Annotated in this window: 104 protein-coding genes, 3 rRNA genes and 1 riboswitch (1 of these 108 running past the window's edge); of the genes, 80 read left to right on the plus strand and 27 right to left on the minus strand. The window is 67.9% G+C overall.

Annotated elements, in window-relative coordinates; translation table 11 throughout:
* Positions 1–423: 423 nt before the first annotated feature.
* Complete coding sequence (locus ACNI3K_RS09420; protein WP_419391640.1) at positions 424–1,089, minus strand: response regulator; 666 nt, start codon at positions 1,087–1,089, stop codon at positions 424–426.
* On the minus strand, positions 1,086–2,585 hold the full coding sequence (locus ACNI3K_RS09425; RefSeq protein WP_419391641.1) for a sensor histidine kinase: 1,500 nt from the start codon (positions 2,583–2,585) through the stop codon (positions 1,086–1,088). Before ACNI3K_RS09425 ends, ACNI3K_RS09420 begins: the two co-directional genes overlap by 4 nt.
* A 209-nt stretch (positions 2,586–2,794) precedes the next feature.
* Here ACNI3K_RS09425 and ACNI3K_RS09430 point away from each other — a divergent pair, with 209 nt between their 5' ends.
* The 5 genes from ACNI3K_RS09430 (at position 2,795) to ACNI3K_RS09450 (ending at position 8,168) form a co-directional block, all read left to right on the plus strand.
* On the plus strand, positions 2,795–3,169 hold the full coding sequence (locus ACNI3K_RS09430; RefSeq protein ID WP_419391642.1) for an ArsR/SmtB family transcription factor: 375 nt from the start codon (positions 2,795–2,797) through the stop codon (positions 3,167–3,169).
* A complete protein-coding gene (locus tag ACNI3K_RS09435) occupies positions 3,166–4,890 on the plus strand; it encodes a SulP family inorganic anion transporter (protein WP_419391643.1) in 1,725 nt (574 codons plus the stop codon). Before ACNI3K_RS09430 ends, ACNI3K_RS09435 begins: the two co-directional genes overlap by 4 nt.
* Positions 4,891–4,961: 71 nt before the next feature.
* Positions 4,962–5,891 carry a mechanosensitive ion channel family protein gene (locus ACNI3K_RS09440; RefSeq protein ID WP_419392142.1) on the plus strand — a complete coding sequence of 310 codons (930 nt, stop codon included), beginning with the start codon at positions 4,962–4,964 and terminating at the stop codon, positions 5,889–5,891.
* Between the two features lie 190 nt (positions 5,892–6,081).
* Positions 6,082–6,729, plus strand: a complete 648-nt coding sequence (locus tag ACNI3K_RS09445; protein WP_419391644.1) for an AMIN-like domain-containing (lipo)protein — start codon at positions 6,082–6,084, stop codon at positions 6,727–6,729.
* 230 nt (positions 6,730–6,959) lie between these two features.
* Positions 6,960–8,168, plus strand: a complete 1,209-nt coding sequence (locus tag ACNI3K_RS09450; protein ID WP_419392143.1) for an MFS transporter — start codon at positions 6,960–6,962, stop codon at positions 8,166–8,168.
* A gap of 124 nt (positions 8,169–8,292) precedes the next feature.
* On the opposite strand, the gene ACNI3K_RS09455 is transcribed toward ACNI3K_RS09450, so the two are convergent.
* Positions 8,293–9,432 carry a transglutaminase domain-containing protein gene (locus tag ACNI3K_RS09455; protein ID WP_419391645.1) on the minus strand — a complete coding sequence of 380 codons (1,140 nt, stop codon included), beginning with the start codon at positions 9,430–9,432 and terminating at the stop codon, positions 8,293–8,295.
* A 351-nt stretch (positions 9,433–9,783) separates the two neighbouring features.
* On the opposite strand from ACNI3K_RS09455, the gene ACNI3K_RS09460 reads away from it, so the two are divergent.
* Positions 9,784–10,884, plus strand: coding sequence for an SDR family oxidoreductase (locus tag ACNI3K_RS09460; RefSeq protein WP_419392144.1), 1,101 nt, complete (start codon positions 9,784–9,786; stop codon positions 10,882–10,884).
* Between the two features lie 80 nt (positions 10,885–10,964).
* On the opposite strand, the gene ACNI3K_RS09465 is transcribed toward ACNI3K_RS09460, so the two are convergent.
* The gene (locus tag ACNI3K_RS09465) at positions 10,965–11,399 is read right to left on the minus strand and encodes a hypothetical protein (RefSeq protein ID WP_419391646.1); all 435 of its coding nucleotides are present in this window, start codon (positions 11,397–11,399) and stop codon (positions 10,965–10,967) included.
* A gap of 16 nt (positions 11,400–11,415) precedes the next feature.
* A riboswitch (SAM riboswitch) is annotated at positions 11,416–11,531 on the minus strand.
* 118 nt (positions 11,532–11,649) lie between these two features.
* Between ACNI3K_RS09465 and ACNI3K_RS09470 the strand changes: the two genes are divergently transcribed.
* The 5 genes from ACNI3K_RS09470 (at position 11,650) to ACNI3K_RS09490 (ending at position 15,406) form a co-directional block, all read left to right on the plus strand.
* Positions 11,650–12,429, plus strand: coding sequence for a hypothetical protein (locus tag ACNI3K_RS09470; RefSeq protein WP_419391647.1), 780 nt, complete (start codon positions 11,650–11,652; stop codon positions 12,427–12,429).
* Between the two features lie 152 nt (positions 12,430–12,581).
* On the plus strand, positions 12,582–14,261 hold the full coding sequence (locus ACNI3K_RS09475) for a sodium-dependent transporter (RefSeq protein WP_419391648.1): 1,680 nt from the start codon (positions 12,582–12,584) through the stop codon (positions 14,259–14,261).
* Positions 14,258–14,404 (plus strand): MetS family NSS transporter small subunit, encoded by a 147-nt coding sequence (locus ACNI3K_RS09480; RefSeq protein WP_419391649.1) that lies wholly within the window; start codon positions 14,258–14,260, stop codon positions 14,402–14,404. The genes ACNI3K_RS09475 and ACNI3K_RS09480 overlap by 4 nt, the downstream gene beginning before the upstream one ends.
* Positions 14,401–14,652, plus strand: a complete 252-nt coding sequence (locus ACNI3K_RS09485) for a DUF8108 domain-containing protein (RefSeq protein ID WP_419391650.1) — start codon at positions 14,401–14,403, stop codon at positions 14,650–14,652. The genes ACNI3K_RS09480 and ACNI3K_RS09485 overlap by 4 nt, the downstream gene beginning before the upstream one ends.
* A gap of 142 nt (positions 14,653–14,794) precedes the next feature.
* Positions 14,795–15,406 carry a DUF305 domain-containing protein gene (locus ACNI3K_RS09490; RefSeq protein ID WP_419391651.1) on the plus strand — a complete coding sequence of 204 codons (612 nt, stop codon included), beginning with the start codon at positions 14,795–14,797 and terminating at the stop codon, positions 15,404–15,406.
* 40 nt (positions 15,407–15,446) lie between these two features.
* Here ACNI3K_RS09490 and ACNI3K_RS09495 read toward each other — a convergent pair whose 3' ends face one another.
* Both ACNI3K_RS09495 and ACNI3K_RS09500 read right to left on the minus strand, forming a co-directional pair.
* Positions 15,447–16,499, minus strand: a complete 1,053-nt coding sequence (locus ACNI3K_RS09495; protein ID WP_419391652.1) for a hemolysin family protein — start codon at positions 16,497–16,499, stop codon at positions 15,447–15,449.
* Entirely contained in the window at positions 16,492–17,988 is a 1,497-nt protein-coding gene (locus ACNI3K_RS09500; RefSeq protein WP_419391653.1) for a hemolysin family protein, read from the minus strand. Before ACNI3K_RS09500 ends, ACNI3K_RS09495 begins: the two co-directional genes overlap by 8 nt.
* A 322-nt stretch (positions 17,989–18,310) precedes the next feature.
* Between ACNI3K_RS09500 and ACNI3K_RS09505 the strand changes: the two genes are divergently transcribed.
* Complete coding sequence (locus ACNI3K_RS09505) at positions 18,311–19,471, plus strand: hypothetical protein (protein WP_419391654.1); 1,161 nt, start codon at positions 18,311–18,313, stop codon at positions 19,469–19,471.
* Positions 19,472–19,474: 3 nt separating this feature from the next.
* Here ACNI3K_RS09505 and ACNI3K_RS09510 read toward each other — a convergent pair whose 3' ends face one another.
* From ACNI3K_RS09510 to ACNI3K_RS09525, 4 genes are all read right to left on the minus strand, one after another.
* Positions 19,475–20,548 (minus strand): hypothetical protein, encoded by a 1,074-nt coding sequence (locus ACNI3K_RS09510; RefSeq protein WP_419391655.1) that lies wholly within the window; start codon positions 20,546–20,548, stop codon positions 19,475–19,477.
* Positions 20,545–21,012 carry an RNA polymerase sigma factor gene (locus tag ACNI3K_RS09515; protein ID WP_419391656.1) on the minus strand — a complete coding sequence of 156 codons (468 nt, stop codon included), beginning with the start codon at positions 21,010–21,012 and terminating at the stop codon, positions 20,545–20,547. Before ACNI3K_RS09515 ends, ACNI3K_RS09510 begins: the two co-directional genes overlap by 4 nt.
* Before the next feature lie 169 nt (positions 21,013–21,181).
* Positions 21,182–21,985: a hypothetical protein gene (locus ACNI3K_RS09520; protein ID WP_419391657.1), complete on the minus strand. Its 804-nt coding sequence runs from the start codon at positions 21,983–21,985 to the stop codon at positions 21,182–21,184.
* A 144-nt stretch (positions 21,986–22,129) separates the two neighbouring features.
* Positions 22,130–22,744, minus strand: coding sequence for a sugar O-acetyltransferase (locus tag ACNI3K_RS09525; RefSeq protein ID WP_419391658.1), 615 nt, complete (start codon positions 22,742–22,744; stop codon positions 22,130–22,132).
* Between the two features lie 82 nt (positions 22,745–22,826).
* Between ACNI3K_RS09525 and ACNI3K_RS09530 the strand changes: the two genes are divergently transcribed.
* The 6 genes from ACNI3K_RS09530 to ACNI3K_RS09555 all read left to right on the plus strand — a co-directional run bounded on the left by ACNI3K_RS09530 (position 22,827) and on the right by ACNI3K_RS09555 (position 30,771).
* The gene (locus ACNI3K_RS09530; protein ID WP_419391659.1) at positions 22,827–23,234 is read left to right on the plus strand and encodes an ACT domain-containing protein; all 408 of its coding nucleotides are present in this window, start codon (positions 22,827–22,829) and stop codon (positions 23,232–23,234) included.
* 244 nt (positions 23,235–23,478) lie between these two features.
* The gene (locus ACNI3K_RS09535; protein WP_419391660.1) at positions 23,479–25,599 is read left to right on the plus strand and encodes a HelD family protein; all 2,121 of its coding nucleotides are present in this window, start codon (positions 23,479–23,481) and stop codon (positions 25,597–25,599) included.
* A 43-nt stretch (positions 25,600–25,642) separates the two neighbouring features.
* Positions 25,643–26,071 carry a MerR family transcriptional regulator gene (locus ACNI3K_RS09540; RefSeq protein ID WP_518486595.1) on the plus strand — a complete coding sequence of 143 codons (429 nt, stop codon included), beginning with the start codon at positions 25,643–25,645 and terminating at the stop codon, positions 26,069–26,071.
* Positions 26,068–27,660, plus strand: a complete 1,593-nt coding sequence (locus tag ACNI3K_RS09545) for a peptide chain release factor 3 (RefSeq protein ID WP_419391662.1) — start codon at positions 26,068–26,070, stop codon at positions 27,658–27,660. Before ACNI3K_RS09540 ends, ACNI3K_RS09545 begins: the two co-directional genes overlap by 4 nt.
* 4 nt (positions 27,661–27,664) lie before the next feature.
* A complete protein-coding gene (locus ACNI3K_RS09550; protein ID WP_419391663.1) occupies positions 27,665–29,014 on the plus strand; it encodes an MFS transporter in 1,350 nt (449 codons plus the stop codon).
* A gap of 296 nt (positions 29,015–29,310) precedes the next feature.
* Entirely contained in the window at positions 29,311–30,771 is a 1,461-nt protein-coding gene (locus ACNI3K_RS09555) for a SulP family inorganic anion transporter (RefSeq protein ID WP_419392145.1), read from the plus strand.
* Between the two features lie 118 nt (positions 30,772–30,889).
* Here ACNI3K_RS09555 and ACNI3K_RS09560 read toward each other — a convergent pair whose 3' ends face one another.
* Together ACNI3K_RS09560 and ACNI3K_RS09565 are read right to left on the minus strand one after the other, a co-directional pair.
* Entirely contained in the window at positions 30,890–31,384 is a 495-nt protein-coding gene (locus ACNI3K_RS09560; RefSeq protein ID WP_419391664.1) for a GNAT family N-acetyltransferase, read from the minus strand.
* A 37-nt stretch (positions 31,385–31,421) separates the two neighbouring features.
* The gene (locus tag ACNI3K_RS09565) at positions 31,422–33,335 is read right to left on the minus strand and encodes a DUF4914 family protein (RefSeq protein ID WP_419391665.1); all 1,914 of its coding nucleotides are present in this window, start codon (positions 33,333–33,335) and stop codon (positions 31,422–31,424) included.
* Positions 33,336–33,565: 230 nt separating this feature from the next.
* Here ACNI3K_RS09565 and ACNI3K_RS09570 point away from each other — a divergent pair, with 230 nt between their 5' ends.
* From ACNI3K_RS09570 to ACNI3K_RS09605, 8 genes are all read left to right on the plus strand, one after another.
* The gene (locus tag ACNI3K_RS09570) at positions 33,566–34,729 is read left to right on the plus strand and encodes an Rv2578c family radical SAM protein (RefSeq protein WP_419391666.1); all 1,164 of its coding nucleotides are present in this window, start codon (positions 33,566–33,568) and stop codon (positions 34,727–34,729) included.
* Between the two features lie 113 nt (positions 34,730–34,842).
* Positions 34,843–36,582, plus strand: coding sequence for a cation:proton antiporter (locus ACNI3K_RS09575; protein WP_419391667.1), 1,740 nt, complete (start codon positions 34,843–34,845; stop codon positions 36,580–36,582).
* Entirely contained in the window at positions 36,579–37,469 is an 891-nt protein-coding gene (locus ACNI3K_RS09580) for a phosphodiester glycosidase family protein (protein ID WP_419391668.1), read from the plus strand. Before ACNI3K_RS09575 ends, ACNI3K_RS09580 begins: the two co-directional genes overlap by 4 nt.
* 49 nt (positions 37,470–37,518) lie before the next feature.
* A complete protein-coding gene (locus ACNI3K_RS09585) occupies positions 37,519–38,025 on the plus strand; it encodes an O-acetyl-ADP-ribose deacetylase (protein ID WP_419391669.1) in 507 nt (168 codons plus the stop codon).
* A gap of 21 nt (positions 38,026–38,046) precedes the next feature.
* Positions 38,047–38,376 carry a YnfA family protein gene (locus tag ACNI3K_RS09590; protein WP_419391670.1) on the plus strand — a complete coding sequence of 110 codons (330 nt, stop codon included), beginning with the start codon at positions 38,047–38,049 and terminating at the stop codon, positions 38,374–38,376.
* A 154-nt stretch (positions 38,377–38,530) separates the two neighbouring features.
* Complete coding sequence (locus tag ACNI3K_RS09595; protein ID WP_419391671.1) at positions 38,531–39,940, plus strand: Nramp family divalent metal transporter; 1,410 nt, start codon at positions 38,531–38,533, stop codon at positions 39,938–39,940.
* A gap of 135 nt (positions 39,941–40,075) precedes the next feature.
* Entirely contained in the window at positions 40,076–40,687 is a 612-nt protein-coding gene (locus ACNI3K_RS09600; RefSeq protein ID WP_419391672.1) for an ArsR/SmtB family transcription factor, read from the plus strand.
* Complete coding sequence (locus ACNI3K_RS09605) at positions 40,684–42,000, plus strand: MFS transporter (RefSeq protein WP_419391673.1); 1,317 nt, start codon at positions 40,684–40,686, stop codon at positions 41,998–42,000. The genes ACNI3K_RS09600 and ACNI3K_RS09605 overlap by 4 nt, the downstream gene beginning before the upstream one ends.
* Positions 42,001–42,662: 662 nt before the next feature.
* On the opposite strand, the gene ACNI3K_RS09610 is transcribed toward ACNI3K_RS09605, so the two are convergent.
* Complete coding sequence (locus ACNI3K_RS09610; RefSeq protein ID WP_419391674.1) at positions 42,663–43,559, minus strand: glucose 1-dehydrogenase; 897 nt, start codon at positions 43,557–43,559, stop codon at positions 42,663–42,665.
* Between the two features lie 269 nt (positions 43,560–43,828).
* Here ACNI3K_RS09610 and ACNI3K_RS09615 point away from each other — a divergent pair, with 269 nt between their 5' ends.
* On the plus strand, positions 43,829–44,314 hold the full coding sequence (locus tag ACNI3K_RS09615; protein WP_419391675.1) for a hypothetical protein: 486 nt from the start codon (positions 43,829–43,831) through the stop codon (positions 44,312–44,314).
* 32 nt (positions 44,315–44,346) lie between these two features.
* Here the strand turns inward: ACNI3K_RS09615 and gnd are convergent, their stop codons facing one another.
* Positions 44,347–45,387, minus strand: coding sequence for a phosphogluconate dehydrogenase (NAD(+)-dependent, decarboxylating) (gene gnd, locus ACNI3K_RS09620; RefSeq protein ID WP_419391676.1), 1,041 nt, complete (start codon positions 45,385–45,387; stop codon positions 44,347–44,349).
* A 43-nt stretch (positions 45,388–45,430) separates the two neighbouring features.
* Positions 45,431–46,834, minus strand: coding sequence for a glucose-6-phosphate dehydrogenase (gene zwf / locus ACNI3K_RS09625; RefSeq protein WP_419391677.1), 1,404 nt, complete (start codon positions 46,832–46,834; stop codon positions 45,431–45,433).
* Positions 46,835–47,241: 407 nt separating this feature from the next.
* On the opposite strand from zwf, the gene tal reads away from it, so the two are divergent.
* Entirely contained in the window at positions 47,242–48,363 is a 1,122-nt protein-coding gene (tal, locus tag ACNI3K_RS09630) for a transaldolase (RefSeq protein WP_419391678.1), read from the plus strand.
* 48 nt (positions 48,364–48,411) lie between these two features.
* Here tal and ACNI3K_RS09635 read toward each other — a convergent pair whose 3' ends face one another.
* The 5 genes from ACNI3K_RS09635 to ACNI3K_RS09655 all read right to left on the minus strand — a co-directional run bounded on the left by ACNI3K_RS09635 (position 48,412) and on the right by ACNI3K_RS09655 (position 52,927).
* The gene (locus ACNI3K_RS09635; protein WP_419391679.1) at positions 48,412–49,401 is read right to left on the minus strand and encodes a zinc-binding alcohol dehydrogenase family protein; all 990 of its coding nucleotides are present in this window, start codon (positions 49,399–49,401) and stop codon (positions 48,412–48,414) included.
* A 57-nt stretch (positions 49,402–49,458) separates the two neighbouring features.
* The gene (locus tag ACNI3K_RS09640; protein WP_419391680.1) at positions 49,459–50,115 is read right to left on the minus strand and encodes a TetR/AcrR family transcriptional regulator; all 657 of its coding nucleotides are present in this window, start codon (positions 50,113–50,115) and stop codon (positions 49,459–49,461) included.
* A gap of 33 nt (positions 50,116–50,148) precedes the next feature.
* On the minus strand, positions 50,149–51,222 hold the full coding sequence (locus ACNI3K_RS09645; RefSeq protein ID WP_419391681.1) for an NAD-dependent epimerase/dehydratase family protein: 1,074 nt from the start codon (positions 51,220–51,222) through the stop codon (positions 50,149–50,151).
* Positions 51,223–51,349: 127 nt separating this feature from the next.
* Positions 51,350–52,387 (minus strand): NAD-dependent epimerase/dehydratase family protein, encoded by a 1,038-nt coding sequence (locus tag ACNI3K_RS09650; protein WP_419391682.1) that lies wholly within the window; start codon positions 52,385–52,387, stop codon positions 51,350–51,352.
* Between the two features lie 39 nt (positions 52,388–52,426).
* Entirely contained in the window at positions 52,427–52,927 is a 501-nt protein-coding gene (locus ACNI3K_RS09655; RefSeq protein WP_419391683.1) for a GNAT family N-acetyltransferase, read from the minus strand.
* Positions 52,928–53,285: 358 nt separating this feature from the next.
* Here ACNI3K_RS09655 and ACNI3K_RS09660 point away from each other — a divergent pair, with 358 nt between their 5' ends.
* From ACNI3K_RS09660 to ACNI3K_RS09740, 17 genes are all read left to right on the plus strand, one after another.
* Positions 53,286–54,965: an ABC transporter substrate-binding protein gene (locus tag ACNI3K_RS09660; protein ID WP_419391684.1), complete on the plus strand. Its 1,680-nt coding sequence runs from the start codon at positions 53,286–53,288 to the stop codon at positions 54,963–54,965.
* Between the two features lie 108 nt (positions 54,966–55,073).
* Complete coding sequence (locus tag ACNI3K_RS09665; RefSeq protein ID WP_419391685.1) at positions 55,074–56,105, plus strand: ABC transporter permease; 1,032 nt, start codon at positions 55,074–55,076, stop codon at positions 56,103–56,105.
* Between the two features lie 13 nt (positions 56,106–56,118).
* Complete coding sequence (locus tag ACNI3K_RS09670) at positions 56,119–57,063, plus strand: ABC transporter permease (protein ID WP_419391686.1); 945 nt, start codon at positions 56,119–56,121, stop codon at positions 57,061–57,063.
* A 2-nt stretch (positions 57,064–57,065) separates the two neighbouring features.
* Complete coding sequence (locus ACNI3K_RS09675; protein WP_419391687.1) at positions 57,066–58,070, plus strand: ABC transporter ATP-binding protein; 1,005 nt, start codon at positions 57,066–57,068, stop codon at positions 58,068–58,070.
* A complete protein-coding gene (locus ACNI3K_RS09680) occupies positions 58,067–59,098 on the plus strand; it encodes an ABC transporter ATP-binding protein (RefSeq protein ID WP_419391688.1) in 1,032 nt (343 codons plus the stop codon). Before ACNI3K_RS09675 ends, ACNI3K_RS09680 begins: the two co-directional genes overlap by 4 nt.
* Positions 59,095–59,997 (plus strand): SMP-30/gluconolactonase/LRE family protein, encoded by a 903-nt coding sequence (locus ACNI3K_RS09685; RefSeq protein WP_419391689.1) that lies wholly within the window; start codon positions 59,095–59,097, stop codon positions 59,995–59,997. The genes ACNI3K_RS09680 and ACNI3K_RS09685 overlap by 4 nt, the downstream gene beginning before the upstream one ends.
* Positions 59,998–60,048: 51 nt before the next feature.
* Entirely contained in the window at positions 60,049–61,068 is a 1,020-nt protein-coding gene (locus ACNI3K_RS09690) for an aldo/keto reductase (protein ID WP_419391690.1), read from the plus strand.
* A gap of 3 nt (positions 61,069–61,071) precedes the next feature.
* Complete coding sequence (locus tag ACNI3K_RS09695) at positions 61,072–62,511, plus strand: four-carbon acid sugar kinase family protein (RefSeq protein ID WP_419391691.1); 1,440 nt, start codon at positions 61,072–61,074, stop codon at positions 62,509–62,511.
* Between the two features lie 146 nt (positions 62,512–62,657).
* Complete coding sequence (locus ACNI3K_RS09700; RefSeq protein ID WP_419391692.1) at positions 62,658–63,083, plus strand: GlcG/HbpS family heme-binding protein; 426 nt, start codon at positions 62,658–62,660, stop codon at positions 63,081–63,083.
* A gap of 48 nt (positions 63,084–63,131) precedes the next feature.
* Positions 63,132–63,617 (plus strand): RbsD/FucU domain-containing protein, encoded by a 486-nt coding sequence (locus ACNI3K_RS09705; protein WP_419391693.1) that lies wholly within the window; start codon positions 63,132–63,134, stop codon positions 63,615–63,617.
* Between the two features lie 39 nt (positions 63,618–63,656).
* Entirely contained in the window at positions 63,657–64,382 is a 726-nt protein-coding gene (locus ACNI3K_RS09710) for a hypothetical protein (protein WP_419391694.1), read from the plus strand.
* A gap of 63 nt (positions 64,383–64,445) precedes the next feature.
* Positions 64,446–66,002 carry an autoinducer-2 kinase gene (gene lsrK, locus ACNI3K_RS09715; protein WP_419391695.1) on the plus strand — a complete coding sequence of 519 codons (1,557 nt, stop codon included), beginning with the start codon at positions 64,446–64,448 and terminating at the stop codon, positions 66,000–66,002.
* A 20-nt stretch (positions 66,003–66,022) separates the two neighbouring features.
* On the plus strand, positions 66,023–66,790 hold the full coding sequence (locus ACNI3K_RS09720; protein ID WP_419391696.1) for an SDR family NAD(P)-dependent oxidoreductase: 768 nt from the start codon (positions 66,023–66,025) through the stop codon (positions 66,788–66,790).
* A 48-nt stretch (positions 66,791–66,838) separates the two neighbouring features.
* Complete coding sequence (locus ACNI3K_RS09725; RefSeq protein ID WP_419391697.1) at positions 66,839–67,795, plus strand: aldo/keto reductase; 957 nt, start codon at positions 66,839–66,841, stop codon at positions 67,793–67,795.
* Between the two features lie 32 nt (positions 67,796–67,827).
* A complete protein-coding gene (locus ACNI3K_RS09730; RefSeq protein ID WP_419391698.1) occupies positions 67,828–68,580 on the plus strand; it encodes an SDR family NAD(P)-dependent oxidoreductase in 753 nt (250 codons plus the stop codon).
* A gap of 39 nt (positions 68,581–68,619) precedes the next feature.
* On the plus strand, positions 68,620–69,615 hold the full coding sequence (locus tag ACNI3K_RS09735; protein ID WP_419391699.1) for an aldo/keto reductase: 996 nt from the start codon (positions 68,620–68,622) through the stop codon (positions 69,613–69,615).
* Between the two features lie 44 nt (positions 69,616–69,659).
* Positions 69,660–70,571, plus strand: a complete 912-nt coding sequence (locus ACNI3K_RS09740) for an NAD(P)-dependent oxidoreductase (RefSeq protein WP_419391700.1) — start codon at positions 69,660–69,662, stop codon at positions 70,569–70,571.
* 22 nt (positions 70,572–70,593) lie between these two features.
* Here the strand turns inward: ACNI3K_RS09740 and ACNI3K_RS09745 are convergent, their stop codons facing one another.
* The 4 genes from ACNI3K_RS09745 to ACNI3K_RS09760 form a co-directional block, all read right to left on the minus strand.
* A complete protein-coding gene (locus tag ACNI3K_RS09745) occupies positions 70,594–71,745 on the minus strand; it encodes a class II aldolase/adducin family protein (protein ID WP_419391701.1) in 1,152 nt (383 codons plus the stop codon).
* A gap of 49 nt (positions 71,746–71,794) precedes the next feature.
* A complete protein-coding gene (gene lsrF / locus ACNI3K_RS09750) occupies positions 71,795–72,682 on the minus strand; it encodes a 3-hydroxy-5-phosphonooxypentane-2,4-dione thiolase (RefSeq protein ID WP_419391702.1) in 888 nt (295 codons plus the stop codon).
* 40 nt (positions 72,683–72,722) lie between these two features.
* Positions 72,723–73,115, minus strand: coding sequence for a cupin domain-containing protein (locus ACNI3K_RS09755; protein ID WP_419391703.1), 393 nt, complete (start codon positions 73,113–73,115; stop codon positions 72,723–72,725).
* A 61-nt stretch (positions 73,116–73,176) separates the two neighbouring features.
* On the minus strand, positions 73,177–74,253 hold the full coding sequence (locus tag ACNI3K_RS09760; RefSeq protein ID WP_419391704.1) for a sugar-binding transcriptional regulator: 1,077 nt from the start codon (positions 74,251–74,253) through the stop codon (positions 73,177–73,179).
* A gap of 93 nt (positions 74,254–74,346) precedes the next feature.
* Here ACNI3K_RS09760 and ACNI3K_RS09765 point away from each other — a divergent pair, with 93 nt between their 5' ends.
* Positions 74,347–75,156, plus strand: coding sequence for a TIM barrel protein (locus tag ACNI3K_RS09765; RefSeq protein ID WP_419391705.1), 810 nt, complete (start codon positions 74,347–74,349; stop codon positions 75,154–75,156).
* A gap of 35 nt (positions 75,157–75,191) precedes the next feature.
* Here ACNI3K_RS09765 and ACNI3K_RS09770 read toward each other — a convergent pair whose 3' ends face one another.
* Positions 75,192–76,175: a quinone oxidoreductase family protein gene (locus tag ACNI3K_RS09770; protein ID WP_419391706.1), complete on the minus strand. Its 984-nt coding sequence runs from the start codon at positions 76,173–76,175 to the stop codon at positions 75,192–75,194.
* Between the two features lie 70 nt (positions 76,176–76,245).
* On the opposite strand from ACNI3K_RS09770, the gene argC reads away from it, so the two are divergent.
* The 11 genes from argC (at position 76,246) to menC (ending at position 88,106) form a co-directional block, all read left to right on the plus strand.
* Positions 76,246–77,289 (plus strand): N-acetyl-gamma-glutamyl-phosphate reductase, encoded by a 1,044-nt coding sequence (gene argC / locus ACNI3K_RS09775; protein ID WP_419391707.1) that lies wholly within the window; start codon positions 76,246–76,248, stop codon positions 77,287–77,289.
* Entirely contained in the window at positions 77,286–78,461 is a 1,176-nt protein-coding gene (gene argJ, locus ACNI3K_RS09780; RefSeq protein WP_419391708.1) for a bifunctional glutamate N-acetyltransferase/amino-acid acetyltransferase ArgJ, read from the plus strand. The genes argC and argJ overlap by 4 nt, the downstream gene beginning before the upstream one ends.
* Complete coding sequence (argB, locus tag ACNI3K_RS09785) at positions 78,458–79,378, plus strand: acetylglutamate kinase (RefSeq protein WP_419391709.1); 921 nt, start codon at positions 78,458–78,460, stop codon at positions 79,376–79,378. The genes argJ and argB overlap by 4 nt, the downstream gene beginning before the upstream one ends.
* Positions 79,375–80,616 (plus strand): acetylornithine transaminase, encoded by a 1,242-nt coding sequence (locus ACNI3K_RS09790; protein WP_419391710.1) that lies wholly within the window; start codon positions 79,375–79,377, stop codon positions 80,614–80,616. The genes argB and ACNI3K_RS09790 overlap by 4 nt, the downstream gene beginning before the upstream one ends.
* Positions 80,616–81,545, plus strand: coding sequence for an ornithine carbamoyltransferase (gene argF, locus ACNI3K_RS09795; RefSeq protein ID WP_419391711.1), 930 nt, complete (start codon positions 80,616–80,618; stop codon positions 81,543–81,545). The genes ACNI3K_RS09790 and argF overlap by 1 nt, the downstream gene beginning before the upstream one ends.
* Entirely contained in the window at positions 81,542–82,033 is a 492-nt protein-coding gene (gene argR / locus ACNI3K_RS09800) for an arginine repressor (RefSeq protein WP_419391712.1), read from the plus strand. Before argF ends, argR begins: the two co-directional genes overlap by 4 nt.
* Before the next feature lie 108 nt (positions 82,034–82,141).
* Positions 82,142–83,344 carry an argininosuccinate synthase gene (locus ACNI3K_RS09805; RefSeq protein WP_419391713.1) on the plus strand — a complete coding sequence of 401 codons (1,203 nt, stop codon included), beginning with the start codon at positions 82,142–82,144 and terminating at the stop codon, positions 83,342–83,344.
* A gap of 2 nt (positions 83,345–83,346) precedes the next feature.
* Complete coding sequence (argH, locus tag ACNI3K_RS09810; protein ID WP_419391714.1) at positions 83,347–84,807, plus strand: argininosuccinate lyase; 1,461 nt, start codon at positions 83,347–83,349, stop codon at positions 84,805–84,807.
* 172 nt (positions 84,808–84,979) lie between these two features.
* Positions 84,980–86,155 carry a M20/M25/M40 family metallo-hydrolase gene (locus ACNI3K_RS09815; protein ID WP_419391715.1) on the plus strand — a complete coding sequence of 392 codons (1,176 nt, stop codon included), beginning with the start codon at positions 84,980–84,982 and terminating at the stop codon, positions 86,153–86,155.
* Positions 86,152–86,979 carry a GNAT family N-acetyltransferase gene (locus ACNI3K_RS09820; RefSeq protein ID WP_419391716.1) on the plus strand — a complete coding sequence of 276 codons (828 nt, stop codon included), beginning with the start codon at positions 86,152–86,154 and terminating at the stop codon, positions 86,977–86,979. The genes ACNI3K_RS09815 and ACNI3K_RS09820 overlap by 4 nt, the downstream gene beginning before the upstream one ends.
* A complete protein-coding gene (menC, locus tag ACNI3K_RS09825) occupies positions 86,979–88,106 on the plus strand; it encodes an o-succinylbenzoate synthase (protein ID WP_419391717.1) in 1,128 nt (375 codons plus the stop codon). Before ACNI3K_RS09820 ends, menC begins: the two co-directional genes overlap by 1 nt.
* A gap of 50 nt (positions 88,107–88,156) precedes the next feature.
* Here menC and ACNI3K_RS09830 read toward each other — a convergent pair whose 3' ends face one another.
* Positions 88,157–88,630, minus strand: a complete 474-nt coding sequence (locus ACNI3K_RS09830) for a YbaK/EbsC family protein (protein WP_419391718.1) — start codon at positions 88,628–88,630, stop codon at positions 88,157–88,159.
* 22 nt (positions 88,631–88,652) lie between these two features.
* Between ACNI3K_RS09830 and ACNI3K_RS09835 the strand changes: the two genes are divergently transcribed.
* The 15 genes from ACNI3K_RS09835 (at position 88,653) to ACNI3K_RS09905 (ending at position 107,592) form a co-directional block, all read left to right on the plus strand.
* Positions 88,653–89,288, plus strand: coding sequence for a nucleoside/nucleotide kinase family protein (locus tag ACNI3K_RS09835; RefSeq protein WP_419391719.1), 636 nt, complete (start codon positions 88,653–88,655; stop codon positions 89,286–89,288).
* 224 nt (positions 89,289–89,512) lie between these two features.
* Positions 89,513–90,778 (plus strand): tyrosine--tRNA ligase, encoded by a 1,266-nt coding sequence (tyrS, locus tag ACNI3K_RS09840; protein WP_419391720.1) that lies wholly within the window; start codon positions 89,513–89,515, stop codon positions 90,776–90,778.
* 810 nt (positions 90,779–91,588) lie between these two features.
* A 16S ribosomal RNA gene (locus tag ACNI3K_RS09845) occupies positions 91,589–93,110 on the plus strand.
* A gap of 346 nt (positions 93,111–93,456) precedes the next feature.
* Positions 93,457–96,554 (plus strand): 23S ribosomal RNA (locus tag ACNI3K_RS09850).
* 69 nt (positions 96,555–96,623) lie between these two features.
* Positions 96,624–96,740, plus strand: a 5S ribosomal RNA gene (gene rrf, locus ACNI3K_RS09855).
* Together the 16S, 23S and 5S rRNA genes form the textbook arrangement of a ribosomal RNA operon.
* An 855-nt stretch (positions 96,741–97,595) precedes the next feature.
* Positions 97,596–98,339, plus strand: coding sequence for a tetratricopeptide repeat protein (locus tag ACNI3K_RS09860; RefSeq protein WP_419391721.1), 744 nt, complete (start codon positions 97,596–97,598; stop codon positions 98,337–98,339).
* On the plus strand, positions 98,339–99,373 hold the full coding sequence (locus ACNI3K_RS09865; RefSeq protein WP_419391722.1) for an HAD-IIA family hydrolase: 1,035 nt from the start codon (positions 98,339–98,341) through the stop codon (positions 99,371–99,373). Before ACNI3K_RS09860 ends, ACNI3K_RS09865 begins: the two co-directional genes overlap by 1 nt.
* On the plus strand, positions 99,366–99,536 hold the full coding sequence (locus tag ACNI3K_RS09870) for a hypothetical protein (protein WP_419391723.1): 171 nt from the start codon (positions 99,366–99,368) through the stop codon (positions 99,534–99,536). Before ACNI3K_RS09865 ends, ACNI3K_RS09870 begins: the two co-directional genes overlap by 8 nt.
* Positions 99,537–99,569: 33 nt before the next feature.
* The gene (locus ACNI3K_RS09875) at positions 99,570–100,397 is read left to right on the plus strand and encodes a TlyA family RNA methyltransferase (protein WP_419391724.1); all 828 of its coding nucleotides are present in this window, start codon (positions 99,570–99,572) and stop codon (positions 100,395–100,397) included.
* Positions 100,394–101,344, plus strand: coding sequence for an NAD kinase (locus ACNI3K_RS09880; protein ID WP_419391725.1), 951 nt, complete (start codon positions 100,394–100,396; stop codon positions 101,342–101,344). Before ACNI3K_RS09875 ends, ACNI3K_RS09880 begins: the two co-directional genes overlap by 4 nt.
* Before the next feature lie 3 nt (positions 101,345–101,347).
* Complete coding sequence (gene recN, locus ACNI3K_RS09885; protein WP_419391726.1) at positions 101,348–103,060, plus strand: DNA repair protein RecN; 1,713 nt, start codon at positions 101,348–101,350, stop codon at positions 103,058–103,060.
* A 4-nt stretch (positions 103,061–103,064) separates the two neighbouring features.
* Positions 103,065–104,219: a putative cytokinetic ring protein SteA gene (gene steA, locus ACNI3K_RS09890; RefSeq protein ID WP_419391727.1), complete on the plus strand. Its 1,155-nt coding sequence runs from the start codon at positions 103,065–103,067 to the stop codon at positions 104,217–104,219.
* On the plus strand, positions 104,216–105,187 hold the full coding sequence (locus tag ACNI3K_RS09895; protein WP_419391728.1) for a copper transporter: 972 nt from the start codon (positions 104,216–104,218) through the stop codon (positions 105,185–105,187). The genes steA and ACNI3K_RS09895 overlap by 4 nt, the downstream gene beginning before the upstream one ends.
* 66 nt (positions 105,188–105,253) lie before the next feature.
* Positions 105,254–106,951, plus strand: a complete 1,698-nt coding sequence (pyrG, locus tag ACNI3K_RS09900; RefSeq protein WP_419391729.1) for a CTP synthase — start codon at positions 105,254–105,256, stop codon at positions 106,949–106,951.
* A complete protein-coding gene (locus tag ACNI3K_RS09905; RefSeq protein WP_419391730.1) occupies positions 106,951–107,592 on the plus strand; it encodes an NUDIX domain-containing protein in 642 nt (213 codons plus the stop codon). The genes pyrG and ACNI3K_RS09905 overlap by 1 nt, the downstream gene beginning before the upstream one ends.
* Before the next feature lie 24 nt (positions 107,593–107,616).
* Here ACNI3K_RS09905 and ACNI3K_RS09910 read toward each other — a convergent pair whose 3' ends face one another.
* Positions 107,617–108,519 carry a COX15/CtaA family protein gene (locus tag ACNI3K_RS09910; protein ID WP_419391731.1) on the minus strand — a complete coding sequence of 301 codons (903 nt, stop codon included), beginning with the start codon at positions 108,517–108,519 and terminating at the stop codon, positions 107,617–107,619.
* Between the two features lie 203 nt (positions 108,520–108,722).
* Between ACNI3K_RS09910 and ACNI3K_RS09915 the strand changes: the two genes are divergently transcribed.
* The 8 genes in view from ACNI3K_RS09915 to ACNI3K_RS09950 are tightly spaced (at most 14 nt apart) and all read left to right on the plus strand, a layout consistent with a single transcriptional unit that may run on beyond the window.
* Complete coding sequence (locus ACNI3K_RS09915) at positions 108,723–109,373, plus strand: helix-turn-helix transcriptional regulator (protein WP_419391732.1); 651 nt, start codon at positions 108,723–108,725, stop codon at positions 109,371–109,373.
* Positions 109,374–109,375: 2 nt separating this feature from the next.
* Positions 109,376–110,812 carry a Fe-S cluster assembly protein SufB gene (gene sufB / locus ACNI3K_RS09920; RefSeq protein WP_419391733.1) on the plus strand — a complete coding sequence of 479 codons (1,437 nt, stop codon included), beginning with the start codon at positions 109,376–109,378 and terminating at the stop codon, positions 110,810–110,812.
* Positions 110,809–112,014, plus strand: coding sequence for a Fe-S cluster assembly protein SufD (gene sufD / locus ACNI3K_RS09925; protein WP_419391734.1), 1,206 nt, complete (start codon positions 110,809–110,811; stop codon positions 112,012–112,014). The genes sufB and sufD overlap by 4 nt, the downstream gene beginning before the upstream one ends.
* Positions 112,007–112,348, plus strand: coding sequence for a Rieske (2Fe-2S) protein (locus ACNI3K_RS09930; RefSeq protein WP_419391735.1), 342 nt, complete (start codon positions 112,007–112,009; stop codon positions 112,346–112,348). The genes sufD and ACNI3K_RS09930 overlap by 8 nt, the downstream gene beginning before the upstream one ends.
* Before the next feature lie 14 nt (positions 112,349–112,362).
* Positions 112,363–113,118, plus strand: a complete 756-nt coding sequence (gene sufC / locus ACNI3K_RS09935) for a Fe-S cluster assembly ATPase SufC (protein ID WP_419391736.1) — start codon at positions 112,363–112,365, stop codon at positions 113,116–113,118.
* Between the two features lie 12 nt (positions 113,119–113,130).
* Entirely contained in the window at positions 113,131–114,405 is a 1,275-nt protein-coding gene (locus ACNI3K_RS09940; RefSeq protein WP_419391737.1) for a SufS family cysteine desulfurase, read from the plus strand.
* Positions 114,402–114,881: a Fe-S cluster assembly sulfur transfer protein SufU gene (gene sufU, locus ACNI3K_RS09945; RefSeq protein WP_419391738.1), complete on the plus strand. Its 480-nt coding sequence runs from the start codon at positions 114,402–114,404 to the stop codon at positions 114,879–114,881. Before ACNI3K_RS09940 ends, sufU begins: the two co-directional genes overlap by 4 nt.
* A protein-coding gene (locus tag ACNI3K_RS09950) for a metal-sulfur cluster assembly factor (RefSeq protein WP_419391739.1) crosses the window boundary here: on the plus strand, positions 114,878–115,013 show its start. It continues 191 nt past the right edge of the window; the window shows 136 of its 327 coding nt (coding positions 1–136); its start codon is at positions 114,878–114,880; its stop codon lies off the right edge, out of view. The genes sufU and ACNI3K_RS09950 overlap by 4 nt, the downstream gene beginning before the upstream one ends.

Raw genomic sequence — 115,013 nt, forward strand, 5'->3', positions numbered from 1 at the left:
TAACGACACGACAACATGGTGGCTCCGTTTTCAAACGTCGCATTGGCCCCACATTCGAACGTCGTCGACACTGACGGACCTATCGAACGGGGTGATGCTCTGCACGAGGTGTCATCACGATATTCACAACCAGGGCTGGGAGATCGTCGCGACATCGTCGTCGGTGTCGTTCATCCCACCGCCGAGCATCGATCCGGGGAGAACTCCGTGCCCAGGCGGACTCGCAGCACTCGATGTGGATCTACCGCTCCCCGAGCCTGACCTGCCACCCATCACTGCTGAGGACCAAGCGATGGTGAGACAGTGGGCTGCCGACCACTGGCGTACTGAGTGGGAGGACGCTGAGTTCCTGGGAGGTCTTGAAGAGGTGTGGGTGTAGTGCGCGGGTCGCCGGTTGGAGACGCCCGAGGCGGGAGCGTCGTGCTATCCGTCGACCTCGACAACGCGGTGCTGATACGCCCACACCACGGCCTGCAGCCGCGACCGCACACCGATTTTGGGCAGCATGCGCGACACGTGGGACTTCACCGTCGACACCTCAAGCACGAGCTCGCGCGCGATGTCCTCGTTCGACATGCCCTGCGCGAGCAGCAGCAGGATGTCGAGCTCACGTGGCGACAACAGGTCCGAGCCATTCGCCACGCTGACGGGCTGGGTCTGGCGGCGGCGCGAGAACTCGCGGATCACGGTCCGCGTGAGCGAGCCGTCGAGCGTCCCATTGCCCGCAGCGACCGAGCGGACGGCCGCGACGATGTCGTCCGGCTCCGAATCCTTGAGCATGAACCCCGAGGCCCCCGCCTCGAGCGCAGCGAACACGTACTCGTCGATCGCGAAGGTGGTGAGGATGAGTACGGCGATCGAGGGGTCGGCGTCGGGGGAGCACAGCTCGCGAGTGACGCTGATGCCGTCCCGCCCCGGCATGCGCACATCCACGCACGCGACGTCGGGCCTGAGGTCGCGCGCCATCGCAATCGCCTGGTCACCGTCCGATGCCGCGCCCACCACCTCGATGTCCGGCGACGCGCCCAGCAACGCGGTGAGGCCTGCGCGCACCAGGCCCTGATCATCGGCGATGAGCACCCGGATCACGAGCGCGTGCCTTCGGATGCACCCGAGCCGCGCCCGGCCTCGGCTGACGACCCGGATTCGCCCGGCTCTCTCGCTTCACGCGGCACGCGAAGCGCCACGCGCCAGCCACCGTCCTCGGTGGGGCCATACGACAGCGCTGATCGGGTGAGAGCGGCGCGCTCCTCCATGCCCCGCAACCCGAAGCCGGGCTGGCGTGCGCCGTCGAGGGTGCCTGCCGCACGGGCTGAGACCAGCGCTCCTGCCGATTCTGCCGCGTTTGCCGCACCCGCTGAGCGTGCCGAGTGTGCAGAGCGTGCCGATCCTGCTGAGTTGGCTGCACCCGCTGAACTCGCCGGGCCCAACGAGCCGGCCGGCTCTGCTGAGTTGGCTGCACCCGCTGCATCGGCCGTACCGGGGCCGTTGGTTACCACGATCTCCAAGCCGCCGCTGGCGTCGCGAAGCTCAACCGTGCATCGGGCGGCTGGGTCATGCCGCGCCGCGTTGGCGAGCGCCTCTTGAACCGTGCGATACGCCGCGAACTGCCCCAACGGGCCGATGCCCTGGGACAGCTCGCGGATGCTCGCGCCGTCGGCGACGGTGAGCGACACATCGAGCCCGCGTGCCCGGGCTGCGGGGATGAGCGTCTCGAGGCCGGGGAGCGACTCGACGTTCACCAAGGTGCCGTCGGGCGAGTCGCTGTCGATCGAGTCGCTGGGGTCCGTGCGCAGCAGCGCGACCAAGCCGCGGAGCTCGTCGAGCAGGGTGCGGGTCTGCGCGCGGACGTCTGCGAGACCGGCCTTGGCGGTCGCGGGGTCGGTGTCGATCTGCTGGGAGATGGCCGAGGACATCAGCGCAATGCCGGACAGGTGGTGTGCTGCAATGTCGTGCAGCTCGCGCGCGATGGCGGTGCGCTCGGCGGCGATGGCGGCCTCCGTGCGTGCCTCGAGCTCGCGGGCGCGGGAGAGCGACTCTCGCTCGCGGGACTCCGCGACGGCCCTGCGCGCGCCGACGGCGGCTGCGATGGCGGTCGGAATGCCGACCACCACCAGCGCCTGGCCGATGGCCGCGGCGGTCGGTGCCACCAACCCGTCGTCGAGGCGCAGGTTGGCGATCGCACCCGCGACCGCCGTGACCACGGTGGCGACGATCCAGGGCATCCAGGACTCGGCCGATGCGCGCTTCCTGGTGGCCCTATACGCGGCGGCGATCACGGCAACCAGAGAGATGCCCGATGCCTCGCCCATGGGGATGAGCGATATGAGCAGCGCGAACGCGGCCACGGCGACTAGCACGCGGCGCGGGGCGGCCGAGATCCACACCAGTCCCACGCCCTGGGCAAGGACCGCGATGACGGCGAGCCACCACTGCCAGTCACCCGGCCCCGGCATGTCGATCGCGATTTCGCGATCGAGGCTCGTGAGAGCGGGGATGAGGACCAGCATTGCCAGCGCGATGGCGGCTACGACGGCGCCGAGAACGAGGTCGCCGCGCTGCGGGGAGCGGGCGGCTGTCGGCATGACCATAGGTTCTCACGGGGCAGGTTCCTGTCGGCCGCGGCGCTCGTGGATGGTGCGAGCACGAAGCCGGCCCGCGCATCGGCCCGCGGTGCGACGCCGTCCCTCCTGCACTAGTTGACGACTTGAAGAAGTCGTCAACTAGTGAGACCATCGCAGGTGTGACCGGCCGTAACGCGTCCAGCGCACCCCCTACGAAAGCCGCGTGAGTGATGGCTGTACCCCTGCATCGGGCCAAGGCCGAGTTGTTTCGCACGCTGGGCCACCCGGTTCGCATCCGCGTGCTCGAGCTGCTGCTCGACGAGCCCAAGCAGGTGCGGGAACTCCTGGGCGAGATCGACGTCGAGTCGTCGAACCTCTCTCAGCAGCTGGCGGTCCTGCGCCGGGCCGGCATCGTGAGCTCCTACCGCGAGGGCGCCAACGTCATGTACCGGCTGAGCACGCCCGATGTCGCCGAGCTGATGGGCTCCGCGCGCAGGATTCTGGCCTCGATGTTGACCAGCCAGGAGGACCTGCTGACCGAGCTGCGTGCCGAGATGCCCGCTGGATCCCCGTCCGAGACACCCGCTGATCCGAACCAGAAGTGAGCGTCCCCTGGACGGGCGCGGCCCGTCCGGCACGCAGCGTGTGGGGCAAGGTCGTCTCCCTGCTGCCAGGCCGTGAGGACTGGCGCGAGGTACGCCGCGACCCTCGCCGCAACCTCATTGCTGGTGTGACCGTCGCCATCGTGGCGCTGCCGCTCGCGCTGGCCTTCGGTGTCGCATCGGGCCTGGGGGCGCAGGCCGGTCTCGCGACGGCGGTGGTTGCCGGCGCCGTTGCTGCCATCTTCGGCGGTTCGAACCTGCAGGTGTCCGGGCCCACCGGGGCGATGACCGTGGTGCTGGTGCCCGTGGTGGCGCAGTTCGGGTCCTCGGGCGTGCTGATGGTGGGCCTGATGGCCGGCGTCGCGCTCATCGTGATGTCCGTCGCCGGACTGGGACGCTATGTGCGGTACCTGCCCGCGCCCGTCATCGAGGGCTTCACCGCCGGTATCGCCGTGGTGATCGCGCTGCAGCAGGTGCCCGTGGCGTTGGGGATATCTGGGCTCGAGGGCGAGAAGGTGTGGGCGTTGGCCGCGCAGGCCGTGGGGGAGTTCGTGACGGATCCGAATCCGGCCCCGCTGGTGATGTCGGTGGGCGTGGCGGCCTTGATTCTCTGGGGGGCCCGCTGGCGTCCCGCGCTGCCGTTCTCCCTGGTCGCCGTGGTGCTCGCGACCTTGGTGGCGGTCTTCACGCCGCTTGATTTGGCGCCGCTCGGCGACCTGCCCGCCGGGCTGCCGGCGCCGTCGCTGGCATTCCTGGACATCGGTGCGATGGGCAGCCTCGCGACCGCGGCCGTGGCAGTCGCCGCGCTCGCGGCCCTCGAGAGCCTGCTCAGCGCGACCGTGGCCGACGGCATGAGTGTGAATGAGCGGCACAACCCCGACAAGGAACTCTTTGGGCAGGGGCTGGCGAACATCGCGGCGCCGCTGTTCGGCGGGATTCCCGCGACGGCCGCAATCGCGCGGACCGCGGTGAACGTGAGGGCGGGCGCGAGCTCCAAGCTGGCCGCGCTCACTCATGCCGTCGTGCTGCTGCTGGTGATCCTGGTCGCCTCGACGCTCGTGAGCGAGATCCCGCTCGCGGCGCTCGCCGGGGTGCTCTTCGCGACGACGATCCGGATGGTCGAGTTCGCCTCGCTGCGGGCGCTGGCGCGAGCGACGCGCGGCGATGCCGTGATCCTGTTCCTGACCTTCGCCGCGACCGTGGCGATCGACCTCGTGACGGCCGTGATCATCGGGATCGCGGTGGCGGGGCTGCTGGCGTTGCGCGCGGTGGCTCGGAGCGCTCGCGTGGAGCAGGTGCCTCTCGAGGTCGGCGACTACTCCGACGAGGAGCACGCGCTGCTCAGCGAGCACATCGTCGCGTACCGCCTCGATGGGCCGCTGTTCTTCGCCGCCGCACACCGGTTCCTGCTGGAGCTGTCCGAGATCGCAGACGTGCGGGTGGTCATCCTGCGCATGTCCCGCGTGACGACGCTGGACGCCACCGGCGCGCAGGTGCTCGGCGACGCGATCACCCGGCTTGAGAAGCGCGGAATCGTGGTGATGCTCTCCGGCATCAAGCCGCAGCACGATGCGGTGATGGCCAAGCTCGGCGTCGCGGCTCACCTGGTCGAGGGCCACCACGTGTTCGCGGATACGCCATGCGCGATCGAACGCGCCCGGCAGATCTTGCGCACAGGCGAGGAGCGCGACGCGGAGGACGTGGGCGACGCGGTGCCGGCGTAGGCGCTCACGCAGCCCGCGCATCGTCCTCGGGTCGGTGAGACCTTTGTGGGGGCGCGTAGCCTGGCGGCGTGATGCAACTCGTGGGCGACTTCAGCTGGGACTCGAGCGCGGGCGCGGCAGCCCGGACCGCGATCCTGCTTACGGCACTGTTTCTCGTGTCCTTCATCGTCAACCGCGTGGCCGCCAGAGTCTTCGACGAGAGGGAGCAGCGCTTCAACGCGCGACGCATCGTGCGCGCGTTCACCTGGTTCGTGGCGATCTTCGGCCTGATCGTGATCTGGCAGCCGCTCGGCGGGAGCCTCGCGCCGGCCCTCGGCCTGGCCACCGCGGGACTGGCCTTCGCGATGCAAGAGGCCATCGGAGCCGTCGCGGGATGGTTCAACATCACCTTCGGCAGTATCTTCCGGGTCGGGGACCGGGTGAAGATGGGCGGCGTTCAAGGCGACGTCATCGACATCTCGCTCCTGAAGACACGGCTCATGGAGATTGGCGACAACGCCGAGACCACCTGGGTGGGCGGCCGCCAGTACACGGGCCGCGTGGTCACCGTCTCGAACAAGGCGACCTTCACGGACCCCGTGTACAACTACAGCGGCTTCTTCGAGTACATCTGGGAGGAGATCGCTGTCGCGATTCCCCACCACGCCGACTGGCAGGGCGCCTCGCGAGTACTGGAGGAAGAGGCGCGCCGCCAGGAGACGGCGGAAGGCGCCAGACAAGCCATGGACGAGGTCCGCGAGCGCTTCCCGGTGCCGGACACCGAGGTCGAGCCCAAGGTGTTCGCCTCCGCCGACGAGACCTACATGCGGCTCGCGGTCCGGTTCGTGGTGCCCGTGCGCACCGCGCGCTCGGTCAAGGACGAGATCACCCGGCGCATCCATCGCCGCTTGGCCGAGGCCGGCGTCGAGATCGTGGCCACCCAGGTGGTCCAGCAGGCGCGCACCCTATGGGAGCCCATCGAGCGCACCCAGAATCCGCCCGGCACTGACGAGAAGGGCTGACGCGCCCCCGCGGAACCTGCCCGCGCGCGCTGATCGCCATAGCCGAGCCGCCGTGTTGCGCCGGCTACCCACCTGGGATACGAATGGAAGAGCACGCGGGTGTCGGCGCCGCGAGGTTGGCCGCCCATGATCTCGGCCATCCCTGACATCGGCCGTCCCTGAATCGACCGTCCACGACGGGAGCGAATCCATGAGACAAAGCAGCCTGACCAGACTTGTGGCCCTGGCCGCCGCCAGCGCGCTGTTCACCGCTGGCTGCGCCACGGATGATCCCGATCCGACCGCCACGCCGACTGCCACATCGACTCCCACTGCGACCGCCACACCCCTGGACGACCCGAGCCCGCCGCTTGCCGAGACCCCGCTGGCCGAGGACGACCCGGTGGAGGATGAGCCGGTCTTCGGCGAAGGGGACCAGAGCACGTCTGGCACCGGCGAAAGCACCGGTCTCAGTCCTACCGGGATGCGGTTCGGGGTGCACGAGGACTTCGACCGAGTGGTGATCGACTTCGAGGGCGAGGGCGAACCCAGCTGGACGGCCGGGTACACGGACAGCCCCACGGCGGCCGGATCCGGCCGAACAGTCGAGGTGCGCGGCGACCGGGTGCTTGAGGTCACCATCACCGGCGTCGATCTGCCGACCGAGGAGGACGCGGTCGACTGGAGCGGACCTGCGAGCATCGTCCCGCAAACCAGCGGCGTGATCGAGCAGGCGACCCGTGCCACGCTCTTCGAGGGAGAGCAGCAGATCTTCATCGGGGTCAGCTCCGCAGAGGACTTCAGGGTGTTCGCATTGGAGGACCCGACCCGGCTAGTGGTCGACGTCTTCCATCCGTAGCGTTCCGGCAGCGACTGATCGCTGCCCGGGCAGGATTCAGTGGGTGATGTTGGTGTTCGGTGGTGCCATCTTCTAGGGTGTGAGCGTTCACCAAGCCTGAGAGGGACGCCGGCGAAGCACTGTGCTGACCGCGCCCCGACACCCGGTCGCGCGGCGTGGTGGACCTTCAGCAGAAATCGACGCGTCGGTCCTCGGGGCGCAACCTTGAGTGGAGCCGACGCGTGAACACCATGAGCCCGACCCGAGCACGCCTTGCGCTGCTCGCCCTCGCCCTCGGAGGCTTCTCCATCGGATCCACGGAGTTCGTGGCCATGGGGCTCCTTCCCGAGATCGCGCGCGACCTGCTCCCCGACCTGTCGGTGGGCGATCCCGAGGCTTCGATCGGTCGGGCCGGCTGGCTCATCACCGCCTACGCCCTCGGAGTGGTGGTGGGCGCGCCGACCATTGCCGCAGCTTCCGCCCGGTTCCCGCGCAAGGCCGTGCTCGTCGGCCTCGGCATCGCGTTCACGCTGGGCACTGTCGCCTCCGCGCTCGCGCCCACGTTCGAACTCGTCGTCGCGGCGCGATTCGCGGCGGGGCTTCCGCACGGCGCGTACTTCGGCGTCGCGGCCCTGGTCGCCGCAGAGATCTTGGGCCCCAAGAAGCGCGGGCAGGCCGTCGCCTACGTGCTGGTGGGTCTGACCATTGCCAGCGTGATCGGCGTGCCGCTCATCACCTACCTGGGTCAGCAGTCGGGGTGGCGGGTGGCATACCTGGCCGTGGCCGGGCTCTTCGCGCTGACCACGGTGGCGCTGATGGCCGTCATCCCGGTCTCCGCGGCCAACCCGAATGCGACCATTCGCCGCGAGCTGGGCGCGTTCCGCCGGCCCGCAGTGTGGGCCGCGCTGCTCACCGCGTCTTTGGGATTCGGCGGGTTCTTCGCCGTCTACAGCTACGTCTCGCCGTTGGCCACGGAGGTGACGGGCACCTCCTCGTCGTTCGTGCCGATCGTGCTCGCGGTGCTGGGGGTCGGCACCACCATCGGGATCCTCGGCGGCGGCAGGCTCGCCGACCGCCTGGGCGCCGTGCGCGCGATCTTCTGGCTGTTCGGCGGTCTCGCGCTGTCGCTCGTGGTGCTGGGGCTGACCGCCGAGTCCGTGATGGGACTGCTGGTCGGCGTGTTCCTGGTCGGGGCTGCGGCTCAGGGACTCGCGCCCGCGATCCAGACCCGACTCATGGACGTGGCGGGGGACAGCCAGACCCTCGCTGCGGCCGTCAACCACTCGGCGCTGAACATCGGCAACAGCCTGGGGGCGCTGCTGGGCGGCATGACCATCGCCGCCGGGTTCGGATACCTGTCGCCCACTTGGCTGGGGCTGATCCTGGTCGTGCCAGGCACGCTGTTCGCCCTCGTCGGCTGGTGGATCACCCGGCGCGCGGCGGTCCCGGTCCCCGCCTAGCCACGTGTGCACGTGCGCACGTGCGCATGGAGCGAAGGCGCAGGGTGCCCAGTTGCGCGCGACTCGCAGGCGCGGGCGGGTCCCGACCCAACCCGCGCATCGGCCGCTCGCCGTCAGTTCAGCCCTACGAAGCGAAGCCGGCGAGGTTCGCGTCGACGGCCCAGTACGAGTCCGCCGTCCGGGTAGCGAGCAGCGGGTGGTCGTCCGCGACCAGCAGATAGTCGCGACGGACCTCGAGCCCGGGCGGCGCACCCACCGGATCGTCCCACGTGGTGTCGACCAGCAGCCAGCGGCCGTCGATCCTCACCTTGTTCCACGCGTGATCGCCGCCCGTGTCCCCGGAGGAGTCCGAGCCTGTGACCATCACCGCGTCGAGCCCTGCGGACTCCGCCATCGCGGTGAATGCCTGCGCATACCCGTTGCACACCGCGGTGCCGAACACGAAGATCCCGTACGCCTCTTGCGACTGCGCCACGTGGGCCGAGCTGTCGCCCCGCTCGATGGCCTCGAAGGCGCCCATGTCGTAGTCCGCGAGCGTGACGATGTAGTCGTGGATGAGCGTGGCCTTCTCGGTCTCGGTGGTCGCCGCGTTGGCGCCGGACGCGGCCAGCCCGGCCTGCACCGCCTGGCGGGTCTCGGATCGGCGACGCTCGGCCTCCTCGTCCCCGTAGGTGTAGTCGGGCTCGAGGAACACCAGCGACCCGGTCTGGCGGATGCCCCAACCCGCGACGAACAGGTACGGGTTCTGGACGCCCGCCTCGAATAGCGCGTCCTCGACGCCGGCCTGGCCCTCATTCTGGAACCAGTACGTGATGTCGATGCTCGACTCCTGCGCGATCATGCCCCGCTCCAGGTGATTGACCAGCTCGGTCGAGCCAAAGACCGGGTAGTCGGTCTCGAAGGCCTCGGGTTCGCCGAACGCCGCGACCACGGCGGTGGGAGTCGCCCATGCGGGCAGGTAGCCGGCGGAGTTGACCCACTGGTAGGACACCGCGAGCCCCAGGATGATCAGGAGCGTCGTGGACAGCTTGGAGCCCGTGCTGCGGCCGTCTCGTGGCGCGCGCTCGCGGCGGCTCCTGCGCTGGGGAGCAGGGTCCGGGACCACGCCGGTCTCGAGGCGCGTGAATCGGTTGCGCGTGCGGGGCGTCCAGCGCGACCCGTTCCAGTAGCGCTCGAGGTCGGTCTCGCTCGGGTCGGGCAGCCAGCCGGCGGCGGGAAGCCTCGGGGCAGACGGCCGATGCTCGGGCTCAGGGTAGAACGTCACGTCCGTCTCCCTGGGCCCAGTGGTGCGGCGCATCCCGGCTGGTTGCGCATCTTGGCTGCTAGTGCCCGTGAAGCACCGTATCGGAGTCCTGCCGCGGCGGGGAGGCCCGAGTGGCGAACGCCGCACCCGAACCTCCCCAATGTGTGCTGCCGAGGTGAGGCCGGCGGTCCGGTCCTCACCCGCATCGGCCGCCCGCCCCCGCGCGCTCGGTGGAGCGAACGCGGCCATGGCGGAACACCGTCGCTCGCAGCGGCGTTGCACCACAGCGCGCCGCACCCGGCGCGCGCCAGCGGAAGGTCCCACGTGCACACTTCGAGAACCAGACCCACCAGCCAGAAGGTCAGCCCGCCCGTGCCCGACCGTGCTCCGACACCGGTCCGCACGCCGCCTGAGGGAGCGCACGCGCTCGTGGTCGGTGCGAGCGGCATCACGGGCTCGGCGCTCGTCCGCCAACTGACCGATGCGGGATGGCGTGTCACGGGTCTCTCGCGCTCTCCGCTGCCTGGGTCCTCCTCGGAGCATGTGGCGGCAGACCTGCGCTCGCTGTCGTCGCTCCGCGAGGCGCTCGGTGGCCTTGGCCCTACCCACGTGTTCATTGCCGCGTGGTCCCGCCAGGAGACCGAGGCCGAGAACATCCGCGTCAACGGCGGCATGGTTCGGGACCTGCTCGCAGTGCTCGGTCCGCAGCACACGGTGCGACACGTCGCGTTGGTCACGGGGCTCAAGCACTACCTCGGCCCGTTCGAGGCCTACGGCCAGGGCGACCTGCCGGACACGCCGTTCCTCGAGGACGCCGTGCGGCTGAACGTCGAGAACTTCTACTACGCACAGGAGGACGAGCTGTTCGCCGCGGCGCTCAAGCACGACTTCACGTGGAGCGTGCACCGTTCGCACACGGTGATCGGCCACGCGGTCGGCAATGCGATGAACATTGCGTCGACGCTGGGTGCCTACGCCGGCATCCAGGCTCATCGCGGACTGCCGTTCATCTTCCCCGGCTCTCTCACACAGTGGAACGGCGTGGTCGACCTCACGGACGCGGACCTGCTCGCGGACCATCAGGTGTGGGCGGCCACGACGCCCGAGGCCGCGGACACGGCCTTCAACGTGGTGAACGGCGACGTGGTGCGGTGGCGCCGGCTGTGGCCGCGGCTCGCGGCGCACCTGGGCGTAGAGCCGGAAGGGCCGGGCGAGACTCCGCAGCCGCTCGAATCCCAGATGGCCGGGGTCGAGGACGTGTGGGCGGAGATCGTGGCGAGCCAAGGGCTCGCTGAGCCGGACCTCGCGCGGGTCGCATCGTGGTGGCACACCGATGCAGACCTCGGCCGGGACATGGAGGTCATCGCGGACATGACGCGCAGCCGCCTGCTCGGCTGGACCGGGTACGTGAACAGCGAGCGCGCGCTGCTGGGTGTGGTGGATCGGTACCGGGCGGAGCGGCTCATTCCCTGAAGGTCGTGACTGGGCGGAAGCCGGAGCCGGCGAGGCCCGGGTCGCGGTAGTCGCGCCCGGGCCTCACCGCTGCCTGATGCTTAGGGGAGGTTGGAGTCGGAGTCGTCCCCCGCATCAGCAATCTGGGCCAGCGTGTCCTCGGTGTCCCACGGCTTTCCGGTGCGTACCGAGATCACGCGTCCGTGGCCGCACGTGTCCGGTTCCTCGCACAGGCTCGCCTGCTCAGGGTCGACGAGGGAGAGCGCGCAGCCCTTGATGATGAAGATGTCGCGCCCGTATCGCGACAGCTGGTCGTACCCGAGTTCGACACACTGCGAAAGGAGCCGCACTGCGGGTTCGTGGGTCCAGAGGACTTGTGTGTCGTCCCCATCGAGCACGGTGACGAGTTGTCCCTCGAGCCGGAGCAACCGAACGATGCGCGGCGTCTCATTGAGTTGCGCCTTGCGTACTCGGAGGTGGAAGGGCACGTGGCCGGGATAGTAGGTGCCGGCAGTGGGCAGGGTGGCGTCAGCCATTGTTCTCTCCTTGAGAGTCCGTTTCTTCCCCGTGTGCGGTTCACACGGGGCGGATCTTCTTCCAGGGGCACCGTGTCGGGACGCGGTTGCCAGCTGGCCAGCTGGAAGGCTTGATGGCCAGACTTCTTGATCCGGCACGACCGTACCAGAGCGCAAGGTGGGGTTCCGCACCGGGCCCGAGGGCGCATCGGCCGGGTTGGAGAGCGTCGACTAGGGTCGAATGCACACGACCCTAAGGAGGCGGCAGGCGATGAGAGTCTCAGCCAAGTCGGTCGGCGTCCTCACGTTGAGCGCCTCCCTGTTCACCGGACTCGGTGGGTGCGACGAGCTGCCCGAGATCGACGGACCGAGCCTGCCCGAGATCAGCGTGCCCGCGCTGCCGAGTGAGCTGCCAAGCGAATTCCCGAGCGAGCTGCCCAACCCGTTCCCGAGCGAGAGCGCGGTCGACCCGGACCCTGAGCCCGCGCCGGAGGAGACCACGGAGCAGGAGCCCGCGCCGGAGGATCCCTCGCCCGAGCCCGAGCCCGAGCCGTCCGAGAGCGCAACCGTCGACGCCGCCGTGGAGGAGCCAGCCGAGGAGCCAGAGACGGTGTGGTGGCCCTGGATACTCGCCGGCGTGGCGCTGCTGGCGCTGCTCGTGCTGTGGTGGCGGTGGTACGCCAAGCGACGCGCCTGGGACAAGCGACTCGAGGAGGCGAGGAGCGAAGTCGCGTGGTTCGAGGACTCGCTGATCCCGCAGATTCTCTCCAAGCCCACCGCCTCGGAGGCGACCGCGCTGTGGCAGGCGGCCAGACCTCGCGTGCTGGACCTCGACCGCGAGCTGCACGATCTCGAGGAGACCGCGCCGAACGAGGAGCGCGGCGCTTCCGCAGCGCAGGGCCTCGACGCGTTGCGCGGGCTGACGGACGCCATCGACACCGAAGCCTCGACGGAGGCGGGCACGGACTCGGATTCGCTGCGCGCGCGCCGTGCGGCGGTGGAGTCTGCTCGGACCCGTGCACAGGCGTGGATCTCGGCCGGCAAGCGGTAGGCCCGGCCTGACTGTCACGCTGTACCGCCGCACTGCCGTGATGCCGTGATCCTGCGCGAATCGGCGCATCGGCCCTGCTTGACGTATGTTGGTGCCAGTTCGGACCCACCTGGCCCCGTCCCCGAGCGGTCAGCACCAGAACTGAGGTGAATGTGCCCACTGACTCAACCCCTGCATCGGCCGCAAGCCCGCCGCCCGAGGACCAATCTCGCCCGGCGAGCCGTGGCGGCAAGCGCGAGGTCTGGTCCGGGCAGACGGCCTTCATCCTGGCGGCGATCGGCTCGGCAGTGGGGCTCGGCAACATCTGGCGGTTCCCCGGCGAGGCGTACGACAACGGCGGCGGCGCCTTCATGATCCCCTACCTGGTCGCGCTCATCACGGCCGGCATCCCGATCCTGTTCCTCGAGAACGGGATCGGCCATCGTTTTCGAGGCTCGGCGCCGCTCGCGTTCCGGCGCATCTCCCGTCGCGCCGAGGGCGTGGGCTGGTGGCACGTCGCCATCTGCTTCGTGATCGGGCTGTACTACACGGTCATCATCGCGTGGGCCCTCAGCTACTTCTTCTTCAGCTTCGACCTCGCCTGGGCCGGAGACCCCGCCGGGTTCTTCAACGACGAGTACCTCCAGCTGGGCGAGGTAGGGGTGGGCCTCGACTTCGTGCCCGGCGTGCTGATCCCGCTCGCCGCCATCTGGGCCGTGGCCATCGTGGTGCTCGCGCTCGGCGTCGCACACGGCGTGGAGAAGCTCAACGTGATCGGCATCCCGCTGCTGGTCGTGACCTTCGGAATCCTGGTGGTGCGGGCGCTCATGCTCGACGGCGCCGCCCAAGGAGTGGAGGCGCTCTTCACCCCGGACTTCTCCGCGCTCACCAACCCCGACGTGTGGATCGCCGCCTACGGGCAGGTGTTCTTCTCGCTGTCCCTCGCGTACGGCGTGATGTTGACGTACGCCTCGTACCGGCAGCGGCGGTCGAACCTCACGGGGCCGGCGCTGGTGGTCGCCTTCGGCAACAGCTCGTTCTCGCTGCTCGCGGGCCTGGGAGTGTTCGCCACGCTCGGGTTCTTGGCGGCTCGCGAGGGTGTCGCGGTGGCGGACCTCGAGGGAATCGCGGGCGTGCAGCTGTCGTTCGTGACGTTCCCCGCGGTCATCGCGCAGATGCCAGGCGGGCAATGGTTCGGCGCCCTGTTCTTCGCCTCGCTCGTGATCGCGGGGCTGACCTCCCTGATCTCCGTGCTGCAGTCGGTGAGTTCGGCGCTGCAGGACAAGTTCGCCTGGTCGCCCCGCCGGGGAGCGCTGACCGTGGGACTGACATCCGCGACCCTCTCCATTGTGCTGTTCGGCACCACCACCGCGCTGTATGTGCTCGACGTCGTGGACCAGTGGTCCAACCAGGTGGGGATCGTGGCCGGCGCAGTCGCGATGATCGCCGCGACCCTGTGGTTCGGGCGCCGTGGGCGTGAGCTGGCGCGGCACCTCAGCGTCTTGTCGAGCATGAAGGTCGGCCTCGGCTGGCTGGTGGTCGTCAACGCCGTCGCGGTGCTGCTCGTCTACATGCTGGTCGACACCACCGTCCGCCTCGCGACCGAGGGCTACGACGGCTACCCCGGCTGGTTCGTGCTGGTCTTCGGGTGGGGCGCCGTCGCCGTGCTGCTGGTCGCCGCGCTCGTGATGCCGCTCGCACGATGGCGCCGCAAGCCCGATGACTTTGTGCCCTGGCCCAGCCCCGCACAGCTGGACGCGCCGGCGCGTGCCGGCGCGACCGGCGCATCGGCCGGGCCTCAGGGCGGACCTCAGGGCGGATCGCCGACGACCGAGGACGGGGGAGAGCGATGAGCGCCGATGCCTGGGCCCTGCTCGCCGTCTCCGCCGTCGTGATCTGGGGCGGCCTCGCCGCTTCTGTAGTGTGGTTGGCACGGCACCGTGAGGCCCCGCTGCCTTTCGACGATCATCACTTCGAGGACGAGGAGTCATCGTGAAGAACCCCACGATGGACAAGGAGGTCGCCGGCTACGTGCGCCGCGGCTACGGGATCGAGTCCCGCACGCGCTCGCAGGTGGTCCTGGTGCGCACCCGCCGCGTGGGCTGGTTCTGGAACTCGATCCTGGTGCTGCTCACCGGGGGCTTGTGGCTGATCTACGTGATCTATCGCCTGGCCAACCGCAAGGTCGACCGGATCGTCCTCACCTCCGCCGGACGCGGGGCCGTCAAGCGCACCAAGGGCTGACGGAGACCCACGTCGTCCTGCCGGGACTCAAGGCCCGTACGTCACGGGCCTGTCTAGCCCATGATTGAAGCGTGGGACAGCGCAATGCTGCGCACCCGCCCCGCACGGCGGGAATGGCGATCACAGAAAGCAGGATTGGCTCATGAGAAGCACGAAAGCCGCCCTCGCGGGCATGGGAGTTGTCGTGGCGCTGTTGGTCACGGGCTGTGCGGACGCGACCGAGGGCGCTGCGACCGACCAGTCCGCCGAGGTCGCCACACCGGGGGATGACCAGGCCTACAACGGCGCTGACTTGATGTTCGCGCAGATGATGATCGTCCACCACGAGGGAGCCATCGAGATGGCGGACCTGGCCGTCGAGCGAACCGACTCCCCGGACGTGCGCACCCTCTCCGAGTCCATCTCGGCCGCGCAAGGGCCCGAGATCGAGACCATGGAGTCCTGGCTCGAGGACTGGGGAGTGAATGCGGGCCCCATGGATGCCATGGACCACATGGGTCACGGCGGCATGGACATGGGCGGGCTCAGCCAGGACGAGGCGATGGACGCACTCGAGGAGGCCTCCGGCGACGAGTTCGACCGGCTCTACCTCGAACTGATGATCGCCCACCACGAGGGCGCCGTCGAGATGGCCCAGCTGCAGACCGAGACTGGCGAGAGTGCCGAGGCCATCGATCTCGCTCAGCAGATGATCGAGGATCAGCTCGAGGAGATCGACATCATGGAGCGGATGCTCGACGCGATCCCCGAGTGAGTCCGCACGGCGACTGACCGCTGGTCAGGCTGACGAGCGGTCAGGCCTCGGCGACGACCACCTGGCCGGCGTCGACGACCTCGCCCACGAGCCGTTCGATGACGTCCTCGAGCATGGCGGCGCCGATGACCTCGTCCTCCTCGTCCCGCACCAGCGCGATGTGGGTGCCTCGCGCCTGCATCGCGGTGAGCGCCTCCTCGAGAGAGGTGTCCGCGCCGATGAAGGTCAGCGGCCGCACCGCATCCGTGGGGATCGCCTTGGTGGCGTGCCCCCGTGGCACATCCACGAAGTCCTTGAGGTGCAGGTAGCCGACAAAGTCGTCGTCCTCGTTGACCAGCGGGAAGCGGGAGAACCCGGTCTTGACGCATTCCTTCTGCGCGCGCTGGGGCGTGACGTCCACGGGCAGCGTCACCAGCTCGTCGAGCGGCGTCAGCACGTCCTGGATGGACTCGAACGACAGCGAGATCGAGCCCGTCATCACCCGGTGGGACTCCTCGTCAAGCAGCCCCTCCTGGCGTGACTGGGCCACGAACGCCGCCACCTGGTCCGCATTGAACGACGAGGCGATCTCTTCCGTGGGCTTCACGTTGAGCGCCCTCAGCACCATGTTCGACACCGCATTCAGGGTCCAGATCAGCGGCTTCAGGATCGTCACGATCAGGTACAGCGGCGGGCCCAGCAGGATCGCGGAGCGCTCGGGCCCGGCGATCGCGATGTTCTTAGGCACCATCTCGCCCAGCACCATGTGCAGCGACACCACGACAGCGAGCGCGATCGTGAAGGCGATCCCGTGCAGCCAGGCGCCCGTGATGCCGATCGCCGCAAGAGGAATCTCGAGCTGGTGCGCTACGGCCGGTTCGCCGATGGCGCCGAGGCCCAGCGAGCACATGGTGATGCCCAGCTGTGCGCCGGCCATCATCAGCGACACCTTCTCCATGGCACGGACGGTGATGCGCGCAAAGTAGGAGCCCTCGGCCGCGCGGGGCTCGATCTGGGTGCGGCGCGCGGAGATCAGCGCGAACTCCGCCCCGACGAAGAAGGCGTTGCCGGCCAGCAGTGCGATGGCGACGAGTATCGCGACGTAGTCAGACATCTGCATCCTCCGTGGCGGCTTCAGCGTCCGAGTCCGCACGCTCGTCCTCATCGGAGCGGGAGCGCCGGCGGCGCGAACCGCGACGCGAGCCGTCCTCGTTGTCCTCGTCGTCGTCGCGACGCTTGTCGTCCTCGTCCTCATCGGGCGGAGGGAAGGCCTCCACAATGAGGCGGTCCACGCGGTGCCCGTCGAGGCGCGTCACGGTCATGCGAACCAGCACCCGCGTGGGGATGTCGTCGTCGTCGCGGTTGTCCTCGTCGCGCGCCTCGACCTCGACCTCGTCGCCCACCCGTGCAAAGCGCTCCAGGTGCTCCGTGATGAGGCCACCGAGGGTGTCGGACTCGCGCGCATCGGGCATATCGAGGTGCATGATGTCGCCCGCCTCGTCCGGCCGCAGCAGCCCGGACAGCGACCAGCGCCGCTCGCCGATGCGGCGGAACCGCGCGACCGGCCGGTCCTGCTCGTCCTCGATCTCGCCCACGATCTCTTCGACCAGATCCTCGAGCGTCACCATGCCATCCGTGCCGCCGTACTCGTCGACCACGAGCGCGACCTGCGATCCCTTGCGTAGCGCATCGAGCACCGAGCTGAGCGGCATGGTCGACGGCACCGAGTCGACAGGCAGGCAGATGTCCCGCATGGTCGTCGACTTGCGTTGACGCACCGGGATCGCCAGGCCCGCCTTGAAGTGTGCGACGCCGATGATGTCGTCCACGCTCTCGCCGATGACCGGGAACCGGGCGTGACCCGTCTTGCCGGCGACCTTGAGGAGGTCGATCACGGTGTCGTCTGCATCCAGGAACTGCACGCGGGTGCGTGGCGTCATCGCGTCCGATGCGGTGGTGTCCTTCATCTCCGACGCGCGGGCCAGGCGGCGCGCAACCCTGGGCTCGAGCGTGCCCTGTGCGGCCGAGCGCTCCGCCAAGGACTCGAGCTCCTGGGCCGAACGTGCCGAGGCGAGCTCTTCGCGGGGCTCGATGCCGAGCGAGCGCACAATGCGGTTGGCGCTGCCGTTCAGCACGCGGATGAGCGGTCCCATGAACCACGTGAAGCCACGCTGCGCGCCGGCGACTGCGCGGCCGATTCGCATGGGCTCGGCGATCGCCCAGTTCTTGGGCACGAGCTCTCCGAAGATCATCTGGGTGGACGTCGCGAGGATGAACGCGATGGTGAACGACACCGCGAGAGAGGTCGCTTCTGGCACGCCGAGGAACTCGATGGGTCCGCGCAGCAGTGTCGCGATCGATGGCTCCGCGATGAACCCGACGAGCAGGCTCGTCACCGTGATGCCCAACTGGGCGCCCGACAGCTCCGTCGACAGCTTCTTCAGCGCAGCCTTCAACGATGCGGCGTGCTTGTCGCCGCTCGCCGCGGCCTCGTCAACCTCGGGGCGGTCGACGGTGACGAACGCAAATTCTGCTGCAACAAAGAGGGCGTTCGCGCCGATCAGCACCACGACGAGCAGCAGCAGCAGCCACGCTTCGATCATGACACCCGGCCGATGCTCGTGTGTCCCTCATGCGGGGTGATCGCCGCAGCGAGTCGCCCGGCGAGGGAGGGTTCGGAAGAAGGCGCCAGGCCGCGGGTGCTCACCAGGGGTGAGGATGCGTACTGGCGCTCAGGACTATGTCCGTCGGGCATGCAGGGATTGTACGTGAAATGGTCTCCGGCGTGCGGCATGCTCCCCATCGGTGCGAGCGCCGCCGCCGGATGTGACCTTGGTCCCTGGCGGCCCGGTCCGGACGCAGTACGGTCGAAGGAGCAGTGCAGTGCAGTAGAAGCGCACGAGGAGTCCAGCGCGAGGGGGATTCGTGACCGCCAACAGCCCGGATGCGCACAGGGACGAGAACGTTACCGCCCCGCCATCGGCTGCTGCGTCGTCGTCTCCCACGCCGTCGATTCCTACACCCCAGTGCCCGATGTCGCTGCGCATGAACGAGATGGCGGCGATGCTCAACGCCGAGCTCGCCGACCATCCTCTCTATGACGGCTTCGAGATCCAGCGGTTCGACGACCCCGAGCACGGCACGGGCATGGTGGCCTTCCTGAGCCGCCGCGACGATCGCACGATCGACTGCTACGTCGAGCCCGGTCTCACCCTCGACCGCCGCATGTACGGGATCGGCCACGGCGTCCGCTCGTGGAACGAGATCGACTTCGACCAGGCGAGCCTCGAGGTGGCCGAGGACGGCGTGGCCGCCCAGGTGCGCTTCCTTGACGTCGACGGCAACGCCATCGAGATCTCGATTGACGATCGGGACGGCGCCGCCCGCGGCCGCGGTGCCCTGCTCGCGCCCGTGGGTGCCGGCATCGACACTCCGGTCTCGCTGATGCTCGTGTGGATGCCCCAGTTCGACCTGGTTCGCGACGTCCCAGGCCGCTCGCCCGCCATCCGCATCGGCGGCGAGGAGGCCGCCGTGGGGCGGCTGCCGGGTGGTGCGCTGCACCGGCGCCACCTGATCAAGTACGCCGCCCGCCTGCGCGTGATCGAGTTCAATCGCGACATGGACGCGCCCGCCACCGCAGGCGGACCAGGCGAGGTCAAGGTCACCGGGCCTGATTCCGAGTTCGGAGCCGGGGTGAGCGCGATATCGGCCGAGGCCGCCGGAAGCGCCGCGCGCGTGACCTTCCGGCCGCCCTTTCCCGACCTGCTCCGCCTCGACGCCGGGGTGGAGCGCTCCGGCGAGTGGCGCATCGGCGTCGACGGGCAGGTTCTCACCGGGGGAACGTGGACGGCGACGGGAGCCCCCGACCGCGCCGAGGTTCACCTTAACGTCACGCGTCGTTGGAGACCCCGCTGGCTGCCGTGGCTCATGCGCGCCGTCACCACACTGCTTCCGGTGTTCCGGCGGTGGCCCACGACCTACGCCTGGAGCGCGACCATGCCGGCCGTGGGCGGACCCATGCGCTCGGGGTGGGTGCGCACCGGCACCGACGACGCCGCCCGCTACCGCGCGGCGACCAACAGTTGAGGGCTATCCACCCAGGCAGGTCAGTGCACTCACGGTGACGGTGGATCGTGATGTCGCGGTGTTGCCCGCCGCGTCCCTCGCGGACACCTCGACATCGACCAGGCGGTTGAGGATCCCAAGGTCCAGCGCCGCGACCGGCGCGAGCACCCCCGTCCATGTCGAGCCCGAGCCCCGCGACAGGGGGATCGACTGGGTGTAGCCCGAGCCCGCGGTCACGTCGAGCGACACCGCCGTGACCCCCACATCGTCCGTCACTGTGGCGGAGACCGGCGTCGCGTCCATGCACAGCAGCGACGTCACCACCCAGCCCACGAGGCCGTTTACATCGACGGCGTGAATGATCGGCGACACCGTGTCCTTCACGGGTCCCTCCGGAAGAATGCCGTCCACGGTGTCCTCGATCGCCTGGTCCACCCCGTCCAGGCCGATGTCCACCGTGCCCGAACCTGAGCCCGAGCCGGGCTCCGCCGCAGGCCCGCCGCCGCTCGGGCCTGCGGCTCCGCCGCTCGTGCCGCTGCCCGCACCGCTGCCGTCTCCCACGCTGGTGCTGTGCCCCGAACCGCCGCTGTTCGCGTCGTCGGCGCCATCACTTGCCGACCGGACCGCCGCGACCGGTGCTGGCGGCTCGTCGCCGGCATTCGATGCTTCTGCAGGCGGCTGCGGCGCATGGATAGGCGCGACCGTGACCGCCTTCTGTGGCGCCGCTCCGGCGGCGTCCACGACCGCCGGCACCGGGGCGGTGACGCTCGGTACCGGATCCGGGGTGAAGTCGCGTCCGTCGAGCAGCCACGCGCCGGTGGCCGCCGCCGCCGACGCGACACCAATGGCGACCCACCCTCCGAGACCCAGCCCGGCCACGCGCGCCGCGCCGCGCGCGCGGCCGTCCGCGCCTGTGCCCAGTGTGCGTCCGGCAGCCTCGAACGACGGTGGGGGAGCGGGCGCCTCCGCCACATCCACGCCACCCTCGTCGATGCGCGCGCTGAGGCTCTCGAGCAGGGCGTCGCGATTCACAAGCCGGGGACGCCCGCTGGCCCCCTCGAGGAGGCTCCGCAGCTCCGCATCGAGATCGTCCATCACGCCGCCTCCCTTCTGAGGCTCCGAGCGAGCGCCGCGCGCCCTCGGCTCAACTGCGTCTTGATCGTTCCGCTCGAGACGTCGAGGGCGGAGGCGACCTGATCCACCGTCAGGCCCTCGAAGTAATGGAGGGTCACGGCGAGCCGCTGCCGTTCGGGGAGCCGGTCGAGGGCCTCGCGCACCGCGATCGCGTCCACCGCCCGCTCCGACTCGTCGTCCGCCGTGTCATCCCACACGACGGCCCTCACGTAGGCGCGGCCCTGTGCCGCGGTGCGGCGCCATGCCTGCCGCACGAAGTTGATCGCCACGACGGTGACCCATCCGGACAGGTTCTCGGGCTCGGTGTCGCCGGAGAGCGTCTTCACCAACGCGTCCTGAACGGCGTCCTCCGCGCGTTCCCGATCGCCGGTGGCAAGCGCCACCGCCCCGACCACCTTCGCGTAGTCGGAGTCCAGGAAGGCGGGCACGCGTTTTCGCGTNATCGCCGGTGGCAAGCGCCACCGCCCCGACCACCTTCGCGTAGTCGGAGTCCAGGAAGGCGGCCACGCGTTTTCGCGTGGCCGCCGTCGCTGTCATCTGTCGCTCGCCCCCCCGGCGCAGTCGATTCTTAATGCAGGATAGCGGACCGGAGAAATGTCAGTGCGAGCCCAGCAGTGCCTTCGCATCGATGTTGATGAGTGATCGTCCACCCTTGTCATTTCCGACCAAGGCGTTCGCGTCCGCATCGAGCAGGCCGCCCACCGTGCCGAGCACGTCGACATCGAGCAGGTTTCCCTTCTTGGTCGAGCTGCCTGAGCCGCCGATGCCGAGGTCCACGTCGGCGTCGAGCAGCGGCTCGTCGCCGCCGAGCGCGCCGCCCACGTTCAGGTTGAGGTCCGCATCGATGAGACCGCCGCCGGTGGCTCCGTCGCCCGAGCCGCCGCCGTCTCCGCCGGAACCATCGCCGTTACCCCCACCGCTGCCGCCGTCACCGGATCCACCTCCGTCGCCGTTGCCGCCGCCGGAGCCGCCATTATTGCCAGCACCGCCGCCTGCCTCCTGGTTTACATCCACCGTCACGTTGACGTCGTTGTCGACACCGATCACGGGTCCACCGTGGTGGGAGCCGCCCCCGGCGCTCGAGCCACCTCCCGTGCCTGAGTCGCCGGCCGCCCCCGAGCCCGAGTCGACGGGGGGCACGCACAGCGTCGCCGCGGCGCTGTCGACGTCGGCCGGGATCGCGACCGTGGCGGCGCTGCCCGAGTTCGCGTGAGGCGTGGTCTCCACCGTGCCGGCCGGAGACGTGGCCGCCCCGAACACCGAGCCCTCGGTGCCCGCCGCGGCAGCCCCGCCGGCGGCCCACGTGGTGAGCAGCGCGATGAACGCGCCCGCCGCAGCGGATGTCGCGCCGACCGATATCGTCTGCCGGGAAACGGGCTGTGTGAGTGAAGTCCTGGACATTATCCCTCTCCTTTGCTGCATTGCGTTGGCACAATGCGGGTCGCTTCACAAAGGAGATGCACCAGGTGCTCAGAAGGTTGACAAGGAGGGCGAGAAGAATGCACAGACGCGATGTGGAATGCGTCACATGCGGCGTGTCGCCCTTTACAGCTCGCGGATCACGCGAGCGGGATTTCCTGCCACCAGGGTGCCGGGAGGCACGTCCTTGGTGACCACGGCCCCCGCGGCGACCACCGATCCGCGCCCGATCGTCACTCCCGGGCACACCACGACCGAGCCGCCCAGCCACACATCCGGCTCGAGCGTGATGGGGAAGGCCCGTTCCCATCCCTCCCGGCGCAGCTCCACGTCGAAGGCGTGGTTCACGGTGTAGAACCGGGTGTCGGGTCCGATCAGCGCGTTGTCGCCGATGGTCACGATGCCGCTGCCCATGATCATCAGGTTCGCATTGATGAAGACGTTGGCACCGAACCGCACGCGCTCCTTGTACTCGAGGTAGATGGGCGGCCGGAAGTCCAGCCCCGGCCCGCACTCGCCCACGAGCTCCTCGAGCATGCGCGTCGCGGCCGCCGGGTCCTCGAAGTACAGGCCGCCGAGCTCGCGCAGCGTGGCGATGGTGGCGCGCTGCATGTCGGCGAGCTCGGGCCCGGCGCGGTAGCGGAACCACTCGTCGCTCTCGAGCTTCTCGTACTCGGTGCGCGCGGCGTCCTCGACGGGGACCTCCGCCATCTTGGCTCTCATCTCAGCTGGATCCGTCACTGTTCCTCCTGTGGGTCTGGCCTGTACAAACTATCCCTGCGCATCGTCCCCTAGCCGGGACCTGCGTCGCTACGCTCGAGCCATGGCAGGCGACACGGACCTTGACACGCTCATCGCGACCATGAGCCCCGAGCTGGATCCCGCCACCTATGTGTGGGCCACGATGGAGGGTCTCGCCGCGGCGAGCGCGCTCATCGACGCCGTCGCCACCGTGCGCGAGGCGGAGGGTCTGAGCCTGGTGCTGCCCATCGACGCTGCGGCGCGGCACGGGCTCGAGTTCGACTTCCCCAGCGCCCGCATCACCCTCACGGTTCACTCGTCGCTGGAGGCAGTAGGACTGACCGCTGCCGTCGGCGGGGCCCTGGCTCGCGCAGGCATCGCGGCCAACGTCGTCGCCGGCTTCCATCACGATCACGTGTTCGTGCCTCGCGAGCACGCGGCCGATGCGATGGCTGCACTCGCGGACCTCGCCTCCGACAGCGCGGGGTGAGCACGTCGGAGCCGCGCCCAAGGCGCGCTCCGCTCTCGTCTGGACGACCGCATCGGCCGCACTCACGTTCGCCTTCAGGCGGACGGCCCGCCGTGGTGCGGTGACCTGACTCTCACGTCGCGGTAGAGTAGGGGGCAGTGTGCCGAACGGTCGGCACAATCCCCGACGCTCCATGCACCCGCGGACCCCGAGATCTGCGAGTCCCCGAGCGTCCGCACCTGTCGACGACCCGACCGGAGAACCTGTGACTGAGGTAGACGCACGCCCCAAGCCAGACGAGGCGGCCGAGCGCGCCCGGCTCGAGTACGTGATCGAACGCTTGGGACTGGAGGCCGAGCGCCTCGACGCCGCCATCTCGCGGTCGGCCACGTCCATCGACGAGAGCAAGCGCCACATCTGGTCCCACCAGCGCGACATGGACCACGCCGAGAAGGCCAGCATGCGCACCGAAGTCGGCGTCGCGGTCAGCGTCGCCGACGGCTCCGTCGCGGCCAGGCGGCGCGTGGCCCGGCTCCTCGACAGCCCCTACTTTGGCCGCGTGGACTTCCGCGCCGACGAGGAGCCCGATGCGGAGGGCTACTACATCGGCCTGCATAGCTTCCGCGACCGGGACTCCCTCGAGCTGCTGACCCACGACTGGCGTGCGCCGGTCTCGAGCCTCTACTACGACTACGAGTCCGGCGAGGCCGAGTACGCGACGCCCGAGGGCTCGGTGCACGGAGACATCGACGGCAAGCGGCAGTACAAGATTGTCGGAGGAAGCCTCGAGTACATGCTCGAGTCCACCCTGAACATCGGCGACGACGTGCTCCAGCGGGAGCTCAGCGAATCCACCGACGACAAGATGAATAACATCGTCGCGACCATCCAGCGCGAACAGAACGCCGTCATCCGCAACGAGACGGCCGACGTGTTGATCCTGCAGGGCGTCGCCGGGTCCGGAAAGACCTCGATCGCGCTGCACCGGGTCGCGTTCCTGCTGTACCGGTTCGCCGACACCCTGTCCTCCGACAACGTGATGATCCTGTCGCCCAACAAGGTGTTCGGGGACTACATCGGCAGCGTGCTGCCCGAGCTGGGCGAGGAGCAGGTGAAGGAGATCGACTTCGGCGCGTTGGCCCGCACCTTCCTCACCAAGGTCACCGACTACGAGACGTTCAGCGACCAGGTCATCGCCCTGCTCGAAGGCGCGGACGAGGGTGCGATCGCACGCATGCGCTACAAGGCCAGCACCGAGTTCGTCGCCGAGCTCGATCACTGGCTCGCGAGCCGCATCGACGAGGAGTTCGCGCCTGCCGAGATCCGCCACCGGGCCATGTCGCTGTCGAAGCAGTGGGTCGCCGGCCGGTTCGCGACCATGCAGACCGTGCCGCTGTTCACACGGCTCGAGCGCTTGGCCGAGGCTGCCGTCCACCAGTTCAAGTCCAAGCTCTCGGAGGGCTCGACCACGGGGCCCAAGTGGGCGGCCAAGGACGCCACCGCGGTGCGCGCTCAGGTGCGCGCCATGTTCCCGCACAAGGACGCCCTCGCGCTGTATCGGGCCTTTTACGAGGCGCCCAACCGGGAAGGCATGTTCGCGCCCGCCGGCCGCCGCACCGTCGAGCACGCGGACGTCTTCCCGCTGATCTACACGATCCTGGCCACCACCCGTCACCCCGGCTCCAAGTCCTTCGAGTCCGTGCGCCACCTCGTCGTGGACGAGATGCAGGACTACACGCCCATCCAGTACGCGGTGCTGCGGCAGCTGTTCTCGTGCAAGATGACCATCCTGGGGGACTCGAACCAGAAGGTGAACCCATTCAGTGCCTCGTCCGTCGAGGCGATCAGGCGCGTGTTCCCCGAGGCCGACGGCCTGGAGCTCAACAAGAGCTATCGCTCGACGACGGAGATCACCGAGTTCGCGCAGGCCATCTCGCGCAACGACCGGCTGGTGCCCATCAACAGGCACGGTCCGGCGCCCGCCATCCGCGCCTTCGACGACGACGCCGCCCAGTCCGCTGAGATCGTGGCGCTCACCACGGAGCTGCGGGCTAGGGGGCACCGGTCCGTCGGAATCGTCTGCAAGACGATTGCCCGCGCCCAGGAGCTGTACGGCGTGCTCGAAGCGTCCGGTGCCGACCTCACCTTGCTGGACTACGGCAGCGAGGCCTTCGCCGCCGGCACCGTCATCACCTCGGCCCACATCTCCAAGGGACTCGAGTTCGACGCGGTGATCGTTCCGGACGCGGATGCGGGGACCTACGCCAACGCCATGGATCGCAGCATGCTCTACATCGCCTGTACCCGTGCGATGCACGAGCTGCACCTCACCCACACCGACGAGCCCACGGCGTTCGTCGACTTCGCGCTCACGGCGGCGCGATGACCGGGCGGCCGGGCGGGCCTAGGGTAGAGGGTCGACGACAGGAATGAGCATGGAAGACCACAAGCAGATTGGCGAGGCGGCGGAGCGCACCGGACTCTCGCTGCGCACCATCCGCTATTACGAGGAAGTGGGCCTGATCACGCCATCAGCCCGCTCGCATGGCGGGTTCCGGCTGTACACCGAGTCGGACATCGCCCGGCTGATGCTGGTCAAGCGCATGAAGCCGCTCGGGTTCAGCCTGGACGAGATGCGCGACCTCCTCGGCGTGCTCGACGAGCTCGAGCGCACGGACCTCGGGGCCGATGCGCGCGCCAGCGCCCACGTGCGACTCGGGGAGTTCGAGGCCGCGGCGGACGAGCGGTGCGCGAGCCTGCGGTCGCAGTTGGAGACCGCAGAGGAGTTCGCCCACAGCCTGCGGCGGGAGTCCCGTCAACAGTTGCATCAGGGTGAGAGCGGAGGTGGAGACCAGTGACCGCACCTGTTCTCCACGAGGGCAGCGTGGCCGAGGAGTCGGCCCGCCGCCGCAGCATCGCCGTGATCTCCCACCCCGACGCCGGAAAGTCGACCCTCACCGAGGCGCTCGCGCTGCACGCGCACGCCATCGAATCGGCAGGGGCCGTGCACGGCAAGGGCAACCGTGCGGGCACGGTGTCCGACTGGATGGAGGTCGAGCAGAAGCGCGGCATCTCCATCACCTCGGCGGCCCTGCAGTTCGTCTACGGCGACCACATCGTCAACCTGGTCGACACCCCCGGTCACGCCGACTTCTCCGAGGACACCTATCGCGTCCTGACCGCCGTCGACGCGGCCGTGATGCTGCTCGACGCCGCGAAGGGCCTCGAGCCGCAGACGCTCAAGCTTTTCGACGTGTGCCGCCGGCGCGGAGTGCCCGTCATCACCTTCGTGAATAAGTGGGACCGGCCGGGCCGCGAGGTGCTGGATCTGTGCGACGAGCTCGAACAGCGCATCGGCCTGCGGCCGGCGCCCGTCACGTGGCCCATCGGCGTCGCGGGTCAGTTCGCCGGGCTGCTGGACCCGGAGGACGGCTCGGTGCGGACGTACAAGCGGGCTCCCGGTGGCGCCGCCGTCGCGGAAGAACGCGTGCTGGACCAAGCCGAGGCCCGGACGGAGCTCGGCGACGAGTACGTGGCTGCTTACGAGGAGGCTCAGCTGCTCGAGCCCGTCGATCTCGAGGGGTTCCGCCGCGGTGAGTCCACGCCGCTGATGTTCGGGGCCGCGCTCAGCAACATCGGCGTCAAGCAGCTCCTCGACACCGTGATCGAGCTCGCCCCGCCCGCGCTGCCGCGTCCCGACGAGTCCGGCGGGGAACGCCCGGTCGACACCCCGTTCAGTGGATTCGTCTTCAAGATGCAGGCCGGCATGGACAAGCAGCACCGCGACCATGTGGCGTTCATCCGGGTGTGCTCCGGCGTCTTCGAGCGCGGCATGGTCGTCACGCACGCACGCACGAAGCGGCCCTTCGCGACCAAGTACGCGCTGTCGGTGTTCGGCCGCGAGCGCTCGACCGTGGAGCGTGCCTATCCGGGTGACGTGGTGGGGCTGGTGAACGCCAGCTCCCTCGCGGTGGGAGACACCATCTACGACCCGTCCGGCAAACACGTCTCCTACCCGCCGATGCCGGCCTTCGCCCCCGAGCACTTTGCCGTGGGCCGCGCGCGCGACCCCGGCCGCTCCAAGCAGTTCCGCAAGGGAATCGGGCAGCTGCAGCAGGAGGGCGTGGTGCAGGTGCTCATCTCGGAGGCACGAGGCGACGCCAACCCGGTTCTTGCCGCGGTAGGTCCCCTCCAGTTCGAGGTCGCGGCCTTCCGGATGGAGCACGAGTTCTCGGCGCCCATGCACCTGGACACGATGGGCTTCTCGCTCGCGCGGCAGGTCGCTCCCGAGGACCTACCCGTCGTGTCCCGCTACCCAGGCATCGAGATCGTGCGTCGCGGAGACGGCGCGATCCTCGCGCTGCTGCGCGACATCTGGCACGCCCGGTCATTCGAACGCGCCCACCCCGACGTCCCCTTGACCTCGCTCGAAGCCAGCGACGACTGACCGGATGCGGAGGACGCCGCTGACTTCTCGATGGCCGCGAGCCCGCGCGCTGTCGCCGCAGGGCTTCTACGGCTGGCACGTCGTCGTCTACGCGTCGATCGCGCTCGCGGCGACGGCGCCCGGACAGACGGTCGGCATCTCGCTGTTCATCGACCCCCTGATCGAGGATCTGGGGCTGTCACGCTCGGCGATCTCGACCGCGTACCTGGTGGGCACCCTCGTCGGGGCGGTCGCACTGCCGTTCATCGGCCGCGCTCTTGACCGCTACGGGGTGCGACGGACCATGGCCGTCATCGGTCTGGTATTCGGTGCCGTGCTCATCGCGCTGTCCTTCGTCAGCTCGATCGTGGGACTGACTGCGGGATTCGTCGGAGTCCGCATGGCGGGTCAGGGCGCGTTGGGACTCACGGCGACCACCGCCGCGGCGCTATGGTTCGAACGCCGTCGAGGTCTGGCGACCGGAGTGGTTGCGGCCGCAGGCGCGGTGGGCATCTCGATGACGCCGCTGCTGCTCGAAGGGCTCATCGCCCAGCACGGCTGGAGGACGGCCTGGTTGATCGAGGGTCTCGCCGTCTGGGTGATCGTGATCCCGCTGGCGCTCATCGGCATGCGGGACCGGCCCACCGTCCTCGGGCAGCGGCCCGACGGCGCCGACGCACCGCATCCCGATGCTCCGGTGGTGGAGGAGCCAGGCCTTACGCGGTCGCAGGTGCTCCGCCACGCATACTTCTGGCTCATCGCTGCCGCCGTCGCCGCGACCGGCCTGCTCACCACAGCCGTCGCCTTCCACCAGATCAGTCTGCTGACGGCGCGCGGGCTCACGGCGACCGAGGCTGCCGCCAACTTCATCCCTCAGACGGTCGCAGGCCTCGTGGCGACCCTCGTGACCGGCTACCTCATCGACCGCTTCGCTCCCCGGTGGATGACGGTCAGCTCGATGGTGTCGCTCGCGTTCGCGCTCGCGTGGGGAGCGCAGGTGGGGCCGGGGCTGTCTGCGATCGTCTTCGGTGTGCTGCTCGGGACCGCCGGCAACATGATTCGTGCGGTCGAGGCCGCGACCCTGCCCCGCTACTTCGGCACCCGTCACATTGGCGCGATCCGGGGGCTCGTGGCGTCCATCAGCGTGGCCGGCACCGCGTGCGGACCCCTGATCTTCGCCGCCGTCTATGACCGAGTGGGCTCGTACTCGCCCGTGCTGCTGGCAAGCGCGGCGCTCCCGGTGGCGATCGCCATCTGGGCGCTCACCGCTCGCGAGCCGGTGCCGATGCGCCCAGAGTCCGCGCCTGAGCCTGAGCCTGAGCCCCGCGACGAGTCCGCGTCGAGAGCCGGTCGCCCCAACCTCCCGTCACGTTAGGGTAGGGTGGTGCACGGCCCGGCGGCCGCTGCGTGCGATTCACCCGAATCGGCACCGACAGACGCTGCCAGGCATCGCGCTGATTCCCCGGTGCAATGAACTTGCGCAGCGCTGCGCGCCCCAGTCCAGTCCCCACCAGGTTCCGCGCCATCACAGCGCTGGCCCTCGGGCGTGCGCGCCCGCAACACACGAAGGAATGACGCGTGTCAGATAACGCCCGCCCATACTTGACCGATCCTGCCCCCGAGCCCCAGCCCGTCAAGGGCGCCCCCGAGGCCGACGAGTCCTTCTCCGTCATGGAGGCGCTGAAGTCGCCCCGTCGCCTGCGCACCGAGATCTTCGCGGGGCTGGTGGTGGCGCTCGCGCTCATCCCCGAGGCCATCGCGTTCTCGATCATCGCCGGCGTGGACCCCCGCGTGGGTCTGTTCGCCTCCTTCACCATGGCGGTCACCATCGCCTTCGTGGGTGGCCGCCCCGCGATGATCTCCGCCGCCACCGGCGCGATCGCCCTGGTCATCGCCCCCGTCGCCCGCGAGTACGGACTCGACTACTTCATCGCCACCGTGATCCTGGCGGGCGTGCTCCAGATCGTGCTGAGCCTGCTCGGTGTCGCCAAGATGATGCGGTTCATCCCGCGCTCCGTCATGGTCGGCTTCGTCAACGCCCTCGCGATCCTGATCTTCATGTCGCAGATCCCGCACCTCACGGACGTGCCGTGGGCCGTCTACCCGATGGTCGCCGTCGGCATCGTGATCATGGTGCTGATGCCGCGCTGGACCAAGGTGGTGCCCGCGCCGCTGGTCGCCATCGTCTTCCTCACGGCCGCCGCCATCATTGCGGTCATCAACGTGCCCACGGTGGGCGACGAGGGCGAGCTGCCGGGATCGCTGCCTAGCCTGTTCATCCCTGACGTGCCTTTCAACCTCGAGACGCTGCAGATCATCGCGCCGTACGCGATCGCGATGGCCCTCGTGGGAATCATCGAGTCGCTGCTGACCGCGAAGCTCGTGGACGACGTCACCGACACCCACTCGAACAAGACCCGCGAGACCTGGGGTCAGGGCACCGCGAACATCGTCACCGGCTTCTTCGGCGGCATGGGCGGCTGCGCAATGATCGGCCAGACCATGATCAACGTGAAGGCATCGGGCGCCCGCACCCGCATCTCGACCTTCCTCGCGGGAGTGTTCCTGCTGATCCTGGTCGTGGGACTCGGCGACATCGTCGCAACGATCCCCATGGCCGCGCTGGTCGCCGTCATGATCATGGTCGCCGTCGGCACCTTCGACTGGCACTCGGTTCACCCCGGGACGCTGAAGATGATGCCCAAGTCGGAGACCGCCGTCATGCTCGCCACCGTCGTCGTCACCGTGTGGACCCACAACCTCGCGATCGGTGTGGGCGTGGGAGTGCTCACCGCGATGGTGCTGTTCGCTCGCCGCATCGCGCACCTCACCACCGTGACCCGGCTGGACGCCTCCGACGATGACGACCAGCGCGTCTACGCGGTCGAGGGTGAACTGTTCTTCGCGTCCTCGAACGACCTCATTTACCAGTTCGACTACACGGGCGATCCGCACGAGATCGTCATCGACATCTCCGGGGCGCACGTGTGGGACGCGTCGACCGTCGCCGCCCTCGACGCCGTGCGCCACAAGTACGCGAAGAAGGGCAAGTCCGTGACGATCGTGGGAGCGAACGAGGACACCCAGACCCGACTGGACCTGCTCGCCGGGAACCTGGGCGGCGGCCACTAGGCTGCCAGCCCGCCAGGGCCCCAGACCCGAGCGACCCAGCAACGTACCCGCATGACCCGCACGGCGCGGCGCTGACGAACACCGTCGGCGCCGCGCCGTCGGTGCGTTCAGGGACGCGTCAGCCCATCTCTCGGTACAGGTAGTACGCGCGGTCGCCCGTGTGGGGATCCCGGTGGACGAACCCGTGCCGCTCATAGAACCTCAGCGCGTCCACGTCCGGCTCGTCGACGCCGACCTCCACCATCGCGATCCCGCGCCGATCCACCTCGTCGAACAGTCGCGCCAACAGCGCGCTCCCGATGCCGCGGCCGCGCAGCTGGGGTGCCACGTAGAGGTCCTCGAGGTAGGCGACGGTGCCATCGCTCATCGCCGACTCGCGCATTGCGAGCGTCGCAAAGCCCGCAGGCTCCTCGCCCGCCACGAGGGTCGCCACCAACGCCCAGAATCCGCATCCCGCCAGCAGTCGCCGCAGCCGCGCCTCCAGCACGTCGACGTCGTCGACGGGGTCGTCGAACTCGGTGTTGAAGTCCCACAGCGCTCGCGCCAACACGCCCGCGTCGGCGATAGACGCGAGGCGCACATCGAACGAACCCCGGGCACGCGCATCGGCCATGCTCCGAGCGTAAGCCGGACGGCGAGAACGTGCCCGCCTACAGGTACGTGGGCGTCAGCGCCTCGTAGTCCTGCACGCTGCCGTCCGCGAGACACGTCTCGATGATGCGGCGGCCCAGTTCCGTGAGGTCGGGCGTGAGGAACTGCTCGAGCTCGGCCTTGAAGAAGCCCGTGAGGATCCGGCAGCCCTCGTCGTACGCCTCGACCCCCACCTGCGACTGCATCTCGGGGCGCAGCAGCGTGCGCCGCACCGGCTGACCGTCGAGCGTGATCTGCTTGGGGGTGTAGCCGAACAGCGAGCACCGCGCGGGCTCGAGCTGCTCCGCACGCATGCGGCCACCGCCCTTGCGCGCCAGCCACTCGCGGGTCAGCCACTCGGCTGAGAAGCCCACCCGGTACGCGCCGATGTGCTGATTGGGCGTCAGGACGTAGCGCGTGCGGTCGTACGTGACGAGCTGGTCGAGCAGCAGGTTCGCGGCCGCCACCTTGGTGCCCGTGGAGAAGGGCCAGTACGAGCCCACGCCCTCCGAGACCATGCCGCCGTGCTCGAGCCGCTCGAGCGCATCGGCCGCCTCGCCAATCGAGGGGTTCTTGTCGCCGCGCGGGGCCACGAGCCGCCACAGCCACGCGACGGCCGGGGGCGCAAAGTGCGCGAGTCCCATGATCCCGTAGCTGGGGGCCTCGCGGGTGCACGCAGGCATCCGCACGCCGAAGGTGCGCACGTCCACCGGCTGGGGCACGTCGACGATGTCCTCGATCATCCGGCGCGGGATCACCACGCGCGGGTTGGGGCACGGCTTGCCCGTCGAGTCGAGGGTGTGCTCCCACGGCAGCACCGTCGCATCGGCCACCCCGTGGATGTTGAAGAACACCAGGGGAGCGTCGGGATGGATCACCGCGCGCTCGAGGTGCGGGTCCTCGCCGTAGGTGCGTAGGTTGTCCACACGCACGAACCAGCCGTCCTCCGCGTCCGCGACCACCATGCGTCCGCTGCCGTCCTGAACTGCGGGATGGCACAGCGTCATGTCGTCCGTGACGGGGGACAGGTCCGAGGTCTCGGACAGCGTGATGTAGTACGGCTCCTCGGTGACGACGTTCGCGCCCAGCAGGATCCGACCGTCGTCCTCGCGCCGCAGGTCCTGGCACATCTCTGACTTGCCGCCGCCGGAGGCGCCCTCGTGCATGACCACGGTGTCGTTGTCGTACGGGGTCGTGACCCGGACGGACGAGGCGTGCGCGGTGATCCAGCCCTCGGCCTCGCCGATGTCGAGCAGCACCGAGAACACGCCCTTCTTGGCGCTGGGTCCCGGGTAGAGGTTGTACGCGAAGATCTCGTGCAGCGTCTCGGAGCGGTCGTGCACCACGACCTGGCGTCCGTCGAAGTGGCTGTGACGGAACGGGGGAGCCACGTACAGGATCGAGCGCGGCTCGAAGGGACCGAGATCGTCGAGCGTCACCCATCCCTGCAGGTCCACCAGGGCGAGGGCGAAGAACGCGGCGTTGGCGGGCACGATGGCGAGCGAGGGCGATCCGTAGACCGGCCCGCCGGCTTTGAACGGCACCACCACCAGGTCCTGGCGTGCGAGCCATTGGATGGTGTCGGCGCGGGTGTCCCCGAATCCGTGGCCGAACCTGTCCGCGAAGCGCGTCTTGTCCGTGGGCCGCGAATCCGCGATGACCATGCACTGCGGATCGCGCCGGCGCATGTAGTCCTCGGGGTAGTTGACCGCCAGGCCGTTGCGGCAGCGGGTGACGCTTGCCTCCACGACGGTTTCGCCGTCGACGTCGTACTCGACAGAGAACTCCGGTCCGCCGTCGGGTCCGAGCGCGAGGGCGTACAACTCCGCGCGCGTCGCGGGCACGGTGACGGATCGCGCGGTCTCGAGCACGCGGCGGACGTCATCGGCGAGCGCGACGTCGCTCAGCGCGGTGGCGGTGGTGGCGGTGGTCATGGTGGCTCCTCGCGCGGTTGGGGGTGTCACGGCATTCGGTGTCACAGCATTCGGTCTCACGGTGTTGGTGCTCTCGGCGCGGGGTCGCCCTGTTTCGAGTATGGCGTTCGTCAAGGTTGGGTCAAGGGACCTTCGTCCCAGCGGCCGATGCGGGGGAGGCCAGGCGTATGCGCGCAACACGCGCGTGTGGGGTCTTTGACGGCTCCTCGAACACGTGTTCGAATGGGGGCATGCGATGGGACGGTCAAGCGGTCACGGCGGAGAGCGCCGATGCGCTTCCCGGGTTGGCACGGATGGGTAACTTGGTGCGCTCGGTTCGCACCCCAGAGTTCGAGGGGATGGTCTTCCACGAGGTGCTCGCGAAGAGCGCGCTCAACAAAGTAGGCCAGTCCGCCGCGGTCCCGTTCACGTGGACCATCAATCCCTACCGCGGCTGCTCGCACGCGTGCGTGTACTGCTTTGCGCGGCCCAGCCACAAGTACCTGGAGCTCGACGAGGGCAAGGACTTCGACAACCAGCTCATCGTCAAGATCAACATCGTCGAGGCGCTGAAGAAGGACCTCGCCAAGAAGTCCTGGACCCGCGAGCACGTGGCGCTCGGCACCAATACGGATCCGTACCAGCGCGCCGAGGGCCGCTACAAGCTCATGCCCGGGATCATCGACGCTCTCGCGCAGTCGGGCACCCCGCTGTCGATCCTCACCAAGGGCTCGCTGCTGCGCCGGGACCTGCCTCGCTTGGCCGAGGCGGCGACTCAGGTACCCGTCGACCTGGCAATGTCGATCGCCATCGCGGACGACGAGCTCCAGCAGTCCATGGAGCCGGGCACGCCCACCACTCAGGCGCGGCTGGCGACCGTGACGGCCGCAGCCGAGGCCGGATTCGACGTCGCGGTGTTCATGATGCCGATCCTGCCGTTCCTCACCGACTCCGAGGAGCACCTCGATGACGCCCTTGCGCGCATCAAGGCCGCGGGCGCGACCTCCGTCGCCTACACCGCCCTGCACCTGCGCCCGGGGGTCAAGGAGTGGTACGCGCGGTGGCTCAACACACACCGGCCGGACCTGACCCCGCGGTACCGCGAGCTGTTCGGGGACGGCGCATACGCGCCCAAGGAGTACCGGCGCTGGCTCGCCGCCCGCATCAAGCCCCTGATCGAGGCGCACGGCCTCGCGCGCGCCCCCGAGGACCCCAATACCGGGTCGATGGGGACGTCTGCTGGCGTCGCGGCCGCTCCCGGCGTTGCGCCCGGACCGGCGGCCCCGGCTCGGCGCGTCGATGCCAGGGACGACCAGGGGGAGTGGCGGCGCACCGCGAATTCTCCGATTTCTGGTGGGAACGGAGCACGGGCCAACCTCGCCGAGCTGGACCAGGCGGCGCCCACGCTCTTCTGATCCACCGCACCCGTACGTGCCGCGCACGGACGGACGGCCAAGCAAGCATCTCGCCCGTGCAGTGCGGTGCCGCGTCGCAGTTCGGAGGCACTGGCGTTGCCTACGATGGGCGCGTGGAGCTCTTGGGTGTCGGCGTCGTCGCGCTGGTCGCGATCGCCTTCACCACGGTGCTCAGCCCGCGGTTGGGGGTCGCCTCGCCCTTGGTTCTGGTCGCTCTGGGCGTGGGCGCGAGCCTGCTGCCCTTCGGCCCGGAGATTTCGGTCGACCCGCAGCTCATCCTGGCCGGCGTGCTCCCTCCGTTGCTGTACGCGGCGGGAGTCTCCGTGCCTGCCACCGACTTCCGGCGCGACTTCCGCTCCATCGGCGCGCTGTCGGTGGCGCTCACGATCCTCACCACCGTCCTCATGGGCGCGGTCTTCTACTGGATGTTCCCGGCCCTGTCCTGGCCCTGGGCGTTCGCGCTCGGCGCGATCGTAAGCCCCACCGATGCGGTGGCGACGGCGATCGTCAAGCGACAGGGCGTCTCGCCGCGGCTGGTGGCGCTGCTCGAGGGGGAGAGCCTCTTCAACGACGCGGCCGCGCTCGTGCTGCTGCGGGCCGCCGTGGCCGCGACCGCATCGGCCGTCAGCCTGTGGACTGTCGCGGTGGAGTTCGTGGTGTCGATGGTGCTCGCGGTGGTGATCGGCTGGATCGTCGGCCGTATCAGCCTGTGGGTGCGTTCGCGCATGACCGACGTGACCGCTGCCACCGTGTTCTCGTTCGCGGTGCCGTTCCTCGCGTCCTTGCCGACCGACGCGGTGGGCGCCTCCGGCCTCGTCGCTGCCGTCGTGGCGGGCCTCGTGAGCGGCAACGGCGCCGCTCGCCGGCTCTCTCCTCAGGTCCGCCGCTCTCATCAGCAGAACTGGCACACCGCTGAGCTCATGCTTGAGGGGGCCATCTACCTGATCCTGGGGCTCGAACTCCTCGACACTATCGAGGACGTAAGCCAGGACGACCTCGGCGTGCTCTTCGCCTTCGGTGCCGCAGGCCTCGTGCTCGTCGCCGTGCTTGTCACCCGTGCGGCCTTCGTGGCACCCCTACTCGTCGTCCAGCGGTACGCGGCACGGCGGTCGCAGCAACTCCGTCCCCGGCTGCGCAGGGCGCTGAGACAGCCCGGTCCCGCGGCGGGTGCCGCGAGACGCGCGGCCCGCTGGTTGCGCCGTGGCCGACCCGCGATCGCGCACGAGTCACGCGTCGAAGAGGTCAAGCAGCGGATCGCACAGACCGGCGCGGACCACGGTCTCCTGCTCCACTCGCCCCTTGGACCGCGCGAGGGCGGGGTCATGGTGTGGGCCGGCATGCGCGGCGTCGTTACCGTCGCCGCGGCCCAGACACTGCCGAGCGACACGCCCGGCCGCTCGCTGCTGGTGCTGATCGCCTACCTGGTGGCCATCGGCTCGCTGGCGATTCAGGGCGGCACCATGACGTGGATGCTGCAATTACTCAGGCCCGCGCGCGCCGCCACCCCCGAGGAGCTTGCGGTCGAGTCCGCGGGCCTGCGGGAGGTGCTCGACGCCGCCGTCGAGGACGAGCGACAGCACCTGCGCGAAACCCGCGCGAGGTCACGAGGCCGCAGGGCCGCCGAGGAGGTCGACCGAGCCGATCCGGACACCGTCAGCCCTACCGATGACCAGGGCTTCCCCGTCTCGTCCGAATCTACCGCCGCGGACGAGGATCGCGACCACAGGATCGCCCTCATCAGAGCCGAACGCGAGGCGCTTCTAGACGTGCGGGCCATTGGTGCGTTCAGTTCCGCCGCCTTGGCCGCGGCGCTCGCTCAACTGGATGCCGAACAGATTCGGCTCGAACTGTGAGCGGTCGGGGCTTGGGTGCCGTGCCGTCCGCGCGACGCGCCGGGGCGTCGTTCTCGATCGCGCTGATGGCGCTAACACTCGCGGCGTGCAGCGCCGATTCGCCCGCCACGCCGCGCGTCACCGTGACCGCAGAGCCGGGGCCCAACGCCACCCGGCCCGCACCGCAGGAGTCACCGACGCCGGACTCGACTGGCGCATCGGCCGGTGGTTCCGAGATCGTGGATGCCGACATGGTGGACGCCGAGATGGTCGAGCACGCTGGCCGGAACTACCTGGTGGTGACCCTGCCGCTCGACGAGTGGGACGTGCGTGTCGACTGGGAGCCAGGCGGGACCATGCTCGCGGATGTCATCGAAGCCGACCCATCCGTCGCCGTGGCGACCAACGCCGGCATCTTCACCCCCGAGGTGGTGCCCGGCGGCCTGCTGGTGAGCGATGGCGAGGAAAAGGTAGGGCTGAACCTCTCAGAGGGCGGCGGCAACTTCCACCTCATGCCGAACGCGGTCTTCGCGGTCCGCGACGACGGCACGGCGACCGTGGTGAACAGCACCGAGTACGAGCCGGCCGGCGTGGTGCACGCGACGCAGTCGGGGCCCGCTCTCGTGCTCGACGGCGACGTGCACCCGGAGTTCCGGGAGGGGTCAGACAACCTGGCGCTGAGATCCGGCGTCGGGGTGAGCCCCGACGGCTCGAGCGTGGCGCTGGCGATGTCGTGGGGCGTGACCAACCTGTGGGACTTCGCGACGCTGTTCCGAGACGAACTCGGCATGGACGATGCGCTGTACCTTGACGGTCAGATCTCCGACATCTGGGTCACGGGCATGGACGAGCCGGGCGCACTGTCGGGCCCCTACGCCGGCGTCATCACGGCCCGGCCCGCGCCGTGACTGCTGGGGCCGACCTGCGGCGCCGCACGATTCGGGTGAGACTGGGGACATGACCGAGCTCACCGTGATCCAGGCCGACATCACCACGTTGGCCGTGGACACCATCGTCAACGCCGCCAACGAGACCCTGCTCGGGGGCTCAGGGGTGGACGGCGCGATCCATCGTGTCGCCGGCCGAGGGCTCCACGACGAGTGCCGCGAGCTCGGCGGCTGCGAGCCCGGCGAGGCGAAGATGACGGGCGGATATCAGCTGCCCGCGACGCACGTGATCCACACCGTGGGTCCCTTCTGGCGCGGCGGCGGCCACGGCGAGGCCGAGGTGCTCGCCGCCTGCTACCGGAACTCGATCGCGCTCGCCGCAGGCCACGGCCTGTCGACCATCGCGTTCCCCGGCATCTCGACGGGCACGTACGGCTTCCCCCAGGATCGCGCGGCCGAGGTGGCGGTCACGGCGGTGCGCGCGGCGGTCGAGGAGCATCCGTCGATCCGCGAGGTGACGTTCTGCACCTATTCCGACTATGAGTACGCGCTCTACCAAGCGCTCCTGGAGGACTGAGCCGCTGGTAGCGTCTGGCCCATGCATGTTGCCCGGGTCGTCTTCCTGTTCATCGCGGCCGCGATCGCCGAGATCGGCGGCGCGTGGCTCGTGTGGCAGGGGATTCGTGAACATCGCGGAGCGGTGTTCGTGGGGCTCGGCGTCGTCTCGCTGGCGCTCTACGGTGTGATCGCCACGTTCCAGCCGGACCCGCACTTTGGCCGGATCCTCGCGGCCTATGGCGGCATCTTCGTCGCGGGGTCGCTCGCGTGGGGCATCGTGGTCGATCGGTTCAAGCCCGACGTGTGGGACTGGACCGGCGCGAGCCTGTGCCTCATCGGCGCGGGCATCATGATGCTCGCCCCGCGCTGATCGAGCCCCGCCCACACTGCGCTGCGCCAGCTCGCACGCTGGTCGCGCCCGCCGCGCCCGCTGCGCTCGCCGCACCCGCCGCGCGTTTCCGCTGAACGGCCCGCCGGCACCAAGTGTTTCGGTATGCCGAAGTTGCGGTGTTAGATTGTTCGGTATGCCGAAACTTCCGCCTCCGACGCGTCGCGAGGGGCCGGCCACGGGGGAGGCCACGCGCTCCGCCAAGCGTCGTCCTGAGCACCGCCTGTGGATGCTGCTCGGCCCCGCCTTCGTGGCCGCTGTCGCATACGTCGACCCGGGCAACGTCGCCGCCAACCTCACTGCGGGCGCCGAGTACGGCTACCTGCTCGTGTGGGTCCTCGTGGTGTCGAATGCCATGGCCGTGCTGATCCAGTACCTGAGCGCCAAGCTCGGCCTCGTGACTGGCCGTTCGCTTCCCGAGCTGCTCGGAGCCCGGCTCGGCACCCGTAGCCGGCTGCCGTACTGGGGGCAGGCGGAGGTGGTCGCGGCCGCCACCGACCTGGCCGAGGTCATCGGCGGCGCGATCGCCTTGAACCTGCTGTTCGGCCTGCCCTTGGTGTGGGGAGGGCTCATCACCGGAGCGGTGTCGATGGTGCTGCTCGCGGTCCACTCGCGCAAGGGGCAGCGGCCGTTCGAGTTCGTGATCATCGGCTTCCTTGCCATCATCGCCATCGGCTTCCTCGCGGGCTTGTTCGTGTCGCCCGTGGACTGGGGCGAGACCGCCGGCGGCCTGGTACCACGGTTCGGTGACTCGGGCACGGTGCTGCTCGCCGCGTCGATGCTGGGCGCCACCGTCATGCCGCACGCGATCTATCTGCACTCGGCGCTGGCTCGCGACCGCCACCTCCCGGGTGAGCCCGGTGCGGACAACGCCGCCGTCAGGGCCGAGCCGCGCCCCGTCGCCGACCCGTCCTCTCGGGACCTCTCGCGCGCCAGCCGCGCCGCTGCCGTCTCTCGCGCCAACGAGTCGGGCGCCGGCGCCACCCGCAACCGCTTGCCCGTGCTGCTGCGCGCCACCAAGCTCGACGTGCTGTGGTCGCTGGTGATCGCGGGCTCGGTGAACATCGCGATGCTGCTGCTCGCGGCGGCGTCGCTACGCGGCGTCAGCGGGACGGACACCATCGCGGGGGCGCACGCGGCGATCGAGGCCAACCTCGGCCCCGTCATCGGCGTGGTTTTCGCCGTGGGGCTGCTGGCCTCTGGACTCGCCGCGACGTCAGTGGGCGCGTACGCAGGCGCTGTGATCATGGGCGGCCTGCTGCATAAGCGCATCCCACTGCTGACCCGCCGCCTCATCACCCTCGTGCCCGCGCTCGTGGTCATCGCTCTCGGGGTCGACCCCACCTGGGCGCTGGTGCTGAGCCAGGTGGTGCTGAGTCTGGGAATTCCCTTCGCGCTCATCCCGCTGGTGCGGCTTACGAGCGACAGATCCGTGATGGGGGAGCATGCCTCCGGAATGCCGCTGCGTGTTGTGGGTTGGCTCGTGGTGACGGCCATCGTCGCCCTCAACGTGGCGTTGATCGTGATCACGGCGATGGGCGGCTAGGGACCACTGCCGGCTCACCGCGCCGCGCCGGCCGTGTTCTCTCGAACTGCACCAGGAAACTGGACACCGAGGCGGCCCGTCCGTGGGGCGCAATTGGCCTTGAGCAGAGTCCGTCCTCGCGCTAGGCTACGTTCCATGAATCCATGGAATGCCGGAGAGGCTTCCGCGAAGGCCGATGCGCTGGACGCAGTGGCGCGCGTGGGCAAGGGCCTCGCTCATGGGACGCGAGTGTCGATGCTGGAACTGCTGGCGCAGGCGGACAGGAACGTGGGCGAGCTCGCTGAACTCGCGGGCGTCAAGCTGACCACCGCCTCGGCCCACCTCCAGGTGCTCAAGGACGCCGGGCTCGTCGCCACGCGGCGCGACGGCGCGACGATCGTGTACGCGCTTGCCGGCGACGGGGTCACGGCGCTCCTGCTGCGGCTGTACGACGTCGTCGCCCCGCGCGGGAGCCACGGGGACCGGGCGCCCGCGGGCGCTGGCGACGAGGTCGTGCTCGACGTCCGGCCGCCGGAGGAGTTCGCGCACGGGCACTACGACGGCGCGCTCAACCTTCCCGTCGCCGAGCTCGAGAATCGCATTCAGGAGTTGCCTGAGGACGTCCCGTACGTCGTGTACTGCCGCGGACGGTTCTGCTCGCTCTCGCACGACGCCGTGGAGATCCTGCGGGCGCACGGGCGCACCGCGCGTGTGACGGAGGTAGGCGTGCTCGAGTGGCGCGCTCTTGATCGGGTCTCGCCATCGTGACGGCCGATGCGCGGGTCGCCCGGCCGCACGGCGGGGACGAGCGCGCCTTGGCTCAGCGGGCGGTCCTGCGCACCTTGATCATCGCCCAGGTGCTCTCGGGTGCCGGCTTGGCAGCTGGGGTGACCGTCGGAGCGCTGCTTGCTGCGGAGATGCTCGACTCGACCTCGGCTGCCGGAGTGCCGGCGCTGCTCTTCGCGCTCGGCTCCGGCGGCGCCGCCGTGGTCATCGGAGCCCTGTCGCAGCGCCGCGGGCGCCGCGTGGGCCTGGCATGGGGCTACGCGGCCGGCGCGGTAGGCGCCGCCGGGGTTGTGCTCGCCGCCGCGATCGACGCAGTGCCGCTGCTGTTCCTCGCGCTGTTCGTCTATGGCGCCGGATCCGCGGCCAACCTCCAGGCCCGCTATGCCGGCGCGGACCTGGCGCCGCCCGCCAAGCGTGCCCGCGCATCGGCCATCGTGCTCGTGGCGACGACCGCGGGTGCCGTGCTCGGACCGCAGCTGGCCGAGGCCTCCGGCGGGCTGGTCGAGCCGTGGGGGCTGAGTGCGCTCACTGGCCCGTTCGCAGTGGCAGCGCTCGCGTATGCGGTGGGCGCGGGCGTGCTCGCCCTGTGGCTGCGCCCCGACCCGCTACTGCTCGCGCTCAGGCTGGGCGCGCGGCCGGCCGGCGTCGCCGCGCCGGAACCGACTGCCGCCGAGGCCATGGAAGCCGACGGTGAGCACCGGTGGAGGCCGCGGGTGGTGGGGGCCATCGCCGCCATGGTCGGAACACAGGCCGTGATGGTGGGCGTGATGACCATGACGCCAGTCCACATGACCGCGCATGGGCACACGCTGTCCGCAGCGGCGACAGTGATCTCCTTGCACGTGGCGGCTATGTATCTCCCGGCGCCCCTGTCCGGGCTCGTGGTCGACAGATGGGGAGTGGTGCCGACCATGGTCGCCGCCAGCGCGACCCTGGTCGCGGCGGCGACCACGCTGGCGCTCGCTCCCGGGGAGTCACTTGTCCCGATCGCGGTAGGACTGGCGCTGCTCGGGCTCGGCTGGAGCCTGGGAATCGTCGCGGGCACGCAGGTGCTCTCCACGGCGCCGCCCTTGGCGCGGCGCGCGCGCCTTCAGGGGCGCGCGGACTTCTTCATCGCGGCCTCGAGCGCCGCGGGAGGGGGCGCTTCAGGGCTGATCATGGCTGGCTCCACGTTTGCTGCGCTGGCTTGGACCGGCGTGATGATCGCGATCGCCGTCGCGTTCGTCGCACCGATCCTGCGGACCAATGTCACGAATCGGCAAAATGTCCTTCCCCCGGATCGCTTCGAGGGGTAACGTCATCCCGGTTGCGAGCGGGAGGCACCGAGCCCCCGCCGTCATTGACGTCAGGAAGGAGAACGCCATGATGACGGTCATCGTCGTTGCGCGCACCGTCGCGCGCCCCCGTGCGCTTCCCTTCCACGCACGCGCTCTGAGCTAGTAGGACCCTGAACTAGTAGGACCCTGAGCTAGCAAGCCTTGAGCGGCTGCGCGTTCACGGGAACTGCGCACAGACCGACCACGGGGCGTCATGAGTCCCGCACTCCCACGCCTGACGGCGTGATCACGCCCACAGCGCCGCGTTCGCCGCGGCAGCTCCTGGGCGAACCCCACTCCGCACGCTCGTGGCCGCATCAGCGCGCCCCCGTCCGTGCTCGCGAGCCCTCGCAGATCGATACGCGAGGGGAGGTGAATCATGCAACCCCAAGATCCCGCAGCGCACTTGGCGCTGCACCGCGCGGACCACGCCGATCTCGTCGCACAGGCGCGCCGCGCTCGAGCGCGGAGGCTGCGCCGGGTGAGGCGACTGAGTCGCCTTGTCCGCCGCGCCTATCTGCGGTCACTGCGCCGATTCCGCGCAGCCCGCACCGTGGCGACAGTGTCCGGCCGCGTCGCCCCGTGAGGGCGGCGCGGCCGGGCGCCGTGCACGAGCCGGCGCGGGACGGTTACTTCAGACGTCAGGGAACCGGCAGACCGCCGTTGACGTTGATGGTCTCGCCCACCACGTAGCTGGACTCGGGCGACGCCAGGAACACGAAGGCGGGGGCCATCTCCACGGGCTGGCCCATGCGGCCGAGCGCGGTGTTCTCGCCGAATCCCTCGAGTTTCTCTTGCGGCTGGCCCTCGGTCACCTGCAGCGGCGTCCATACGGGGCCCGGGGCCACGGTGTTCACGCGGATGCCCTTCTCTGCCAGCTGCATCGCAAGGCCCTTGGTGAATCCCACGATCGCGGACTTGGTGGTCGCATAGTCGACGATGACGGGGGAGGGCTTGTAGGACTGCACGGAGCTCGTGTTGATGATGGTCGAGCCCGGGCCCATGTGCTTGAGCGCGTCCTGGGTGATCCAGAACATCGCGTACACGTTGGTCTTCATGGTGCGGTCCAGGTTCTCGTCCGTGAGGTCCTCGAAGTCCTCGAAGAACACCTGGTGGCCCGCGTTGTTCACAAGGATGTCGAGGCCGCCCAGCGCGTCGACCGCGGTCGCCACGAGCTGACGGCAGAACTCGCGCTGACGAATGTCGCCGGCGATCAGCACGGCCTTGCCGCCCTCGTGCTCGATCAGCCCGCCGATGCGCTCGGCGTCCTCGCGTTCCGGTTCGAGATAGTTGATGGCCACATCCGCACCTTCGCGCGCGAAGGCGATGGCGACGGCCGCCCCGATGCCGGAGTCGCCGCCGGTGATGAGCGCCTTGCGGCCCTTCAGGCGGCCGGTGCCGCGATAACTCTCCTCGCCGTGGTCGGCCTTCGGTTCCAGGTCGCGGTCCAGGCCCGGCAATGGCTGCTTCTGCTTCTGTGCCTTGAGGTGGGAGTGGCGCTCGACCGGGTTGTCGAACGTGAGCTGGTCAAAGGACATGGGTGCCTCCGGTGGTGTCGGTTGTGGCGCGAGCATTGCCATCGCTGCATTGCGCCCCTGTCGTGAGTGACAACCCCGGTGTGCCTGTCGAGATTCCGTCGCGCGAGCACGCTTTCGCCGGCCGATGCGGACTGCCGGTGCGGACGGCTGGTGGGTTAGGGGAGTGCAGGTGCAGGTGCCGGCAGCGCGCGAGGTGCGGGCGCATCGGCCGGACGGGCGAGGAGGCGGCCAGCGCCGTTGGCGGGCGGGACAGGTGGCAGGCTGGTGCCGTGGTCCTCTATCGCTCGCGTCAGCACGCGCACCAGAACCCCATCGCCCGCGGGGTGCTCGTCGCGACCGCGTTGGCGTGCGCGGCGCTGTTCGGTGCGGGCGGGATGTGGAGCGGGCCCGACGAATCCGCCGCCGCAGCGTGGTGGATGGGCGGGGTGACCCTCGCCGTGGTGCTGGGACTGCTGCTCGTCCCCCTCACGATCACGGTGGACGACACTCACGTGCGCGTCTCATTCGCGGGCGTGGTGAAGAAGGCCTATCCGGTGGACGACGTGACCGCGGTGGAGGCCCGCACCTACCGCCCGGTCAAGGACTTCGGTGGATGGGGCTGGAGGTGGAGCCACCGGCTTCCCCACACCGTCGCGTACACCACCCGCGGCGACACGGCCGTGGTCCTGACGCTCCGCGGCGGGGGACAGGTCTTCCTTGGTGTCGCCGACGAGCCCGGGCTCCTTGCCGCGCTCGAGCCGCGCGTCACCGCCTGACCCGGCCCCCGCATCGGCCCCGCGCAGACCTGCTACTCGCCCGTGGGACGCTCCACGTGTCCGCCGAACCCCTTGCGCATCGCGGAGAGCACCTTCTCGGCGTAGATGTCCTGATCGCGCGAAGCAAAGCGCGAATACAGCGCGGTCGTGAGCACCGGCGTGGGCACGCCTTCGTCGATCGCGGCGATCGATGTCCACCGGCCCTCACCCGAGTCCGAGACGTGGCCCGAGAACTCTTCGAGGTCGGTGTCCTTGCGAAGTGCCTCGGCGGTGAGATCGAGTAGCCACGAACCAATCACCGAGCCCCGGCGCCATACCTCGGAGACGGCGGCGGTGTCGATGTCGTACTGGTAGTACTCCGGATTGGCGAGCGGTGCGGCCTGGCCGTCCGCCTGTCGCTCGGGCGTCCCGACGTCGGCATTGCGCAAGAGGTTGAACCCCTCGGCGTAGGCAGCCATCAGTCCGTACTCGATGCCGTTGTGCACCATCTTGACGAAGTGACCCGCGCCGTTCGGTCCGCAGTGCAGCCAGCCGCGCTCCTCGCTGGCGGGCTCGCCGTCCCGTCCCGGCGTGCGGGGGGCCGCGTCAACGCCCGGAGCGACGGTGTCCCAGATCGGCCGGAGCCGCTCGACGGGTTCCTTGTCGCCGCCGATCATGAGGCAGAAGCCCCGGTCCAGTCCCCATACCCCGCCGGAGGTGCCGCAGTCGACGAGGTTGATCTCGGACTCCGTGAGCGTGGCCGCGTGGGCGAGGTCATCCCGGTAGTAGCTGTTGCCGCCGTCGATGATGGTGTCGCCCGGCTCGAGGACGCCTGCCAGGGCGTCGATGACGGAGTGCGTGATGTCGCCCGCGGGCACCATCACCCATACCGCGCGAGGGGCCTCGAGCGCAGTGGCGAACTCTGCGATCTCGTGCACCGGCACCGCCCCCTCGGCGGCGAGCGTCTCAATCGCCTCGGGCGAGACGTCGTGAGCAGCCACGGTGTGGCCATCTGCCATGAGGCGGCGGCTGAGCCCCGCTCCCATGCGTCCGAGTCCCACCATGCCGATCTGCATCGGGGTGTCCGTTGTCATGTTGTCTCCTCCTAGTGCGGTGAGTGCCGGGGGATGGTCAGGGTCAGTCCACCTGTGGCGTGACCCAGGGCCCGTCCTGGCCGATGAGCCGCCCGGCGGCCTCCTCCGGGCCCCAGCTGCCGGGCTCGTAGGGGATCACGGGGGTGTGGTCGGTGAGGATCGACTCGACGACCCGCCACGCGGCCTCGACGGAGTCCTCGTGAGTGAACAGAGCGTTGTCGCCACGCAGCGCGTCGGTCAGCAGCCTCTCGTACGGCGCCACCTCCAGATCGCTCTCGGTGTGCAGCAGCAACTCCTTCTCGTGGCCCACGAACTCCTCGCCCGGGCGCTTGACCCGCACGCCCAGGGCGATCTCGCTGGAGGGTGACAGTCGGAACCGCAGGCGGTTCGGGTGCTGGTCCGGGTCCAGAGCGTCCTGGAAGAGCGCTTGCGGGGGGCGCCTGAAGTTCACGACCACCTCGCCAGCGGACGCTGCGAGCGACTTGCCGGTGCGCAGGTAGATCGGCACTCCTGCCCAGCGCCACGAGTCGATGTGGAGCTTCACCGCCGCGTAGGTCTCGACGTCGGAGTTGTCCGCAACATCGGGCTCATCGCGGTAGCCACGGAACTGACCGCGCACGTAGTCGTGGCGGGTGATCGGGCGCATCGCCTTGAAGACATTGACCTTGGCGGCCTGCACGGCGCCATATCCCTGGTACGCCGGTGCGTCCATAGTGAGCAGCGCGACTATCTGGAACAGGTGATTCTGGATGACGTCGCGCACGGCTCCTGCGGACTCGTAGAACGCGCCACGGCCGTTGACGCCAAAACTCTCGGCAAGAGTCACCTGGATGGACTCGATGTGGGTGCGGTTCCACAGCGGCTCGAACATCGCGTTGGCGAACCTGAAATAGAGGAGATTCATGATCTCCTCTTTTCCGAGGAAGTGATCGATGCGGAAGATCGCCGGCTGGTCGAATGCCTGGGTGATGACCCGGTCGAGCTCCTGGGCGCTGGCGAGGTCGCGGCCGAACGGCTTCTCCACCACCACCCGGCCGTTCTCGTGCAGTCCCACCGCCTGCAGCCCCTTGACCACGGTGCCGAACAGCGACGGCGGAATGGCCAGGTAGTGCGTGGGCGCGGCGCACTCAGCGATCTCCTCGCGCAACCTCTCGAAGGTCGCGGGGTCGTTGTAGTCGCCGTCGACGTAGCGCAGCAGGCCGAGGAGCGTGTCAAGCGCCTGCTCGTCGTCGATGCCGCCATGAGCGGCCGCGATGGACTCCCGCGCCCGCTCCTTGAGGTCCTCGAGCTCCCATTGTGAAAACGCGACGCCCACCACGGGAACGGTGAGGTCGCCGACCTTCGCCATCCGGTACAGCGACGGGAAGATGGACTTGCGCGCGAGGTCTCCGCTCGCGCCGAAGAACACGAGGGCATCTGACATAGTCTCGGGCTGTGCGCCTGGCATGGCACTCCTCACTAGGACGGGGCTCTACTGTCGGGACATCACTGCTCTCCACACTACGTGCGGGCGGCGCGGGACGCCCCTGGAGGTGCGTCGCGTGCCGCTTCGATCAACCTCAGTACCGGTGACACCTGCGGCGACGGCCACGCCACGCGACAGACAGGGGAGGTCTGCGGTCGACCACGACATTCAGGCTCAGGCTCCTTGGTTGGCGTGCTCACGCTAACGTGAGGTGACCGAGCAGGATTCCCGTGTGCCGCATATCGAGCATCAGTCTGCTCCCGAGTGGCGGGCGGTGCCCGTTCGAGCGGACGCCCATGGAATGCCTGCGGCGGCGCCGGGCGTTGACGACGGCAGACTTGAGTACCGACGCTCACCCTCGACCCCAACTCGACACCAAGGAGCATCGCATGACGGCGACCACGCAGACCTCATCCCTTTCGGCACTGTCCGCAGCAGGAGTGTCCATCTGGCTCGACGACCTCTCCCGTGAGCGTCTGCGCTCGGGCACCCTCGAGCGCGACGTCAAGGAGAACTCGATCGTGGGCGTCACCACGAACCCGTCGATCTTTGCGGCAGCGGTCGCAGGCTCGGACCAGTACGACGACCAGATCGCCGAGCTCGCCGCTCGGGGCGTTGACGTCGACGAGGCGGTGCGCATGATCACCACGGCCGATGTCCGCGAGGCCTGCGACGTGCTGCGACCGGTGTACGACGCGACTGACGGGGTCGACGGCCGCGTCTCGATCGAGGTGGACCCGCGGTTCGCCCGTAACACCGATGCCACCATCGCCGAGGCCAAGCAGCTGTGGTGGCTCGTGGACCGGCCCAACGTGATGATCAAGATCCCCGGCACCACGGAGGGACTGCCTGCCATCACCCAGGCGCTCGCTCTTGGCATCTCGGTGAACGTGACGCTGATCTTCTCCCTCCAGCGCTACCGCGAGGTCGTCGAGGCGTTCCTCAGCGGGCTGGAGCAGGCGCAGGCCAACGGGCACGACCTGTCGCGTATCGGCTCCGTGGCCTCGTTCTTCGTCAGCCGCGTGGACGCCGAGGTGGACGGCCGTCTGGACGCGGCCGGCCCGGACTCCCCGGCCCGCGGCACTGCGGCAATTGCGAACGCCCGCCTCGCTTTCGAGCACCACGAGCAGGTGCTCGCCTCTGATCGCTGGAGCAAGCTCGCTGCGGCGGGAGCCCACCCGCAGCGGCCGCTGTGGGCATCGACGTCCGTCAAGGACGACGCCTACCCGGACACGATGTACGTCGACGAGCTGGTCACGGCCGGAACCGTCAACACGATGCCTCAGTCGACGATCGACGCATTCGCGGAGCACGGCGTGGCTCAGGAAGGCGAGTGGGACACGGTGCGGGGATCGTACGACCAGGCGCGAGCGGACTTCGAGCGCCTGGCCGATGCGGGCGTCGACATCGACGACGTCACCTTGCAGCTTGAGGACGAGGGCATTGACAAGTTCGCGGCCTCGTGGGACGAGTTGCTCGCCACCGTCAAGGGCCAGATGGCGAAGGGCTAGCGAGCCCGCTCCCGGGCGGCCCCTGCGCAGCGTCAGCGGTGCGCAGCGTCAGCGGTGCACGACGACCTTGCCGATCATGGCGGTCGTCTCGACCAGGCGATGCGCCTCGCGGATCCCGCTCGCCGTGAAGTCCTCGATGTGCCGTGTCGCGGTGGGCACCACCGTGCCACGGTCCACGAGTTCGGCGACGACGGTGAGGATCCGCGACTGCTCCGCGATGTCCCAGGTCGTGTAGCGGGACCGCGTGAACATGTACTCCCAGTGCATGCTCGCTGACTTGGCGAACAAGGGCAGCAACGACTCCTCGGTGCCGTCGATCGACACCACGTGGCCCAGCGGCTTGATCACCTTGGCGAAGGCCCCGACGTTGCCGCGGGTGTAGGACGAGAACACGTACTCGACCCCGTCGGGGGCGAGTCCGGTCACGGATTCCACGAGGTCGTGGTGATCCACCACCGCGTGCGCGCCCATGCGGAGGCACCATTCACTGGACTCCGGGCGCGATGCCGTCGCGATTACGCGCAGGGCGGTCAGCTGAGTGGCGAGCTGAGTGAGGATAGAACCCACGCCGCCGGCGCCTCCCACGATCACCAGGGTTCCGCCGTCCTCGCGGCTTAGGCGCAGGTGATCGAACATCGACTCCCACGCGGTGAGCGCGGTCAGCGGCAGTGAGGCTGCGTCAGCGAACGATGCCGTTTCGGGCTTCAGGGCCACGATCCGGTGGTCGACGGCCTGCAGATCGGCATTGGCGCCAGGCCGGGTGGCGTCGCCCGCCCACCACACCTCATCGCCGGGCTCCAGTCCCTCGACCTCGCTGCCCACGCCCACGATCACGCCGGCACCGTCGTAGCCCAGGATGAGGGGGCCCCGACTGGCCTGATGAGACCGCCGCTTCTTGACGTCGACGGGGTTGACCGACACCGCCTCGACGCGGATCAGCACATCGAGGGGGCCCGGCTCAGGCTCCGGGACCTCCGCGTCGCGCAGTGCATTCGGGTTGTCGAGGGGGAGCCCCTCATCGCTGACGATGGCACGCATCGCTACCTCCAGTGGGCGCGGCCCATGGGGCCGCCGTCGGGTTGGTGTCCGGGATGGTCATGAGAGTCGCGGCTCCACCGCGGCGGCGACTGTTGCGGCGTCGCTCCATGACAGCCCGGCCGTGGCGAGCGCCTGCCGCATCGCGAACACGCGGCCGTCCTCACCCTCCATGAGTTCGCGCGCGAGCGCCTCGAGGCAGTCCATCATCGACTGCTCGATCAGCCAGGCGACGGCGCGCGGCGCGACGTCGGCGCGCAGCGTGCCGTCCTTGGCGCCGCGGGCCACCGCATCGGCGAGGAGGCCTCTGGCGGGCGCGAGGGCCTGCTCGACGGGGACGCGCAGGTGCGTGCGCACGCCCATCGTGATGAACGGAGCGACCGGCTCCTGGTCGTCCCACAGGCGTCCGACCAGCAGGGCGATCTGTTCCGCAGGAGTGCCATCCTCAAGAAACGCGCCGCGCGCGATGCGGTGCGCCCCGCGCATCACGATGCGCTCGATCAGGGCGTCACGGGTAGGGAAGCGTGCCCGGAGCGCGGCCGCGTCGGTGCTCGTGCGTCGCGCGATCTCGTCGAGCGAGGCCTCTGGGGAGGCGACAAGTGCCCGTATTGCTGCGTCGAGCAGCTTGTTCTCGGATGCCGGGTCGGCGGGGCCGACGCTTGAGCGCACGGCGGGCGTACCCCCATCCCGGGAGCGGCGACGGTGCAGAAAACTCACACTGCCAGGGTACGACCTGTCACGAGACAACTCTCAGGAGCTCGCGCTGGCAACGGAATCGAGTGCGCCTTCGATGCCCCGGCGGTAGGCGTCGATGATCCGGTCCCAGCGCGCGTCCGCCTCGTGGTCCACGCTCCGTCGCGCGGGATCTGCCTCGAACCACGCCACGGACTCGTGGATCGCGTCCGCGAAGCGGTGGCGGGTCGCGAAGTCGGGGACGACGGCGCGCAGCTTGCTGGTGTCGAACACCGCCGCGTTCGCCTTGTCTCCCAACAGTGGCCCCTCGAACTCGTCGCGGTCGAACCTCACCAGCAGGTCGGTGGGCACGTGGACCGACTGCGCAGCCAGCGCGTCGGGGCTCACGCCCAGCGCCGCGGCGACGTGTCCGTGAATCTGGTTCCAGGTCAGCACGTCGTCGCCCGTGATGTGGAAGTCCTCGCCGACGGCGCGGGGGTTGCCGAGCAGGCCGATGAGGCCCACCGCGAAGTCGCGGTGATCGGTGATGGTCCACAACGAGGTGCCGTCGCCGTGGACGAGCACGGACCGGCCGGTGCGCAGCCGCTCCGCGACCGTCCACGGGTGGGACCACGAGGTGATCCCGAACGGAATGTCGGAGTAGCCGTAGGTGTGGGACGGACGCACGATCGTGAATGGCAGGTCACCGCTGGAACCCGCGGCTCGCAGCAGGACCTCGCACGCGGCCTTGTCGCGGCTGTACTGCCAGTACGGGTTGTGAAGTGGCGTCAGCGCCTCCGTCATCACGTAGTGCGACGGCGGCGTCTCGTAGGCACTCGCGGAGGAGATGAAGACATACTGGTCGGTCAGGCCCGTGAACGTCTCAATGTCCTGGCGCAGGTGATCGGTGTCGAAGCAAATCCACTGCACCACCGCGTCGTACCGTCCACGCGCTGCGACGTCCTCGCGTACCGCGGCGCGCAGCGCCTGCGGGTCTCTCGCGTCCACCGTGAGTGACCGCACTCCCTCGGGGATCGCTCCGCGCACGGACTGGCCGCGTGTCGCCAGGGTGAGGTCGATGCCGCGCTCGACGGCGAGGGGCGAGGCGGCGGACGAGATTAACCCGGTGCCGCCGACGAACAGGACGCGCATGCTGCCTCCTTGCAGGGAGTGACGTGTCGGCCTCACTGTACGCGCGCATCGGCCGCGTACGACGGCCGCAGGCCGATGCGGTCCTCACCTTCCAGCGCGTGCTCTAGGCGCGGCAGCGCCGAGTCGCCTATCCCGCAGACTGGCGCAGCGCGTCCCGGTAGATGCCCGCCAGCCGGTCGAACATCGCGTTCGCGTCTCGGTCGACGCTCTGGCGCTCGGGATCCGCCTCGAACCACGCGACGGCCTCGGCGACGCCCTCGTCGAACGGGATGCGTGCCCGCCAGCCGGGCACGAGTGCCGCGATCCGTGACGTGTCGTAGACGGCTGAGTGCATCTTGTCGCCATAGATCGATCCGGCTTGGGAGGGCGCCGCGGCGACCATCGCGTCGGACGGCACGGACACGCGCTGGGCCTCGAACTGCTCATCGGTGAGGCCCGCCGCCCGCGCGATCTCGCGGTAGAGACCGGTCCAGGTGAGCGCCTCGTCGGAGGTGACGTGCACGGCCGTGCCGATCGCGTCCGGGCTGCCGAGCAGGCCCAGAATGCCCGCCGCGACGTCGCGTGCGTGGGTGATGGTCCACAGCGAGGTGCCGTCGCCGGGGATCACGATGTCCGCGCCACGGCGCATGCGGTCGACGATGGTCCACGGGTGCCGAGAGTTTCCTGTGTAGGCAGGAATCTTGGACGGTCCGTACGTGTGAGCGGGCCGGACGATCGTCCACGGCAGCCCCTCAGCGGCGCGCAGCACCTGTTCGCCAGCGAGCTTGAGCCGCGCGTACTCCCAGTACAGGTTCTCCTGGCCCGTCTCCTCGGTGAGGAGCTGGAACCGCTCGACGGTGCGATAGGAGGCACCCGTGGCGATCAGCACGTACTGGTCCGTGAGGCGCGCGAAGGTCTCGATGTCCTCGGCCACGTGCTCGGGAGTGAAGGCCACACACTGAACCACTGCGTCGAACCGCTCGCCGCGGAGTTGCCGCCCGCGCAGCGCTGCCCGCATCGCACCCGCGTCCGTGGCGTCCGCGTGGATCACCTCGGCCCCGGCCGGGGCCGAGGCGACGGGGGAGTTGCCCCGGTTGATGAGCGTGAGGGAGTCGCCGCGCTCGGCGGCGAGCGCCGCGAGCTCCGACGAGATCAGTCCGGTGCCGCCAATGATGAGGATGCGCATGTCACCGATCGTACGGGCCCGGCGCCGGCGACCACGGCGTCAGTCGACGGGCCTCGACAACAGCGCCACCCTGATGGCGCCGCCCTTGGTGGTCTGTTCGCCGAGCTGCCGAAAGCCCAGCCGCTCGTGGAAGTCCATCGACCGCGGATTCGGCGGGTCGAGGTTGACCTCGGCCGTGACCTCAGTCGCGCCGCGTTCGCGGGCGCGCTCGAACACCGACTGGTACATCGCGTGTCCCACTCCTGTGCCGCGGGCGCTCGCGCTGACCACGATCCGGTCGATGTACTGGTGGCGCACGCCGCGGTCCTCGAACCAGCGGTAGTTCTCCGACTCGTACGACTGGCCGTGTCCGAGGCTCAGCAGGAACGCGATCACGTCGCCCGTGCGGTTGAGGGCGACCAGGCAGACGTCGCAGAACTCGATCAGCGCACGCAACTGATCCTCGCTCAGGGTGGTGACGGCGGGAGATGCCTCGGTGTTGAGCGCGAGCACGGCAGGCATGTCCGATTCCCTCATGACCCGCATCCGGAGATTCTGCATGCCCCACATTGTGCCGTGCGCATGTCACGAATGTGTGACGAGCAGGGGTCCGTCCTGCATCGGTGCACAAGCGAGGAGCGCGCTCGTGTTGAGATGGATCCCTTCGCGACCACCAAGGGCGGTGTCCGCTCGCAGTATCGCGCAGGATCACATTGCGGCAACGACGCTCGGGAGGGCTTGACAGTGATCACGGCGAGAGACACTATGAGTACAAGCGAGCGCATGTTCAGAGTGTGAGCACTTGCCCAGACGCTCGCTTACGCATGGAAGAGATGTCCACAGAGAGGTGGCCTCCTCGGGGATGACCCGGCGGTGCGGCTCTCGATATACGAGAGGAAAGACAGACATGCGATTCCGAATGAGAACACCCTTGGCCGCAGCAGCGGCCGTGACCGCATTGGTGGTCACTGCAGGGTGCAGCGCCGATGACGACAACGGCGAAGAGAACGGGGGCGGCAACGGCGCTGCCTCGTCAGGCCAGGATCAGATCATCATCGACCAGCTGTTCGACGGCCAGGAGGCCGCCATCGACCCGCACAGGGCCGCGGCGCCGTCCGACCGCACGATGTTCCGTGCCATGTACGACACGCTCGTGACATTCCCCACAGCTGACCTGTCCGAGCCGCAGCCGTGGCTCGCGACGGAGTGGTCGTCGAACGACGACGGCACCGAATGGACGTTCGAGCTCCGCGAGGACGTCACATTCTCGACTGGCAACGCGCTGACGTCCGAGGACGTGGTGTGGTCGATGAACCGACTCAAGAACATCGGTGACCGCGCGTCGTACCTGATGGACGGTCTCACCGTAAGCGCAGACGGCGACTACACCGTTGTCTTCGAATCTGAGACCACCAACGCCGCGGTGCCATTCATTCTCACCAGCTCCAACGCAGCGGTGCTCGACTCCGAAGTGATGGAGGAGAACGGCGGTGCGAGTGACGAAGCGGCCTCCGGCACCGACGATGTGGGAATGTTCCTGTCCGAGAATTCGGTGGGCAGCGGCCCGTACATGCTCGAGCGCTACGAGTCAGGCTCTGAAGTGGTGATGGTCAAGAACCCCGAGTGGTGGGGTACGGACCCGAGCTTCGAGCAGGTCGTCATCCGCAACTCGGACCCAGCCGTGCAGCGACTCAACATCATGAGCGGAGAGGCGCACATCGTCACCGATCTCGGCCAGGAGGAGATCGCCTCGATCGGAGAGTCCGACCTCCAAGTCGCGACCTCCCCGGGAACGAACGCCTGGGTGCTGGTCTTCAACCTCGACGAGTCCGTGTCTCCCGTCACGAGCAATCCAGCGTTCCGCGAGGCGGCCAAGCACGCGATCGAATGGGAGTCGCTCGCAGAGCTGGCCGGAGAAGGCGCTGAGCGGCACTGCGGCTTCATCATCCCGACAGTGGTCAGCGGCCTTCAGGAAGGTGATGAGGGTTGCCTCGAGTACGACATCGAGCACGCGCGATCCCTGATCCAGGACGCTGGGCTCGAGGGTGAGTCCGTGACATTCACGCTGCAGGGCTTCGACCGCGACGGCGTCAATGCTGTCGAGTTCGGGAGCCGCATCTCGCAGATGTGGTCCGAGATCGGCATCGAGGCCGAGATCCTCGAGCAGCCCGATGCCGTCGTAGCCGATTTGCGCAACAGCGGCGAGATCGAAGTGTTCATCGTCCCGAACTCGATGCGCTCGCCACACCCGTACACCTACGTCGGGACGATGAATCCGAGTGGCGGAACCTCGCAGTCGGGTGATGACTACCGCGGCGGATGGCAGGCCGAGGGTCAGGCGGGCGCCGTCCACGAACCCATCGAGGGTCAGACCGAGTGCGCCGCCATCGGCGTCGAGGCCCAGAACTCGCCCACGATGGAAGAGGCCACGCCGCTCTACGAGGAGTGGCAGCGGTGCATGAACGAGGTGTCGCCGTTCATCCCTCTTGTGGTGGGTACCGCGAGCGTGGTGGCACAGCCTGATCTCCCGGAGATCACCGAGTACCACCCGCTGTGGGCAGTCGACATCCCCACCTTGTCAGGGGCGACAGCTGGCTGACGGATGAATCGCCGGCGTGCTGTCGGCAGGTGCGCAACACCAGTCGACAGCACGCCGGCATCAGCCCCCTCACCGACCGTTCCAGTCCACCACGAAAGTTGAACTTACATGGGTGTCCAAAACTCGTTCTGGCTATTCGTCGTCAAGCGCCTGGGAATCTCGCTGTTCCTTCTCTGGGGCGTCGCGACCATCATGTTCCTCGCCGCGCGCCTAGTGCCTGGCGACGTCATCTCCGTGATGCTCGGAGAGGAGGCGGCGGCAGATCCGGTCGCGCGCCAGGCGATGATCGAACGCTTCGGTCTTGATCGCCCAATGTTTGAGCAGTATTGGATCCACATGGCAAATATCGCCCAGGGAGACTTCGGTATCTCGATGCGCACCCGGGGCCCAGTAGCCGATGATCTGGAGCGTGCGATTCCGGCATCGCTCGAACTGGGCCTGCTCTCCGGAGCGATCTCGGGAATCATCGGCATCTTCCTTGGCACCCTGTCGGCGCTGCGCCGCGGAAAGCTGAGCGACCAGGTCATTCGGGTCATCACCGTGACCGGAATCTCGGTACCACTGTTCTGGCTCGCGCTGTTGGCCCTGTACCTGTTCAACTTCAAGCTCGGCGTGTTCCCGGGGATCGGACGGCTCGGCCCCGGCAGCGCCCCACCGCCCCAGGTGACCGGCATGTACACCGTGGATGCGCTGATCGCTGGCGACCTCGCTACGTTCTCCGACGCCCTCATGCATTTGCTCATTCCTGGCGCGGTCCTCGCGGTCTTTACGATGACCCTGATCACCCGGTTCACGAGATCGGCCGTGCTTGAGGTTCTCAACGAGGACTACGTGCGCACCGCGAAGGCCAAGGGCCTGTCGTCCAGCCGTGTGCTATTCGCCCACGTGCTCCGGGCCGCCTTCGTGCCCATCGTCACCGTGCTGGGGATCATGTTCGGGGCGGTGCTCGCGGGAGCAGTCCTTGTCGAGGAGATATTCAACTTCCCCGGCATCGGGCAGCTGATGTTCCAGAGCGCCGTGTTCCTCGACATGCCGGGAATGATCGGCGTCGGACTCGTCGTGGCGGTCATCTACATCGGCATCAGTTTCATCACGGACATCCTCTACGGCGTGATCGATCCCCGAATCAGGGTCAGTTAGGAAGGCGGACGCCATGACTTTGACACCAGAGCGGCCCGACAGCCGCGCAGCAGAGCAGGCGCCCCCCGTGGCACCGTTGCTTCCCACCGACGCACGCCTTGCTCGCACCTTGAGCAAGCAGGTGCGGATCGCCGGGCGAGGCTTCTGGAAGCAGCCGCTTGCAGTCTTCGGAGTGATCATCCTCGCCGCGTGGCTTGTCGTTGGCGTCTTCGCGCCATGGATAGTGCCGTTCGATCCCCTGGCACAGGACAGCGCTCGGTTCCTGCCCCCGGGCGGGGAACATGTCATGGGCACAGATGCGCTCGGCCGCGACGTCTTCAGCCGTGTGCTCACGGGCGTGCAGATCACGGTGCCCTACGCCGTGATCATCGTGATCGTCTCGACGCTGATCGCGTTGATCGTAGGAGCGGTGGCCGCCTACGCAGGTGGGTGGATCGATGAGGTGCTGATGCGCACCACTGACATCTTCCTCGCACTGCCGTCGATCGTGTTGGCCATGGTGGTCGCCGCAGCAATCGGCCCGGGCCTGGGCAATGCCGTGATCGCAATCATCATCGTGGCGTGGCCGCCGATGACGCGCATCGTGCGCAGCCTCGTACTGTCGATCCGCTCCCGAGACTACGTGACGTCGTCGCGTTTGCTCGGTGCAAGTTCGTCTCGAACACTGGTCGTCGACTTCGGCCCGAACCTCACCGGCAGTGTCGTGGTCGTGGCAATGATCGAGATCAGTCAGCGCATCCTGCTGCTGGCGGCGCTCTCCTTCCTCGGGCTCGGTGCCCAGGAGCCCACCCCCGAGTGGGGCCGAATGGTGTCTGACGGCGCGGCGATCCTCGATCGGTGGTGGGTGGCGACCTTCCCCGGTCTGGCGATCCTGACGGTGGTGCTCGCATTCAACCTCATCGGCGACACACTCCGCGACTCGCTCGATCCGCAAGTTTCTCGCCAGATGAAGGGATGATGATGACCAGCGTTCTGCAGGTAGAAGATCTTCGAGTGTGGGTTGCTGGATCTGGCAAGCCGGTACTGGTGGTGGACGGCGTCGACCTCGATATCCAGGCGGGCAAGGTGCTCGGCCTGGCCGGGGAGAGCGGCAGCGGGAAGTCGATCTCGGCGCAGTCCCTGATCGGCATTCTCGGCGAGAAGTTCGTGTACGAGGGTGACATCGCTCTCGAGGGACGCGCCATCGGACATGGCGGCGAATCGTTCAAGAACGTTCGCGGGCGCGAGATCAGCATGATCTTCCAGGATCCGTTGAACTCTCTGCATCCCCAGATTCAGGTGGGGAAGCAACTCATCGAGCATGCGATCAGGTTCGGCCAGAGCCGAAGCGAGGCCATCTCGAGGGCCAAAGAGCTCCTTCGGGAGGTGCGTATTCCGGACGCGGACCGGGCGATGAAGTCCTATCCGCACCAGTTCTCAGGAGGAATGCGACAGCGCATCGCGATCGCAATGGCGCTCGTGGGCGACCCGAAGGTCCTGATCGCCGACGAGCCCACCACGGCACTGGATGTCACGGTCCAGGCGGGGGTCCTGCGGCTCATCAAGCGGTTGTGCCGGGAACGTGACCTGGGAGTCATGATCATCACCCATGATCTCGGTGTGATGGACGCAATGGCCGACGACCTCACCATCATGTATGCAGGTCGGGTCGTGGAATCCGGGTGCGCACAGGACGTGCTGCGCGCTCCGCGCCACCCCTACACTCAGCAACTCGTGGCGTCGCTGCCGATGGGGCCTTCCCGTGACGGCGGTAAGGCCCGGTCGATGCAGGCCATCAAGGGTGAACCCGCGACGCCGCGCAATCGGCCGCCAGGGTGCGCCTTCAACCCGAGGTGCCCGTGGGCCGAAGATCGCTGCACGGAGATCGTGCCGCCACTCGAGGATCGAGGAGGGGGCCGGGAGAGTGCGTGCTTGGTCGATCCCTTCGTGCCAGTGGAGGCCGTGAGAAAGGCGGAGGCGCGATGAGCGAAAATGAAGCAGTCCTCACCATCGAAGACCTCGAGGTTGAGTACAGAATCAAGGGCAAGGGCAGGCTCCGGGCTGTGGCGGGGGTTTCTCTCGAAGTCGCTCGCGGTGAGATCGTGGGGCTCGTGGGCGAGTCTGGCTGCGGCAAGTCCACAGTCGCCAAGGCCGTCGTGGGCATCGAGAAGCCCGCAGCGGGAGAGATCCGGTACCGCGGTGAGACCGTCGTTCCCCTCAGCCGCATTCACAAGCGTCCCGTGAGTCAGCGCAATCTCCAGATGATCTTCCAGGAGCCTGCGTCCTCGCTCAATCCCCGTCGATCGATCGGTGCGCAGGTCACTGACGCCCTGAGGTTCGCGACGACCATTCCCGCCGAACGCTACGACGAGCGCGTGAAGGAGCTCCTCGACCTCGTGGGTCTTCCGGAGAACGCGGCCGAGGCATATCCCCACCAGTTCAGCGGTGGCCAGAAGCAGAGGGCGTGCATCGCGCGTGCGCTGGCGGCGGAGCCCGAGGTCCTGGTGGCAGATGAGGCCATCTCGTCGCTGGACGCCTCGGCGCAGGCCCAGATCGCGGACCTGCTGGTTGAGCTCGTCAAGGAGCTCGACATCGGGCTGCTGTTCATCTCGCACGACTTGGCGGTGATCAGCGAGATCTGCGATCGCATCGCGGTCATGTATTTGGGCAAGATCGTGGAGGTGGGCACACCCGCGCAGATCTGGTTTGAGGCGCGGCACCCCTACGCACGCGCACTCATGCGCTCGGTCCCAAGCATCGGACGGGATGGCTTCCCTGAGCCACTGGCAGGAGAGGTACCGAACCCTGCCGACCCACCCACGGGATGCCGCTTCCATACGCGATGCCCATTCGTGATGGACAAGTGCCACACGATCGAGCCTCAGTTGATCCCGATGGATGGCGAGGGTCTGAATCAGGCGGCGTGCTTGCTCCAGGAGCCCGGTAACCCGGTCGATCTCGACGCTGTGGCTGCGCGCAGGGAGGCTGCGAAGCAGGAGACTGCGTCACGGTGAGCATCCGTGTAGATGACGCGGCCTTCACGCGTATCGCAATCGGTATCGCGAATGTGGAGCGGGTGTGGACTGGCGGACGGTGGCTCGAGGGGCCCGTGTACTTTCGCGACTCGCGTCAGTTGCTGTGGAGCGACATCCCACGGCAGCGGATCATGCGTTGGACCGAGGCGTCCAGCGTGGATGTGTTCCGTGAGAAGAGCAATCACGCCAATGGCAACACGCGAGACCGGGAGGGAAGGCTAGTCACTTGCGAGCACAGCGGGCGGCGTGTCACCCGGACCGAGTGGGACGGCTCCATCACCGTGATCGCCGACGAGCACGACGGTAAGAGGCTCAACTCTCCGAACGACGTCGTGGTCCGGTCAGATGGCTCAGTGTGGTTCACGGACCCGGACTACGGAATCCTCGGTGACTACGAGGGCCGTCGCGCCTTGCGAGAGCAGGAAGGGAGTTTCGTCTATCGATGGGACCCGATCTCGCACTCGGTGACGGCAGTGGCAACCGATATGGAGCAGCCGAATGGGCTGGCGTTCTCGGTTGACGAGTCGACTCTCTATGTGACCGACAGCGGCGTGACCCATCGGCCGGACGGACCCCGGGACGTGCGTGCATACGACGTGGAGGACGGGACATCGCTGCGGTCGGGGCGGATCGTTGCCCACATCGAGGAACGGTTTGGCGACGGCATTCGCGTGGATGAGGCGGACCATCTGTGGGTCGCTACCGGCGGCGGAGTGCTGTGCATGGAGCCCGACGGTTCCCCGCTCGGTCGGATCGTGCTCCCGGAAGGCGCGTCCAACTGCGTGTTCGGCGGGGAGGACTCGAACCGACTCTTCATCACGGCGACGAGTTCGGTGTACGCGATCTACCTGAATGTTCGCGGGGATCAACGACCATAGGCGGCCCGGTGAGGCGCATCGGAGCCGTGAAAGTTCGATCAAAGGAGATTGATGATGAATCGGCATCAGCAGAAGGTGACCCTGGGAAGTTCTGGCCTTGAAGCGACACAGCTCGGCTTCGGAGGCGGACCCCTGGGGAACATGTTCGCCCCCATCGCCGAAGACGTGGCGCGACAGGCACTCGACCGCGCGTGGGGCCTAGGAGTGAGGCTTTACGACACGGCTCCCTTCTACGGATTCGGCACGTCCGAGCGGCGAGTGGGCGCAATGCTCGCCGACAAGCCCCGGGACGAGTTCGTACTGACGACAAAGGTGGGCAAGCTGCTGCGCGCCGATGCCTCGCCCAAGGACGAGCAGTTCGTCGACGGGGAGCCCTTCTTTCGCAATGTTCCGGATCTCAACGTCGAGTACGACTACTCGGGCGACGGAGCCCGCCGCTCCATCGAAGAGAGCCTCGAGAGACTGGGCCTCGACCGCATCGACCACGTCAGCGTGCACGACCCGGACGACTACTTCGAAGAGGCGATGGAGGGCGCGATCCCGGCGCTGATCGAGTTGCGTTCGCAAGGCGTGATCGGCAGCGTCGGCATCGGCATCAATCAGGCGGAGCTGTTAGAGAGGTTTGTGACCGGGGCAGACCTCGACCTGGTTCTGCTCGCGGGGCGTTACTCGCTGCTTGACCAGTCTGCGCTGAACACCGGCCTTTTCGAGGCGACCGTCAGGAGCAACACCGCGATCATGCTCGGCGGCGTGTACAACAGCGGTCTGCTTGCGAGGCCGGAACCAGGCGCACGGTTCAACTATGAGGCCGCGCCACCGGAGCTCGTCGAGCGCGCCCGGGCCCTCGCCGAGTTGTGCGACTGTCACGGCGTGCCGCTGATGGCGGCAGCGATTCAGTTCCCGCTCGCGCATCCCGCGATTACAGCCGTCCTCACCGGGGTGAAGTCTCGGGAGGAGATCGAGGAGAACGTGCGCATGATCGACATGGACATCCCCGGTGCGCTGTGGAGCGACCTGCGCGCCGAAGGGCTCATCCCCGAAGGCGTCCCGGTGCCCGAGAGCGACAACTGACGGATGGCCAGCGACGCATCCAGCACGGGGCGCCTCGCGCACCGATCCGTGGCCTCCGTCTCGCACGCGTCACCGAGCAGCAAGCGTGGCTCGTCCGCGCCGCCGCTTGGCCCGAATGACCGCCTGATCGTCATCGATGACGACCCCACGGGCAGTCAGGCGGTTCATGGCGTGCAGGTGGTCGCCAGCACCAATGAGAGCGTGATCGAGGCAGCGCTGCGAGAGAGCGCGACGGTGTTCTTCTTGTCGAACGCGCGCGCGCTGCCCGAGGCGGAGGCGGCGGCCTTGATCACCGAGATCGCGCGTGCGGCTGCACAAGTGTGCGAGCGGATGGGGCTACGCCCCGTATTCGCCAGTCGCTCCGACTCGACCCTGCGCGGCCACTTTCCCGCGGACGTGGCTGCCATTGCCACGGGCGCGGGGCTCAATCCGACGATCCTGCTCGTGCCCTGCTTCGTGGAGGGCGGCCGTTGGACGATCGATGACGTCCACTGGGTGCGAGACGGCGATGAGCTCGTGCCCGTGGGGCAGACGCCCTATGCCCGGGACTCGTCGTTCGGTTTCGACTCATCCCGGCTCGATGCGTGGGTGGAGGAGAAGTCTGGTGGCGCCATCCGCGCCGCCGATGTCGCGCGCATCGGTCTTGACGATCTGAGACGCGGCGAGGCGAGTGCGGTTGCCGGGATTCTCCACAGCCATGAGGGTGGGGTGATCGCTGTGAATGCCGTGGACTACGAGGATCTGGACACGCTCGTGGAGGCGGTCGGCATCGCCGAGGCGGCGGGCATGGAGTTTGTGTATCGCACCGGGGCGTCGTACATCCGCGCGCGGGCGGGGATCGAGCCTCGCGGACCGGTGGGGAGCAGTGAGGCCGGATATGTGCACCGTGAGCATGGCGGGCTCGTCGTGTGCGGTTCACACGTGCCTCTTGCCACGGCGCAGATCGACGTGCTGGTCGCACGTACTGACTGTGAAGGGATCGAGATCGCCGTCGCGGACCTGTTGAGCGGGCCGGAAGCGCGGGCGGGGGTGATCGATGGCGTGAGCGGGCGGATACGGCAGGCCGTGCACGCGGGCAGACACGCCGTGGCCTACACGACTCGCGAATTGATCGACCCGCCCGCCGGCATGACGGCCCTTGAGATGGGCAAGATCGTCTCGACCGCCCTGATCGACATGACCCGTGCGGTGCGAGCCGAGGTCGGGTTCCTGGTGGCGAAGGGCGGAATTACGTCTCACGACGTCGCCACGCAGGCGCTCGAGCTCGAGCGCGGCGTCGTGTTGGGCCAGGTGATTCCAGGGGTGTCGGCCTGGAGAGTGCAAGCGGGAGCGGTGCCGGGCCAGACGCTCGTGGTCTTTCCCGGCAATGTTGGCATGGCTGAGTCGCTGAGCGATGTGGTGGACGCAATCTCTCAGGAAAAGGGGCCCACGGGGCTGTTGTGAGCGGATGCTCAGTGGTAGAGTAAATGTTACAAACTCAGAATCGGGCGGTGCGGATCGGTGACGACAGTCGCCGTCCAGCCAGAAGGCAGAGAGGCCGTTCGGGCAGCCCGCAGCGCCACACAATCGACACAGAGAGGTGTCTGAACGTGACGAATGTTCTCAAGCACACGACCGTGAGTAACGACCTGGCGAACCAGCTAATGGATGCGGCGACATCGCGAGCTCATGAGCTCGGAGACCGTTTCTCGATCGCGATCGTCGACGTCAGCGGGGTGCTCAAGAACTTCCGGCGTCTCGACGCGTGCCCGCTCGTCGGCGTCGACGTTGCGCAGGACAAGGCCTACACAGCAGTGCTGAAGGGGATCCCGACCCACGAGTGGTACGAGGGGATCAAGGACAACCCGTCGCACCTTTACGGCGTCCCCGCGGCGATTTCGCGCGTCACCATCTTCGGCGGCGGCTACCCGATCATCGTCGATGGCGAACTCGTCGGCGGCATGGGTGCCAGTGGCGGATCATACCTCGAGGACATGGACGTCGTGAAGAGCGCGCTCGACGCCGTCATCGGCTAATCAGTCCGCAACCCCACTGACCACAATTTTCACGATGAAGGAGAACTGATGAAACGCGGCGGAGTCATCCACGACAAACTGTCATACGCGATTGCGACCATGGGTCACGACGATCTCATGATCGTCACGGACGCCGGCATGCCCTTCAAGAGGGACGAGCGGACGATCGACCTCGCTCTCGCCCCGAACGTGCCAGACATGTTCACCGTGCTGCGTGCGATCAGACAAGAGCTGTGGGTCGAGAAGTTCGCCTTCATCGAAGAGGGCCAGAACCCCAACATCGTGAACGGAGTCACAGCCATCTTGCCCGACGCCGAGTCCGTGCTGATGCCCAACGACTGGTTCCACGACGCCGTCGACAACTCGGCCAAATGGGTCGTGCGCAGCGGCGCATGGACACCGTGGGGCAACGTCGCTCTGTGGTCAGGCATCCCGGTGGCGTCCTGGATGGACTCGACTGGCGCGGAGCCGCCGGAGGAGTGGCAGGAGCGACTCGACAAGAACCGTCGGTTCGGAAACGAAGGCGTCGAATGATCGCGGCACCCGGCACCGGTCGCGGGAAGGGGGCCTGAGATGGCTCAGTTCTCGACCGACTTCGGTGAGTATGAGGTAGGACAGGCCCCCCACGACTGGGCAAACGCCTGGGTTCCCGGCGAACAGCGTTTCGAGATCGCTGAGAGCGATGGGGCCCTCGGCGGGAAGGTGCTGCAGCACGAGATCAGCGTGCACAACCGACGTGCGTGGAAGTGGCTCGCGGTGCCCGGCGCAGACGAGGTGGAGGTCGTCACGAAGTTGCGATCCAGCAGCCCCGACTCCCGGTTCGGCATCCTGTGCAGGGCGGAGGGCCAGCAGCAACGTGACACGGAAGAAGGGGTGTCGCTCGAGCTCTTCACGGGGCACCTCCGGGATGAGGCTCCCCACGAGGCGCCCCGCCAGGAGTTTCGCCAGACCGTGTTCTTCGGCACCTACGATCCCGCTCAAGAGGCTCAGCGCGGGCCCGCGCGGCCGCACGGCATCGGCAGGCCCCGCGTGGAGGAGTACTTCCCGTGGCGAGCTGACGAGTGGTACTGGATGCGACTCCAGGCGCGCAACGAGGAGGGCCACATCGCCGTGCGGTTCACCGTATGGGCCGACGGTCAGGAGGAGCCCAGCGAGTGGCGTCACGACATCTGGCGGACGGAACCACAGCATGTGGGCCGTCGCGGCTGGGTCGGTGTGACCGGTCAGCGCACCGAGGGTGTGCGCGAGTACGACTACTTCTCAGTGGGCACCGACGGCGATTCGGCCCCCATGCCCTAGCGCCTGACGGCGTACCGAGCAGTCACCGCACAGCCACCAAGACAAGCGAGGAGAACGACGAGAATGGCGCTACTTGCAATCGACGCCGGCACCGGAAGCGTCCGTGCCGTCGTCTTCGACCACGCGGGGAAGCAGCTCGCCTCGGCCGGCCGCGAATGGCACCACCTGCCAGACCCGCGTTTCCCGGGATCGATGGATTTCGATGTCGAGCGCAACTTCGGGCTCGTCTGCGAGAGCATTCGCGAGGCTCTCGCGACGGCCGGGCTGACGGGCCGCGATGTGGCGGCCGTGAGCTCGTCGAGCATGCGAGAGGGTTTCGTGGCATTCGATGCTCAGGGGAACGAGCTCTGGGCATGCGCCAATGTCGACGCCAGGGCATCGGCAGAAGTGGCCGAACTCCGCGATCTGGGAGAGACCATCGAGAGCGAGTCCTACGCCATTTCCGGCCAGACGTTCGCGCTGAGCGCGCAGCCTCGGCTGCGGTGGCTCGCCAAGAACCTGCCGGATGTGTACGAGCGCATCGATGCCGTGGAGATGCTGAGCGACTGGGTGCTGACTCGTCTCACGGGCGAAGTTATCAGCGAGCCGTCGAACGCGTGCACCAGCGGCATGTTCTCGCTCTCCGACCGACAGTGGTCGCAGGAGATCGCGAGACTGTGCGGGCTCCGCGACGACATCTTCCCTCCCGTGCAGGCGCCCGGCAGCGTGGCGGGCCGCGTCACGGCCAAGGCCGCGGAGTCCACGGGCCTGGCAGAAGGCACCCCGGTCGCTGTGGGAGGCGGCGACGCGCAGCTCGCAGCTCTGGCATTGGGAGTGGTGGATCCAGGCCAGACTGCTGTCGCGGGCGGCACCTTCTGGCAGCAGATGGTCAACATCGATTCACTTCGTACAGATCCGGAGATGCGGATCCGCGTGGACTGCCACGTGGTGCCAGGGGTGTGGCAGGCCGAGGGAATCGTGTTCACGCCAGGCCTTGCGGCGCGGTGGTTCCGCGATGCGTTCGGCTCGGCCGAGAAGGCGCGTGCCGCCTCCGAGGGGCGCGACCCCTACGATCTCCTCACGGAGGGGGCGGCGACAGTTCCGGCGGGCTCACATGGCGTGATCCCGATCTTCTCCGACGTCATGAACTACGGGCACTGGATCCACGCGGCACCTTCGTTCCTCAATCTCAACATGGATGTGGATCGTTCCGGACCACAGGTGCTGTTCCGAGCACTGATGGAGAATGCGGCGATCGTGACCCGCGGGAACCTCGACGTGATCGAATCCTTCACCGGCACGGCCTCCGACGAGATCGTGTTTGCCAGCGGTGCATCGAAGAGCCCACTGTGGCGGCAGATCGTCGCAGACGTGCTCCAGGTTCCGGTGCGTATCCCGGTCGTGAAGGAGGCGAGCGCACTCGGGGCAGCCGTCTGTGCGGGCGTGGCTGTCGGCGTCTTCGATGACTTGAAGACCGCAGGCAGCGCGGTAGCGGAATGGGAGACGGTCGTTGAGCCCGACGCGGGCAACAAGGACGTCTACGACGCCGCCTACGAGCGCTGGCAAGCCGCCTACGCGCCTCAGCTCGAGCTCGCGAGAGCGGGAGTCACCGAGCCGATGTGGCGAGCGCCGGGGATCTGATGAATCACGAGGGAGCGGGAATGCAGGAACTCAATGGAATGGTCGTGGCGATCACCGGAGCCTCGCGCGGTCTTGGCGAAGCCACGGCCCGTGTGCTGGCCCGACGTGGAGCCACCGTGATGGCATCCAGCCGGGACATGGAGCCGCTGGACGCGACCGCGGAGAGGATTCGTGCAGACGGCGGAGCGATATCCACGCTGCACGTGGATGTCACCGATGAGGCGCAGGTTGAAGCGCTCGTCGCGGTCGCAGTCGAGCGCTACGGCCGCCTCGATGGCATCGTCAACAATGCTGGGGTAATCCGAGTAGATCCGGTCGCGGATGTGACCACCCAGGATTGGGATCTCGTGCAGGACGTCAACGCACGGGGGGTCTTCTACGGATGCAAGCACGCCGTGCGGCAGTTCGAGCGCCAGGGCAGCGGCGGAGCGATCGTGAACATCTCCTCCGTGTCCGGGCTCGTCGGCATGGCGGGGCAGGCGGTATATGCCGCCACCAAGGGCGCGGTGAACGCGCTCACGCGCCAGATCGCGGTCGAGTACGCCGAACGTGGCATCCGATGCAATGCGGTCGGACCAGGGTCAATGGACGGTCAGATGTTTCGTCAGTACCTCGCGGGCCAGGAGGACCCCGCTGCCGCTGAGGCGGCGGTCCGCGCCCTGCATGCCATGAACCGAGTGGCGGATCCCGCCGAGGTCGCGGAGGCCGTGTCGTTTCTCCTGTCGCCGCGGGCGTCCTTCATCACTGGCGCGACCCTGCAGGTCGACGGCGGCCAATCCGCCATGTAGCAAGTCAGTCCACCACCAGAGCGCACTCAAAGAGGAGTAGTCATCACCATGAGTTCATCCGATCGCATACTCAAAGGAACAGACCTCGACGTCGGGCCGTACATCCTCGGCACCATGGACTTCGGCGAGAAGATCGATCCTGCGACGGCGGCCGAAATTGTCGGTGTTGCGCGAGAGCTGGGCATCACGATGTTTGACACGTCCAACCACTACGTGGGCGGACGCTCCGAGGAGGTCCTCGGCGAGATCGTGAAGCCGTACCGCGACGAGATCCTCATCACCACCAAGGCGGGCAGCCAGGGCGGGGAGCGGCCGCTGTCAGCGCCCGTGATCCGCAAGGAGGTCGACAAGTCGTTGGCGCGCCTGCAGACGGACTACATCGACCTGTACATGTTGCACCGTCCGGACTGGTCGACCCCGATCGACGAGACGCTCGGCGTCCTCCACGAGCTCATCGACGAGGGAAAGCTCCGTCACCTCGGCCAGTCAAACTATGCGGCCTGGCAGATCGCGGACTTCATCCACCGCTCAGGCGACAAGCGCGCACCGATCGTCGCTCAGCAGAGCTACAACATGATCGCGCGGCGACTCGAGGAGGAGTACGCCGCATGCGCCGAGACGTTCGGCGTTCCCACCGTGGTGTACAACCCCCTGGCAGGGGGGCTGCTGTCAGGAAAGTACGACCTGGCCGAGGAACGGTCCGGCACCAGGTTCGAGAAGTCGTGGTGGCGTGACACGTACTGGAACGAGCCGCACTTCGCAGCAGTGGAGAAGCTCAAGCTGATCGCCGACGAGGCGGGCTGGACGCCGGTCGAGCTCGCCCTGCGATGGGTTCGTCACCAGGACCTCGTGGACGCCGTGCTCTTCGGTGCGACGAGCGTCGGGCAGCTCCGAGAGAACATCAAGATTCTTGATGGACCAGCGCCGGACGAAGGCATGAGGGAGAAGATCGATGACGTGTGGTTCTCGATGCTTCGCGGTCCCGCCATGGCATACAACCGCTGAGGCGGAACAACGAACCGATGGAGGGGCACGCGATGGATGAACGAACGGCGATCGTCACAGGGGCGACCAAGGGAATCGGCCGAGCGACGGCCCTCATGTTGGCCAGTCGAGGGTATTGGGTCGTGGCCGTGGGCCGTGATGAGACGGAGGGGCTGCGACTGCAGTCCGAGCTCGAGGCGGCGGCTGGCGGTGTGTTCATCTCCGCGGATCTGTCGCATGAGGGCGCGCCGGCACAGATCGCTCAGGCCACGCTCGCTGCGACCGGCCGGATCGACGTGGTCGTCAACAATGCGGGCGTGAACCTGCCGGGTGCAGTGGCGGATGTGACCGCAGAGGTGCTGGATGCCGTGTACGCGACCAACCTGCGTGCTGCGGTACTGCTCAGCGGCGCCGCAGTGCGCCAGATGAAGAAGCAGAGCGGCGGCGTGATCGTGAACGTCTCGAGCGAGGCGGGGGTGCTCGGGTTTCCCGGTCAGGTTGCCTACAACGTGTCCAAGGGAGGCCTCAACATGTTGACCAAGTCAATTGCGGCTGAGTGTACGAGTGACGGGATCAGAGCCGTAACCGTCAGCCCTGGCACCACCGCGACACCCTTGGTGGAGAAGTTGATCGCGGACGCAGCCGACCCCGACGCGATGTCCGCCGCTCTCGAGGACCGCCCGGCCGGACGGCTCGGCAGGCCCGAGGAGATCGCCGAGGTGATCTGCTTTGTCGCCTCCGATGCGGCCCAGTACCTCACGGGCAGCGAGATCGTTATCGATGGCGGACGCACCTCGGTCGGTTGACCGGCCCCACGACGCCACCACACGGAAAGGACGCATTCAATGATGGAGTATGCAGAATTGGCAGATGGAGAGATCTCAGCGTCCCGACTGTCGTTCGGCACGATGCGCTTGGATGTCGACCCTGAGGACGCCGCGACCTGGAACGAGGCCGAGAGGGCTCTGCATGCCGCCATTGAGGGCGGCGTCAACGTGGTCCATTCGAACTCCTCCTGGCCCACATATCCCGCGACATGCGGGCTGCTAGCCAAGCATCCACGACGCGGCGAGCTCCATCACATCATCAAGGTGGAGTCGCCTGACTACGACGACGCGCACTTTGAACCGAAGGTCTTCCGGGAGCAGGTGGAGAACGCGCTGCGGAGCCTCAGCACCGAACGCATCGCCGTGGTGCAGCACCTTCAGCGGGGGCCGCACTGTCCGAAGGAGATGGCGTACAGCGCCGCCGGCGATCCGCGCCGGATCGCGGCGCTGCCAGAGATCGCGGAGCAGGTGCAGGAGGTCGCGACCGAGCTGAAGGCGGCCGGGAAAATCGGCGAGGTCGCGACGTTCCCCCACACCGTCGGCTTCGCGCGCAGCGCCATTGAGGAGGACGTGTACGGGAGCGTCGTGCACTTCTACAGCATTCTCGAGCCGGAGATGGTGCCCCTGCTCGACGACCTTGCGGCACGCGGGAAGTCCCTTATCGGCCTGCGCCCTCTGACGCAGGGGATGACCACCGACAGCCGTTTCCCGCGGCAATCGATTGAGCCAGGTGACAAGCGGCTCAGTGACCGCTACGCGCGGTGGTACGAGCGTCTCGCTGCCGTCGCGCCCCTGCTCGCCGACCAGGATGGCTCGCTTACATCGGTGGCGCTGAGGTGGGCCGTGACTCACCCTGCGGTGGCCACGGTGGCCGTGAGCATGAACAACGTGAGCCAGGTGGAGGACGCCCTCGCCGCGATGGATGCCGGCCCGCTCGACCGCTCGCTCGTGACGGCTGTCCACGCCAAGGTGGCGGAGCTTCCGCCGCTGGGCAAGGAGACGCTATTCGGCTGAGCGACACCGGTCGCTGAGAACGCACACGCAGGGAGGAAGACACGATGACGGAGTACAACACGGTGGCGGTGTTCGGGCTTGGCGCCATGGGCCTGCCCATGGCGACCGCGCTCGGGCGACATGGCGAGGTGTCCGGCTTCGACCCGTACCCTGCTCGAAGGGAACTGGCCCGTGATCACGGGATCAAGGTCTACGACACTGCGGCGCAGTGCGCTGCGACGGCGGACGTCGCAGTGCTGGCTGTGCGCGATGAGGCTCAACTCGAGACGGTCATGTTCGGGGATGACGGCATCGTGCCTCACCTTCGGCAGGGAATCCCGATCGTGTTGACGTCGACGGTGGGCGCGGATGCAGTGCGGGAGCTTACTTCGCGCCTCGACGAACACGGCCTGCAGCTCGTCGACGCTCCCGTCTCGGGAGGGCCGGTGCGTGCCGAAAGCGGCGACCTGTTGGTGCTCGTCGCGGCGTCGCCGCAGGCGTGGGAGGCGGCGCGACCGGCGGTGGAGGCGATGGGTTCGACGGTCACCATGGTGAGTGAGCGGCCCGGCGATGGCCAGGCGCTCAAGACGGTCAACCAGCTGCTGTGCGGCATCCACATCGCCGCGGCGGCAGAGGCGATGGCTCTTGCACGCGCTCTAGGCCTGGATCTCCAGGCGGTTCTCGACGCGCTCGGCGCCGGCGCGGCCAGGTCGTTCATGCTGTCTGATCGTGGCGGGCGCATGCTCGAATGGGAGCGCGGAGAGACCCCTGAGGTCTTCAGCACGATCGGCATCTTCGTGAAGGACATGGGCATCGTCGGCGATGCGACCCGCTCGACTCACGTCGCTACTCCGGTCGCGGCGGCCGCAGAGCACCTGTTCCGGGTGGCTGAGCGGCTCGGGCTGGAGAACGACGACGACTCTGCCGTGTTGCGTGCGATCGCCGATCTGGGCGAGAGGGACTCCACGCGCGCGTAGGGCCGCAGCCACCACTGTCCCGTCAACGCAGTTTGGCCTGCTCGAGCTCCCAGTATTCGATGTCGAACGCGTCCGCCTCCGAGATGCTGCGATATCCACCGAGTGACTCGGCGGCCTCGATGATCCGGGCAGTGTGCCGGTAGATGGTGCGAGCGGCGCGAGCCTGCTGTGCCGTACGGCCGATGCCGCAGATGCCGAAGTCGGGATCAAGGGCGACACAAGGGTAGGGCTCGAGCATCACTAGGGGGTCCTTGTACCGGGGACGATGCCGATCGAAGTAGGCGCGATAGCGTTTAGCAAATCTCGTGATGTCGCCGTCAACCAGCGGTACGCGCTTGGTTCGAATCACGTGTTCGAGAGTGGTGGGCCCCCGCTGGGTGATCTCGTCGAGGTCGGGACGTGCGACGAACGCCGCGATGCTCGGTGAGGTGACTGCGTCGAGGACGAACTCTCCGCCGAAGGACTCGTCTAGATTTGTCCGGAGGGCTGTCAGCCTCTGCGAGCTGTCGTTGTCGACAGTGAGCTCTTCCGGGTCCTCGGTGTATTGCACCCCGGTGGCCCGCGCGATCCACGCGGAAGCGCGGTCGACCAGGCGGAGGTGGCGATCGAGCGCCACCTCCGCTGTCGGGCCGAACGTGAACAACCCGTGATGCTTGAGGACGATGCCCTCAAGATCGTGGATGTTGACGGTCTCGATCATGCTCTGCACGTACTTCGCGAGTGCGAATCCCGGCATGCAGTAGGGAACGACCGCTACCCGCGACCCCAGGACACTCTCGATCAGGCGGTCGGACTCCACCGTGTTCGTGAGGGTGACGATCGCGTCGGCATGAGTGTGGAGCACGGACGCATAGGGCACGAGCGCGTGCAGCGGGGTCTCGATCGATGGGTTGGAAGACTTCGGGTCGAGCAGCAGCTTCCTCAGTCCTGCGACGAGGTCGCCGTCGGACATTCGGTCCTGCTCGAGCATGCTCACCACGGCATCGCGGTCAAGTGGCGCGAACCCCTCAGCCGTGATCGTGCCCATATCGTGTCCGGAGGCCTTCACGTAGACTGTGGAGTCTGCCTTCGCCGAACTGTTGCCGCCGCCGTAGAGCACCAGGAAGGGGTCGGAGCCCAGCCTCTGGGAGGCCACCACGCACTGTTTGAGCGGCGTGTTCGTCGTCGACACCATGGTCACTCCTCCTCGTGTGGTCAGCGGTGGTTCGTGGAGCGCCGGCGGATCAGTCAGTCGCACCGCCGGACAGGTCCTGGTACTGCTCGTGCGCCTCGGCGGGGGAGAGCCCGCCGTGCACGAGGGACCTGACTGCGGTCATCATTGCCACCGGAGCCTCGCGCTGGAAGATGTTGCGGCCCATGTCGACGCCCGCTGCGCCGGCGCTCATCGCGCGGTGCGCCATCGTGAGCGCATCGAGAGCCGGTAGCTTCTTGCCTCCAGCCATCACGACGGGCACGGGGCATGCAGCGGTCACCTGCTCGAAGTCCTCTTCACAGAAGTAGGTCTTGACGACCTGAGCGCCGAGTTCGGCGATCATGCGGGTCGCGAGGCCCAGGTACCGTGCATCGCGGGTGAGCTCCTTGCCGACAGCAGTGACACCCAGCACCGGGATGCCGCTCGCGAGCCCCTGGTCGACCAGGCGCGTCATGTTGTGCACGGACTGCGTCTCGTGCTCGCCGCCGATGAACACCTGCACCGCGACAGCGGCGGCATCGATGCGGACCGCATCGGACATATCCATGGCGATGCGCTCGTCCGAGAGCTCCTTCAGGATCGAGGGGCCTCCGGATGCCCGCACCACGAGGGCGTTGTCCGAGGTGGAGGGGATGACCGACCGCAGGATGCCGCGCGTCGCCATGAGTGCATCGGCCTGTGGGGCGAGCGGGGAGATGGTGAGATCGATGCGCTCCAGGCCTCGCGTGGGGCCCTGGAAGTAGCCGTGGTCGAACGCGAGCATCACCGTGCGGCCGTCGGCCGGATCGAAGATTCGGCTCAGGCGGTGCTGCATGCCGAAATCTAGGCCGGCGCCGCCCTTGATGGGAAAGCCAGCGCTCTCCTGCGCCACATCGGCGTGGAACTGCTTTGCGTTGATGTTGCCGTCCTGGTCAGCCATGTTGCTCCTCGTGATTCGTCATGAAGTAGTGGTGTGGAGGTCAGTCGCTCTGGTGCCCGGGCGCCAGGGGAGGAAGGGGGTCGCCAGGGGTCCACTCGACCTGCACCCCGTCGTCCGGATCGTAGGGGGCCTTGATGAACAGCGCCCGGAAGTCCGCATCCGAGTTGTTGACGAAGTAGTGCTGCTCACCGGGCTCGAGCTGATACGCGTCGCCCACCGTGACGTTGAACGATCGGCGCCCGTCGACCCAGAGAGTGGCCTCGCCCTCGATCACGTAGAACGTCTCCTCGATCTCCGCGTGGTAGTGATTCACCGCATCGTCGCCCGGGCGAAGTCGCACGACGCCGACGTCAGTGCGAGGTCCGCGGATGATGTAGCCGGGCCCGTACTCGCCGAAGCGATAGGGCGCGTCGTCCATGGATGCCGTACGCATGCTGCACTTCCTTTCTGACAGCGGAGCATGCAGCCGTGAGCCGAATGCCCCGCCTTGGTGGTCATGGCCCGGGTGAGCCGCCGTCGAGAAGAGCGTTCGCTACGCTCTCCGTGGTCACGAGCACATCCAGGTAGCCGCCGTTGAGAGCGCCTTTGATGGCCTCGAGCTTGTCCATTCCGCCCGCCACGCCGACAACGGTCGGGATGGCTTTGAGGTCCTCGAGGTCGATGCCGATGCGACGCTCGTAGGAGTCGAGGGGGACAACTGCTCCTTCTGCGTCGTAGAAGACGCTGAGGATGTCGCCGACGATCCCCAGGTCTGCGTAGCGCTTGAGTTCGTCCTCGTCGGTGTATCCGAACTGGGAGAGAGTCGGCGTGCCCACGACTGCCCCGATTCCGACAAGCGCTACGTCAGCGCCCCTTGCCCGCTCGAGCACCGACTTCACGCCCTCCTCCGCCCGCAGAGCCTCAGCGATGCCGCCCGAAGAGGTGAGAATCGGGGTTGGCACGACCCAGTTCGACACTTGGGCATCGCGGGAAGTCCTCACGTTGCGCAGCGTCGCCACGTACGAGTCGACTCCCCCTGTCAGAGTCACGGTGTTGACCTTCTGCAGGATCTCAGCGGGCACGTATTCGCAGCTGAGGTGGACGGTCTCCCCCCAGCCCATGCCGAGCACGCAGCCCGGCTTGAGTCGGTTCGCAAGATACTGTGCAGCAGCCTGCGCGACTCGCGCATTGACCTGGGTCTGCTCTTGGGGTCCGTGCGAGAGGTCGGGGACTATGACTGCGTCCGACAAGCCAAACTGCTCCTTGAGCTGCCTGCCGACGTGGAAGGTTGGCAAATATGGCGAGTTGATGGTGAAGGAGACGATTCCTTCCCGCCGTGCGCGGTCGAGCAGTCGACCAGCAGACGCCCTTGACACACCGAATTGCTTAGCGATTTCGTCTTGCGTCATCTCGTCTACGTAGTAGTGCCATGCCGCGCGCACAAGTATGTCCTCGCCGACACCCTTGTCCGTTGGCGACATGTTTTCCTCAGATCGTTTTCTTGGCGTCATGACAGACAAGTCTGCAATGACTGCGGCGATATTCTGCGTTAGAGTTGTGAGCCGATGCTCAGTAGTGTTGCATATGCTCACCTTAGACAGCCCGACAGTGCCGCGTCAACCAGAAACGCCCGGTCAGCCGGGAAGTTCGACGTCGACTTGTACGGCCCGATAGCAGGAGGCTCTATGTCCTATCGATTCACCACTCTCAACACATCGATCCTCCTCGGCGACATGGCACTGGCAGATCAGCTCCAGGCCGCAGCGGATCATGGATTCGCCGAGGTCGAACTGTGGTGGCCCTTCGCGAACGCTGCGCCTTCGCTTCGCCACCAGGACCAGGTCCTCAAGGAGTTGGCAGTCGCTGGTATGTCGCTTGTGTCTCTCAATCTCTATGAAGGTGGCATGGCGCGCGGCGAACGTGGGCTTGTGTGCCGCGCTGATTCCCAGCGTGAACTTGACGACTCCCTGCCGGTGGCCCGGCGACTACTGGCCGAGACCGGATGCTCACTCCTCAACGTCCTGCACGGCAATCACTCGACGGACGAGGCGGAATCGGTTCAGCGAGAGCGTGCAGCTAGGCGCACGGCAGAAATCGCCGAGGACGTTGCGCCCTTGGGGGCAACGGTCCTCATCGAACAGCTTTCAAATGTTCCGGCGTATGGGCTGCGCACCGTGCACGAATTGCTCGCGGGGGTGGAAGCCGCTCGTCACTACGTGACTGACGGCAAGGTCATGATCCAGTTCGACGCGTTCCATCTCGCACGAGCAGGTGCCGACTTGCTCGATTTGCTCGAGAGCCACATCTTGGATATCGGTCACATCCAGCTAGCCGACCTGCCGGACCGCGGCGGACCCGGCACCGGCGACCTGGACTGGGAAGAGTTGCTTGGCACGATCGACCGGCTCGACTATGGCGGTCGTGTCGCACTGGAGTACTCCCACTATGTCTCGCATCCATTCGAGTGGATGCGCCCTTGGCAGGGTGAGCGGTGAGCGGACCGCGGAGGCGGAGCGCGCCATACCGGGGACTACGGAAGTAGCAGCACCTTGCCGGTCGTCCCACGCGCCTCGAGGGCGCGGTGCGCTGCGGAGGCCTCCGCAAGCGGATAGGTGGCGCCGATGCGCACGTCCAGGTCCCCGCGGGAGACGGCTGAGAACAGCTCCTCGGCTCGCCACGAACGCTCATCATCGGTACGCAGGTAGTGCACCATCGACGGGCGAGTCACCGACAGCGAGCCTCCGCTGTTGAGGCGCTGCAGGTCGAACGGGGGCACCTGACCCGAGGCGCCGCCGAAGAGCACGAGCGTGCCGCGCACAGCAAGAGACGCGAGCGAGCCGTCGAAGGTCGCGGCGCCAACCCCGTCGTAGACGACGTCCACGCCTTCACCGTCTGTGAGCCCGCGCACCGCGCGCGGTAGCTCCTCGGACATGTCGGTGAAGTCCTCGTAGCGGATGACCTCAGAGGCCCCGGCGGCACGTGACAGCGCCTCCTTGTCATCTCGCGAGACGGTGGTGATCACGCGAGCGCCACGCGCTGCGGCGAGTTGGGTGAGCAGCAGCCCCACTCCGCCCGCTCCGGCGTGCACGAGCGCGGTGTGTCCCGGCGCGAGGGGGAAGCACGAGGCGCTCAGGAAGTGGGCGGTGAGCCCCTGCAGCATCAGCGCTGCAGCAGTGTCGAGCTCGACTCCGTCGGGGACGCGGTAGGCGTCGTGGCGCGACAGCGCCACGCGCTCCGCGTACGAGCCGAGCGTCCCGGCCCACGCGAGGCGATCACCGGGCGCCGCCCAGTCGACGTCCGCGCCCACCTCGACGACTACTCCGGCGCCCTCGAGGCCGGGGCGGAAGGGTCGCTTCACGTCGTAGACGCCCGAGCGCTGGTAGGTGTCGATGAAGTTGACGCCGCTCGCTGCGACGTCGACGAGCACCTGGTCGGGTCCGAGCTCGGGGTCGGGAACGTCGACCTCCTGGAGCTCGTCGGGTCCGCCTGTCGTGTCTGCCTGAATCGCTCTCATGCCGCCCATCCTCGCATCCACTCCCGGCGCGCCGACTCGTGACTATTCATCCTGTTGTATAGTTATGCGTATGGCAATTTCTGTGGCAGTCTCCGGAGCATCGGGATACGTGGGCGGCGAGGTGCTGCGCGTGTTCAGCGAGCATCCCGATGTCGAGTTCGGAGCCCTGACGGCGCATTCGTCCGCGGGTGACCTGCTGGGCGTGCACCAGCCGCACCTGCGCAACCTGGCCGATCGCACCATCGTCGAGACCAGCGCCGAGACCCTCGCGGGGCACGACGTGGTCGTGCTCGCCCTGCCCCACGGCGCCTCGGGCGCGATCGCGGCCCAACTTCCTCCCGAGACCCTCGTCATCGACTGCGGTGCCGACCACCGACTCGCGAGCGCGGAAGCGTGGGCCGAGTACTACGGCGGCGAGCACTCGGGTACGTGGCCCTACGGCATGCCCGAGCTCATCACCGCCGATGGTCACCAGCGGGACCGCATTCCGGGTGTCAAGAGGATCGCGGTGCCTGGCTGCAACGTGACCGCGGTCACGCTCGCGCTTCAGCCCGGCGTGGCAGCCGGAGTGGTCGACCCCACCGACATCGTCGCGGTGCTCGCCAACGGCTACTCGGGCGCGGGTAAGAAGCTCGCGACCAACCTGCTCGCCTCGGAGGGGCTGGGAGCCGCCTCCGCCTACGGCGTCGGGGGCACGCACCGCCACATTCCCGAGATCGTCCAGAACCTCGGCTCCGCGGGCGGCGAGGACATTCGAATCAGCTTCACTCCCACCCTCGTGCCGATGGCGCGCGGCATCCTCGCGACCACGACGGCGCCGCTGGCCGCCGGAATCAGCGCGGACCAGGTGCGGGACGCGTGGGAGAGCGCCTACGCCGACGAGCCCTTCGTGCACCTTCTCCCGGAGGGGCAGTGGCCCACCACCGCCGCGACGCTGGGCGCCAATACGTGTCTGGTGCAGGTCGCGGTCGACGAGAAGGCCGGCCGCGTCATCGTCATCAGCGCGATCGACAACCTGGTGAAGGGCACCGCGGGCGCGGCGCTGCAGTCGATGAATCTCGCTCTCGACCTGCCAGAGACCACCGGACTTCAACTGAGGGGAGTCGCTCCGTGAGCGTCACCGCCGCACAGGGCTTCGCCGCATTCGGCGTCGCCGCTGGCATCAAATCCACCGGCGCCAAGGACGTGGCCGTCGTCGTCAACGAGGGGCCGTCGAAGGTCGCCGCGGGCGTCTTCACCACGAACCGCATCGAGGCCGCACCAGTGACGTGGTCGCGCGAGGTCGTCTCGGACGGCCGCGCAGACGCCGTGATCCTCAACTCGGGCGGCGCCAACGCGTGCACCGGGCCCGAGGGCTTCGTGGACACGCACCGGACCGCCGAGCACGTGGCCCAGGCGCTCAGCGCCTCCGGCCGCGAGGTGGGTGCCGGTGACGTCGCCGTGTGCTCCACGGGACTGATCGGCCTGCGCCTCCCGATGGACACCCTGCTCACCGGCGCCGATGCGGCCATCGTGGGCCTCTCGCACGACGGCGGGGACGCCGCGGCAGAGGCCATCATGACCACGGACTCGCGGCCCAAGAAGGCCGTCGCGGGGCGCGACGGGTGGACCGTTGGGGGCATGGCAAAGGGCGCGGGCATGCTCGCCCCTGGCATGGCGACCATGCTGTGCGTCGTCACTACGGACGCCAAGATCGACGCGTCTACCGCGAAGGCGGCCCTCGCATCGGCCGTCTCCCGCACGCTGAACCGCGTCGACTCCGACGGCTGCATGTCGACCAACGACACCGTGCTGCTCATGGCGAGCGGCGCGGCGGGGCAAAGCCCCGACCCGAGCCAGTTCGAGGCGGCTCTCACGGAGGTGCTCGCTGACTTGTCGCGACAGCTCGTTGCCGATGCCGAGGGCGCGAGCCACGACATCGCGGTGACCGTCGAGAACGCGACCACGGAGGCGGCAGCCGAGGAGGTCGCCCGCGCGATCACCCGCTCGAACCTCTTCAAGGCCGCGATCTTCGGCGAGGATCCGAACTGGGGTCGGGTGATCTCGGCCGCGGGTACCGTCCCCGAACACGTCGCGCCCTTCGACCCCACCCTCATCGATGTGTCGATCAACGGCGTCCAGGTATGCCGGGCGGCAGGAGTCGGCGATGACCGCGACCTGGTCGACCTGACCGGCCGCGAGGTCACCGTGGTCGTCGACCTGCACGCAGGCGACGCCACCGCGACCGTTTGGACCAACGACCTCACCCACGACTACGTCCACGAGAACAGCGCATACTCCTCATGAGCCACGACATCGACACTCCGGACCTCACGCCCCAGCAGAAGGTGGGCGTCCTCATCGACGGCATGCCATGGATCGAGTCCTTCAAGGGCGCGACCGTGGTGATCAAGTACGGCGGCAACGCCATGATCGACGACACCCTCAAGAGGGCCTTCGCCCAGGACGTGGTGCACCTGCGGCTGCTGGGTCTGTACCCCGTGGTCGTCCACGGCGGCGGGCCGCAGATCTCCGAGATGCTGAACAAGCTCGGCATCGAGTCCGAGTTCAAGGGCGGACTGCGGGTGACCACGCCCGAGGCCATGGACGTCGTGCGCATGGTGCTCACCGGCTCCGTGTCCCGCGAGCTCGTCGGGTTGATCAACGACCACGGACCGCTCGCGGTGGGGCTGTCCGGCGAGGACGCCGGGCTGCTGCAGGCCAAGCGCCGCCACGCCGAGATCGACGGCAGAAAGGTCGACGTGGGCCAGGTCGGGGACGTGGTGAAGGTCAACCCCGCAGCCGTGGAGGACATCATTCACGCCGGCCGCATCCCCGTGGTCAGCACGGTCGCCCCCGACATCGACGATCCCACGACGGTGCTGAACGTGAACGCTGACACCGCAGCGGCCGCCATCGCGGTGGCTCTGCGCGCTCGCAAGCTGATCATGCTGACCGACGTGGAGGGGCTGTACGCGAACTGGCCCGACCCGAGCTCGTTGGTGCGACGCATCCACGCGACCGACGTCGAGAAGCTGCTGCCGAGCCTCGCGGCAGGCATGGTGCCCAAGATGGAAGCGTGCCTGCGCGCAGTGCGCGGCGGTGTTCCCCAGGCCCACATCATCGACGGGCGCGAGCCGCACTCGATCCTCACCGAGATCTTCACCTCGCGCGGCATCGGCACCATGGTGCGGCCCGACGACGTGGACCTGTGGTCCGCATGAGTGAACTGAGCAGCCACGGCGAGGCCGGCCTCGAGAAGGGCCGCGTCGAGACCCAGCGCTACGAGCACTCGCTCATGGGCACCTACGGCACCCCCCTGCGCGCGCTGGTGCGCGGCGAAGGCTCCTATGTGTGGGACGCCGACGGCAACAAGTACCTCGACCTGCTGGGCGGCATCGCCGTCAACGCGCTGGGCCACGGCCACCCCGCCTGGATAAACGCGCTGACTACGCAGGCCGGCACTCTCGCCCACACCTCGAACTTCTTTGCGACCGAGCCGCAGATCGCGCTCGCGGAACGGCTGCTGGGCCTGGCCCACGCGCCCTCCGGGTCGCGGGTGTTCTTCTCCAACTCGGGCGCGGAGGCCAACGAGGCCGCATTCAAGATGATGCGCAAGACCGGCCGCGGCACCGTCATCGCGCTCGAGGGCGGGTTCCACGGCCGCACCATGGGTGCGCTGGCGATGACCCACAAGCCCGCGATCCGCGAGCAGTTCGCCCCCATGCCCGGCGGTGTCGTGTTCGTCCCCGCCAATGACTCGGATGCGCTGCGCGCCGCGGTGTCGGCGGCGGGCGACGATCTCGCGGGAATCATCGCCGAGCCCATCCAGGGCGAGGCTGGCGTGCGGCCGCTCGACCACGAGTACCTCGCGCTGATTCGCACCCTCACACACCGCGCGGACGCGCTGATGATCCTGGACGAGGTGCAGTGCGGCGTGGCCCGCACGGGCGCCTGGTTCGCGCACCAGCTTCACGGCATCCAGCCCGACGTGATGACCCTTGCGAAGGGCCTGGGCGGAGGCTTCCCGATCGGCGCGGTGATTGCGTTCGGCGAGCGCGCCGGCACCCTGCTCGGCAAGGGCGAGCATGGCACCACGTTCGGCGGCAACCCGCTGGGCGCGGCCGTCGCCCTCGCGACGCTGCATGCGATCGAGGACGAGGGACTGCTCGGAAATGCCAAGGTTCTCGGCGAGCACCTCAAGGACCGGCTCGGTTCGGTCCCCGGGGTCGTCGAGGTGCGCGGTGAAGGGCTGCTGCTGGGCATCGGCCTCGCGGCGCCGGTCGCGCCCGACCTGGTGCTCGCGGCGCTGTCCGCAGGCTTCATCGTCAACCCGCCGTCGCCCGACACCGTGCGCCTGGTGCCCGCGCTGACGCTCACCACCGCGGAGGCGGATACCTTCATCGACTGGTTCGCCGGCTACGCCGCGCTCCACCCGTTCGTCCCGGAAGGCGACCGCTGATGGCCCGGCATTTTCTGCGCGACGACGACCTCACGCCTGCCGAGCAGCGAGAGGTGCTCTCTCTCGCTCTCGAGTTTCGCCGCGATCGCTACAAGGTTCAGCCTTTCGTGGGCCCCAAGGCCGTGGCCATCATCTTCGACAAGCACTCGACCCGCACGCGAGTGTCCTTCTCCACCGGGGTCGCGGAGTTGGGCGGCTACCCGCTCGTCATCGACTCGCAGAACTCTCACATGGGCCGCGGCGAGTCCGTCGCGGACACCGCCCGGGTGCTCGAGCGGCAGGTGAGCGCCATCGTGTGGCGCACCTACGGCCAGGACCGCCTCGACGAGATGGCCGCCCACTCCGCCGTGCCGGTCGTGAACGCGCTCACCGACCAGTTCCACCCGTGCCAGATCCTTGCCGACCTCGCCGCTATCGCGGACGAGCGTGGGGGAGTGGGTGCGCTCCCCGGTCTCGTCCTCGCCTACGTGGGCGACGGTGCCAACAACATGGCGCACTCGTACCTGCTGGGCGGAGCGACCGCGGGCATGCATGTGCGCATCGGCACCCCCGAGGCCTACCTGCCGGACCAGGCGGTGGTGGCGCGCGCCGAGGAGATCGCGGCGTCGACCGGCGGCTCGGTGACGGTGACTTCCGACTTCGACGAGGCCGTGACCGGTGCGGATGTGGTGGCAACCGACACGTGGGTCTCGATGGGCGACGAGGCGCAGAAGGCCGAGCGCATGGAGGTGTTCGGCGACTACCAGATCAACGACCGCGCTCTCGAGCTCGCGGCGCCAGGCGCACATGTGCTGCACTGCCTGCCGGCGTACCGCGGACACGAGATCACGGGGTCCGTCATCGACGGCGAGCAGTCGCTCGTGTGGCTCGAGGCCGAGTATCGCCTGCACGCTCAGAAGGCGCTGCTGTGCTGGCTGGCGGACCGATGACCCCGCAGACCATCCCGGCGACCAAGGCCGCGCGGCAGGCGCTCATCCGACGCCTGATCGAGGCCGAGCCCATCCGCTCCCAGAGCGAGCTCGCGATCCGCCTCGAGGTGCAGGGCATCACGGTCACGCAGGCCACCCTGTCGCGGGACCTCGTCGACGTGGGCGCCGTGAAGGTGCGCGGCCACGACGGCCACCACGTGTATGCGACCGCGGACACGCTGTCCGCGGGTGAGGGCACTGATCAGCGCCTCACGCGACTGTGCGGCGAGCTGCTGTTCAGCGCCGACGGCTCCGCCAACCTCGCCGTGATCCGCACGCCGTCGGGCGCCGCGCAATACCTGGCCAGTGCCATCGACGGCCACGACGATCCCGACATCGTCGGCACGGTGGCGGGTGACGACACCCTGATGGTGATCTCTCGCGAGAGCGACGGCGGGCTGAGGCTGGCCCGACGATTCTTGGATCGCGCGGCACGGGCCGTCCACTAGACGGCCCGCAGCACGAGCCGCGCGGTCCCAATAGACCAGCGCCGCCGCCTGAGCGGTGCACACAGCAGGATCTGACAGAACACGACGACACACGAGGAACGGACAGACATGAGCGACAAGGTGGTGCTCGCCTATTCGGGCGGGCTGGACACGTCGGTGGCGATCGGCTGGATCGCCGATGCGACCGGCGCCGAGGTCATCGCGGTAGCGGTGGACGTGGGCCAGGGAGGCGAAGACCTCGACGTCATCCGTCAGCGCGCGCTCGACTGCGGCGCCGTCGAGGCCTACGTGGCCGACGCCCGCGACGAGTTCGCGGAGGAGTACTGCATGCCGGCGCTCAAGGCGAACGGCCTCTACCAGGACAAGTACCCGCTGGTCAGCGGGCTGTCCCGACCGGTGATCGTGAAGCACCTCGTCGCTGCCGCGCGCAAGTTCGGCGCCACGACCGTCGCCCACGGCTGCACCGGCAAGGGCAACGACCAGGTGCGCTTCGAGGTGGGCATCACCTCGATCGCACCCGATCTCAAGTGCATCGCACCGGTGCGTGACCTCGCGCTGACCCGCGACAAGGCCATCGAGTACGCGAGCCGCCACCAGCTGCCGATCGAGACCACCAAGTCCAACCCGTTCTCGATCGACCAGAACGTGTGGGGCCGCGCCATCGAGACGGGCTTCCTCGAGGACATCTGGAACGCGCCCACGAAGGACGTCTACAGCTACACGGACGATCCGGCCTTCCCGCCGGTGCCGGATGAGCTGGTCATCACGTTCGCCCGCGGCATCCCCGTGGCGATCGACGGCCAGGACGTGACGCCGCTGCAGGCCATCGAGCAGCTCAATCGTCGTGGGGGCGCGCACGGCATCGGGCGCATCGACATCGTCGAAGACCGCCTGGTGGGCATCAAGTCCCGCGAGGTCTACGAGTGCCCCGGCGCCATCGTGCTGATCGAGGCGCACCGCGAGCTCGAGAACGTCACCCTCGAGCGCGAGCAGATGCGCTTCAAGCGCGGCGTCGAGCAGCGCTGGAGCGAGCTCGTCTACGACGGCATGTGGTCGTCGCCCCTCAAGAAGAGCCTCGACACGTTCGTCGAGGACACCCAGGAGTACGTGAACGGCGATGTCCGCATGGTGCTGCACGGCGGGCGGGCCACCGTCACCGGGCGCCGCTCGGACACGGGGCTGTATGACTTCAACATGGCCACCTACGATGAGGGTGACGCGTTCGACCAGTCGGCCGCCCGCGGCTTCATCGAGATCTACGGCCTGGCTGCCAAGCAGGCCGCCGCGCGCGAGGCGCGCTTGAAGGGATAGTCATGTCCGATCAGCAGTCCGGTCCCGCCAGCGCGGCGGGCGATCACGGCACGAACGAGGGCTCCCTGTGGGGAGGCCGGTTCGCTGACGGCCCGGCACAGGCGCTCGCGGCGCTGTCGAAGTCCACGCACTTCGACTGGCGCTACGCGGACGATGACCTGCGGGGCTCGATCGCGCACGTGCACGCACTGCAGCGGGCCGGACTGCTGACCGATGACGAGGCCGAGCGGATGGTCGCCGGGCTCGACGGTCTTCGTCACGACGTCGCGGCGGGCAAGGTGTACGCCGCCGAGTCCGACGAGGACGTGCACGGGGCCCTCGAGCGCATCCTGATCGAGCGCATCGGCGCCGACCTGGGCGGCAAGCTGCGCGCGGGTCGGTCGCGCAACGACCAGATCGCGACGCTGTCGCGCATGTACCTGCGCCGCCACGCCCGCGTCATTGCGTCCGGGGTGCTCGACGTGGTGGACGCGCTGCTCGAGCAGGCCGACCGCCACCTCGACGCGCCGATGCCGGGCCGCACGCACTTCCAGCACGCCCAGCCAGTCACGCTGGGCCATCACTTGCTTGCCCATGCGTGGCCGCTGCTGCGCGACGTGGACCGCCTCACGGACTGGGACGCCCGCGCGGCGTACTCGCCTTATGGTGCCGGCGCCCTCGCGGGCTCGACCCTGGGCCTGGACCCGCAGCATGTCGCGAACGAGCTCGGCTTCGTGGGCGCCAGCGAGAACTCGATCGACGCGACCGCATCACGCGACGTGGTCGCGGAGTTCTCGTGGGTGGCCACCATGATCGGTGTCGACCTGTCGCGCTTGTCCGAAGAGATCATCGCCTGGGCGACCGTCGAGTTCGGCTTCGTGGGGCTCGACGACGCGTATTCGACCGGCTCGAGCATCATGCCGCAGAAGAAGAACCCGGACATCGCGGAGCTCGCGCGCGGCAAGGCCGGCCGGCTGATCGGGGACCTCGCGGGGCTGCTCGCGACCCTCAAGGGGCTGCCGCTGGCGTACAACCGCGACATCCAGGAGACGCACGAGCCCGCGTTCGACGCTGTGGAGACACTTGAGACGCTGCTGCCCGCGTTCTCCGGAATGGTCCGCACCCTGGTCTTCCACGAGGCCCGCCTCGCCGAGCTGGCCCCCGCGGGATTCTCCCTCGCGACCGATATCGCCGAGTGGATGGTCAAGCAGGGCGTCCCGTTCCGCGTGGCTCACGAGGTCGCGGGCGCGTGCGTGCGGCTGTGTGAAAAGCGCGGCAAGGAGCTGCACGAGCTGACTCCCGAGGAACTGACCGCCATCCACCCGCAGCTGAACGAGCGGGTGCTCGAGGTGCTGACGGTCGAGGGCTCGCTCGCGGCCCGCGACGGTGCCGGTGGCACCGCCCCCGCTCGCGTGCTGGAGCAGGGCAAAGCGGCGCGGGCGCGCGTCAAGCACTTCCGCCCCTGGGCCGCCGCGTCTCACTAACAACCTGCGCCCACCCTCCCGTGTCCGGCACTGGTGGTCGTTTAGCGGCCGTCGAGAGTCGCTGTCCGGCACTGGTGGTCGGGCCGTGCCGGACAGGACGCGCCGACCGCGTGTAAGCGACAATGAGTGCCGGACGGGGGCACGCCGGCGCGCACCTGGCAGGATGGGCACGATGACCGCCCTCGACGACGCCCGCGCACGCCTTCCCGCGATGCTTGACGATGCGCTGCGCCTCATCGAGTGCGAGTCCCCGTCCAACGACACGTACGCGATCGAACACAGCGCGGACGTCACCACGCAGGTCCTCGGCGCCGTATTCGAGGCAGCGGGCCTGCCCGCAGAACCCGAGCGGATGGTCGTCGACGGCGTCACCCACCTGCGCTGGAGCTTCGGCGGCCCCACCCGCGTGCTGCTGCTGGGACACCACGACACCGTGTGGCCGCACGGCACTCTCGACACCCACCCGGCCCGCATCGCCGACGGCGTGCTCACCGGCCCCGGCTGCTTCGACATGGCCATCGGTCTGGTGCAGGCGGCGCACGCGGTCGCGGCGCTCGCTTCACAGCACAGCGGCACTGCCCAGGCGGCCGATGCGGTCGCTGGGGTCACGCTGCTCGTCACCGGAGACGAGGAGGTGGGTTCGGTCACGTCTCGCGCCCTCCTCGAAGACGAGGCCCGGGACGCGGACGCGGTGCTGGTCCTGGAGGCCTCCGGACCAGGGGGCGCCCTCAAGACCGAGCGCAAAGGCGTCTCGCTGTACAACGTGACCGCCCACGGCCGCGCGGCCCACGCGGGGCTCGACCCCGAGCGGGGGATCAACGCCGGGCTCGAACTCGCCCATCAGCTCCCGGCGATCGCCGCGCTCGCCGCCGGCGACACCACGGTCACTCCCACGCGCGGCACCATCGGGACGACCGTCAACACCGTGCCCGCGCAGGCGAGCGTCGACGTGGACGTCCGCGCCACCACCGCGGCCGAGCAGCAGCGGGTCGACACGGCGATCCGCGCTCTCGCTCCCGCCATCGAGGGCGCCCGCTTGAGCGTCACCGGCGGTGTCAACCGCCCGCCGCTCGAGCTAGAGATGGCCGAGGACCTGTTCGCCGTAGCGCTACGGCTCGCGCCCGCCGCTGGCATCGAGGACCTGCAGCAGTGCTCGGTCGGCGGTGCCTCCGACGGCAACCTGACCGCGGGCCTGGGCGTGCGCACGCTAGATGGCCTCGGCGGAGTGGGCGGAGGGGCACACGCGGACGACGAGCACGTGGACGTCGCCCACGTCCCGCACCGGACCGCGCTGCTCGCGCTGATGATCGCCGACCTGCTTGACGGCAGCAATGAGGACCGACCGTGACGGTAGCGCCCGACCCGGCCCGCGCGTCGGCCGATGCGCAGGCGGCAGCCGCGCGCGCCGGCGTCACCGTGCGTCCCCTCGCCACCGCCGAGATGGGGGACGCCGCAAGCCTGCTGGCAGCGATCTGGGGCACCGCCACGATCGAGCCGCCGCTCATGGTCGCGCTCGCCCACACCGGGGCATACGTCGCGGGTGCGTTCGAGGGCGAGCGGCTCGTCGGGGTCTGCGTCGGCTACTTTTCGACGCCGCTGGGCGAGGCGCTGCACTCCCACGTGGCCGGCGTCGACCCGGCCGCGGGCAGGCGGGGGATCGGTCTCGCGCTCAAGCTGCATCAGCGCGCCTGGTGCCTCGAGCGGGGGCTGACCCGCATCACGTGGACGTTCGACCCGCTGGTGTCGCGCAACGCCTCGTTCAACATCAACCGGCTCGGCGTCGCCATCGCGGAGTACCTCGTCGACTTCTACGGGCAGATGTCTGACGGTGTCAACGCTGGGCAGGGGAGTGACCGCTTGCTCGCGAGTTGGCCGCTGGACCGCGACCTCCCGGAAGCCGCAGCACAGGCGAGCGCCGATGAGGCCGAGCCCCGCGCATCGGCCCTGCTCAGCATCGCTGAGGACGGGCAGCCGCACCCGCACGTGCCGGACCCGAGCGCGCAGTACCTGTCGGTCGCGGTGCCGCCCGACATTGAGGCGCTGCGGCGCGCCGACCCGCACGGTGCGGCCCGCTGGCGAGGCGCCGTCCGCGGAGCACTCGCACCGCTGATCGAGGGCGGCCGCAGCGTCGCCGGATTCCACGACCACCGCTACCTCCTGGAGAACCGCTGATGCAGATCGACCACCTCACCCTGCGCACGCTGCGCATCCCGCTGGTCGCGCCGTTCACGACCTCCTTCTCCACCCAGACGGCGCGGACTGTGCTGACCGTCGAGGTATCGGCGCGGGTCGCGGGCCGAGAGGTCACGGGATGGGGGGAGTGCGGGGCGCTTGCAGAGCCCGTGTATTCGGACGAGTACGCGGCCGGGGCGGCCGACGTGATCGAGCGCTTCCTGGTGCCGCGCCTCGCCGCGGCCTCGCGCGACGACTCGCTCACCGCGGAGACCGTGGGTGAGCTGCTCGAACCCGTGGTGGGACACCGCATGGCGAAGGCAGCGCTCGAGTCTGCGGTGCTGGACGCGCAGCTCAAGGCGTCCGGCACCAGCTTCGCGGACTACCTGGGGGTCACGCGCACCTGGGTGCCGTCGGGGGTGTCAGTGGGAATCCAGGACTCGATCCCGGCTCTGCTCGACGTGGTCGCGGGGTACGTCGACGAGGGCTACCAGCGCATCAAGCTCAAGATCCAATCCGGCTGGGACGTCGATCCCGTGCGCGCGGTGCGTGAGGCACACCCGGACATTCCGCTCCAGGTGGACGCCAACGCCGCCTACACGCTCGTGGACGCCCCGCACCTGCGCCGCCTTGACGCGTTCGAGCTGCTGCTGATCGAGCAGCCTCTCGCGGAGGACGACCTGCGCCAGCACGCCGAGCTCGCACGTCTGATGGCCACTCCCATGTGCCTCGACGAGTCCGTGGTCTCCGCCGCCTCGGCCGCCGACGCGATCCATCTGGGCGCCGCCGCCGTCATCAACATCAAGCCCTCGCGGGTGGGCGGATATCTCGAGGCGCGCCGCATCCACGAGGTCGCCCGCGCATCGGGCATCGCCGTGTGGTGCGGAGGCATGCTCGAGACGGGGCTCGCGCGCGGGGCGAACGCCGCGCTTGCGGGGCTGCCTGGCTTCACGCTGCCGGGTGACATCTCCGCCTCATCGCGGTTCTACACTCGCGATCTCACCACGCCGTACGTGATCGAGGACGGCCACATCTCCGTGCCCACCTTCCCCGGCCTGTGCGAACAGCCCGAGGCCGATGCGCTGGCGGAGTTCGCAGTCGACGCGAGACAGGTCTCGCTCGGCTGAGCCCGTGCCGTCCTGCCGGGAGCGAGGTCGCGGTGTGCGCGGCCTGCGCGTCAGCCCTCGGCGGCGACGGCGATCTCGACGGCGTCCGTGAGGTCCTTGAGGTCCGCGTAGGAAATCTCGAAGACGCTTGCGGGCACGCCGGCGGCTGCCCACAGCTCGCCGTGCTCGGCCAGTTCGGCGTCGATGTAGGTGGGGATCGGGGCGGGGTGTCCGACCGGCGCGACGCCACCGATGGGCTGGCCGGTGGCCTGCCGCACCTGGTCAGGAGTGGCACGGCCGACGGCCTCGACGCCGATGGCCGCTGCGACGACGTCGGTGTCGACACGGTGGGAGCCGGACGTCAGCACCAGGATGGGGCCCTTCTCCGTCATGAAGATCAGCGAGTTCGCGATCGCGCCCACCTCGCAACCCAACAGCGCGGCGGCCTGCGCCGCAGTGTGCGTGCCTTCCGTGAGCTCGCGTACGCGCCCGTGCAGGCCCGCATCGTCAAGGATCGCCTTCACCCGCGCAACGTTGGGATGCATACCGCTACCGTAGCCTGGCCGGGTGACACCGCAACCGATGCCGCCTCTCGTGGTCAGCGTCGCGGAGATCGCCCACCGTGTGCAGGCCGCAGGACCGCGCCTCGGACCCACGCGCGTGGTGCTGATCGACGGGCCGGCTGGCTCAGGCAAGACCACTCTCGCGGCACGGCTGTGGCAGGCACTGGGTTCCGATCCGGTGCTCGGACAGGCCAGCATCGGTGACGACGCGGCGCCACTGCCAGTGCAGGTCCTCCATGCAGACGACATGTATGAGGGTTGGGATGGCCTGCCCACTCTGGGCGACGTGCTCATCGACCAGGTCCTGGCACCCATGGCGCGCGGGGGCGCGGGCAGGTTCCGGGTGTGGGACTGGCACCGCGCGCAACGTGCCGGCGAGGTAGAGGTGTCGCGCCCCGACGTGCTCATCGTTGAGGGGGTCGGCGTCGCGATGCGGCGCGCCCGCGAGGTTGCGAGCCTCGTGCTGTGGGTGGAGGCGTCACCGGCCGAGAGGCTCCGGCGTGGACTCGCCCGTGATGGCGAGGGCATGAGGGACGAGTGGCTCCGGTGGCAGCGCGCTGAGCAAGAGGAGTTCGCGCGTCAAGGCACTCGCGCGGGCGCGGACATCCTCATCGACGGCGACAGGACGCTGCAGCCGTGACCTCTCGCGAGACGCCGCGCCTACTCTGAGAGAGCTCTCAGACTTTCGGCGATAGCGTTTTCTTGTCGCTGGGTATGCGACACACGAGTCGGTAGGACCCCTCGCAAGACGTCCACCCCTCAGCGCCGATTCGTGATTCCGCTCCGCATGCCCAGCGACGCTTTCGTGTCCTGGGGCAACGGCGCCCCAGGACCGTTCGCTCGGGCTGGCACAATGGCTGCACCATGACTGAGCACATCCTTGACGAACTTGCCTGGCGCGGACTGGTCGCACAGACCACCGGCCTCGACGAGTTACGCACCCACCTGGACCACGGCCCCGTGACGCTGTACTGCGGATTCGACCCGACGGCGCCCAGCCTCCACCACGGACACCTGGTGCAACTGGTGGTCTTGCGCCACCTGCAGCGCGCGGGCCACCGGGTGCTCCCTCTGATCGGCGGAGCCACGGGCATGATCGGCGACCCGCGTATGTCGGGCGAGCGGGTGCTCAACACCAAGGAGACCGTGGCGGAGAACGTCGAACGACTTCGATCACAGATCTCCCGGTTCCTTGACTTCGATGGCGATAACCCGGCCCAGATGGTCAACAACCTCGATTGGACCGGCGAGCTCACTGCGATCGATCTGCTCCGCGAGGTGGGCAAGCACTTCCGGCTGGGCACGATGCTCGCCAAGGACACCGTCGCCCGCCGGTTGAACTCCGACGAAGGCATCAGCTTCACCGAGTTCAGTTACCAGGTGCTCCAGGGACACGACTTCCTCCAGTTGAACCGGCGGTACGGCTGCACCCTCCAGACGGGGGGAAACGATCAGTGGGGAAACCTGCTGAGCGGCGTCGAGCTCACTCGCAAGGCCGACGGCGTGCAGGTCCACGCCATGACGACCCCGCTCATCACCAAGGCGGACGGGACCAAGTTCGGCAAGTCCGAGGGCGGAGCGGTGTGGCTGGCTCCGGATCTGATGAGCCCGTACGCCTTCTACCAGTTCTGGCTCAACACGGAAGATGCGGACGTCGCGCGCTTCCTCAAGATCTTCACGTTCCTTGAGCGCGAAGAGATCGAGCGGCTCGAGCGCGCCGTCGCGGACGAGCCGTTCCGCCGGGAGGGCCAGCGGACGCTCGCCTGGGAGGTCACCTCCCTCGTGCACGGGGCCGATGCGACCGATGCGGTCGTGCGCGCATCACAGGCGATCTTCGGTAGAGGCGAGCTGGCAGGACTGGACGAGACCACTCTGCGCGGTTGCGCCGATGCGCTCGGGGCTGTGGAGGTGTCAACTGACACCTCTGTAGTGGACGCGTTGGCCGAAGCCGGCATCGTGGGGTCGAAGTCCGAGGCACGCAGGGCGGTGCAAGAAGGCGGGGCGTACGTCAACAACGCCAAGGTCACGTCGATCGAGGCCCGCGTGGGGGAGCACCCGCCGCTTGCCGGAGGCTGGTACGTGCTGCGCCGCGGAAAGAAATCTGTCGGTCTCGCGCACGTCCAGGCGTGACTCTTCCCGCCCGCTCACGACCAGTACGTGGTTTGCCAGGCATGACGCTGCCAAGAGGCTGTCGACACGCCGGCACGCCACGGATTTGACTTGGCCGTAACTCAGCCGTAATGTTTCACTCGCTGCCAACGACGGAAGCGCTTCTCGGAGGACTGAACAAGGCCACGAGAAGCCCCATGGACAGCTACCCATCGCACACAGATCCGCGGTCGCAACCGCGACCAAGGTGATGTACGATGGAGAGCCCCCTGCGGGATCGGGTGCTGAAGTTCGCCGGCAAGGCGAGTTGACAGCCCGAGAGCAAAGGGGTAAGTTGGCGGGGTTGCCCGGATGGGTTCAGCCAGGTGGAGATCGCACAGAGTGCGATTTGACACGCTGAATGCAGCCGAGTAACTTAACCGAGTTGCCTGATCGGTGTTAACTGCGAGTCGCGAATAGCGATTTGACAGGTTAATGACAGGCATGTAACTTAATCAAGTTGCCGCAAGGAAACGCACAATGGCGGTCGCTCGCAGAGCGATTTGACAGAGCGGAAACAAGCGCGTAACTTATAAGGGTTGCCCCGGATCACAGCCTAAGAAGCTGTGAGCGGTGCGCGTCCGAACCTTGAGAACTCAACAGTGTGCCACATAGTCGATGCCAAAAACTCCGGCATCTCGGCGAAAGAGCTTTGCTCTGACAATGAGATGCAGGATTCCTTTGGTAGACAACGAAATGTCAGTGACATTTTGTTCGAAGCTAGAGATTAAACGGTTCTTCGGAACCACTTCGTTATGTAAGTAGACCGGCTTGCCGGATTGCTAATAAACATTCACGGAGAGTTTGATCCTGGCTCAGGACGAACGCTGGCGGCGTGCTTAACACATGCAAGTCGAACGGTGACCCTGGAGCTTGCTCCGGGTGATCAGTGGCGAACGGGTGAGTAACACGTGAGTAACCTGCCCCAGACTCTGGGATAACATCGGGAAACCGGTGCTAATACCGGATACGAGACGAGATCGCATGGTCATCGTCTGGAAAGATTTATCGGTCTGGGATGGACTCGCGGCCTATCAGCTTGTTGGTGAGGTAATGGCTCACCAAGGCGACGACGGGTAGCCGGCCTGAGAGGGCGACCGGCCACACTGGAACTGAGACACGGTCCAGACTCCTACGGGAGGCAGCAGTGGGGAATATTGCACAATGGGCGCAAGCCTGATGCAGCGACGCCGCGTGGGGGATGAAGGCCTTCGGGTTGTAAACCCCTTTCAGTAGGGAAGAAGCGAAAGTGACGGTACCTACAGAAGAAGCGCCGGCTAACTACGTGCCAGCAGCCGCGGTAATACGTAGGGCGCAAGCGTTGTCCGGAATTATTGGGCGTAAAGAGCTCGTAGGCGGTTTGTCGCGTCTGCTGTGAAATCCCGAGGCTCAACCTCGGGACTGCAGTGGGTACGGGCAGACTAGAGTGTGGTAGGGGAGACTGGAATTCCTGGTGTAGCGGTGGAATGCGCAGATATCAGGAGGAACACCAATGGCGAAGGCAGGTCTCTGGGCCACTACTGACGCTGAGGAGCGAAAGCATGGGGAGCGAACAGGATTAGATACCCTGGTAGTCCATGCCGTAAACGGTGGGCACTAGATGTGGGGCTCTTTCCATGAGTTCCGCGTCGCAGCTAACGCATTAAGTGCCCCGCCTGGGGAGTACGGCCGCAAGGCTAAAACTCAAAGGAATTGACGGGGGCCCGCACAAGCGGCGGAGCATGCGGATTAATTCGATGCAACGCGAAGAACCTTACCAAGGCTTGACATATACCCTTTATCCCTAGAGATAGGGAGTCCTTCGGGGGGGTATACAGGTGGTGCATGGTTGTCGTCAGCTCGTGTCGTGAGATGTTGGGTTAAGTCCCGCAACGAGCGCAACCCTCGTCCTATGTTGCCAGCACGTAATGGTGGGGACTCATAGGAGACTGCCGGGGTCAACTCGGAGGAAGGTGGGGATGACGTCAAATCATCATGCCCCTTATGTCTTGGGCTTCACGCATGCTACAATGGCCGGTACAATGGGCTGCGATACCGTAAGGTGGAGCGAATCCCAAAAAGCCGGTCTCAGTTCGGATTGAGGTCTGCAACTCGACCTCATGAAGTTGGAGTCGCTAGTAATCGCAGATCAGCAACGCTGCGGTGAATACGTTCCCGGGCCTTGTACACACCGCCCGTCAAGTCACGAAAGTCGGTAACACCCGAAGACGTCGGCCTAACCCTCGGGAGGGAGACGTCTAAGGTGGGATTGGCGATTGGGACTAAGTCGTAACAAGGTAGCCGTACCGGAAGGTGCGGCTGGATCACCTCCTTTCTAAGGAGCACTTGGCGCTCTTCGGAGCGTCCAAATCTCGTTTCGTTCTCATACGTAGAACGGCGAGAGCTCATGGATGGAACATCGACGTGGCAGTGATGGATAGACCACTCACCAAGTACGCTCTAGGGCTGGAACGCGTGAGTGAGAAGGAAGTCGCTGCATGGCACACTGTTGGGTCCTGAGGGATCGGGCGAAAGCTCACCTCAGGCTGGCCGCAAGGCCGGCTGGACGGACCACCGGATCTGGATGAACCACCTCGCTATGCGGGGCAGGCGCCAGTGGTAGGTGGGCCCGCCCGCACCTTGAGAACTGCATAGTGGACGCGAGCATCTTTGATTTCTGTAGTCAAGTTTTTAAGAGCACATGGTGGATGCCTTGGCAGTGGGAGCCGAAGAAGGACGTTGTAGCCTGCGATAAGCCTCGGGGAGCTGGCAAACAAGCTTTGATCCGAGGATGTCCGAATGGGGAAACCCCGCTGGAGTCATGTCCAGTGACCCTCGCCTGAACACATAGGGCGAGTGGAGGGAACGTCGGGAAGTGAAACATCTCAGTACCGACAGGAAGAGATATTCCGTGAGTAGTGGCGAGCGAAAGCGGAAAAGGCCAAACCGTCAGCGTGTGATAGCCGGTAGGCGTTGCGTTGGCGGGGTTGTGGGACCTTTTGGAGAGAGCTACCGCTCTTTCAAGGAGTCAAAAATCCGTGTAATAGTCGAAGGGCATTGAAAGGCCCGGCACAGAGGGTGTGACCCCCGTAGACGAAATTGCACGGACTCCTGAGAGTCATCCCAAGTAGCACGGGGCCCGAGAAATCCCGTGTGAATCCGCAGAGACCACTCTGTAAGCCTAAATACTACCCACTGACCGATAGCGGAACAGTACCGTGAGGGAAAGGTGAAAAGTACCCCGAGAGGGGAGTGAAATAGTACCTGAAACCGTGTGCTTACAATCCGTTGGAGCCTCCCTAGCAGGGGTGACAGCGTGCCTTTTGAAGAATGAGCCTGCGAGTTAGTGGTACGTGGCAAGGTTAACCCGTGAGGGGCAGCCGTAGCGAAAGCGAGTCCGAATAGGGCGTCTGAGTCGCGTGCTCTAGACCCGAAGCGAAGTGATCTATCCATGGCCAGGTTGAAGCGCGGGTAAGACCGCGTGGAGGACCGAACCCACTTGGGTTGAAAACCGAGGGGATGAGCTGTGGATAGGGGTGAAAGGCCAATCAAACTTCGTGATAGCTGGTTCTCCCCGAAATGCATTTAGGTGCAGCGTTGCGTGTTTCTTACCGGAGGTAGAGCTACTGGATGGCTAATGGGCCTCACCAGGTTACTGACGTCAGCCAAACTCCGAATGCCGGTAAGTGAGAGCGCAGCAGTGAGACTGTGGGGGATAAGCTTCATAGTCGAGAGGGAAACAGCCCAGAACACCAACTAAGGCCCCTAAGCGTGTGCTAAGTGGGAAAGGATGTGGAGTTGCACAGACAACCAGGAGGTTGGCTTAGAAGCAGCCACCCTTTAAAGAGTGCGTAATAGCTCACTGGTCAAGTGATTCCGCGCCGACAATGTAGCGGGGCTCAAGTACACCGCCGAAGTTGTGTCATTCACACATTGCCTGATCTTCGGATCCAAGCGTGTGGATGGGTAGGGGAGCGTCGTGTGGCGAGTGAAGTCGCGGGGTGACCCAGCGGTGGACGCCACACGAGTGAGAATGCAGGCATGAGTAGCGAAAGACGGGTGAGAAACCCGTCCGCCGAATGATCAAGGGTTCCAGGGCCAGGTTAATCCGCCCTGGGTAAGTCGGGACCTAAGGCGAGGCCGACAGGCGTAGTCGATGGACAACGGGTTGATATTCCCGTACCGGCGAAGAACCGCCCATGCAGAGGCGGATGATGCTAAGCGCCCGATGCCACTTAACCCTTCGGGGAGCGGTGGAGTAGCGCGCGACCCAAATCCGTAGTAAGCAAGCGTATTAACAGGGGTGACGCAGGAAGGTAGCCAGGCGTGGCGATGGTAGTCCACGTCCAAGGTTGTAGGGCGAGTCGTAGGCAAATCCGCGACTCACATAGCCTGAGAGCTGATAGTGACCGCAATAGCGGGAAACTGGTGATCCTATGCTGCCAAGAAAAACCTCGGCGCGAGGTTCTAGCCGCCCGTACCCCAAACCGACTCAGGTGATCAGGTAGAGAATACTAAGGCGATCGAGTGAATCACGGTTAAGGAACTCGGCAAAATGCCCCCGTAACTTCGGGAGAAGGGGGGCCTGAGGCGTGAAGGAACTTGCTTCCGGAGCGTTTGAAGGCCGCAGAGACCAGGGAGAAGCGACTGTTTACTAAAAACACAGGTCCGTGCGAAGTCGCAAGACGATGTATACGGACTGACGCCTGCCCGGTGCTGGAAGGTTAAGAGGATGGGTTAGCCGCAAGGCGAAGCTCAAAATTTAAGCCCCAGTAAACGGCGGTGGTAACTATAACCATCCTAAGGTAGCGAAATTCCTTGTCGGGTAAGTTCCGACCTGCACGAATGGCGTAACGACTTCTCCGCTGTCTCAACCGTGAACTCGGCGAAATTGCACTACGAGTAAAGATGCTCGTTACGCGCAGCAGGACGGAAAGACCCCGGGACCTTTACTATAGCTTGGTATTGGTATTCGGTGTGGTTTGTGTAGGATAGGTGGGAGACTTTGAAGCCAATACGCCAGTATTGGTGGAGTCATTGTTGAAATACCACTCTGATCACTCTGGATATCTAACTTCGGTCCGTAATCCGGATCAGGGACAGTGCCTGGTGGGTAGTTTAACTGGGGCGGTTGCCTCCCAAAGAGTAACGGAGGCGCCCAAAGGTTCCCTCAGCCTGGTTGGCAATCAGGTGGCGAGTGCAAGTGTACAAGGGAGCTTGACTGTGAGACTGACAGGTCGAGCAGGGACGAAAGTCGGGACTAGTGACCCGCTGGTGGCATGTGGAAGCGCCAGCGCTCAACGGATAAAAGGTACCCCGGGGATAACAGGCTGATCCTGCCCAAGAGTCCATATCGACGGCATGGTTTGGCACCTCGATGTCGGCTCGTCGCATCCTGGGGCTGGAGTTGGTCCCAAGGGTTGGGCTGTTCGCCCATTAAAGCGGTACGCGAGCTGGGTTTAGAACGTCGTGAGACAGTTCGGTCCCTATCCGCTGCGCGCGCAGGAAATTTGAGAGAATCTGACCCTAGTACGAGAGGACCGGGTTGGACGAACCTCTGGTGTGCCAGTTGTTCCGCCAGGAGCATGGCTGGTTGGCTACGTTCGGAACGGATAACCGCTGAAAGCATCTAAGCGGGAAGCCGGTCTCAAGATGAGATTTCCATGAGATTCGTCTCGAGAGGCCCCCAGTAGACCACTGGGTTGATAGGCCGGATGTGGAAGAGAGGACTAAAGACTCTTGAAGCTGACCGGTACTAATAGGCCGATAACTTGACTTTTTTCAATGTGCTATGCGTCCACTATGCGGTTCCCGAGATACGGTCGGGTAACTGATATCTCAATAGAGTTTCCGCTGTCATAGCGAGAGGGAAACGCCCGGCTCCATTCCGAACCCGGAAGCTAAGCCTCTCAGCGCCGATGGTACTGCACTCGTGAGGGTGTGGGAGAGTAGGTCGCAGCGGGACATTCTTTCTACGAAGGGCCGCCCAATGCTGGGCGGCCCTTCGTCATTTCTGTGAGAATGTTCACCAGCAACAGCCCTTTGAAGGGATCGGAGAGTCATGTCTCATCGACACGACGACAGCGGAGACGACGAGCAGCGCCCCGGAGGCTCTGGCGAAGGCACGCCATCGAGCTCGGAGCGCAAGTCCCCTCGCAAGAGCGGACCCACACGACCACCAGCCATCGGTGGACCTCGCCGCGGCGCGGGTGATTCCGCACGCGGCGGCTTTGGCGCGCCCGCACGCGGACGCTCGGGAGACGACCGCGACGCGTCGCGGTCAGGCGGAGGCACAGGCCGGCCCAGTCGTGACAGCGAGGGCCGGCCTCCGCGAGGCGACAGTGCCGACCGCCAGCGCGGCGATTCCCGCGGTGACCGCCCCGAGCGCGGCAGCCGGCCTTCACGGGACGACCGTCCGCCTCGTTCGGCAGGCGGCGCACGGCCCGATCGATCAGACCGTTCTCCACGCAGCGACGGCGGCGGTGGCACACCATCGCGTGACTCGCGTTCGCGGGGGACGGCCCCGAAGCGCGACGCCGGCACAGGCGGCTCGAGCCGCTACGGCCGTCCTGACTCTCCTCGAACGGACGGGCGCTCCGGCGACCGCTTTTCGCGAGGCTCCTCTGACTCACGTGGGCGGCCTGCATCGCAGGTTCGGGGCGACTCCCGTGCCCGTCCCGATGCTCGAGGACGTCCCGACAGGGGCGACCGCCCCTCGTACGGTGCTGCCGGCGGTGGCTCGGGGAGCAGGGACGCTGTCCGTCGAGACGACCGAAGGTCGGAGCGAGATGAGGGCGGTTCGCGTCGCGGTGACCGTTCCATGCAGCGGCCCGTCGTGGAGGCGCCCGAGATTCCCGACGAGATCGAGTTTGGTCAGCTGGACCGCGAGGTTCGGCAGCGACTGCGCACGCTCAGCAAGGACAACGCCGAGGACGTGGGCCGTCACCTGATCATGGCCGGGGCGTTGATCGAGGTCGACCCCGAGCTCGCCTACCGGCACGCGCAGGTCGCGCTTCAGCGCGGGGGACGGGTCGACGTCGTACGCGAGGCCAACGCGCTCGCCGCTTATGCCACCGGTCGCTACACAGAGGCGCTCCGAGAGCTCCGCACCGTGCGCCGGCTCAACGGTTCTCACGAGTACCTGCCGCTGATGGCGGACTGCGAGCGAGGACTCGGCCGGCCCGAGCGTGCGATCGACCTCGCACGGAGCGACGACGCCGCCGCGCTCTCGGAGCACGCACGCGCGGAGCTCGAGATCGTGGCCGCCGGTGCGCGGCTGGATCTCGGCGACGTCGAGGCGGCACTGGTGGCGCTCCGGCGCATCACCACCACCGACGACGACCTGCGCACCCGCGTGAATGAGGCGACGGTGCCCGTGTTGCGCGCTCTCGGCCGGGACGCTGACGCGGATGCGCTCGAGGCCGGTCTCGCGACCGTGGACGAGGACGGCGAGATCGAGTTCGATGTGACCGTCTACGACGTGGCGGAGCTTCCCGAGCCCGTCGACGCAGGGGACGCCAACGATGATGACAGCAAGGATGACGACACGACGGGGAAGTCCTGATGAGCGAATCTAGCCTGCTCGGCTCCGCGACCGCACTCTCGAGCGCCTTCGATGCGGCCCTGGTGGACCTCGACGGGGTGACGTACCGCGGCCCCCATGCGATCGAGTCCGCGCCGCCCGGCCTGGCAGCCGCCCGTGAGGCGGGCATGCGAGTCGTGTTCGTGACCAACAACGCATCCCGTGAGCCTCAGACCGTGGCCGATCACCTGACCGAGCTGGGCATGCCCGCCAGCGCATCCGAGGTAATGACCGCCGCGCAGGCCGTCGCTGCCCTCATGTTGGAGAGCCTCACCGAAGGCTCCACCGTCTACGTGGTGGGTGGCGCCGGACTGCGCACTGCGGTCACCGAAGCGGGCTACGAAATCGTGGATTCGGCCGATCCGGTGCCCGATGCGGTGGTGCAGGGCTTCTCGCCCGATGTCTCCTGGCGCGAGCTCGCCGAGGCGTCGTACGCGATCCGCGGGGGCGCTCGGTTCTTCGCTTCGAACAAGGACCTGACCATTCCCAACGACCGCGGGGTGGCGCCGGGCAACGGCGCGCTGGTCAACGTGGTGGTCACCGCGACGGGCGTGGAGCCGCCGGGAGCCGGCAAGCCCGAGCCCGCGATGTTCCGCCTCGCAGCAGCGAAGGCCGACGCCGAACGTCCCATTGTGATCGGTGACCGGCTTGACACCGACCTCAAGGGCGCCCGCGCCGCGGGCTTCCCCGGGCTGCTCGTGCTCACCGGGGTGGATGGCGTGCGCGAGGCGATTCTGGCGCCGGCTACGGAGCGGCCGTCGTTCCTCGGCCGGGACCTGTCCGCGCTTGCGGTCCCGCACCCTGCGCCTGAGCGCGATGGTGACCGCTGGCGCGTGCGCGGCGCGACCGCTTGGGCCGCGGCGGGAGAGCTCCGAGTCGACGAGGCGGATGCCGGCCCAGATGGCCTCGACGGCGCTCGCGCCGCCTGCGCCGCCGCCTGGGCCGCGGCGGATGAGGGCCGTGATCTGAGGGTTGAGGTGACTCCCGGCGTGGAGGTACGCTCCCATCATGGGTGAACTCAAAGACCAGCGCGAGCCCCTGGGCGAGGTGAAGTACCCCGCCGAGGTCCGCGAGGCGCTCGCCGCCGTCACGGAGCTTCCCGACGACCTCGACAAGCAGGCCGAGTTCTTCGACAAGATCCAGGACTCGCTGTCCACGCGCATGCGCGAAGAGCAGTAGAGACAGCTACGCCATCAGCGCAGTAGGACACCCATGCGCTTAGACCGTGCGCTGCATGCGCGCGGGCTGGCACGGTCCCGCTCTCACGCTCAAGAGCTGATCGCCGCGGGCGCGGTCACGGTCGACGGCACCGTCGCGGTGAAGCCCGCCCAGCCCGTCCACGAAGAATCCCGGCTCGCCGTCGCGCCCGACGCGGGCCACTACGTCTCGCGGGCCGCTCACAAGCTGATCGGCGCGCTCGACGAGTGCGCGCGGCACGGTCTCGTGGTCGAGGGCAAGCGGGCCCTCGACGCGGGCGCGTCCACGGGTGGCTTCACCCAGGTGCTGCTCGAGCGCGGCGCCGCACACGTGCTCGCCGTCGATGTCGGCCACGGCCAGCTCGCGCCCAGCATCGCCGCTGAACCGCGGGTGAGCGTCCGGGAGGGCGTCAATGTGCGCGATCTCGATGCTTCGTCCACCGGAGCCGGGGTCGACCTGGTGGTCGCGGACCTGTCCTTCATCCCGCTTCCGCTGGTGATCCCCGCGCTCGTCGACTTCGCCGGCCCGGGAGCGGATCATGTGCTCATGGTCAAGCCGCAGTTCGAGGTGGGCCGCGGACGCCTAAGCGCGCGAGGGGTCGTGACAGACCCGGCTGCCCGCGCATCGGCCGTCCGGGGTGTCGCCCAGGCGATGGCAGATGCGGGCCTCACCGTTCACCGCGTGGCGCGCAGCACGCTGCCGGGCCCGCAAGGCAACGTGGAGTTCTTCGTCTGGGGCTCGTACCTCTGGCAGGCTAGGCACGATGACGCGCACACGCGTCCCGTACTCGAGGGCGAGACCCTTGAGGGGGCCATCGCACGCGAGGTGAAGGGAGAAGCATGACCCGCAGGATCCTGATCGTCGCGAACCCGCACCGGCCTGAGACTCTCGAGGCCGGAGACGAGGTGGCGCGCGTGCTCGCGGACGCGGGCATCGAGTCCTGCACCGACTTCACACCCGGGGTGTCGCCTCCCATCGAGGCGGCGATCGTGCTCGGCGGCGACGGCACTATGCTGCACGCCGCGCGCCAGACGCACGGCACAGACATCCCGCTGCTCGGCGTCAACCTCGGTCGCGTGGGGTTCCTCGCCGAACTTGAGCGGGAGGACGTCGCGTCCGCTGCTCAAAGGCTCGCTGCGGGCGACTACACCGTCGAGGAGCGCCGCACTCTCAGCGTGATGGTCACGGGGCCCGATGGCACCGAGGAGCACGGCTGGGCGCTGAACGAGGCCACGCTCGAGCGCGCGAACCGGCTGCGCACCCTGGAGGTCATGCTTGCCGTCGACGGCGAGCCGCTGTCGAGCTTCGGCTGCGACGGTCTGGTGGTCGCCACCGCCACCGGCTCGACCGCTCACGCGTTCTCCGCCGGTGGCCCCGTGCTGTGGCCAGACGTGGACGCGCTGCTGCTCGTGCCTCTCGCAGCGCACGCACTGTTCGCGCGACCGCTGGTGGTGGGCCCGTCGTCGTCGTTCGCCATCCAGGTCGTGCCCGGCTCCGAGTCCTCCGGCCAGGTGGTGCTCGACGGGGCGCGCAGCATCCCGGTGGACCGCGGCTGCGTGGTGGACATCCGGCGGGGCGATCACACCGTCAAGCTCGCACGCATGTCCGATGCTCCCTTCACCTCGCGGCTCGTCCGCAAGTTCTCGCTGCCCACGGACGGCTGGCGCGGTGAGCGTTCGCATCCCAAGCCGATCGGGCGCGAGATCAACGGACAGACGTGGTCGGTGCGCGACGAGACCACGCCCGGATCGGCACCGCTCCGTGCCAGCGGTCCCGATGAGGACGGTTGATCCGTGCTCCATGAACTGACCATCGCCGACCTCGGGGTGATCGAATCCGCGCGGCTCGAGTTCGGCCCTGGACTCACATGCGTCACGGGCGAAACCGGCGCGGGCAAGACCATGGTGCTCACCGGGCTGGGCCTGATCCTGGGTGCGAAGACCGTGCCCGCCACGGTGCGCACCGGCGCGGAGGCTGCCGTCGCCGAGGCCGTCATCGACGTGCCGGCAGCGGGGCCGCTGGCCGAGCGCCTCGCCGATGCGGGGGTCGCGGTCGACGACGACGGCTCGGTAGTGGTGGCACGCACCGTGGGCGCGACCACGCGCTCTCGGTCGGTGATGGGCGCGCGCACGGTGCCCCAGAGCCTGCTGGCCGAGGTGGCCGCAGAGCTGGTGACCGTCCACGGGCAGTCGGATCAGGTGCGCCTGCGGTCGGCGGCGCGCCAACGGGACACGCTGGACGCCTATGGGAGCAGCGAGGTGATGTCCGCGCGTCGCGACTACGCGCACGCATGGGACGCGTGGATTGCCGCCGCCGACGCCCTGCACCGCATGCAGGAGGGCGCGGACGCCGAGCGGGCGGAGGTGGCTCGCCTGCGGGACGATCTGGCCGCAATCGACGAGCTCGCTCCACAGCGAGGTGAGGACGAGGCGCTGGTAGCCGAGGCGCAGGTGCTCGAGAACGCTGAGGCGGTGCGCACCGGGACGGCAGCCGCGCACGCCGCCATCGCAGGTGACGACGAGGTGACCGTCGTGGCGGTCCTGGAGGCCGCGCGCCGCGCGCTCGCGGACGCCGCTCGCCACGACGTCACCCTTGCGGCGCTCGAGGAGCGCCTCGCCGAGTTCTCGTACGGCGCGACCGACGTCGCAGGCGAGCTCGCGTCGTACCTGGACCGGCTCGACGCCGACCCCGGGCGTCTGGACGACATCAACCAGCGCCGTTCCGACCTCGCGACGCTCATGCGCCGCATCGGCGTGCCGGACGTCGACGCGGTGCTCGAGTACGCCGAGGACGCCCGTCCGCGGGTGGCGCAGGACGACGCCTGGGACGAGACCCTCGCGGAGCGGCGCGACGACGAGGCCCGCACCCGCGCCGCCCTCGAGACGGCCGCGCAGGCCCTGCACGAGGTCCGCGCCGGCGCCGGCAGCCGCCTCGCTGCCGCAGTGCGCGAAGAGCTGTCCCGCCTCGCGATGCCCGATGCCGATCTAGCTGTTCAGGTCGAGCGCATCGAGCCGACCGCTCACGGCGCCGACGCGGTGACCATGACCCTCGCCTCGCACCCTGGCGCCCCGCATCGGCCGGTGGCCGAGGCCGCTAGCGGGGGCGAGCTGTCGCGCATCATGCTCGCCATCGAGGTATCGCTCGCAGGCGCGGACAGCGGCGCTGCGAGCGGCCCTGAGCACGCGAGCCGCACGTTCATCTTCGACGAGGTCGACGCCGGGGTGGGAGGCAAGGCAGCAGTGGCCGTCGGCAACCGACTCGCCGAGCTCGCACGCACGCACCAGGTCATCGTCGTGACCCACCTCGCCCAGGTGGCGGCCTTCGCCGACACCCATGTCGTGGTCGCCAAGGCCACCGACGGTGCGGTGACGCGCGCTCAGGTGGGTGCCGTCGACGGCGAGGCACGGGTGCAGGAGGTCGCGCGGCTGCTGTCGGGACAAGAGGACTCGACGACTGCACGCGCCCATGCGCTTGAGCTGTTGGAGGGCTCCGCCGTGGCACGATGACGGCATGAGTCGCTCCGACCGCACCACGCACGCGGACGACGGCACCGTCACCGGCGCACTGCGCATCGAACCCAGCGTGAGAACGCTGCTTCGACGCCTGCGCCCGGGCGATGTCGCCGTCATCGACATTCTCGACCTCGATCAGCAGTCCGCCGAGGAGATCGCGGCGCGCCGCCCAGCGGCCGTCGTCGACGTCAAAGCGTCGATCTCCGGCCGATACCCGACGGGCGGCCCGCGCGTCCTGCTCGAGGCGGGCATCCCGCTGATCGACGAAGTCGGCGGTGCCATCCTCGGCGCCAAGGACGGTGCGGGCGCTACCGTATCGGGCTCGCAGGTGCTGGTCGACGGCACCGTCATCGCCGAGGGTCGCGAGGTGACCGCGGATGTCCTCGCGGACGCCATGCAGGACGCGACCGAGGGCATGCGGGTTCAGCTCGCGACCTTCACCGCGAATGCGATGGATCACGTGGAGCGCGAGGCGGACACGATCCTCGACGGCGCCGGCCTTCCCGACGTCGGCCTGGACCTCGAGGGGCGTCACGTCGTGGTCGTCGCTCCCGGCTACCGCCACCGCGAGCAGATCGCCTCGATTCGGCGCTACATCCGCGACCATCGCCCCATCCTCATCGCGGTGGGGCATGCGGCCGATGCGACCCTCGAGCTGGCATCGGCACCCCACCTCATCATCGGCGACGTCGACGGAGTCGGGGACGATGCCCTGCGCTCCGCGGACCGCGTGCTGCTGCACGAGCCGCGGGGGGGCGCCTCCGGACAGGCCCGCATCGATGCGCTGGGCCTCGCCCACTCGGTGTCGGACTCGGCGCTGTCCTCGACGGCGCTCGCGATCCTGCTGGCGCACAACCAGGGAGCATCCGTGATCGTCACGGTGGGGGTCGAGTCCTCACTGCAGGACTACCTGGATACTTCCCAGGCCGACGCCTCCGGCACGTTCCTCGCGAGGTTGCAAGCCGGCACTAGCATCGTCGACGCGCCGGCGCTCGCACAGGTGTACCGGCACCGCTACTCGCCGCTGACGCTGGTGCTGCTCGTCGTCTCGGGGCTGCTCGCGCTCGCCGCGGCCGTCGGGTCGACGCCCGCCGGGCGGGCCTGGGCCGAAGACTTGTGGTCGACGGCCACCGCATGGATCGGAGGCGCATGATGAAGGATTTCCGCTACCACGTGGTGTCACTCATCGCGGTGTTCCTCGCTCTCGCGGTGGGAGTCGTGCTGGGATCCGGGCCGATGCGGGACGCGCTCGTGGGCGACCTGTCCGATCAGATCGCCAGCCTGGAGCAAGAGGCAGAATCGGCGCGCGCGGATGCGGACGCCGCCATGGCGCAGACCACCACGGCCCAGCAGTTCGCCGATGAGGCCGCACCGGCGCTGTTGTCGGACACGCTCACGGGGGTCTCCGTCGCGACAGTCGAGGTCGCGCAGCCCGCCCCGGAGGATGGCGCCGGCGTCCGCGATCGCCTGGTGCAGGCGGGCGCGACCGTGGCGGGAGAGATCGTGATCGAGGAGGCATGGGCGGACCCTGATCAGACTGCGTTCCGCTCGTCGCTCGCGTCCACCATGGCGCCCAACGTGGTGGGAGTCGACGCGGAGTCGTCGCCGTCGGCGGTGCTGTCGCACGCCCTCGCACAGGCGCTGATGCCGGGGCTGCTGCCGCCGGGATCCACCGAGGCAGACCTCGCCGACACCGACTTCCCCGACCCCGCCAACGCCGCGGAGCGCTCCGCGCTGCTGCTGGACCTGCTGGTGGAGGCCGACCTGGTCTCCGGCACCGCCACCGAGCCCATCGAGTCCTATGTGTTCGTCGCCGGCCCGGGAGCCTCGGACGAGGATGCGCGCGCCGAGCTGTCGGGCGCTCTTGCCGCGACCGCCGTGATCCTCGCCGAGTACACGCCAGGAGTGGCGGTGGCCTCTGGGCCCGACGCTCCCGGGGACCTGCCGAGCGCGGTGCAAAACTCTCCGGACGCATCGGCTGTCGTGGCGACTGTGGTCGAGGGCACCGACCAGTACGGTCAGATCACCGTGCCGCTCGCGGTGGCGCAGGCCTTCGCCGGCACCGTGGATCACTACGGACCGGGGGAGGGGCGCACGCTCGTTCCGAGGCCTCAGCCGTGACCGATCGATGACTCGTCGGCTGCGTCGCGGCTCACGCGCCGCGAATCGCTGTTAGTGTTGAAGCCCGTGGAGCGAACGCGATTCTCGTCCGGCACGGACCATGTCACCCGTCACATCTTTGTCACGGGAGGCGTAGTGTCCTCCCTCGGCAAAGGCCTTACTGCATCGTCCTTGGGGCGCCTCTTGCGTTCGCGCGGACTGCGCGTCACGATGCAGAAGCTCGATCCCTATCTCAATGTGGATCCGGGCACCATGAACCCCTTCCAGCACGGCGAGGTCTTCGTCACCGACGACGGTGCCGAGACCGACCTGGACATCGGTCACTACGAGCGATTCCTGGACGTGAAGCTGTCCGCCAGCTCCAACGTGACCACCGGACAGGTGTACTCGCAGGTGATCGCCAAGGAGCGGCGCGGCGAGTACCTGGGCGACACCGTCCAGGTCATCCCGCACATCACCGATGAGATCAAGCGCCGCATGCGCGATCAGGCCGGCCCCGAGTGCGACGTCATCATCACCGAGGTCGGCGGCACGGTGGGCGACATCGAGTCGCAGCCGTTCCTCGAGGCAGCGCGCCAGATCCGCCATGACGTCGGCCGCGACAACGTGTTCTTCCTGCACGTGTCGCTGGTGCCGTACATCGGCCCTGCGGGCGAGCTCAAGACCAAGCCCACTCAGCACTCGGTGGCGCAGTTGCGCTCGATCGGTATCCAGCCCGATGCGATCGTGTGCCGCGCGGATCGCGAGATCCCTCAGGCGATGAAGAACAAGATTGCGCTCATGTGCGACGTCGAGAACGAGGCGGTGGTCACCGCCAAGGACGCGCCCAGCATCTACGACATCCCGCGCGTGCTGCACTCCGAGGGGCTCGACGCATACGTGGTGCGCCGCCTCAACCTGCCCTTCCACGACGTCGAGTGGGGAGCGTGGCAGAAGGTCCTGGACCGCGTGCACCGCCCCGCGCACGAGGTCGAGGTCGCGCTGGTCGGCAAGTACATCGATCTTCCGGATGCGTACCTGTCCGTGGGGGAAGCGCTGCGCGCCGGTGGCTTCCACCACAACGCCAAGGTGAGCATCCGCTGGGTCGCCTCCGACATGTGCCAGACGCCCGAGGGCGCCGAGAAGCAGCTGGGCGGCGTGGACGCCGTGCTGGTGCCAGGAGGATTCGGCGTGCGTGGCGTGGACGGCAAGATCGGCGCGCTGCGCTGGGCCCGCGAGAACCGCGTGCCGACGCTCGGCATCTGCTTGGGGCTCCAGACCATGGTCATGGAGTACGCCCGCAACGTGTTGGGTCTCGAGGGCGCCTCGAGCTCCGAGTTCGATCCCGGCACCCCGCACCCTGTGGTGGCGACCATGGAGGAGCAGCACGAGTTCCTCGACGGCGCGGGCGACATGGGCGGCACGATGCGGCTGGGCGAGTACCAGGCCGTGCTCAAGGGCGGCTCAGTGGCCGCCGAGACGTACGGCACCACTGCGGTCGGCGAGCGCCACCGCCACCGCTACGAGGTCAACAACGCCTACCGCCAGCAACTCGAGGACGCGGGCCTGGTGGTGTCGGGGGAGTCTCCCGACCGCGAGCTCGTCGAGTTCGTCGAGTTGCCGCGCGAGACGCACCCGTACTACATCTCCACTCAGGCTCACCCCGAGTTCCTGTCACGCCCCACGAAGGCGCACCCGCTGTTCGCCGGGCTCATCGGCGCCGTGCTCACGGCCCGGGAGGCGGCGTCCTCCGTGGCCACCGAGCCTGCGCCCGCGTCCGCCTGATGGCGGATACTCTCGCGGACGTTCCCGGATCGCGCCCCGTTCTCGCCACCCACGAGCGCTTCCAGGGGCACGTGTGGGATGTCGCGAGCGACGAGGTTGACCTCGGCGAGTCCGGGGTCGTCACGCGCGACTACCTGCGCCACACCGGCGCTGTGGTGATCATCGCGCTCGACGACCAGGACCGTGTGTACCTGGTGCGTCAGTACCGCCATCCTGTGGGCGCCGAGTGCTGGGAGCCGCCTGCGGGACTGCTCGACGTGGGCGGCGAGGCCCCGGTCGATGCCGCGCGTCGCGAACTGCACGAGGAGGCGGACCTCACCGCGGACCAGTGGCACACGCTTGTGGACTACTGCCCGTCCGGCGGCTCCAGCTCCGAGACGGTGCGGGTGTTCCTCGCCCGCGGCATCGCGTCCGTCGCGGAGGCGGACCGTCACGAGCGCCGCGACGAGGAACGCGACATGATCGGCGCCTGGGTGCCTGTGGACGATGCGGTCGAGGCCGTCATGGATGGCCGCATTCGTTCCTCGTCGGCGGTAGCAGGCTTGCTGAGCGCGGATCGCGCGCGTCGCGACGGCTTCGCGACGTTGCGCGTGGCCGATGCGCCCTGGACGCGTCCGGAGGCGACCCGCCTGCAGCGGTGACGTGTCGTCAGCGCTGAGTGGTACCTAGCCGGGAGCGACGGGCGAACGGCGCGAGCTGAGTTTGTAGTGTGCCGCGGAATGAGCAGCGGTGAGCGCGCCCACTCCCACGAGGTGAAGCCCGACGAGCACCTCCGGCAGTCCGGTGAAGTACTGCGCATACCCGATGATGCCTTGGGCGAGAGTGACTGCCAGGAGAGCGACCCACGCGCGGCGAACCTCGTCCCGATCACCTTCAGACCGGTCGTGCCGCACCCGCCAGATGATCCACGCGAGTACGGCGACGAACGCCCACACCGCAAGTGCGTGGGCCCGCGCGATCAAGGCGGGATCGAGAGCGAGCCGCTCGGTCGCGTCGGCATCTCCGGAGTGCGGCCCCGCACCCGTGGTGAGGGCGCCGAGGATGAGCAGCACCACGAGAAGGAGAGAGGACACGCGAAGCGGCCACCGCATCGGCCGTCCGTCGCGCCGGGGGGCGCGTCGGTACTGCAGGGCCAGCCACACCGAGTACCAGACCAGCAGGGCGGACAGCAGCAGGTGCGGGGCGACCACCAGCGGGTGCAGGTCGACCAGCACAGTGATGCCGCCCACGACGGCCTGGATGATCACGCCGATCCCGGGCACGAGACCCAGCCACTTGAGGTCCGGACGGTTGCGCCACACAGCGATCGCGACGCCGAGGGCCACGATCACCAGCACGAAGGTGAGTAGCCGATTGCCGAACTCGACGGCGGGATGGAGCCAGTTCTCGGCGTAGAACTCGGGGGTGAATCGGCCCGGCTCGCAGTGCGGCCACGTCGAGCATCCCAGTCCTGATCCGGTAAGGCGCACCACACCGCCGGTGACGATGATGCCTGCCTGGGCTATCACGTTCGCGATCGTGAAGCCGCGACCGTGCCGCGCGACGAAGTCGAGGAGGCGGGTGAGCACGAAACCATCCTAGATCGCGCTCCCGGGCGGCCTTGCCACGCTCGCGCCCCTCGTCAGAGGTGACCAAGGTACGGCGAGAACGGCGCTGACAGGCGTCGAAGTGACCAACTCTGGGGAATTACGCAACACCCAAGTTAGGTATCCCTTGCTTGCGGGGAACTATTTCGGCAACGAAACTGTTCACTGGACGGAAGGAGTGACACTTGGGCAACGACACCACCCGGGACCGTGTTCTGGGCCTGATCGCCACCGCCGGTCCCATCACCGCCTCGACCCTCGCGGTCGAGCTCGGCGTGACCTCGGCTGGGGTGCGACGGCACCTTGGCGCGCTCTCCGAGTCCGGACTGATCGAGGAGCACGAGCCTGCGGGCACGCATGTTCGCGGTCGCGGACGACCGGCCAAGTCCTACGTCGCCACCACCGAGGGCCAGCAGTCGCTTGCGACGGCGTACACCTCGGTCGCGGTCGACGCCATGGGCTTCATGCGCGAGCACGGCCAACTCGATGAGTTCGTCGCGGCCAAGTCGGCCGAACTCGAGCTCGCGCTCTCGGCCGCCGTCCCCGCCGGAGCGCCGATGTCCGAGCGTGTCGCCGCGCTCTCGGGCGCACTCGCCGAAAGGGGCTTCGCCACCTCCGTGCGGCCCGGCCCCGGCGGCTACACCGTCCAGCTGTGCCAGGGGCACTGCCCCATCCAGTCCATCGCCGAGGAGGCACCGGAGTGGTGCGAGGCCGAAACCCGCGTCTTCTCCCGCGTTCTCGACGTCCACGTCCAGCGCCTGTCCACCCTGGCAGGCGGCGCCCACGTGTGCACCACAACCATCCCCGTCGCAGCAGCGGCGGTCAAGGAAGGATGACAATGAGCACTCCCACCGACAAGGCCCCCACGCAGACCGACGAGGAGATCATCGACTCGATCGGTTCGTACGAGTTCGGATGGCACGACTCGGACGCCGCCGGCGCGATCGCGGCTCGCGGCATCTCTGATGACGTCGTGCGCAACATCTCGGCGCTGAAGGACGAACCCGAATGGATGCTGAACCAGCGTCTCAAGGGCTACAAGCTGTTCGGCAAGAAGCCGATGCCGCACTGGGGCTCCGACCTCTCCGGCATCCACTTCGACAACATCAAGTACTTTGTGCGCTCGACCGAGAAGCAGGCCACCAGCTGGGAGGACCTGCCCGACGACATCAAGCGCACGTACGACAAGCTCGGCATCCCCGAGGCCGAGAAGCAGCGCCTGGTCTCCGGCGTCGCCGCGCAGTACGAGTCCGAGGTCGTCTACCACCAGATCCGCGAGGACCTGGAGGAAAAGGGCGTCATCTTCATGGACACCGACACTGCGCTCAAGGAGCACCCTGAGCTCTTCGAGCAGTACTTCGGCACCGTGATCCCCGCTGGCGACAACAAGTTCGCCGCGCTCAACACGGCCGTGTGGTCCGGCGGATCCTTCGTGTACGTCCCCCCGGGCGTGCACGTCGACATCCCGCTACAGGCCTACTTCCGCATCAACACGGAGAACATGGGCCAGTTCGAGCGGACGCTGATCATCGCGGACGAGGGCTCGTACGTGCACTACGTCGAGGGCTGCACCGCGCCGATCTACACGTCCGACTCGCTGCACTCCGCAGTCGTCGAGATCATTGTGAAGAAGAACGCACGCGTGCGCTACACGACCATCCAGAACTGGTCGAACAACGTGTACAACCTCGTCACCAAGCGCGCCACGGCCGCTGAGGGCGCCACCATGGAATGGGTCGACGGCAACATCGGCTCGAAGGTCACCATGAAGTACCCGGCGATCTGGCTGCTCGGCGAGCACGCTCGCGGCGAGACGCTGTCGATCGCCTTCGCCGGCGAGGGCCAGCACCAGGACGCGGGCGCCAAGATGGTGCACGCGGCCCCCAACACCTCGAGCTCGATCGTCTCCAAGTCGGTGGCGCGCGGCGGCGGTCGCACCAGTTACCGCGGTCTCGTCCAGGTGCTCGAGGGCGCCAAGGGCTCCAAGTCCAATGTGCTGTGCGACGCGTTGCTCGTCGACCAGATCAGTCGCTCGGACACGTATCCCTACGTGGACGTGCGCGAGGACGACGTCAGCATGGGCCACGAGGCATCCGTGTCCAAGGTGTCCGAGGACCAGTTGTTCTACTTGATGTCCCGAGGCATGACCGAGACCGAGGCCATGGCCATGATCGTGCGCGGGTTCGTCGAGCCCATCGCGCGCGAGCTGCCGATGGAGTACGCGCTCGAACTGAACCGCCTCATTGAACTGCAGATGGAAGGATCCGTCGGTTGACCGTCACCGATCACACCCAAGCCACCACTGACGCCGCGCACACGCACGGCCTCGCCGCCTCCGTGCCCGACGCGTCGCGTGCGGACCGCCCCACGTCCTTCGACGTGGACGCGTTCGCGATGCCGACCGGGCGCGAGGAGGACTGGCGGTTCTCCGCCGTCCGTGACCTCGCACCCGTCCTCGCGGACGTCGAGGCCGGCGGCACGCTGGACTGGGATGTCCCCGACCTCCCCGAAGGCGTCACGCTGACCGACCTGGACGCGGCAAGCGCACGTGAGCGCTCCGTCCGCGCCCCGGGCGACCGCGCATCGGCCGTCGCCGCTGCCCACTCCGGTGGCGCGAAGGTGCTGGCGATCGCGCCGGGCACCATCGTGGACAAGCCCATCACCATCACGGTGACCGGGCACGGCGCCGACGCTCGCGGCCATCTGCTGGTCGAGGCCGGCACCAACTCCGAGGCCGCGGTCGTCATCGAGCGCAAGGGCTCGGCGACGTACTCCGAGTTCGTCTCGGTGGATCTGGCCGCCAACGCGGGGCTCAAGTTGGTCCTGCTCCAGATGTGGGAGGCCGATGCGGTCCACGCCGGAGAGGTCGTCGCCCGGCTCGGGCGTGACTCGCGCTTGCGCGGATCGGTCGTCACTCTGGGCGGCAAGGTCGTTCGCCTCAACACCTCGGTGGCATTCGCCGGCGAGGGTGCCCGGGTGGACCTGTTCGGCCTCTACTTCGCCGACTCCGGCCAGCACCAGGAGCACCAGCTGTTCGTCGATCACGCGGTGCCGCGCTGCACCTCGCGCGTCACCTACAAGGGTGCGCTCGCGGGAGCCACGGCTCGCACCGTGTGGATCGGCGATGTGCTGATCCGCAAGGAGGCCGAGGGCACCGACACCTACGAGCTCAACCGCAACCTGGTGCTCTCCGACGGCGCGCGTGCCGACTCGGTGCCGAACCTCGAGATCGAGACCGGCGAGATCGCGGGAGCAGGACACGCGTCCGCGACCGGCCGTTTCGACGACGAGCAAATGTTCTACCTGCGCTCGCGCGGCATCTCTGAGGACCTCGCCCGCAAGCTCGTGGTGCGCGGCTTCTTCGCGGACCTCGTGCAGGAGATCGGCGTTCCCGAGGTCGAGGAGGGCCTCATGAAGGCGATCGAGCTCGAGCTCGAGCACGTCAACGAGGAGCTCTCGGAGGACTCGCATGGCTGAGCAGTACGCGTGCGACGTCACGTCCCTTGAGCCGGGCGCTGCCCTGCAGACCGAGCTCACCCTCGCTGACGGCACGGACACGCCGGTGGCCATTGCGCGGTCCAGCGACGGCGACTACTACGCCATCGGCGGCATGTGCACGCATGGCGAGGTGCCGCTCGGCGAGGGCGATGTCGACGGCACTCACGTCGAGTGCTGGGCGCATGGCAGCAGGTTCGACCTCCGCACGGGCGTGCCGGATGAGCTGCCCGCAGTCGAGCCCGTACCGACGTACCCCGTCCGCATCGACGGCGAGCGAGTGCTCGTCGACGTCGACAACCCCCTGACTTCTTAAAGATTCGGAGAATCATGAGCACCCTGGAAATCAAGAACCTCCACGTGAGCGTGGACACCCCTGAGGGCACCACGGAGATCCTCAAGGGCGTGAACCTCACCATCAACTCCGGTGAGACCCACGCCATCATGGGCCCCAACGGCTCCGGCAAGTCCACGCTGGCCTACTCGGTCGCAGGTCACCCCAAGTACCAGATCACCGAGGGCGAAGTCCTTCTCGACGGCGAGAACGTGCTCGACATGAGCGTCGACGAGCGCGCCAAGGCCGGGCTGTTCCTCGCGATGCAGTACCCGGTCGAGGTCCCCGGCGTCTCGGTGTCGAACTTCCTGCGCACCGCCAAGACCGCGCTCGACGGCGAGGCCCCCAAGCTGCGCCACTGGGTCAAGGACGTGAAGTCCTCCATGGAGGCGCTGCGCATGGACCCCGCGTTCGCCGAGCGCAACGTCAACGAAGGGTTCTCCGGCGGCGAGAAGAAGCGCCACGAGATCCTCCAGATGGAGCTCCTGCAGCCCAAGATCGCGATCCTCGACGAGACTGACTCCGGCCTGGACGTGGATGCGTTGCGGATCGTGTCCGAGGGTGTGAACCGCGTCAAGGAGAGCACCGGCCTGGGCGTCATGATGATCACGCACTACACCCGGATCCTGCGTTACATCAAGCCCGACTTCGTGCACGTGTTCGTGAACGGACGCATCGCCGAGGAGGGCGGCCCCGAGCTCGCCGAACAGCTCGAGGCCGAGGGCTACGACCGGTTCCTGGCGAGCGCCTAAGGACTGACCGCCATGCTGCTGCCCGATCTTCGCGAGGACTTCCCGCTCCTGACCCGCACGGTCAGGAACGGGAAGCCGCTCGTGTACCTGGATTCGGGAGCGACGTCGCAGAAGCCGCGCGTGGTGCTCGACGCCGAACGGGAGTTCTACGAGAACCACAACGCCGCCGTCCAGCGCGGTGCGCACCTGCTCGCGGAGGAGGCCACCGGCCTGTTCGAGGCGGCACGCGCCGACGTGGCGACCCTCGTGGGCGCCGCACATGACGAGATCGTGTGGGCGGAGAACGCCACCGCCGCGCTTAACCTGGTCGCCAGCGGGATCGGCAACGCCTCCGCCGGCATCGGGGGCTCGGAGGCCGAGCGCTTCCGCATCGGGCCCGGCGACGAGATCTGCGTCACCGAGACCGAGCACCACGCCAACCTCGTGCCGTGGCAGGCTCTCGCGACCCGCACCGGCGCGACGCTCAGATGGATCCCGGTCGACGACGACGGCCGAATGATCCTCGATGAGTTGGACGAGGTGGTGAACGAGCGCACCAAGGTGCTCGCGTTCACCCACGTCTCCAACATCACGGGCGTCATCTCGCCGGTCTCCGCATTGGTGGCGCGCGCCAAGTCCGTGGGTGCTCTCACGGTGCTCGACGCCTGCCAGTCCGTGCCGCACATCCCCGTGGACGTCGCGGCGCTCGACGTGGACTTCATGGCGTTGAGCGCGCACAAGATGCTCGGTCCCACCGGCATCGGCGCGCTGTACGGCCGCAAGGAGCTGCTCGATGCCCTGCCACCGAGCATCTTCGGCGGCGGGGCGGTGAAGACCGTCCACATGGAGCAGACCACGTGGCTCGAGGCGCCGATGCGCTTCGAGGCCGGCACCCAGCCCGTCGCCCAGGCGGTCGGCATGGGGGCCGCGGCCCGGTACCTGATGAACATCGGGATGGACAAAGTCGAGGCTCACGAGCGCGAGATCGCGACCATCCTTCGCGGTGGAGTCGCCGAGATCCCCGGCGTGCGCCTGCTCGGGCCCGTCGGCGAGCCGGATGTCCGCGACGTCATCGCCGTGGCCGCCGTCGCGGTCGACGGCGTGCACACTCACGACGTGGGCCAGGTGCTGGACGATTCCGGCATCGCGGTCCGCGTGGGGCACCACTGCGGTCAGCCGCTGCACCGGCGGTTCGGCCTCACGGGCTCGACCCGCGCAAGCGCGCATGTCTACACGACCCCGGACGACGCCCGTGCCTTTGTCGAGGCACTCGCGACCGTCCCTGCATTCTTTGGAGTGAGAGCATGAGCACCACCAGCGGCTCCAGCGGACTGGAGCAGATGTACCAGCAGGTCATCATGGATCACGCCCGGGCGCCTCACGGCCGCGGGCTCGTGGACCTCGACCTGCCGGCCACGGGGGAGTCCCACCAGGTCAACACCACCTGTGGCGACGAGATCCGCCTGCGCGTAGGACTCGACGGCGACCGCATCTCGTCGCTGTCGTGGGAGGGTCAGGGCTGCTCGATCTCCCAGGCGTCCGTCTCCGTGCTGCACGAGCTCGTCGAGGGCGAGTCCCTGGCCGAGGCCGACATCACGATGGACGCCTTCCGGGAGCTCATGCAGTCCAAAGGCGAGCCTCTGGACGAGACCAAGGAAGACCTCCTCGGCGACGCCACGGCGTTCGTCGGAGTGGGCAAGTATCCGGCACGCATCAAGTGCGCCATGCTGGGATGGATGGCGTTCAAGGACGCTGTGATCCAGGCACGAAAGGACGAATCATGACCGAGACCAAGACTCCCGCGAACGCGGCGGACGTCGAAGAGGCCATGCGCGACGTGATCGATCCCGAGCTGGGGATCAACGTCGTCGACTTGGGGCTCGTGTACGGCGTCTCGCTAGACGAGAACCAGCACG

It is taken from the genome of Demequina ureilytica (assembly GCF_048553575.1).
GTDB lineage: Bacteria > Actinomycetota > Actinomycetes > Actinomycetales > Demequinaceae > Demequina.

Bases quoted from the DNA above. Each gene is read 5' to 3' on its own strand.
- ACNI3K_RS09425 (WP_419391641.1), bottom strand. From the start codon at position 2,585: ATGCCGACAGCCGCCCGCTCCCCGCAGCGCGGCGACCTCGTTCTCGGC.
- ACNI3K_RS09430 (WP_419391642.1), top strand. From the start codon at position 2,795: ATGGCTGTACCCCTGCATCGGGCCAAGGCCGAGTTGTTTCGCACGCTG.
- ACNI3K_RS09440 (WP_419392142.1), top strand. From the start codon at position 4,962: ATGCAACTCGTGGGCGACTTCAGCTGGGACTCGAGCGCGGGCGCGGCA.
- ACNI3K_RS09445 (WP_419391644.1), top strand. From the start codon at position 6,082: ATGAGACAAAGCAGCCTGACCAGACTTGTGGCCCTGGCCGCCGCCAGC.
- ACNI3K_RS09450 (WP_419392143.1), top strand. From the start codon at position 6,960: ATGAGCCCGACCCGAGCACGCCTTGCGCTGCTCGCCCTCGCCCTCGGA.
- ACNI3K_RS09465 (WP_419391646.1), bottom strand. From the start codon at position 11,399: ATGGCTGACGCCACCCTGCCCACTGCCGGCACCTACTATCCCGGCCAC.
- ACNI3K_RS09470 (WP_419391647.1), top strand. From the start codon at position 11,650: ATGAGAGTCTCAGCCAAGTCGGTCGGCGTCCTCACGTTGAGCGCCTCC.
- ACNI3K_RS09480 (WP_419391649.1), top strand. From the start codon at position 14,258: ATGAGCGCCGATGCCTGGGCCCTGCTCGCCGTCTCCGCCGTCGTGATC.
- ACNI3K_RS09490 (WP_419391651.1), top strand. From the start codon at position 14,795: ATGAGAAGCACGAAAGCCGCCCTCGCGGGCATGGGAGTTGTCGTGGCG.
- ACNI3K_RS09495 (WP_419391652.1), bottom strand. From the start codon at position 16,499: ATGTCTGACTACGTCGCGATACTCGTCGCCATCGCACTGCTGGCCGGC.
- ACNI3K_RS09500 (WP_419391653.1), bottom strand. From the start codon at position 17,988: ATGATCGAAGCGTGGCTGCTGCTGCTGCTCGTCGTGGTGCTGATCGGC.
- ACNI3K_RS09520 (WP_419391657.1), bottom strand. From the start codon at position 21,985: ATGTCCAGGACTTCACTCACACAGCCCGTTTCCCGGCAGACGATATCG.
- ACNI3K_RS09530 (WP_419391659.1), top strand. From the start codon at position 22,827: ATGGCAGGCGACACGGACCTTGACACGCTCATCGCGACCATGAGCCCC.
- ACNI3K_RS09540 (WP_518486595.1), top strand. From the start codon at position 25,643: ATGAGCATGGAAGACCACAAGCAGATTGGCGAGGCGGCGGAGCGCACC.
- ACNI3K_RS09550 (WP_419391663.1), top strand. From the start codon at position 27,665: ATGCGGAGGACGCCGCTGACTTCTCGATGGCCGCGAGCCCGCGCGCTG.
- ACNI3K_RS09555 (WP_419392145.1), top strand. From the start codon at position 29,311: ATGGAGGCGCTGAAGTCGCCCCGTCGCCTGCGCACCGAGATCTTCGCG.
- ACNI3K_RS09560 (WP_419391664.1), bottom strand. From the start codon at position 31,384: ATGGCCGATGCGCGTGCCCGGGGTTCGTTCGATGTGCGCCTCGCGTCT.
- ACNI3K_RS09565 (WP_419391665.1), bottom strand. From the start codon at position 33,335: ATGACCACCGCCACCACCGCCACCGCGCTGAGCGACGTCGCGCTCGCC.
- ACNI3K_RS09570 (WP_419391666.1), top strand. From the start codon at position 33,566: ATGCGATGGGACGGTCAAGCGGTCACGGCGGAGAGCGCCGATGCGCTT.
- ACNI3K_RS09585 (WP_419391669.1), top strand. From the start codon at position 37,519: ATGACCGAGCTCACCGTGATCCAGGCCGACATCACCACGTTGGCCGTG.
- ACNI3K_RS09590 (WP_419391670.1), top strand. From the start codon at position 38,047: ATGCATGTTGCCCGGGTCGTCTTCCTGTTCATCGCGGCCGCGATCGCC.
- ACNI3K_RS09595 (WP_419391671.1), top strand. From the start codon at position 38,531: ATGCCGAAACTTCCGCCTCCGACGCGTCGCGAGGGGCCGGCCACGGGG.
- ACNI3K_RS09600 (WP_419391672.1), top strand. From the start codon at position 40,076: ATGAATCCATGGAATGCCGGAGAGGCTTCCGCGAAGGCCGATGCGCTG.
- ACNI3K_RS09610 (WP_419391674.1), bottom strand. From the start codon at position 43,559: ATGTCCTTTGACCAGCTCACGTTCGACAACCCGGTCGAGCGCCACTCC.
- gnd (WP_419391676.1), bottom strand. From the start codon at position 45,387: ATGACAACGGACACCCCGATGCAGATCGGCATGGTGGGACTCGGACGC.
- zwf (WP_419391677.1), bottom strand. From the start codon at position 46,834: ATGCCAGGCGCACAGCCCGAGACTATGTCAGATGCCCTCGTGTTCTTC.
- tal (WP_419391678.1), top strand. From the start codon at position 47,242: ATGACGGCGACCACGCAGACCTCATCCCTTTCGGCACTGTCCGCAGCA.
- ACNI3K_RS09635 (WP_419391679.1), bottom strand. From the start codon at position 49,401: ATGCGTGCCATCGTCAGCGATGAGGGGCTCCCCCTCGACAACCCGAAT.
- ACNI3K_RS09645 (WP_419391681.1), bottom strand. From the start codon at position 51,222: ATGCGCGTCCTGTTCGTCGGCGGCACCGGGTTAATCTCGTCCGCCGCC.
- ACNI3K_RS09650 (WP_419391682.1), bottom strand. From the start codon at position 52,387: ATGCGCATCCTCATCATTGGCGGCACCGGACTGATCTCGTCGGAGCTC.
- ACNI3K_RS09655 (WP_419391683.1), bottom strand. From the start codon at position 52,927: ATGCAGAATCTCCGGATGCGGGTCATGAGGGAATCGGACATGCCTGCC.
- ACNI3K_RS09660 (WP_419391684.1), top strand. From the start codon at position 53,286: ATGAGAACACCCTTGGCCGCAGCAGCGGCCGTGACCGCATTGGTGGTC.
- ACNI3K_RS09665 (WP_419391685.1), top strand. From the start codon at position 55,074: ATGGGTGTCCAAAACTCGTTCTGGCTATTCGTCGTCAAGCGCCTGGGA.
- ACNI3K_RS09670 (WP_419391686.1), top strand. From the start codon at position 56,119: ATGACTTTGACACCAGAGCGGCCCGACAGCCGCGCAGCAGAGCAGGCG.
- ACNI3K_RS09675 (WP_419391687.1), top strand. From the start codon at position 57,066: ATGACCAGCGTTCTGCAGGTAGAAGATCTTCGAGTGTGGGTTGCTGGA.
- ACNI3K_RS09680 (WP_419391688.1), top strand. From the start codon at position 58,067: ATGAGCGAAAATGAAGCAGTCCTCACCATCGAAGACCTCGAGGTTGAG.
- ACNI3K_RS09690 (WP_419391690.1), top strand. From the start codon at position 60,049: ATGATGAATCGGCATCAGCAGAAGGTGACCCTGGGAAGTTCTGGCCTT.
- ACNI3K_RS09695 (WP_419391691.1), top strand. From the start codon at position 61,072: ATGGCCAGCGACGCATCCAGCACGGGGCGCCTCGCGCACCGATCCGTG.
- ACNI3K_RS09705 (WP_419391693.1), top strand. From the start codon at position 63,132: ATGAAACGCGGCGGAGTCATCCACGACAAACTGTCATACGCGATTGCG.
- ACNI3K_RS09710 (WP_419391694.1), top strand. From the start codon at position 63,657: ATGGCTCAGTTCTCGACCGACTTCGGTGAGTATGAGGTAGGACAGGCC.
- lsrK (WP_419391695.1), top strand. From the start codon at position 64,446: ATGGCGCTACTTGCAATCGACGCCGGCACCGGAAGCGTCCGTGCCGTC.
- ACNI3K_RS09720 (WP_419391696.1), top strand. From the start codon at position 66,023: ATGCAGGAACTCAATGGAATGGTCGTGGCGATCACCGGAGCCTCGCGC.
- ACNI3K_RS09725 (WP_419391697.1), top strand. From the start codon at position 66,839: ATGAGTTCATCCGATCGCATACTCAAAGGAACAGACCTCGACGTCGGG.
- ACNI3K_RS09730 (WP_419391698.1), top strand. From the start codon at position 67,828: ATGGATGAACGAACGGCGATCGTCACAGGGGCGACCAAGGGAATCGGC.
- ACNI3K_RS09735 (WP_419391699.1), top strand. From the start codon at position 68,620: ATGATGGAGTATGCAGAATTGGCAGATGGAGAGATCTCAGCGTCCCGA.
- ACNI3K_RS09740 (WP_419391700.1), top strand. From the start codon at position 69,660: ATGACGGAGTACAACACGGTGGCGGTGTTCGGGCTTGGCGCCATGGGC.
- ACNI3K_RS09745 (WP_419391701.1), bottom strand. From the start codon at position 71,745: ATGGTGTCGACGACGAACACGCCGCTCAAACAGTGCGTGGTGGCCTCC.
- lsrF (WP_419391702.1), bottom strand. From the start codon at position 72,682: ATGGCTGACCAGGACGGCAACATCAACGCAAAGCAGTTCCACGCCGAT.
- ACNI3K_RS09755 (WP_419391703.1), bottom strand. From the start codon at position 73,115: ATGCGTACGGCATCCATGGACGACGCGCCCTATCGCTTCGGCGAGTAC.
- ACNI3K_RS09765 (WP_419391705.1), top strand. From the start codon at position 74,347: ATGTCCTATCGATTCACCACTCTCAACACATCGATCCTCCTCGGCGAC.
- ACNI3K_RS09770 (WP_419391706.1), bottom strand. From the start codon at position 76,175: ATGAGAGCGATTCAGGCAGACACGACAGGCGGACCCGACGAGCTCCAG.
- argC (WP_419391707.1), top strand. From the start codon at position 76,246: ATGGCAATTTCTGTGGCAGTCTCCGGAGCATCGGGATACGTGGGCGGC.
- argB (WP_419391709.1), top strand. From the start codon at position 78,458: ATGAGCCACGACATCGACACTCCGGACCTCACGCCCCAGCAGAAGGTG.
- ACNI3K_RS09790 (WP_419391710.1), top strand. From the start codon at position 79,375: ATGAGTGAACTGAGCAGCCACGGCGAGGCCGGCCTCGAGAAGGGCCGC.
- argF (WP_419391711.1), top strand. From the start codon at position 80,616: ATGGCCCGGCATTTTCTGCGCGACGACGACCTCACGCCTGCCGAGCAG.
- argR (WP_419391712.1), top strand. From the start codon at position 81,542: ATGACCCCGCAGACCATCCCGGCGACCAAGGCCGCGCGGCAGGCGCTC.
- ACNI3K_RS09805 (WP_419391713.1), top strand. From the start codon at position 82,142: ATGAGCGACAAGGTGGTGCTCGCCTATTCGGGCGGGCTGGACACGTCG.
- argH (WP_419391714.1), top strand. From the start codon at position 83,347: ATGTCCGATCAGCAGTCCGGTCCCGCCAGCGCGGCGGGCGATCACGGC.
- ACNI3K_RS09815 (WP_419391715.1), top strand. From the start codon at position 84,980: ATGACCGCCCTCGACGACGCCCGCGCACGCCTTCCCGCGATGCTTGAC.
- menC (WP_419391717.1), top strand. From the start codon at position 86,979: ATGCAGATCGACCACCTCACCCTGCGCACGCTGCGCATCCCGCTGGTC.
- ACNI3K_RS09830 (WP_419391718.1), bottom strand. From the start codon at position 88,630: ATGCATCCCAACGTTGCGCGGGTGAAGGCGATCCTTGACGATGCGGGC.
- tyrS (WP_419391720.1), top strand. From the start codon at position 89,513: ATGACTGAGCACATCCTTGACGAACTTGCCTGGCGCGGACTGGTCGCA.
- ACNI3K_RS09860 (WP_419391721.1), top strand. From the start codon at position 97,596: ATGCAGCGGCCCGTCGTGGAGGCGCCCGAGATTCCCGACGAGATCGAG.
- ACNI3K_RS09865 (WP_419391722.1), top strand. From the start codon at position 98,339: ATGAGCGAATCTAGCCTGCTCGGCTCCGCGACCGCACTCTCGAGCGCC.
- ACNI3K_RS09870 (WP_419391723.1), top strand. From the start codon at position 99,366: ATGGGTGAACTCAAAGACCAGCGCGAGCCCCTGGGCGAGGTGAAGTAC.
- ACNI3K_RS09875 (WP_419391724.1), top strand. From the start codon at position 99,570: ATGCGCTTAGACCGTGCGCTGCATGCGCGCGGGCTGGCACGGTCCCGC.
- ACNI3K_RS09880 (WP_419391725.1), top strand. From the start codon at position 100,394: ATGACCCGCAGGATCCTGATCGTCGCGAACCCGCACCGGCCTGAGACT.
- steA (WP_419391727.1), top strand. From the start codon at position 103,065: ATGAGTCGCTCCGACCGCACCACGCACGCGGACGACGGCACCGTCACC.
- ACNI3K_RS09895 (WP_419391728.1), top strand. From the start codon at position 104,216: ATGATGAAGGATTTCCGCTACCACGTGGTGTCACTCATCGCGGTGTTC.
- ACNI3K_RS09905 (WP_419391730.1), top strand. From the start codon at position 106,951: ATGGCGGATACTCTCGCGGACGTTCCCGGATCGCGCCCCGTTCTCGCC.
- sufB (WP_419391733.1), top strand. From the start codon at position 109,376: ATGAGCACTCCCACCGACAAGGCCCCCACGCAGACCGACGAGGAGATC.
- ACNI3K_RS09930 (WP_419391735.1), top strand. From the start codon at position 112,007: ATGGCTGAGCAGTACGCGTGCGACGTCACGTCCCTTGAGCCGGGCGCT.
- sufC (WP_419391736.1), top strand. From the start codon at position 112,363: ATGAGCACCCTGGAAATCAAGAACCTCCACGTGAGCGTGGACACCCCT.
- ACNI3K_RS09940 (WP_419391737.1), top strand. From the start codon at position 113,131: ATGCTGCTGCCCGATCTTCGCGAGGACTTCCCGCTCCTGACCCGCACG.
- sufU (WP_419391738.1), top strand. From the start codon at position 114,402: ATGAGCACCACCAGCGGCTCCAGCGGACTGGAGCAGATGTACCAGCAG.